General features: G+C 38.4%; 89 protein-coding genes and 1 tRNA gene (2 of these 90 only partly in view). 34 read left to right on the top strand and 56 right to left on the bottom strand.

Annotation, left to right across the window (positions count from 1 at the left end; translation table 11 throughout):
- Positions 1–1,279, bottom strand: partial view of an NADP-dependent glyceraldehyde-3-phosphate dehydrogenase gene (locus BUA60_RS08210; RefSeq protein WP_072861264.1) — the 5' portion only. It extends 308 nt beyond the left edge of the window; only the first 1,279 of its 1,587 coding nucleotides appear in the window; the start codon lies at positions 1,277–1,279; its stop codon lies beyond the left edge, outside the window.
- A gap of 235 nt (positions 1,280–1,514) precedes the next feature.
- Between BUA60_RS08210 and BUA60_RS08205 the strand changes: the two genes are divergently transcribed.
- From BUA60_RS08205 to BUA60_RS08190, 4 genes are read left to right on the top strand one after another with little or no spacing between them, the layout of a single operon-like run.
- Positions 1,515–1,772 (top strand): hypothetical protein, encoded by a 258-nt coding sequence (locus BUA60_RS08205; protein WP_072861263.1) that lies wholly within the window; start codon positions 1,515–1,517, stop codon positions 1,770–1,772.
- Positions 1,773–1,796: 24 nt separating this feature from the next.
- Positions 1,797–2,345, top strand: coding sequence for a hypothetical protein (locus BUA60_RS08200; RefSeq protein WP_072861262.1), 549 nt, complete (start codon positions 1,797–1,799; stop codon positions 2,343–2,345).
- Positions 2,333–5,470, top strand: coding sequence for a T9SS type B sorting domain-containing protein (locus BUA60_RS08195; protein WP_072861261.1), 3,138 nt, complete (start codon positions 2,333–2,335; stop codon positions 5,468–5,470). Before BUA60_RS08200 ends, BUA60_RS08195 begins: the two co-directional genes overlap by 13 nt.
- Before the next feature lie 28 nt (positions 5,471–5,498).
- On the top strand, positions 5,499–6,383 hold the full coding sequence (locus BUA60_RS08190; RefSeq protein ID WP_072861260.1) for a PorP/SprF family type IX secretion system membrane protein: 885 nt from the start codon (positions 5,499–5,501) through the stop codon (positions 6,381–6,383).
- Positions 6,384–6,451: 68 nt separating this feature from the next.
- On the opposite strand, the gene ilvA is transcribed toward BUA60_RS08190, so the two are convergent.
- The 10 genes from ilvA to BUA60_RS08140 all read right to left on the bottom strand — a co-directional run bounded on the left by ilvA (position 6,452) and on the right by BUA60_RS08140 (position 18,430).
- Positions 6,452–7,705 carry a threonine ammonia-lyase IlvA gene (ilvA, locus tag BUA60_RS08185; protein WP_072861259.1) on the bottom strand — a complete coding sequence of 418 codons (1,254 nt, stop codon included), beginning with the start codon at positions 7,703–7,705 and terminating at the stop codon, positions 6,452–6,454.
- Positions 7,706–7,776: 71 nt separating this feature from the next.
- Positions 7,777–9,252: a ketol-acid reductoisomerase gene (ilvC, locus tag BUA60_RS08180; RefSeq protein WP_072861258.1), complete on the bottom strand. Its 1,476-nt coding sequence runs from the start codon at positions 9,250–9,252 to the stop codon at positions 7,777–7,779.
- A 46-nt stretch (positions 9,253–9,298) separates the two neighbouring features.
- Positions 9,299–9,823, bottom strand: coding sequence for an acetolactate synthase small subunit (gene ilvN / locus BUA60_RS08175; RefSeq protein WP_072861620.1), 525 nt, complete (start codon positions 9,821–9,823; stop codon positions 9,299–9,301).
- A gap of 62 nt (positions 9,824–9,885) precedes the next feature.
- Positions 9,886–11,619, bottom strand: a complete 1,734-nt coding sequence (gene ilvB, locus BUA60_RS08170; protein WP_072861257.1) for a biosynthetic-type acetolactate synthase large subunit — start codon at positions 11,617–11,619, stop codon at positions 9,886–9,888.
- Positions 11,620–11,706: 87 nt separating this feature from the next.
- The gene (gene ilvD / locus BUA60_RS08165; protein ID WP_072861256.1) at positions 11,707–13,383 is read right to left on the bottom strand and encodes a dihydroxy-acid dehydratase; all 1,677 of its coding nucleotides are present in this window, start codon (positions 13,381–13,383) and stop codon (positions 11,707–11,709) included.
- A gap of 428 nt (positions 13,384–13,811) precedes the next feature.
- Positions 13,812–14,651: a 5-oxoprolinase subunit C family protein gene (locus BUA60_RS08160; protein WP_072861255.1), complete on the bottom strand. Its 840-nt coding sequence runs from the start codon at positions 14,649–14,651 to the stop codon at positions 13,812–13,814.
- Positions 14,644–15,381 carry a 5-oxoprolinase subunit PxpB gene (gene pxpB, locus BUA60_RS08155; protein ID WP_072861254.1) on the bottom strand — a complete coding sequence of 246 codons (738 nt, stop codon included), beginning with the start codon at positions 15,379–15,381 and terminating at the stop codon, positions 14,644–14,646. Before pxpB ends, BUA60_RS08160 begins: the two co-directional genes overlap by 8 nt.
- A complete protein-coding gene (gene pxpA / locus BUA60_RS08150; protein WP_084532539.1) occupies positions 15,378–16,115 on the bottom strand; it encodes a 5-oxoprolinase subunit PxpA in 738 nt (245 codons plus the stop codon). Before pxpA ends, pxpB begins: the two co-directional genes overlap by 4 nt.
- 4 nt (positions 16,116–16,119) lie before the next feature.
- Positions 16,120–17,313 (bottom strand): Nramp family divalent metal transporter, encoded by a 1,194-nt coding sequence (locus tag BUA60_RS08145; RefSeq protein ID WP_072861253.1) that lies wholly within the window; start codon positions 17,311–17,313, stop codon positions 16,120–16,122.
- Position 17,314: 1 nt separating this feature from the next.
- On the bottom strand, positions 17,315–18,430 hold the full coding sequence (locus BUA60_RS08140; RefSeq protein WP_245802512.1) for a DUF2891 domain-containing protein: 1,116 nt from the start codon (positions 18,428–18,430) through the stop codon (positions 17,315–17,317).
- A 316-nt stretch (positions 18,431–18,746) separates the two neighbouring features.
- On the opposite strand from BUA60_RS08140, the gene BUA60_RS08135 reads away from it, so the two are divergent.
- From BUA60_RS08135 to BUA60_RS08125, 3 genes are all read left to right on the top strand, one after another.
- Entirely contained in the window at positions 18,747–19,091 is a 345-nt protein-coding gene (locus BUA60_RS08135) for a hypothetical protein (RefSeq protein ID WP_317043186.1), read from the top strand.
- 94 nt (positions 19,092–19,185) lie between these two features.
- A complete protein-coding gene (locus BUA60_RS08130) occupies positions 19,186–19,725 on the top strand; it encodes a hypothetical protein (protein WP_143153150.1) in 540 nt (179 codons plus the stop codon).
- A 215-nt stretch (positions 19,726–19,940) separates the two neighbouring features.
- Positions 19,941–21,029: a Gfo/Idh/MocA family protein gene (locus BUA60_RS08125; protein WP_072861617.1), complete on the top strand. Its 1,089-nt coding sequence runs from the start codon at positions 19,941–19,943 to the stop codon at positions 21,027–21,029.
- A 362-nt stretch (positions 21,030–21,391) separates the two neighbouring features.
- On the opposite strand, the gene BUA60_RS08120 is transcribed toward BUA60_RS08125, so the two are convergent.
- Together BUA60_RS08120 and BUA60_RS08115 are read right to left on the bottom strand one after the other, a co-directional pair.
- Entirely contained in the window at positions 21,392–22,219 is an 828-nt protein-coding gene (locus tag BUA60_RS08120) for a sialate O-acetylesterase (protein ID WP_218587912.1), read from the bottom strand.
- Between the two features lie 45 nt (positions 22,220–22,264).
- Complete coding sequence (locus BUA60_RS08115) at positions 22,265–22,735, bottom strand: OsmC family protein (protein WP_072861250.1); 471 nt, start codon at positions 22,733–22,735, stop codon at positions 22,265–22,267.
- A gap of 254 nt (positions 22,736–22,989) precedes the next feature.
- Between BUA60_RS08115 and BUA60_RS08110 the strand changes: the two genes are divergently transcribed.
- Entirely contained in the window at positions 22,990–24,300 is a 1,311-nt protein-coding gene (locus BUA60_RS08110) for a serine hydrolase domain-containing protein (RefSeq protein ID WP_072861249.1), read from the top strand.
- A gap of 140 nt (positions 24,301–24,440) precedes the next feature.
- Here BUA60_RS08110 and BUA60_RS08105 read toward each other — a convergent pair whose 3' ends face one another.
- Positions 24,441–24,680, bottom strand: a complete 240-nt coding sequence (locus BUA60_RS08105; protein WP_072861248.1) for a hypothetical protein — start codon at positions 24,678–24,680, stop codon at positions 24,441–24,443.
- Between the two features lie 302 nt (positions 24,681–24,982).
- Between BUA60_RS08105 and BUA60_RS08100 the strand changes: the two genes are divergently transcribed.
- On the top strand, positions 24,983–26,287 hold the full coding sequence (locus BUA60_RS08100) for a hypothetical protein (protein WP_143153149.1): 1,305 nt from the start codon (positions 24,983–24,985) through the stop codon (positions 26,285–26,287).
- Between the two features lie 159 nt (positions 26,288–26,446).
- Here BUA60_RS08100 and BUA60_RS08095 read toward each other — a convergent pair whose 3' ends face one another.
- Both BUA60_RS08095 and BUA60_RS08090 read right to left on the bottom strand, forming a co-directional pair.
- The gene (locus tag BUA60_RS08095) at positions 26,447–28,519 is read right to left on the bottom strand and encodes a S9 family peptidase (RefSeq protein ID WP_072861246.1); all 2,073 of its coding nucleotides are present in this window, start codon (positions 28,517–28,519) and stop codon (positions 26,447–26,449) included.
- Positions 28,520–28,885: 366 nt separating this feature from the next.
- Positions 28,886–30,169, bottom strand: coding sequence for an agmatine deiminase family protein (locus tag BUA60_RS08090; RefSeq protein WP_084532538.1), 1,284 nt, complete (start codon positions 30,167–30,169; stop codon positions 28,886–28,888).
- A gap of 761 nt (positions 30,170–30,930) precedes the next feature.
- Between BUA60_RS08090 and BUA60_RS08080 the strand changes: the two genes are divergently transcribed.
- The 5 genes from BUA60_RS08080 to BUA60_RS08055 all read left to right on the top strand — a co-directional run bounded on the left by BUA60_RS08080 (position 30,931) and on the right by BUA60_RS08055 (position 34,381).
- Positions 30,931–31,311 carry a hypothetical protein gene (locus tag BUA60_RS08080; RefSeq protein ID WP_072861244.1) on the top strand — a complete coding sequence of 127 codons (381 nt, stop codon included), beginning with the start codon at positions 30,931–30,933 and terminating at the stop codon, positions 31,309–31,311.
- A gap of 479 nt (positions 31,312–31,790) precedes the next feature.
- Complete coding sequence (locus tag BUA60_RS22845; protein WP_143153148.1) at positions 31,791–32,021, top strand: hypothetical protein; 231 nt, start codon at positions 31,791–31,793, stop codon at positions 32,019–32,021.
- 654 nt (positions 32,022–32,675) lie between these two features.
- Complete coding sequence (locus tag BUA60_RS08065) at positions 32,676–33,209, top strand: dihydrofolate reductase family protein (protein WP_072861241.1); 534 nt, start codon at positions 32,676–32,678, stop codon at positions 33,207–33,209.
- Between the two features lies 1 nt (position 33,210).
- Positions 33,211–33,507: an RNA polymerase alpha subunit C-terminal domain-containing protein gene (locus BUA60_RS08060; RefSeq protein ID WP_072861240.1), complete on the top strand. Its 297-nt coding sequence runs from the start codon at positions 33,211–33,213 to the stop codon at positions 33,505–33,507.
- Positions 33,508–33,982: 475 nt separating this feature from the next.
- Positions 33,983–34,381, top strand: a complete 399-nt coding sequence (locus BUA60_RS08055) for an endonuclease domain-containing protein (protein WP_072861239.1) — start codon at positions 33,983–33,985, stop codon at positions 34,379–34,381.
- A gap of 470 nt (positions 34,382–34,851) precedes the next feature.
- Here the strand turns inward: BUA60_RS08055 and BUA60_RS08050 are convergent, their stop codons facing one another.
- The 8 genes from BUA60_RS08050 to BUA60_RS08015 all read right to left on the bottom strand — a co-directional run bounded on the left by BUA60_RS08050 (position 34,852) and on the right by BUA60_RS08015 (position 47,138).
- Positions 34,852–36,387: a YifB family Mg chelatase-like AAA ATPase gene (locus BUA60_RS08050; RefSeq protein ID WP_072861238.1), complete on the bottom strand. Its 1,536-nt coding sequence runs from the start codon at positions 36,385–36,387 to the stop codon at positions 34,852–34,854.
- A gap of 176 nt (positions 36,388–36,563) precedes the next feature.
- Positions 36,564–38,960 carry a penicillin acylase family protein gene (locus tag BUA60_RS08045; RefSeq protein WP_072861237.1) on the bottom strand — a complete coding sequence of 799 codons (2,397 nt, stop codon included), beginning with the start codon at positions 38,958–38,960 and terminating at the stop codon, positions 36,564–36,566.
- Between the two features lie 93 nt (positions 38,961–39,053).
- Positions 39,054–40,934, bottom strand: a complete 1,881-nt coding sequence (locus tag BUA60_RS08040; RefSeq protein WP_084532537.1) for a CocE/NonD family hydrolase — start codon at positions 40,932–40,934, stop codon at positions 39,054–39,056.
- Between the two features lie 116 nt (positions 40,935–41,050).
- Entirely contained in the window at positions 41,051–43,033 is a 1,983-nt protein-coding gene (locus BUA60_RS08035) for a protein-disulfide reductase DsbD family protein (protein ID WP_072861236.1), read from the bottom strand.
- Entirely contained in the window at positions 43,033–44,337 is a 1,305-nt protein-coding gene (gene tilS, locus BUA60_RS08030; RefSeq protein ID WP_072861235.1) for a tRNA lysidine(34) synthetase TilS, read from the bottom strand. Before tilS ends, BUA60_RS08035 begins: the two co-directional genes overlap by 1 nt.
- Before the next feature lie 32 nt (positions 44,338–44,369).
- A complete protein-coding gene (locus tag BUA60_RS08025) occupies positions 44,370–45,215 on the bottom strand; it encodes an alpha/beta hydrolase (protein ID WP_072861234.1) in 846 nt (281 codons plus the stop codon).
- A gap of 84 nt (positions 45,216–45,299) precedes the next feature.
- On the bottom strand, positions 45,300–46,598 hold the full coding sequence (locus BUA60_RS08020; RefSeq protein ID WP_072861233.1) for an anthranilate synthase component I family protein: 1,299 nt from the start codon (positions 46,596–46,598) through the stop codon (positions 45,300–45,302).
- 6 nt (positions 46,599–46,604) lie between these two features.
- Positions 46,605–47,138: an NADPH-dependent FMN reductase gene (locus tag BUA60_RS08015; protein WP_072861232.1), complete on the bottom strand. Its 534-nt coding sequence runs from the start codon at positions 47,136–47,138 to the stop codon at positions 46,605–46,607.
- A gap of 116 nt (positions 47,139–47,254) precedes the next feature.
- On the opposite strand from BUA60_RS08015, the gene BUA60_RS08010 reads away from it, so the two are divergent.
- Together BUA60_RS08010 and BUA60_RS08005 are read left to right on the top strand one after the other, a co-directional pair.
- Positions 47,255–48,472 carry a heparan-alpha-glucosaminide N-acetyltransferase domain-containing protein gene (locus BUA60_RS08010; RefSeq protein ID WP_245802511.1) on the top strand — a complete coding sequence of 406 codons (1,218 nt, stop codon included), beginning with the start codon at positions 47,255–47,257 and terminating at the stop codon, positions 48,470–48,472.
- Positions 48,473–48,534: 62 nt separating this feature from the next.
- Entirely contained in the window at positions 48,535–48,762 is a 228-nt protein-coding gene (locus BUA60_RS08005) for a CDGSH iron-sulfur domain-containing protein (RefSeq protein WP_218587911.1), read from the top strand.
- Between the two features lie 104 nt (positions 48,763–48,866).
- Here the strand turns inward: BUA60_RS08005 and lpdA are convergent, their stop codons facing one another.
- Positions 48,867–50,273, bottom strand: coding sequence for a dihydrolipoyl dehydrogenase (gene lpdA, locus BUA60_RS08000; protein WP_072861229.1), 1,407 nt, complete (start codon positions 50,271–50,273; stop codon positions 48,867–48,869).
- Positions 50,274–50,389: 116 nt separating this feature from the next.
- Entirely contained in the window at positions 50,390–50,848 is a 459-nt protein-coding gene (locus BUA60_RS07995) for an Lrp/AsnC family transcriptional regulator (protein WP_072861228.1), read from the bottom strand.
- A 156-nt stretch (positions 50,849–51,004) separates the two neighbouring features.
- Between BUA60_RS07995 and BUA60_RS07990 the strand changes: the two genes are divergently transcribed.
- The 11 genes from BUA60_RS07990 (at position 51,005) to ribB (ending at position 62,261) form a co-directional block, all read left to right on the top strand.
- Positions 51,005–52,225, top strand: a complete 1,221-nt coding sequence (locus tag BUA60_RS07990; RefSeq protein ID WP_072861227.1) for an aminotransferase class I/II-fold pyridoxal phosphate-dependent enzyme — start codon at positions 51,005–51,007, stop codon at positions 52,223–52,225.
- Positions 52,226–52,286: 61 nt separating this feature from the next.
- Positions 52,287–53,762 (top strand): Na+/H+ antiporter NhaC family protein, encoded by a 1,476-nt coding sequence (locus BUA60_RS07985; protein ID WP_072861226.1) that lies wholly within the window; start codon positions 52,287–52,289, stop codon positions 53,760–53,762.
- A gap of 362 nt (positions 53,763–54,124) precedes the next feature.
- Positions 54,125–54,769, top strand: coding sequence for a peroxiredoxin (locus BUA60_RS07980; protein WP_031444036.1), 645 nt, complete (start codon positions 54,125–54,127; stop codon positions 54,767–54,769).
- A 75-nt stretch (positions 54,770–54,844) separates the two neighbouring features.
- Entirely contained in the window at positions 54,845–55,159 is a 315-nt protein-coding gene (locus tag BUA60_RS07975; RefSeq protein ID WP_072861225.1) for a thioredoxin family protein, read from the top strand.
- Positions 55,140–55,397 carry a DUF6952 family protein gene (locus tag BUA60_RS07970; RefSeq protein ID WP_072861224.1) on the top strand — a complete coding sequence of 86 codons (258 nt, stop codon included), beginning with the start codon at positions 55,140–55,142 and terminating at the stop codon, positions 55,395–55,397. The genes BUA60_RS07975 and BUA60_RS07970 overlap by 20 nt, the downstream gene beginning before the upstream one ends.
- Before the next feature lie 186 nt (positions 55,398–55,583).
- Positions 55,584–56,090, top strand: a complete 507-nt coding sequence (gene tpx / locus BUA60_RS07965) for a thiol peroxidase (protein WP_072861223.1) — start codon at positions 55,584–55,586, stop codon at positions 56,088–56,090.
- Positions 56,083–56,448 carry a diacylglycerol kinase gene (locus BUA60_RS07960; protein ID WP_072861222.1) on the top strand — a complete coding sequence of 122 codons (366 nt, stop codon included), beginning with the start codon at positions 56,083–56,085 and terminating at the stop codon, positions 56,446–56,448. Before tpx ends, BUA60_RS07960 begins: the two co-directional genes overlap by 8 nt.
- 128 nt (positions 56,449–56,576) lie before the next feature.
- On the top strand, positions 56,577–58,958 hold the full coding sequence (locus BUA60_RS07955) for an FtsK/SpoIIIE family DNA translocase (protein WP_072861221.1): 2,382 nt from the start codon (positions 56,577–56,579) through the stop codon (positions 58,956–58,958).
- A gap of 31 nt (positions 58,959–58,989) precedes the next feature.
- A complete protein-coding gene (locus BUA60_RS07950; protein ID WP_072861220.1) occupies positions 58,990–59,634 on the top strand; it encodes an outer membrane lipoprotein periplasmic chaperone LolA1 in 645 nt (214 codons plus the stop codon).
- A 72-nt stretch (positions 59,635–59,706) separates the two neighbouring features.
- Positions 59,707–61,122: an LptF/LptG family permease gene (locus tag BUA60_RS07945; RefSeq protein WP_245802510.1), complete on the top strand. Its 1,416-nt coding sequence runs from the start codon at positions 59,707–59,709 to the stop codon at positions 61,120–61,122.
- Positions 61,119–62,261 carry a 3,4-dihydroxy-2-butanone-4-phosphate synthase gene (gene ribB / locus BUA60_RS07940; protein WP_072861219.1) on the top strand — a complete coding sequence of 381 codons (1,143 nt, stop codon included), beginning with the start codon at positions 61,119–61,121 and terminating at the stop codon, positions 62,259–62,261. The genes BUA60_RS07945 and ribB overlap by 4 nt, the downstream gene beginning before the upstream one ends.
- 168 nt (positions 62,262–62,429) lie before the next feature.
- Here the strand turns inward: ribB and BUA60_RS07935 are convergent, their stop codons facing one another.
- The 9 genes from BUA60_RS07935 to BUA60_RS07895 form a co-directional block, all read right to left on the bottom strand.
- A complete protein-coding gene (locus tag BUA60_RS07935) occupies positions 62,430–66,467 on the bottom strand; it encodes a hybrid sensor histidine kinase/response regulator transcription factor (protein WP_072861218.1) in 4,038 nt (1,345 codons plus the stop codon).
- A 153-nt stretch (positions 66,468–66,620) separates the two neighbouring features.
- On the bottom strand, positions 66,621–68,936 hold the full coding sequence (locus tag BUA60_RS07930) for a GH92 family glycosyl hydrolase (protein WP_245802509.1): 2,316 nt from the start codon (positions 68,934–68,936) through the stop codon (positions 66,621–66,623).
- A gap of 10 nt (positions 68,937–68,946) precedes the next feature.
- Positions 68,947–71,001: a glycosyl hydrolase 115 family protein gene (locus BUA60_RS07925; protein ID WP_072861217.1), complete on the bottom strand. Its 2,055-nt coding sequence runs from the start codon at positions 70,999–71,001 to the stop codon at positions 68,947–68,949.
- A gap of 137 nt (positions 71,002–71,138) precedes the next feature.
- Positions 71,139–72,788, bottom strand: coding sequence for a RagB/SusD family nutrient uptake outer membrane protein (locus tag BUA60_RS07920; protein ID WP_072861216.1), 1,650 nt, complete (start codon positions 72,786–72,788; stop codon positions 71,139–71,141).
- Between the two features lie 16 nt (positions 72,789–72,804).
- Positions 72,805–75,882 carry a SusC/RagA family TonB-linked outer membrane protein gene (locus BUA60_RS07915; RefSeq protein WP_072861215.1) on the bottom strand — a complete coding sequence of 1,026 codons (3,078 nt, stop codon included), beginning with the start codon at positions 75,880–75,882 and terminating at the stop codon, positions 72,805–72,807.
- A 425-nt stretch (positions 75,883–76,307) separates the two neighbouring features.
- On the bottom strand, positions 76,308–77,096 hold the full coding sequence (locus tag BUA60_RS07910) for a 3-keto-disaccharide hydrolase (protein WP_072861214.1): 789 nt from the start codon (positions 77,094–77,096) through the stop codon (positions 76,308–76,310).
- A 74-nt stretch (positions 77,097–77,170) separates the two neighbouring features.
- On the bottom strand, positions 77,171–78,367 hold the full coding sequence (locus BUA60_RS07905; RefSeq protein WP_072861213.1) for a DegT/DnrJ/EryC1/StrS family aminotransferase: 1,197 nt from the start codon (positions 78,365–78,367) through the stop codon (positions 77,171–77,173).
- Positions 78,368–78,416: 49 nt separating this feature from the next.
- Positions 78,417–79,049, bottom strand: a complete 633-nt coding sequence (locus tag BUA60_RS07900) for an NAD(P)H-dependent oxidoreductase (RefSeq protein WP_072861212.1) — start codon at positions 79,047–79,049, stop codon at positions 78,417–78,419.
- Positions 79,050–79,062: 13 nt separating this feature from the next.
- Positions 79,063–79,821 carry a sulfite exporter TauE/SafE family protein gene (locus BUA60_RS07895; RefSeq protein WP_072861211.1) on the bottom strand — a complete coding sequence of 253 codons (759 nt, stop codon included), beginning with the start codon at positions 79,819–79,821 and terminating at the stop codon, positions 79,063–79,065.
- 109 nt (positions 79,822–79,930) lie between these two features.
- Between BUA60_RS07895 and BUA60_RS07890 the strand changes: the two genes are divergently transcribed.
- Positions 79,931–80,015: transfer RNA gene (locus BUA60_RS07890), tRNA-Ser, on the top strand.
- A gap of 238 nt (positions 80,016–80,253) precedes the next feature.
- Positions 80,254–81,474, top strand: a complete 1,221-nt coding sequence (locus BUA60_RS07880) for a site-specific integrase (RefSeq protein ID WP_072861209.1) — start codon at positions 80,254–80,256, stop codon at positions 81,472–81,474.
- 628 nt (positions 81,475–82,102) lie between these two features.
- Here the strand turns inward: BUA60_RS07880 and BUA60_RS07870 are convergent.
- Together BUA60_RS07870 and BUA60_RS07865 are read right to left on the bottom strand one after the other, a co-directional pair.
- On the bottom strand, positions 82,103–82,948 hold the full coding sequence (locus tag BUA60_RS07870; RefSeq protein ID WP_072861207.1) for an RteC domain-containing protein: 846 nt from the start codon (positions 82,946–82,948) through the stop codon (positions 82,103–82,105).
- Positions 82,949–83,036: 88 nt separating this feature from the next.
- Positions 83,037–85,463, bottom strand: coding sequence for an aminotransferase class I/II-fold pyridoxal phosphate-dependent enzyme (locus tag BUA60_RS07865; RefSeq protein WP_072861206.1), 2,427 nt, complete (start codon positions 85,461–85,463; stop codon positions 83,037–83,039).
- Positions 85,464–85,687: 224 nt separating this feature from the next.
- On the opposite strand from BUA60_RS07865, the gene BUA60_RS07860 reads away from it, so the two are divergent.
- The 4 genes from BUA60_RS07860 to BUA60_RS07845 all read left to right on the top strand — a co-directional run bounded on the left by BUA60_RS07860 (position 85,688) and on the right by BUA60_RS07845 (position 88,101).
- Positions 85,688–86,065, top strand: coding sequence for a DUF7793 family protein (locus BUA60_RS07860; RefSeq protein ID WP_072861205.1), 378 nt, complete (start codon positions 85,688–85,690; stop codon positions 86,063–86,065).
- Between the two features lie 77 nt (positions 86,066–86,142).
- On the top strand, positions 86,143–87,096 hold the full coding sequence (locus BUA60_RS07855) for a helix-turn-helix domain-containing protein (protein ID WP_072861204.1): 954 nt from the start codon (positions 86,143–86,145) through the stop codon (positions 87,094–87,096).
- A gap of 108 nt (positions 87,097–87,204) precedes the next feature.
- A complete protein-coding gene (locus tag BUA60_RS07850) occupies positions 87,205–87,687 on the top strand; it encodes a MauE/DoxX family redox-associated membrane protein (RefSeq protein WP_072861203.1) in 483 nt (160 codons plus the stop codon).
- Positions 87,688–87,795: 108 nt separating this feature from the next.
- Complete coding sequence (locus BUA60_RS07845) at positions 87,796–88,101, top strand: DUF6520 family protein (RefSeq protein ID WP_072861202.1); 306 nt, start codon at positions 87,796–87,798, stop codon at positions 88,099–88,101.
- 80 nt (positions 88,102–88,181) lie between these two features.
- Here BUA60_RS07845 and BUA60_RS07840 read toward each other — a convergent pair whose 3' ends face one another.
- From BUA60_RS07840 to BUA60_RS07830, 3 genes are read right to left on the bottom strand one after another with little or no spacing between them, the layout of a single operon-like run.
- Positions 88,182–91,031: a M16 family metallopeptidase gene (locus BUA60_RS07840; RefSeq protein WP_072861201.1), complete on the bottom strand. Its 2,850-nt coding sequence runs from the start codon at positions 91,029–91,031 to the stop codon at positions 88,182–88,184.
- A 31-nt stretch (positions 91,032–91,062) separates the two neighbouring features.
- A complete protein-coding gene (locus tag BUA60_RS07835) occupies positions 91,063–92,457 on the bottom strand; it encodes a RagB/SusD family nutrient uptake outer membrane protein (protein ID WP_072861200.1) in 1,395 nt (464 codons plus the stop codon).
- A 10-nt stretch (positions 92,458–92,467) separates the two neighbouring features.
- A complete protein-coding gene (locus BUA60_RS07830; protein ID WP_072861199.1) occupies positions 92,468–95,497 on the bottom strand; it encodes a SusC/RagA family TonB-linked outer membrane protein in 3,030 nt (1,009 codons plus the stop codon).
- Positions 95,498–96,369: 872 nt separating this feature from the next.
- On the opposite strand from BUA60_RS07830, the gene BUA60_RS07825 reads away from it, so the two are divergent.
- Positions 96,370–96,663, top strand: coding sequence for a helix-turn-helix domain-containing protein (locus BUA60_RS07825; RefSeq protein ID WP_143153147.1), 294 nt, complete (start codon positions 96,370–96,372; stop codon positions 96,661–96,663).
- A 92-nt stretch (positions 96,664–96,755) separates the two neighbouring features.
- Here BUA60_RS07825 and BUA60_RS07820 read toward each other — a convergent pair whose 3' ends face one another.
- The 16 genes from BUA60_RS07820 to BUA60_RS07730 form a co-directional block, all read right to left on the bottom strand.
- Positions 96,756–98,024, bottom strand: a complete 1,269-nt coding sequence (locus tag BUA60_RS07820; RefSeq protein ID WP_072861611.1) for an AbiH family protein — start codon at positions 98,022–98,024, stop codon at positions 96,756–96,758.
- Positions 98,025–98,193: 169 nt separating this feature from the next.
- Positions 98,194–99,756: an HNH endonuclease family protein gene (locus tag BUA60_RS07815; RefSeq protein ID WP_072861197.1), complete on the bottom strand. Its 1,563-nt coding sequence runs from the start codon at positions 99,754–99,756 to the stop codon at positions 98,194–98,196.
- Positions 99,757–100,186: 430 nt separating this feature from the next.
- Positions 100,187–100,807 carry a casein kinase II subunit beta family protein gene (locus tag BUA60_RS07810; RefSeq protein WP_072861196.1) on the bottom strand — a complete coding sequence of 207 codons (621 nt, stop codon included), beginning with the start codon at positions 100,805–100,807 and terminating at the stop codon, positions 100,187–100,189.
- A gap of 6 nt (positions 100,808–100,813) precedes the next feature.
- Positions 100,814–101,569, bottom strand: a complete 756-nt coding sequence (locus BUA60_RS07805; protein WP_072861195.1) for a methylamine utilization protein MauJ — start codon at positions 101,567–101,569, stop codon at positions 100,814–100,816.
- A 237-nt stretch (positions 101,570–101,806) separates the two neighbouring features.
- Positions 101,807–102,679, bottom strand: coding sequence for an abortive infection system antitoxin AbiGi family protein (locus BUA60_RS07800; protein WP_072861194.1), 873 nt, complete (start codon positions 102,677–102,679; stop codon positions 101,807–101,809).
- A 311-nt stretch (positions 102,680–102,990) separates the two neighbouring features.
- Positions 102,991–103,569 carry a DUF4468 domain-containing protein gene (locus BUA60_RS07795; protein ID WP_143153146.1) on the bottom strand — a complete coding sequence of 193 codons (579 nt, stop codon included), beginning with the start codon at positions 103,567–103,569 and terminating at the stop codon, positions 102,991–102,993.
- Positions 103,547–104,347: a hypothetical protein gene (locus tag BUA60_RS07790; protein ID WP_072861192.1), complete on the bottom strand. Its 801-nt coding sequence runs from the start codon at positions 104,345–104,347 to the stop codon at positions 103,547–103,549. Before BUA60_RS07790 ends, BUA60_RS07795 begins: the two co-directional genes overlap by 23 nt.
- Before the next feature lie 343 nt (positions 104,348–104,690).
- The gene (locus BUA60_RS07785; protein ID WP_072861191.1) at positions 104,691–105,668 is read right to left on the bottom strand and encodes a hypothetical protein; all 978 of its coding nucleotides are present in this window, start codon (positions 105,666–105,668) and stop codon (positions 104,691–104,693) included.
- Between the two features lie 254 nt (positions 105,669–105,922).
- A complete protein-coding gene (locus tag BUA60_RS07775; protein ID WP_072861189.1) occupies positions 105,923–106,468 on the bottom strand; it encodes a pyridoxamine 5'-phosphate oxidase family protein in 546 nt (181 codons plus the stop codon).
- A gap of 299 nt (positions 106,469–106,767) precedes the next feature.
- Positions 106,768–107,628, bottom strand: a complete 861-nt coding sequence (locus BUA60_RS07770) for an alpha/beta hydrolase (RefSeq protein WP_072861188.1) — start codon at positions 107,626–107,628, stop codon at positions 106,768–106,770.
- A 733-nt stretch (positions 107,629–108,361) separates the two neighbouring features.
- Positions 108,362–110,701 (bottom strand): TonB-dependent receptor, encoded by a 2,340-nt coding sequence (locus BUA60_RS07760; RefSeq protein ID WP_072861186.1) that lies wholly within the window; start codon positions 110,699–110,701, stop codon positions 108,362–108,364.
- 139 nt (positions 110,702–110,840) lie between these two features.
- Positions 110,841–111,929 (bottom strand): helix-turn-helix domain-containing protein, encoded by a 1,089-nt coding sequence (locus BUA60_RS07755; protein ID WP_072861185.1) that lies wholly within the window; start codon positions 111,927–111,929, stop codon positions 110,841–110,843.
- A 197-nt stretch (positions 111,930–112,126) separates the two neighbouring features.
- Entirely contained in the window at positions 112,127–112,621 is a 495-nt protein-coding gene (locus tag BUA60_RS07750) for a VOC family protein (protein ID WP_072861184.1), read from the bottom strand.
- A gap of 75 nt (positions 112,622–112,696) precedes the next feature.
- Entirely contained in the window at positions 112,697–113,512 is an 816-nt protein-coding gene (locus tag BUA60_RS07745) for an AraC family transcriptional regulator (RefSeq protein ID WP_072861183.1), read from the bottom strand.
- A gap of 146 nt (positions 113,513–113,658) precedes the next feature.
- Entirely contained in the window at positions 113,659–114,288 is a 630-nt protein-coding gene (locus BUA60_RS07740) for a class I SAM-dependent methyltransferase (protein ID WP_072861182.1), read from the bottom strand.
- A 248-nt stretch (positions 114,289–114,536) separates the two neighbouring features.
- Positions 114,537–115,343, bottom strand: the 3' portion of a protein-coding gene (locus BUA60_RS07730) for an NAD(P)/FAD-dependent oxidoreductase (RefSeq protein ID WP_084532534.1). 195 nt of this gene lie beyond the right edge of the window; only the last 807 of its 1,002 coding nucleotides appear in the window; its start codon lies beyond the right edge, outside the window; its stop codon occupies positions 114,537–114,539.

The following is a 115,343-nucleotide window of genomic DNA, read 5'->3' as shown; positions in this document are numbered from 1 at the left end:
ATTCGGCCATATCGTCCAAAGGTTCTTCAATATCCTTAAAGGTTACGATTGGAATTACCGGACCAAATTGCTCTTCCTGATACACCCGCATTTCTTTATTAACCGGATACAAAACGGCTGGCCAAATGTAATTGTCGGAATGCGTACCACCTTTTTTATTCAAAATCTTGGCACCTTTTTCCCTGGCGTCATCTATTAACTCCTGTATATAGGCCGGCTTATCAGGTTCGGGCAGAGGGGTTAACTTAACGCCTTCTTCCCAAGGGTTTCCAAATTTTAGGGCATCGACCCTCTCGGAAAATCGTTTGTTAAATTCCGCGGCAATGTCCTCGTGGACATAGATTATTTTTAGTGCGGTACAACGCTGTCCGTTAAAGGACAAGGTACCGGCAATACACTCGTCTATGGTTAAATCCAAATCCGCGTCGGGCAGTATAATAGCTGGATTCTTAGCTTCCAGTCCGAGCACCAAACGCAGTCTATTGCTTTTTGGATGTTGGTTTTGAAGTGCATTTGCAGATTTACTATTGCCTATCAAAGCCAAAACATCAACTTTCCCTGTCTTCATTATAGGCGCTGCTACTGCCCTACCCCTACCAAATACAATATTCACCACCCCTTTTGGGAAACTGGATTGAAAAGCTTCCAGCAGTGGGGTAATCAATAAAACACCATGCTTGGCAGGCTTAAAAATGGTAGTATTGCCCATGATGATGGCAGGAATAAGCAAGGCAAAAGTTTCGTTTAAAGGATAATTGTAGGGGCCTAAACATAGTACCACCCCAAGTGGTCCCCTTCTAATATGGGCATAAACACCATCGTTTTTTTCAAATTTGGCATTATCGCGATCGAGTTGCTTGTAATCCTCAATGGTATCCAAAATATACTCCACCGTTCTGTCGAACTCCTTCTGGGAATCAGGAAGCGATTTTCCAATTTCCCACATAAGCAGTTTTACAATTTCATCCCTCTTGGTCTGCATTTTCTTTACGAAAATCTCCATGCAGTCTATGCGTTCCTTTACCCGCATGGTTGGCCAAATCCCTTTACCTTTATTGAAAGCCACCAAGGCGGCATCCAAGGCATCCATAGCTTCCTTTTCGCCCATGTCCGGAATACTTCCCAGTAAGGTAGGTTTATAATTGTCCGTACTGGATATGGTAGAATATACCTCAGTTGTATTCCCTGTCCACTCTTTTAATTGGCCGTCCACCAAGAAGTGTCGTTGGTCAATAGTATTTCTTATTTGAAATTCTTCCGGTATTGCTATATCACTCATGTTGTTTGGTAAATTTTTCAGTTGTTATAAAAATAGTACCTATTTAGAACTCAGCAATAGTTATTCATTAAAAAATAATTGTTTTCACTAAGGTACTACCTATTTCCAGAGTTTGGCCCACAGTATATAGCGATTACACAACAATTGTTTTATGATGAACTTATTTAGGCATTATTTAGCTTCACAGAATTAACTTTCTGTTTTATAGTATTATTCCTACAAAAAATACCTTTGAATGAAAATGAAAAAAAACTTAATTAGTTTAGTACTTGCCCTATTAGTATCATTGCTAAATTATGCCCAACAATGGGAAGCATTGGGTGCCAATGATTTTAATGCGCCGTCCTCGACTTCAGCAAGGTATTTATCCATGGCGAAAGGTCCCAATAATAGTGTTTATACCGCCTACCAAGATGAAGACAATTCCTCTAAGCTAAGTGTTAAACAATTTATTAACAATCAATGGGTTTATGTGGGCACACCTGGTTTTTGAAGTTCCTATCTTAATTCTTTATTTTTGGCTACGGATACCAATTACCAGCCCTATGTAATTTTTTCCGATGGTGGTTATGATAACAAAGCAACGGTAATGCGTTTTAATAACGGCGCTTGGGAGTTGGTAGGTGATCCAGGCTTTAGTACCAGTTCTTCCTACGGTAATTCATTGGCTATTGCCCCGAACGGGACTATTTATGCAGCAGTTTCAGACTCGGCCAATTCTTCAAGGCTTGTAGTTTATCAATTTGTTAACGGTGATTGGGATATTCTAGGTTCATCGCCTATCTCGGATTCTTACGCAAGCTCGATCAATATAGCAGTGGACAGTAACTCCATTCCCTATGTAGCCTACGCCGAAGAGCTGGCAAACTATAAGCGATTTGGTTCTGTAAAAAGGTATATAAATGGAGTGTGGGAATATGTTGGTAACCAGTCTTTTACTGGTGCAACTTCTTATTTATCCTTTGCTATTGATAATGATAATGTGCCTTATGTTTTAACCAATGATGCCTCAAACGGCTATGTCCCCATTATTTCAAAATTTAGTAACGGAACATGGGACCAGTAGGTTCAAATGTAATTTCAGAAGACATGTCAGGTTATCTGGCAATGACAATTACAGAAAACAATACTCCCGTTGTGTTGTATCATGGACAAGCTAGTAATCTGATCGTAAAACAACTCAATAACGGTAGCTGGGAAACCGTAGGCTCGGATAGTTCGGCATTTGATCGGGTATTTAACCAACCGAGTATTACTGCCACAAACGATAAAATATTTGTATCCCAACCGGGAGATGATATGATGGGCATGGGTTCTATAAGTGCCGTATATCAATTTTTAGATGGAGTATGGTCTTCTACTGGGGGAAATACAGGTATTGCGAAAGGAAACTTTCAAAAGGACGCTTTGGCCATAGACAGCAATGGAATGCCTTTAGTAGCTTTTGTAGACTATGATAATGACTATAAGATTTCAGTTCTAGGTTTTCAAAATAATGAGTGGATTCCTGTAGGTAATAAAGGTATCTCGGCAGCTTCGGCTACTCCGGTAACTATGGATTTGGATTCCAACGATGTCCCCTATATATTTTATATGGATTCTTCGGTTGAGGGAAAAGGAACGGTACAACGTTATATCAATAATAATTGGGAAGTGCTGGGCTCCATAGGATTCACAACAGCAAATGGGCAGAGCATATCTATTGCGTTAGACCCCAACAATGTTCCCTATGTGGTTTACAGTTATTACTCGGGCGGTTACAATTTGGAAGTCATGAAGTATAATGGATCCAGTTGGGAAATGGTCGGTGACCCTAATTTTACTGGACCTACCTCCGATATGGATCTTGATTTTAGTAAAGATGGCACACCTTATTTAGCATATACCGAAGGTAATAACGGATACAAAGAAGCCGTACGTCGCTACGTTAACGGATCTTGGGAACGAGTTGGCAATATAGGTACTTCATCTGGTGCCGCTTATGGCATAAATATGGAATTTGATTCAAATGACATACCCTATATAGCTTACCGTGACCAAGGTAATGGCACCAAGGCCGCAGTTAAAAAATTTATTAATAATGCATGGGAATTGGTGGGCGTTGACGGATTTACTTCAGGTTCTACTGTGTATACCACCTTAGCCATATCTCCGGATGATATTCCTTATGTTGTTTATAAAGACTATGCCAACAATGGTAAAATCTCTGTTCATCAATTTAAAAATAATACATGGGAAATTGTAGGCCTAGCTGGTTTTTCGGCATCTAGAATAGAGTGGCCATCCATAAAAGTTGCGAAAGACGGAACCGTGTATTGTGTATATTATAGCAATTATGATAAAATTTTTGCCAAAAAATTCAGTGATAATTCACTGCCTATTATCACCACGACTAATGAAGTAAGTGTGGCAGAAAATGAAACCGCGGTGATCAATGTTAATGCAACGGATAATGATGGGGATAGCGAAGGCAATGGTTTGTCCTATTCATTGTCCAATGATGACAATGGTGGCGTGGACAATGATTTCTTCAATTTAGAGCCCACTACAGGGGAACTTATTTTTAAGGAAGCCCCGGATTATGAATCTCCAATGGACGAAGGAAATGACAATGGCTATAAGGTACAGCTAAGTGTTACCGATTTTAAAGGGGGAACAGCAACACAGAATATTTTAGTAAGTGTTACTAATGTAAATGATATGGTGTTGGATATTGGTACATCGGATGTACTCTGTTTTGAAGGTAATTCCGGTTTGGCAAACATAACTGTAAATCAAGGCAACCAAGGCTATAACTTTGAATTATTTTTGAATGAAAATAGTTTTGGAGAAACCATAAGCACCCAAAATCAAAATTATTCTTTTAATGGTTTAGTTGCTGGAAACTATTCCGTAAGAGTTACAGACAATGATGGCCATACGGTGACCAAGGATTTTGTAATAGATCAACCGGAGGTACTTCGGGCAATAGCAAACACCACCTTGGAAAGTTATGTTGGAGCCAAAGACGGAATTATTGAGCTAACGGTTTCCGGGGGTATGCCTCCTTATAATTTCAATTGGTCAAGAAATGAAACTACAAGCACTATTTCGGGTCTGGGGCAGGGAGTATATTCCGTTACTGTTGAGGATGTCAACGGTTGCACAATTGATTTGCCAGTTACCATTGAATCCAATTCATCTCCAACAATTCTTACTACGGGGTCAATAATGACAACAGAAAATTCTATTGAAGTTATTGATATGGAAGTATCGGATATGGAGGGGGATATGGAAATGAATGGAATAACATATGCCTTCACTGCTGAAAATAACGGAGGGGAAGACAATTCATTTTTCTCTATAAATGCCGATTTAGGTATTATCCAGTTCCTGACCAAGCCAAATTTTGAAAATCCTAGCGATACAAATCATGATAATATTTATCAAATTCAAGTTACGGTACAAGATTCTTATGGAGCAAAAACGCTTCAGGATATTAGCATTACTATCCTGGATGATGTAGATGATTATGATGAGGACGGCATTATGGATACCGAAGATTTGGATAATGACAATGATGGTGTTGTAGACACGGAAGATGCCTTCCCTTATGATGAATCAGAGGATACCGATACAGATGGCGATGGAATAGGTAACAATGCAGATACGGATGATGACAATGATGGTGTTCTTGACACCGAAGATGCTTTTCCTTTGGATGGATCAGAAGATACTGACACGGATGGCGATGGAATTGGGAATAATGTAGATGAGGACCATGATAATGATGGCGTAGTGGACAGCGCAGATGCTTTTCCTTATGATGAATCAGAAGATACAGATACTGATGGTGATGGCATTGGCAATAATGCGGATACCGATGATGACAATGACGGGATACCAGACCTGCAGGATACCTTCCCGGGAGATAGTTCTCCGAAGGTGATACCTGCACAAGCCTTTACTCCGAACGGTGATGGTGTTAATGACTACTGGATAGTGCCGGGTATAGACAATTATCCCAACAATAATGTTAAGGTTTACAATAGATCCGGTAATGCCGTGTTTGAAACCAGAAATTATCAAAATAACTGGAACGGAGCCTTTAATAACAATAATGGTAAACTACCTGCGGGATCTTATTTTTATGTGATTGACTTTGGGAATGGCCAAAAGTCCCTTCAAGGATGGATCTTCATCAATTATTAAATCAACACTATAATTTTAAAGCAATACAATGAAATCATATAAAGGCCTATTTATCTTGTTTATACTTGCCTATTCTACAATTCAAGCACAGCAGGATCCAAATACAATATTTTACCGCTATAACATGAATATTTATAATCCGGCATTTGCAGGTAGTTCAGAAAGTTCAGACATTACTTTAGGTATTCGCAGTCAATGGGCCGGAATTGAGGGGGCTCCAGAAGGTCAGAGTGCTATTTTTAGCACACCTTTAAATAAGAAGGCAGGATTAGGAGTATCTATTTTAAATGACAAAACGTTTATTGAAAATCAAACTTCAGTAGCTGTTGATTTTTCATATCACATTCAATTGAGTGATTCCTATAAACTTTTCTTCGGACTTAAGGCAAGTGCTAATTCTTATAGTGCTAATACTTCTGGATTGGTAACGTACGGAATTGGTCAGGATCCTACCTTAACGGATTATGAAAGTAGGTTTATGCCCAATATTGGTGCCGGTCTCCTTTTATTGCATCAAGATTATTTTCTTTCATTTTCCATTCCGAGATTGTTGACTCCAGAGCGTTTACAGGAAAAGGATGGCACTGCCTATTTAGGGGAAAGTAGAATGCACTTGTATTTATCGGGTGGTTATGACCTCAGATTAGGGGCATCTTCAAAATTGCAGAATTCGATCATGTTCCGATATGTAAATGCCACTCCTTTATCCGTTGAAATTACATCCATACTGGATTTCGGATATAAATTCAATCTAGGGGCATCTTATAGATATGACGAAAGTGTAAGTGGCTTGTTTTTATTTAAGGTCAGCGATAATTTTAATCTTGGATATGCTTATGAGGTAACTACAGGGAATGTTTTTAATCAGAACAAAGCCAGTAGCCATGAGTTATTTATGAGATTATCGATTTAATGGAAATTATTTGTTTAAAGTGCCGTTCCTATAACTAGGATTGGCACTTTACATTTTAAAATTGCTCGCTAAATTAAATACTGAAACAAATCCGGCTTATCGTTAATGTAGTCGCCAAAAAAATTGTTCTCCTTCATCCGTTTTACAAGTGGAGCTAAATCTTCCGGATTTTTTAATTCTATTCCCACTACGGCCGGAGCATTTTCCCGACTAGATTTTTTTGAATATTCAAAATGGGTAATATCATCGGTTGGGCCCAGAATATCAACAACGAATTCCTTCAACGCTCCTGGTCTCTGAGGAAACCGAATTATAAAATAGTGTTTTAATTTTCCGTATAGCAAGGCACGTTCCTTTATCTCGGCCGTACGTGTAATATCGTTGTTGCTGCCACTTACGATGCAAACTACGTTTTTGCCTTTTATTTCTTCCTTATAATCGTCCAACACCGTAATGGTGAGGGCTCCCGCTGGTTCCACAACTATGGCATCCCTATTGTAAAGATCTAAAATGGTCTGGCAAACCTTGCCTTCCGGTACGGTTACCATATCATATAGGTATTCCTTGCAAATATTGAATGTAAGGTTTCCCACTCGCTTTACCGCGGCACCATCAATAAACTTATCTATATGTTCCAATTCGATGTTAACGCCCTTTTCTATGGAAGTTTTCATAGATGGAGCTCCCTCCGGTTCCACGCCAATAATTTTTGTTTGTGGCGATAAAGACTTAAATACGGCACAGAGACCTGAGGCCAATCCCCCCCCACCTACAGCTACGAAAACATAGTCTATTGGTTGTTTGGTCTGTTCCAATATTTCCAAACCAACGGTGGCCTGACCTTCAATTATTTTTGGGTCATCAAAAGGGTGGATATAAGTCTTTTTTTCAGCGGCACAGAATTTTTTGGCCGCATCCGAGGAATCATCAAAGGTATCCCCCTCAAGTACCACGGTTACCCAGTCCCCTCCAAATAATTTTGTTTGTTCAACCTTTTGTTTCGGGGTTACCGATGGCATATAAATAGTGCCTTTAATGCCTAAGTGATTACAGGCAAAAGCAACACCTTGGGCATGGTTTCCGGCGCTGGCACATACCACACCGTTCATGGTTTCTTTTTTGCTAAGGGAGCTTATCTTGTTGAAGGCACCCCTTATCTTATAACTTCTTACCCTGTGTAAATCTTCCCTTTTTAGAAGAATATTGGCATCATAGGCCTTGGAATATCTGATGCTCTGCATCAATGGAGTAATATCCGCTACTTGTCTAATGGTTTCGGCAGCCTTTCGGATGTCTTCTATTTTGGGGAAATATGCGTCCATCAATAGGTATATAAACAAAGGCCTGCCCAGTTAAATGAAACTCGGCAGGCCTTATAATTAGTCAATTATAATTATACTATAGGTTTCATTGCTGTCATGGATGCACGCAACCTTGCTCCTACAATCTCTACAGGATGCTCGCGTAAAGCTTTGTTTACTGCAATTAGTTTTGCGTTGTCCACACTTAGATGTTTTTCGTCAGCAAAATGCTTTCCAATAACATCGGTATCTATGGTTTTCATGAAATCGGCCAATAGTGGCTTACAGGCATGATCAAACAAATAACAACCGTATTCGGCCGTATCGGATATAACCCTGTTCATTTCAAACAATTTCTTTCTAGCAATGGTGTTGGCGATCAATGGAGTTTCATGTAGCGACTCGTAGTAAGCAGATTCTGCAATAATTCCAGATTCGGTCATGGACTCAAAAGCCAACTCCACACCTGCCCTTACCATAGCTACCATTAGTACACCGTGGTCATAAAATTCCTGTTCAACAATTTTAACAGATCCGGCAGGAGTCTTTTCGAAAGCGGTTTCTCCGGTTGCTGCTCTCCAGGTCAATAGGTTTTTATCATCATTGGCCCAGTCTTCCATCATGGTTTTTGAGAAATGGCCGCTCATAATATCGTCCATATGCTTATGGAAAAGTGGACGCATTATATCCTTTAATTCTTCAGATAGTTCAAAAGCCTTTATCTTCGCAGGATTGGACAAACGATCCATCATATGGGTAATACCTCCGTATTTAAGCCCTTCTGTAATGGTCTCCCATCCGTACTGAATTAATTTGGAAGCATATCCTGCGTCAATTCCTTTTTCGATCATTTTATCAAAACAAAGAATGGAACCAGTTTGCAACAAACCACAAAGTATAGTCTGTTCCCCCATTAAATCTGATTTTACTTCGGCAACAAAGGAAGATTCCAAAACACCTGCCTTATGTCCACCAGTGGCAACAGCATAGGCTTTTGCCTGGGCCAATCCTTTATCCTGAGGGTCATTGTTCGGATGTACCGCAATTAGGGTAGGAACACCAAAACCTCTTTTATATTCTTCACGTACTTCAGATCCTGGACACTTTGGAGCTACCATAATAACGGTTAGGTCCTCACGGATCTGCATACCTTCCTCCACAATATTAAAACCGTGTGAGTAAGATAGGGTGGCACCCTTTTTCATTAGGGGCATAACTGCAGAAACTACACTGGTATGCTGTTTGTCCGGAGTTAGGTTAATAACTACATCGGCCGTTGGAATTAGCTCTTCGTAGGTACCTACATTAAATCCATTTTCACTTGCGTTTATAAAAGACTGTCTTTTTTCTTTTATAGCTGCACCTCTTAGGGCGTAAGATATGTCCAATCCGGAATCGCGCATATTAAGACCTTGGTTAAGTCCTTGGGCACCACATCCAACGATTACAATTTTTTTCCCTTTTAAAGCGGATACACCATCAGAAAATTCTGTAGATTCCATGAACCTGCATTTCCCCAATTGAGTAAGTTGTTCCCTTAATGATAGTGTATTAAAGTAATTTGCCATTTTTTAAACTCGATTTTATTTCCCGATTAGGCTCGGGGTTGATTATTTATTGATTAAACTCTTTTAATAATGATGAAATTTTCATTTCGGATTTTGTAACCGCAATCCTTCCGGAACGCACAAATTGCATGATACCATAAGGTTTCAATTGTTGGTACATTTCGTCAATTTCATTTCTTCTTCCGGTCTTTGCCAGTACGAAGAATTCCCTTGATACCGTAACAATTTGGGAGTTACTATCCTTAATAATGTTTTGAATATTTCGTTCATCGAACAGTAAGGTAGAAGCTACTTTGAATAATGCCGATTCCTGATATATGGTTTCTTCATCGGTGTGATAGAAGGCCTTGATGACCTCGATCTGCTTTTCCACCTGCCCCACAATATTACGCACCCAATCTTCTGTAGTGTACACCACAATGGTAAATTTTGACACGTGGTCTATTTCCGATTTAGAAACATTTAAACTTTCAATGTTTATATGACGTTTTAAAAATATCCCTGATATTCTGTTCAGTAGTCCTACGCTGTTCTCGGAGTACACTGAAATTGTAAACCATTTTTTTTCCATCTCCTTATCCCAATCCCCCATCAAAAATATGAAGTTATGGGTAATTTTAATTAATAATTATTTTATTTCAAACGTATATCCGATACTGATGCCCCTGAAGGAATCATAGGAAAGACATTGTCCTCTTTTTCTACTTTAACTTCCAAAAAGTAAGCATCCTTGGAGGCCAACATTTCTTTTATGGTAGCCTTTAAATCCTTTCTTTCGCTTATGCGTTTGGATTCTATATGGTAGCCTTCTGCAATTTTTACAAAGTCGGGGTTTACCATTACAGTAGAGGCATATCTACTTTCAAAGAAAAGTTCTTGCCATTGACGCACCATTCCCAAGTGATCATTGTTGAGTACCACGATTTTAACAGGGGTCTTGTTCTGGAAGATAGTCCCCAATTCCTGAATGGTCATTTGATATCCACCATCACCTATAATGGCAACTACTTCCCTATCCATGGCTCCCATTTTGGCTCCGATAGCAGCCGGTAAAGCGAAGCCCATGGTTCCCAATCCACCGGAAGTTACATTACTTTTGGTCTGTTTAAATTTGGCATATCTGCAGGCAATCATTTGATGTTGTCCAACGTCTGAAACTATTATGGCCCTGTGGCCACTGGCTATATTGATCTCCTCAATAACTTCTGCCATGGTAAGTTTGTCCTTAGTAGGATATACATCATTTTTAATGATCTGCTCAAACTCTATCTTATACTTTTTCTTAAATTCATTGTGCCAAGATTCGTGAGTATTGTTTTTGATCATTGGTAGCAACAGGTCCAAGGTAACCTTGGAATCTCCCAATACCGCTACATCTGCCTTAACATTCTTGTTTATTTCAGCAGGATCTATATCGAAATGAATAATTTTTGCCTGTTTGGCGTAGGTGTCCAGACTTCCGGTTACCCTGTCGTCAAACCGCATACCAATGGCAATGAGCACATCACATTCGTTCGTCAACAAATTGGGCCCGTAATTCCCGTGCATACCTACCATTCCAACATTTAAGGGATGTTCCGTATCCATAGCGGAAAGCCCAAGTATGGTCCAGGCAGCAGGAATACCTGCCTTCTCTACCAACGATTTTAGTTGTTCCTCAGCTTGCCCTAAAATTACTCCCTGTCCAAAAACTATAAAAGGTTTTTTGGCAGCATTTATCAAATTGGCAGCATCCTCAATGGCCTTGATATCTGGTTTAGGGTAAGGCTTGTAACTACGAACCCCGGTGCAATGCTCGTATGAAAAGTCGAATTCATCAATTTGTGCATTTTTGGTAATATCTACCAATACGGGTCCTGGCCTACCTGATCTCGCAATATAGAATGCCTTTGCCAAGACCTCTGGAATTTCAGAAGCTTTGGTAACTTGACAGTTCCATTTGGTTACAGGTGTGGAAATTCCGATAATATCGGTTTCCTGAAAAGCGTCGGATCCCAACAAATGTCTGGCTACCTGACCTGTTATACAGACCATTGGTGTTGAATCTATCTGGGCATCGGCAATACCGGTAATCAAATTGGTAGCTCCTGGACCGGAGGTGGCCACTGCCACACCTACTTTTCCGGTTACCCTGGCATAGCCCTGTGCAGCATGGGTAGCTCCCTGCTCATGTCTTGTTAGAATATGGGTTAGTTTATCCTGAAATTTGTACAATTCATCATACAGCGGCATAATGGCCCCTCCGGGATATCCATAAATCAAGTCTACACCCTCAGCCAATAGGCAATGGATTATAGCCTCCGCACCACTTATTCTCTTCGTACCCTGCTTAGATGATGCTGTTTTTTCCTTTTTCAATGTTTCCATAATTGTAGACCTAATCGGTTAACATACTTGGTATAAAACCCTTTAATTTTTCTTGGGCAGATATTTAATTTTCTGTACCCTTTAATATTATATTTCGTCGGTTACACAACCTTGTGAGGCCGAGGATACCGTTCTTGCATATTTGTACAGACTTCCTTTTTTAACTTTAAGGGGCGGTTGTACCCAGTTTTCCCTTCGCGTTTTGATCTCTTCATCTGAAAGGGCCACAGAAATACTATTTTTTTCCGCGTCAATGGTGATAATATCCCCATCCTTCAAAAGGCCGATAGTTCCACCATCCTGAGCTTCCGGGCATACATGACCAACAACAAAACCGTGTGTTCCTCCAGAAAAGCGACCATCGGTAATCAAGGCTACATCCTTCCCTAGTCCGGCACCCATAATGGCAGCTGTGGGTTTCAACATCTCAGGCATCCCTGGGCCACCTTTAGGGCCTTCGTACCTAATAACCACAACGTCTCCTTTTTTTACCAATCCTTTGCCTATACCGGCATTTGCCAAGAATTCATCATCAAAAACTTTAGCAGGACCTGTAAAGTGTAAACCTTCCTTACCTGTAATCTTGGCTACGGCACCGTCTTCTGCGAGATTTCCGTATAATATTCTTAAGTGTCCTGTTTCCTTGATCGGAGCGTTCAGAGGCTTAATAATTTGTTGCCCTTCTTTTAAACTTGGAACTTCTGCAAGGTTTTCGGCAACAGTTTTTCCGGTTATGGTTAAACAATCTCCGTGCAACATACCGTTCTCCAACATAAACTTCATCACCGCCGGTGTACCTCCTGCACGATGTAGATCTTCCATTAAGTATTTGCCACTTGGTTTCAAATCTGCCAAGAATGGAGTACTGTCACTAATTTTTTGAAAGTCGTCCAAGGTAAAATCAACATCTGCTGCTTTCGCTATTGCTAAAAAGTGTAGGACAGCGTTGGTAGATCCTCCTAGGAGCGTAAGTAAACGTACAGCATTTTCAAAAGATTTTTTTGTAATGATGTCGCTGGGCTTAATATCGTTTTCCAATAGATGCCTTAAGGCAAAACCAGCACTTATGGCATCCTGTTTCTTCTCTTTGCCAATGGCTGGGTTGGAAGAATTATAAGGTAGGGCCATGCCCAAAGCCTCTATAGCGGAAGCCATGGTGTTGGCGGTGTACATACCACCACAGGCACCTGCTCCCGGACATGCATTTTGAATTACTCCTTTGTAATCCTCCTCGTTCATGGTTCCGGCTACCTTTTCGCCCCATGCCTCAAAAGCAGAGACAATATCCAATTTCTTGTCTTTGTAACAGCCGGAGGCAATAGTACCGCCATAAACCAAAACAGATGGTCTGTTCAGTCTAATCATGGCCATAAGGGCACCGGGCATATTTTTGTCGCAACCTACAACAGTTACAAGTCCGTCATAGTTCATAGCTTGTACTACAGTTTCCATAGAATCTGCAATGATATCCCTAGAAGGCAATGAATATCTCATACCGTAGGTACCCATGGAAATACCATCACTTACACCTATAGTATTGAACACAAGACCAACCAAGCCCCCTTTTTCGGTTCCAAGTTTTACTTCTTGGGCCAGATCATTTAGGTGCATGTTACAAGGATTGCCCTCATAACCTGTACTACCAATTCCGATCAGAGGTTTTTTTAGATCCTCTTCTTCCAATCCTATGGCGTATAACATAGCCTGTGCGGCAGGTTGTGTAGGGTCTTGGGTAACGTTTTTGCTAAATTTATTTAATTCCATTAATTTGTATACTTTGTATTTTAATACTATTCTATATAAACTACGACTACCAAAGATAAAAGTTTAAAAACCCTTAGATTTTTAACATAAAAATTTGATTTAAATTCAATTATAATGATTTAATTTCAACTATCTGATAACCAGATATTTAAATACATAAACCATATCATATTCAGTAGGTTTTTATTCTTTGATAAACCTTTTGTTATCGCCTTAAAAAAGAACATAATCCCAAATTATAATTGGGTAAAACCTAAAAAAAAAGCCTGTATCACATTAGATATGATACAGGCTTTTTAAATAAATAGAAATCCGTATCATCCCTGTTAGGGGACGATAATGACCAATTCAATTGTGGTTCTATTTATTTTCATAGGGATAAATTTAGGCATTAAAATTTAATTGACAAAGGAATAAATTTCCGCACCCTATTTTAGTTTAAAACTAACAAGGTCTCCAGATCTTTTTTGCGCTAAAATGGACATGGCCATATCCGACAACTGCAAAATTCGTGGATAACCCCCTGTGGTCTGACCATCTTTCATTAATATGATTAATTTTCCAGCAGGGGTAAGTTGTATTGTACCAGGTAAAGTGGCGGAGGTCAACATGGATATTGCATTGCCATCGATTGACTCGTTGAGCTGATATGCCATTCGGTTGTTCTCGTTGGCCACTGAAAATTCCTTGTAAAATATTTGGGACAGTTGTTTGTCCGTTAAAAGTTTATATTCAGGACCTTTATAGACTTCCAATTGGGATTTGTCCAATACGGAGTCTACTTTAAGTTCTGAAATTTTGGGATTGAAAAGTTTACATTTTGTATAGGGCAAACTGGATATTTTCTTAATGGAATCCTGTTCGGTAATAGGTCTAAAGAAAGATCTACTTCCCAATACCACTGTTGTCTTAAATCCGTCCTTAATTCCCAAATATCCCCTAAATCCTTTTAGCAACTTGCCGTAGGTTAGGATATCACCGCCGTTGACTTTGTAGACTTTGTAGTTGTCTATGGGCTTATTATTAAGGGTAACCGACATTTCCGCACCACCCAGCACAATATAGGTATCCTGTTCAAATTCCATTGTGGGTCCCGTCATGGTTATTTCCAGTACCGCACTATTTTCATCATTTTCAAGTAAAGTGTTTAGCTTGGAGACAGTGTACGAATCCATTACCCCGGCAACCGGAACTCCTTTATCCCTGTATCCAAATCTACCGGAATCCTGTACGGTAGTGAAAAAGCCCGATTTAATAATGTTAAGCATCCAGCACTATTTTTTCAATGTTATAAATACCTACCTCACTTTCAATTTTATGCAACTGGTATTCTGCCATCGAAATAGGGTAAAACTGTATTTTATCCCCAACTTTAACAAAACATGGGTTTTCCTTTTTTACGTCGAACATGGGAACAGGGCATTTCCCTATTATGTTCCAGCCTCCAGGTGAATCCTGTGGATAAATACCTGTCTGTTTTCCTGCTAGACCAACCGATCCCATAAGTACTTTGGGTCTGGGAGTAGCTTTGCGTGGAACTTCCAAAGCTTCCGGCACGCCTCCCAAATACATGAAACCTGGTAAAAAACCTATTCCATATACCGTATATATATTTTGGGAATGCAGTTCTGTTATACTCTCTACGGACATGCTTAATTTTCCGGATATCTCCTCAAGATCCAACCCAAATTTTAAATCATAACATACCGGTAATCGCCAAAGGTATCTGGTAGCAGGATCTATCTTTCCTTTTTTTGCGTACCATTCCTTTATTTTGGGTTTAAAATAATCAAAATCGAGGACAGTGTCCTTGCAGATCAGAGTAAGCGAATTATAAGCGGGCACAAACTCCCACTCCTTTTCATCTAGATGATTTTTTTTTAAGAACTGAATAAACTGAAGAATCTCGTCCAAAATGGATTCTTCTACCCTGTTGGGCCATTCTATTAATATGGCATGGACACCAAATTGCCTTACAGATATTTTGAAAGTACTCACTTTTTTATTGAGATTTGGTTCTTTGGTAAATGTTTGGAAAGATACGCTAATATTTGTAATGTTGAAGGAGAATCCCCGTGAATACAGTAGGTGTCCGCCTTGATTTTTACGGCCTTCCCGGAAAGGGTCAAAACTTCACCTTTTGTAACCATATGTAGTACATGGTCCATAACTGCTTTGGGGTCATGTAGTAATGCCCTAGGGTCTTTACGGGACACTAGGGATAGATCGTCATTATAATTGCGATCGGCAAACGCCTCGTACTTAATTCGAAATCCCAAGCGCAGAGCTTCCTTCTCTATTTTTGAATCAAAGGGAACATACAAAAAAACATATTTCTTAAATTTTTCAATGCTATCCAAAAACACCAATGCCAATTCCCTGTCTCTTGCCACATCATTATAAAGGGCGCCATGGGGCTTTAAGTGGTTTAACGGAATACCCAAAGATTTGAGGACAGTGTTTAAATCCTCAATTTGTGAAAGGATACTTTTTTTCAACTCAACCTTTGGCATCTTGATGCTGGTTCTTCCAAAATTCTCCCTATCCGGATATGATGGGTGTGCCCCTACCAGTACTTTGTGTTCTTTGGCCATTGAGGCTATCTGCATCATGGTATCGGCATCCCCGGCATGGCCACCGCAGGCAATACTACAGGAGGTAATTAAGGGCAATAGCTGTGCTTCGTTGCCTACGCCCTCCCCTATATCACAATTTATATCGATACTTATCATGTCCTTAAAATAGCCCAAAAACTGTTAATATACTTTTTGCCCCCAGTATTGCCGATAATATTATGATGATAATCCCCATTACATTTTGAAATTGGGTATTTTGATATTCCTGCATTACTGTTTTTCGGTTAACGATCCATAGTAGAAATATAGCTATAATTGGCAATAGCATTCCGTTGGTTACCTGGGCAAATTTGATGATCTCCAAAGGTTTTATTCCTACGGACATAAAAAGGACACCTACCAATAAAATGATCATCCAAACTAATTTAAACCGTAGGTTATCCATGGTCGCATTCCATCCAAAACAACTATTGGCCACATAGGCAGCCGCTAGAGGCGCGGTAATGGCAGAGGTTACCCCGGCCGCAAAAAGCCCGATCCCCATAAAATATTTGGCACTTTCCCCATAAAGTGGTTCCAAGCCTTTGGCCATATCCATAACATTGGTTATTTCGCTAGAAGGAATGGCAGCTGCGGTAACCACTATTGCCATGGATACCATGCCACCCAAAACAATGGATACGACGGTATCCCTACGTGCTTCCTTTAAATTCTCTTTGGATTTCCATTTTTCACTTACCAATGAGGTATGTAAGAATAAATTATAAGGTACTACCGTGGTGCCTACCAGGGCAATAATGTTCAAAATACTTCCATCCGGCGTTTTGGGAATAAAAAGACCTTGAATTATAGCTGAAATATCTGGTCTTGTAATTATGACCGTCAATAGAAAGGATATGCTCATGATTACTACTAAGGAAACCAGTACCTTTTCTAAAACCCGATAATTACCAAGAAACAAAAGTAGAAATGCAAAAATCCCTACAATCCAAGGATAAAAACTTTGATATTCTTGTCCAAATATGGCCTCGAGGCCTAAGGAGGCACCACCTATATTACCGCCTTCATAAGCGGCATTGCCTATAACTATTGCCGATAGGATCAAACCCAATACCAACATTTTTATCCAACGCACACCTATCTCTTCCTTTATTGCGTTGGCCAACCCTTTTTGGGTTACAATTCCTAATCTCGCAGCCATTTCCTGTAATACCACGGTGGCCACTACGGATAACAATAGGGCCCAGAGAAGTAAATATCCATATTGTACGCCGGCCATGGAGCAAACGGTAACGGTGCCAGGACCAATAAAGGCTGCCGCGACCAAAACCCCTGGCCCCATTTTCAATTTCATGCTATTGTGCTGTATTTAAAGCGTATAATGCAAAACTTCCCAACCAATGGGTACCACTGTAATTATCATCAACAATACTGGGCAAGGAGTAATTAATATGCGCGGTGGCAATTTGTTTTAAATGTGCGTATTGGGGAAGTGTCTCCGCAATACCGTACAAACACCAGGCCCTGCTAAAATTGAGGCCATCCAAATGCACCAATTTGCCATCTGTTCTATCGGACACTATTCCGGGCTCTAGCTGAAATTGAGGATCTGCCAATTGGGGCAAGAATTTATCCAACCATTTTTTAAACTTTTCCGGGCTATAAATTTTTCTGACCAGATTGGCCTCTTCCAGGCATGGCGATAAAAAATCGAATCCGCTAGGTTCCCAGTTCATGGGACAATCTGCATCGTTTTCATAAAATCGGGCAACACTTGTAGTAATGGCGTTTTTTAAAGCTTCGTCCTCGAGGACAACCGCATAATCCCAAGCCATGGAAAGTCCAAAGGCGGTGTTGGTGTGTTCCCCCACCCTAATGGGATAATTTAATTTTGGTAAAAATTCTATATAGGCTGCCACAATATAATTTGTCAACGGCTGTAAGTTAACCTCTAGGTCACGTGCCAAAGGATCCTGCCATGTATGAAGCTCTTCGGTCAATTTCAAGATCCAGGCCCATCCATATGTACGTTCAAATGAATTATTGCCAATCATATTAAAATAGTCTACTTCGGCCAATATATTTTCCCTGGAAATATTTTCCACCAATTTATTGCGAATTGTGGAAGCCTGATTTAAACTAGGAAACTGTTTTATTAGGGAAACCAAGGACCAGTGACCGTGAACGGAGGAATGCCAGTCATAACAACCATAAAATGCCGGGTGCAATTGTTTAGGACTGCCCAAATGGGTTGAATCCTGAAGTGACTGATTTAATTTGTTGGGATATTCCGTTTGAAGGCACTCCAATGGCAGGCGAACCAATCGGTTGGCTTCGTTAAAAGTCAGTTCCGGCAGTGCCAAGGCCGTAGCATCTTTGGGCTCTGTGTTTTGTTGGTCCCTGCAGCCCAACAGAATTACAATACATATAAAGGAGGATACTATTGTCTTAAACATTGTTCTACATTCCATTATTTATGGTTTGGTATAGCGAATATGTAAATATATAGGGATATTCCAAAATGCGGAAGAATATTTATTTTTTAAAGGCCATGTGGTTTAAAAAGTAGGCAGTTCATCTAAAAAGTTGCAGTTCGTCTAAAAGATGGCCTTTTTGGATAACCCCCACATAATAATCCAAAAATATTACGGTTATAATAGTCCCAAATTAAATTTTTAACCTACTTGAATGACATGTTTAGATTGTAACAAAGAGCTTGATTATCTTGACCACAAAAGTGCGATGGATCTATTAGGCATAGAGCTTTGTGCGAAGCATAGAGGCCGCATGGAAAAGCTTATCAAACTTAAAAGAACCCCCAAGGAAGCCATACAATTATATTATGGTTTAAAAAATGCCGGTGTAAATCCAATGCTGGAATGGTGGGATGGAAAAAAATCAGTGGATATTGCTATATCTAGGGTAAAGCTTAATATAGAAATAGACACGGAATACCATTCCCTAACCCATGAACAGGCTATAAACGATTTGGAAGAAGCCATGCACTCTTTTAGAAATGGATTTACCACCATTCGTATCCCCCACGTACTGATTAAATATTATTTAAAGGAAACAGTAGATAATATATTAGGAATAATGGAAGGGTTAAAAGCCAATATCAAGGTCCTTTAGCTAGTGGTACCATGGGGAAATGTCTTTTCTAAAAAGGGCAAAAGGCAATTCAGTTATACCAAGCTGAAATGCAATGAATCTTAAAAACAATTTTATGGAAACAGAAAAGAAGATTTTGAGAACACCTTTAAGAATTGCCATTTCCCTACTTGTTTTAGGCTTTCTTTGTAAAATCTTACATTTAAAGACCATTGCCGATCCCCTTATATTGGTTTCCCTCATTGCAATTGGTATATTGTACGCATGGCGATTTTGGAACAAAACAAAAAAAGGATTTCTGCAATACAACAAATTAGTTTTGGTTACCTCTTGGTCCCTAAATGGAATTTTCAAGATTCTGGATATATCCCACAATGAATTTTTTCAGGTCATTGGCGGCCTGGCCTTCATTATTTGGATCATTATGGAAGGCACAACATATCTTATTGATGACAAGGAAGACGACAGAAGTGATATTGCCTATTTTATGTGGAACACCATGATGATTATTGGTATACTTGCCATAATTATTGGCAGCTTGACAAAAATATTGGAATGGGAATATGCTACCCCTACCCTGATTACCGGATTTGTTCTTGTTGCCGCCTACGTTTTAAAGGACCTATTGGTCCAAAACCTTCAGAAAAAGGAATAACGATATTGTTATCTTCGTATCAATCCGTTTTATAGTTATTTTCAAATTTATGGGATGTGGCATTATATGCCCTAATAGCTATAGAATTGAACTATCCCTAATTTTAAATTATGCAAACAAGGTAATACAGTAGCGTCAATTCTACTCCCATGGTTTGCCATATTTTTATGGAATTATCAAATTTTTGTAGTATTTTCTACCTTCAATTTGAAACCATGGAAAAACAAAGGCGAATATTTATTCAAAAGGCAGGGTTGATTGCTGCAGCAAGTGCATTTACACCTCAAATATTACTATCCAAGACCAGGTCACAAAAGAAAAAATTAGGGGTTGCCCTAGTTGGATTGGGTTATTATAGTACCGATCTTCTTGCCCCCGCCCTACAATTGACGAACAACTGTGAATTAAGGGGCATAGTAACCGGGAGTCCCGAAAAAATTCCGGTTTGGAAGGAAAAATATGGTATTCCGGATAAGAACGTATACAATTACAAAAATTTTGATACCATAGCCAATAATCCGGATATCGATGTGGTTTATGTGGTCTTACCACCTTCCATGCATGCCGAATATACCATAAGGGCGGCCAATGCCGGTAAGCATGTTTGGTGCGAAAAGCCAATGGCACCTTCTGTAGCCGATTGTGAGGCAATGATCAAGGCCTGTAAGGACAATAAGGTAAAACTGGCTATCGGGTACCGCTGTCAGCACGACCCCAATATTCAGGCCTATATGAAAGTGGGCAAGGAAAAGCCTTTCGGCAAGGTGCGGATGGTGACTTCTGCCGCAGGATATTTTGACGGTAGGACCAATCATTGGAAGCAAAATAAAAAATTAGGAGGTGGAGCAATGGGCGATATGGGGGTGTACGCACTACAAGGTGCCCGTTTGGCCACGGGTGAAGAACCCATTTCGGTATTGGCGCAGGCCTCTACGACCCGACCTGAAATTTATCACGAAGTTGAGGAAACCATGATGTTTCAATTGGAATTTCCCAGTGGTGTCCGGGCATCCTGCCAGACCAGTTTTGGTATAAATATGAACCATCTTCAGGTAAACTACGAAAAAGGCTGGTTAAAAATGGCTCCACACAGTTCCTATAATGGCAATAACGGAAGTATGTCCGACGGAACGATCATTAAATTTTCCATCGCCAATCAACAGGCCAAACAAATGGATGAAGATGCGTTGGCCATTATGGAGAAAACCGACTTAATTGTTCCTGGGGAAGAAGGACTACGAGATATTCGTGTGGTTGAGGCCATCTACAAATCGGCTGCACAGAATTGTGTGGTAAAATTGTAGTATTAATGCAATTTAAGATCAAGAAATCATCGGTAAACAGTTGCCTTTCTAGGTTTTGTGGTTTTGTAGGATTTTACTTTCATAGATGATTTTGACCCTTCATCCGAATTGGGGTCATGTTGTCGAAATTATGTTCCATACATGGGAGGCAAAATCCTTTTCCCTTCATTTTGGGGTTTTATATATAAACCCAATCCTATGAAGGAAAATACTACATTAAACGAATTTTTATTTTATCTCTATTGTGCTTTTTGCGTCGCTTGGGCCATTTATGTGCTGACCTCCTGATATAGGTTTTTGGAGTAGGAAATAATAAAGTTGGCAAACAAGGGTCAAATGGTTTGTTATACGCCAAATTATGGCTAATGCTGTAATTTAATAAATTCATTGGCATACCTTTCGCCTAGAGCTCGCTGCGCTTTGGAATCGAAGTGCACCTTATCGCCTTTGTCCTTTAGGTCCTGGGTATTGATCATCCCTGAATTCGGATCGGTGGATACATAGTATTTTATATGGTCATTGATCTTGGACCATAAGGGATTGGTGGAATAACTGCCTAGTTGTCCTATTACAACGGTCATCTCTTGGTTCCCGACTACCTTTCTGAACTGATAGATCAATTCCGATAATTTACTTTGGTACAATGGAGCCTCCTTGGTTTTGGCATCACTTTCGCCCTGATGCCATAGAATCCCTTTTACCGTGCCGTATTGCATACCCAATTCTGCCATTCTTTTGAAATTGGAAAATAGTTTTACCTCCCTATGGATGGAATCGTTTAACCATTGCGAAATTGAGCTTCCCCCTACCGCTGTGGGCACCAACAGTACCGATATACTGTCCGGGATATGTTTAATGAGGGATTTACCGAAAGAAAGACCACTATCCAAGCCTGCCATTGATGGTTCATAAAAATGTAGGGGCTCTTTGGCAATGATGATATTTCCTTTCCCGTTCAGGGCATATACCCTATTGTTGGGAACGGTATCCTGAGGTTCCACTAACCCTCTACCGGCCATATTGGATTGTCCGGCAAGGATAAAAACCCATATATTTTCCTTATCGGGAATATTATTTACCGACAGTTCTTCTTTTGGGAAAAATTGGGTCCTTTCGTTTTTGTCCTGCCCATAACTTACAGATAGCATGAAAATAAGCACAATGGTAAGGGAAAATATTTTATTGATCATGTGGATGTTGTCTTTACATGGCCTCCCAAATATAAGTTGAAATTATTATTCAACCGTAATTGTGGGTTTATGATTGATTTTGAAATTGCAGGAATTGGCTATAAAGCACATTGCATGGGCCTCCGAATGCAATTGAATCGCCTTCTGGATCAAATGGGCCTCCGTTATCTTGATAAAAGGGTTAAGTGTAACTTCCTTAAATCTTCCACTGCCATTGGATGTTTCCACCATTAGGCCAACAGCCTTATCGGTATATTCCGTGACCACTATTTTGTTTATTGCACATAAATGAAGATACCAAAGCATATGACAGGCCGAGATGGAGGAAACCAATAAGTCTTCTGGATTATATCTTTTGCCGTCCCCCGAGAAAGCGGCATCTGACGATCCCTTTATTGTACTATATTTATCTGGACAGTAGATTTCATGGTTTCTATTATAGGATTTCGGATCCAAAGTGCCTTTTCCTTCATTTCCCGTCCATTGTACTGTGGTATGGTATAGGTGGTTTTTCATATTGAATAGGTTTTGAAATAATATCAGTCACTACAATATATAGAATTATTTAGGTGGTTGGCTATGGTATATTTAAATTGGTAATTTGCTTAGCCTTATTGAAGGATTGGCTTATCACCAAATAATGGGTATTAACAAGTTAGAAATTAGTGTTAAAAAAAAGGAATATATATAAGAATTTGTGCATTTCGTCCGTTATTTAAGTATATCATCCTATATTTAAGCCGTCTTATTATAAATAAAATTGCACCCCCATGAAGAGAAGCAAAATCTGGATCGGAATTTCGCTTTTAGTCCTAACGCTAATAACCCTTGTTTTAAACGCCTTTATGTCGGCCCCGGATAACGGGTCCAAGGTTGCCCTTACGAGTACCGATCATTTAAAAGATGTATTGGCCGCCAAGGAAGAACTACTTTATAAAAGGCACCAAGATGAATTGAAAGCGGCCCTCAAAGACTATTTTGATAAAGCTATCTCGGCTGGGGATATTGTAGGCGCGGGAGTGAGTATAGTAAAGGGTGATTCTATTGTGATTTCGGATGGATTCGGCAAAAGAAACATCAATCGAGACGAGCGTGTAGATGGAGGTACTATATTTAGATTAGGGTCCCTTTCCAAAGGGTTTGCGGGAGTATTGGCTGCCGAACTAAAGGATGAAGGTAAATTACATTGGGAAGATAGGGTAAGTGATTTTATACCGGAATTTAGATTTGGTGATATAAACAATACCAACAAAATAACCTTGGCCAATATTTTATCGCATACTGCTGGTACTCCTTATCATAGTTATACCAATCTTGTGGAGGCCGGACTGCCATTGCATGCTATCGCCGAACGCTTTAAAGAAATAACCCCTATCAGTGAACCGGGATCCATGTACAGTTATCAGAATGCCATGTTTGCACTTTGTGGGGAAATGATACAAAAAGCAACCGGACAAGATATTAGTGAGGTGTTGACCAATACTTTTTTTAATCCGTTGGGTATGTGTTCTACCACCATGGATTACGAAACCTTGGCGCATATGGAAAATGTGGCCATGCCACACTCCAAAAGAAGAAACGGCTGGAGAACATTGCCACTTTCAAACAATTATTACAACGCCATTGCAGCGGGGGGCATTAGTGCCAGCTCTGTTGATATGGCCAAATGGATGCGGTTTTTACTTGGGAATAACCCGGAATTGATGAGCAAATCTGCTCTTGCTGAGACTTTTTCCCCATTTATAGAAATTAAGGGGGAAAGTAAGTATTACCAACATTGGCCAGGACATAAAACCTCTTACTACGGCTATGGTTGGAGAATTCATAAATTTATGGAGAAGGATTCAGACCAAGAAAAAACCATTTGGCATCATGGCGGAAGTGTCAATAACTACAGAAATGAAATTGCCATTTATCCAGAAGCCGATCTAGGTATCTGCGTCCTATTGAGCAACAACAGTAGAATTGCCAAAACCGTAATTCCTGATCTGTATGCCATAGTGAAGGAAATTTTTGGAGAAATCACCCCTTATCATCAATTGAAGACCGGTAATGATCTGGTACAGTTGCATTTGGAATAAACAGTTCTAAGTTCTAAGTTCCAAGTTCAAAGTTGAAAGCTATACGTTGTACGTCCCTGATATAAGTGGCAACTCTCCTTGCTGGCCCTTCTCTTGTTTACGCTCGGGCTAGCGTGTATCTAGACCAAAACCCCAAACAACTAATTATTAAAGGTTTTAATTCTGTCATTCGTTTTTAAGATATAATCATTAAACGTTTTAGATGGGTCAAAATTCGAGTTCGGGAATTTTTTAATGAACCTCAACCATTCAACTAATTCTTGATTTAAGTTTCTGTCAGAATCTGTTTTAGTTATAATGTCAATTACCAAAAGTGCATTTAATACTTCATCAACATTTTCTTTTGTAACTGGGAAGGGAATCAAAATTAATTTTTCCATAACAATAGATTTTAATTATTATTAAGTGTAATTAATATAATGATTTTTAATTAAATAATATTACTGAAAAATCATATTATCGGTTAATAACCCCTGAAAACCCTTGCTGCTACAAGCCTGCCTGACTACATATAGTTTGACCGCTTGCTGGCGCGAGCGTCACGCTCGGCCCGGATAAGAGATGCTAATTAGGCTGTTTTTCCCAAGAATCAAATTATATTCATTAATTTAAATGAAGATTAAGGTATTATTAAGGTTATCTGTGATAATTGGATTTTGTAAGTAATTTCAAATTAATGACTATGGACAGAAGAAAATTTATTAAATCTAATGTATTTACGGCAATGACTGCCGGAGGATTGTCCATGTTGCCAAATTTTCTTTTAGGCGGCACCCAACCGGGCGAAAAGAAATCCTATGTAGAATACCTAGAAAAAAGTGCAGTTCCCAAGGAGGAATTGGATATTTTCTTGAATCAGGATAGTTGGGCCCAGTTTGATCCGGAGGTAGGGTATATTTTGGGAAACTATATGCCGCATGACGGAATTGATAATAGCTATACCCTATCCACTGTAATGAAAGACGGTAAAAGAACGAATAGCGTATATGTCGATAAGCCCTGTAGGATAAATACCTATGGCAATAGCTTTACCCATTGTCATCAGGTGAGCGATTCCGAAACTTGGCAGGAATATCTTGCTGGTCATCTTGGGGAACCAATTCAGAATTTTGGAATGGGTGGTTTTGGAGTTTACCAGGCCTATAGAAGGCTGGTGAGAAGGGAAAAAGAGGATAAAAACTCCAAATACGTAATTCTATATATGTGGGGAGACGATTATGTTAGAAGTGTTTTTAGATGTCGCTACGCTTCTTATTATACCCGTTGGAATGATTATGGCGGGTATATGTTCCACGGTAATTTTTGGTCCAATATTGAAATGGATACCCATGCTGGAAAATTGGTGGAAAAAGAAAGCAGGATTAATACTAAGGAGGATATGTACAAGATGACGGATCCCGAATTCATGTATAACAATCTGAAAGATGATTTAATGTTGCAACTATATCTGATGAGTTATGATATGGTAAATTCTGACGTTGATGTGGAAGGACTAACTAAACTTGCAAATATCTTGGAATTACCGGAGGTTGATTTTTCCAGTACAGAAAGTATGAAGAGTACTTCCAACGCTTTAAAAAATAAATATTCCTTTGAAGCCACAAAATACATTTTAAAAAAAACCGATGAATTTTGTAAAGCTAACGGGAAGCAGTTTCTGTTGGTGCATTTTGACCCAACAAATGTTTTTAGGGCAATGGTCAATGGGGAAAAGCGCTATGATCAGGAGATGATAGATTTTATCAACAATAATGGATATGCTTATTTTGATATGAATGAAGTTCATCATGACGATTTTAAAAAATTTAATCTTTCTTTGGATGAATATATGGACCGGTATTTCATTGGTCATTATAACCCCTCAGGTAATCACTTTTTTGCCTACGCCATTAAGGATAAAATAGTGGATTGGTTAGATCCAAAACCTATTACTTATCTGCAAAATGATGATAAATTGATCAGGTTTAAGGGATATTTGCCAAAATAGCATATCCTTGGCTGGCGGGAGCCTGCCTCGCCCTCAGGCAGGCGTCACGCTCGTACTTTTGTCTCATAAGCTGCGACGCCTTTATTACCGGATACGGCAATATAATACCTATGGACCTTGGGACTAAGATTTACATTTTAGTTAATGTTTTGTAGTCTATTATTTTCCTTCTGGAGTCTTTAAACTGTTCAAGTTGCCCGAATCAATTATTTGAATACTACTACCCTCAAAATCGTCGCCAATATCCTGGTATCTACCACCAATGTGTTGGGCAAGGAATGCCTCAGAAACCGCAAAGAACGAAAGATTATTTTCTGGTCGTGCAAAGCCATGTCCCTCATCAGGGTAAAGTACGTAGGTTACAGGAATTTGTTTCTCGTTCATAGCCTTGACAATCTGATCGGCCTCTGCTTGTTTAACACGTGGATCATTCGCCCCCTGCCCTATCAGCAATGGTTTTATGATGCTGTCTACCCGGTTTAACGGTGAGCGTTCTTCAAGTAAAGCGAGGCCTTCTTCGGTATCCGGATCTCCAATGTGCTGAACAAAGACATCACGGAACGATTTCCAATATGGTGGAATTGTGTTGAGAAGGGTTGTAAGATTGGATGGGCCAACAATGTCCACACCGCAAGCAAAAACATCTGGTGTATAGGTAAGGCCTACCAAGGTGGCATAACCACCATAACTTCCTCCCATAATGGCTACATTTTCCTTGTCGGCAATTTTTTCTTCCACCATCCAGTCCACGGCATCTATTAGGTCATCATGCATCTTACCGGCCCATTCCTTGGCAGCAATATTGATAAATTTCTTCCCAAAGCCGATAGATCCCCTAAAATTAGTGCTCAGTACTACATACCCCCTATTGGCCAACCATTGGTGTAAACCGTTGAATCCAAAATTATCTCTACCCCAAGGTCCGCCATGGACCAACAACACGGTTGGTGCTGGTTTGGAGGTTCTACCATTAACATCCAATTCTCGGGGTATGGTGAGGTAGGAAACCAATTTATAGCCATCCCTGCTCTCTATCTCAACGGGGTACATATTCGCCAATGGCACATCATCAAATTCAGGTTTGGATGCAACTAGGAATTCGGCTTTTTTCGCCTGTAGGTCATACTTATAATATTTTAAATATTCCTGTGGCGAATCATAGGATAATATCCAAGTGTTATTATCCGTAGATCTAAAATGTACAGTTAATTCGCCCTCTTTAAATGTACTAAGATAATCCAGGTTTCCCTTTGCTTCTTTGGTCAATGGTACCCATTCCTTGCGTAGATAATTGGTGGCATAGGCCTCAACTTCATAGGTGGTAGGATGCACCAAAATATCGGCAATATCAGATTTTTCATTTTCCGCTATTACTTTCTTTTCATCGGTTTCCAGATTTAAGGTGTACAGGGCCGCTTTGTCCCTGTCCCTGCTGTCTATCATATAAGCGTTCTGGTTGTTTTTGTCGAATCCAAAGAAACCAAACGTAAGCATATCTTCTTGTGGAACCCTAAAATATTCCTCCCACTTGCCATTATTGTATTTGTAAACAATTTGGCCCCCAGCTGGATTAGTCCTTGTGGCCAGACGGATATTGTATAGGTTATCGGGCAAAATCTGTAAAAAAGATTCATCTTTCAATACTAGCTTCATTTTGTGGGTATTCAAATCTACTTTATAGACATCCATATTGGAAGGGTCCGAATTATTTATCTGGATTAGTATTTCCTCTGGATTCTCCCTGGATACGCTTAGAATATCCGCTCTTGGCCGCACGATCTGCCCTGTATTGGGGTCTGTAATCGGTTTCCCATCAGCTCCTATAATCTCCTCCTGTGGGGTAAGGTCAGTATCCGTTTTGCTTTCCACGTCCACTAAGTGAACATGCCAGTTTTCATCACCACCCTTATCTTGCGCGTACAATATATTTCCTGATTTGTAGCTCCATTGATAGGCCTGTATCCCGCGCAAGGTATCGTTGGTAATTGGCTGGGCGCTCTCCGGATTTTCTATAGGGGCCACCCATATATTCATGACGTTGTTGACCGGGGCTCTATAACTAAAATATTTACCGTCAGGGCTAATCCTTACCTGTATTTTGTCAGGGTTCCCAAAAAATAGTTCACGGTCTACCAGATCTGGGACTTTGACTTCTGTCATTTCTTTTTCTTTCTCGGCACATCCAAAGATTAAAAAGCAAATTAAAATGAATAAAGAGGTAGTTGTTTTCATATAGTCAATGGTTTAAATTGAAGTAAAAGGTAAGTAATTAATTGCTGATTTACAGCGATTTAGATCGATTATTTTGTTGATTTAGTTGATAAATTTTATTTTTTTCAACCACTGTTGACTAGTCATTTGTGACTGTTAGCTTGGTTATGCCTTTCTTGGCCGTAGTGTTTTTGGACACCATGGCAATATAGAGGTCTTAAGCTGACTCTATAGCAAAACGTTTTGAGCTATTTTTTGGAATATATCTAGAATACTTTTAATGTCACGAGCTGGCCTAATAGTGGGCAGATGTGCCATATAAGCCAACAGAGGAGGCAAAGAAACAAAAGTGTAATATTTACTGGGAAGTTGCCTGTAGTTACACCTCTAATTGGAAGAAAATAAGGGCTGGTGCATACTGATGCAATGTATGCCCCCACCACCTAAATTAACGGCAAGGGCATCGATCATGACTATTTTTCGGTCGGGAAAAACGGATTGCAAAATCTGAGCAGCTTGTTCATCCTTTAGTTTCAAGTCGTTAGACATGCCTTCTTTCCAACAACGCTGTCCAATGACCACCTTGTTGGTTATAATGAAATTAAGGTAGCTGAGTGCCGCCATGACTTTTATGGGCTCTCCGTTTGGAAAGGTACTACCGTTGGTATAGTCCAGTGTTTTAATGTACTCGTAAACATAATCCCCTGGATTCATACTTGAAAAAATTGTTCCGGGTAGGGGCATTCTGACAATAGTAAATGGCTTGCCGTCCTGGTCTGTTGCTTTGGACAATATTCGGTAATTTTCCTCCATGCGTTTGTGGTTTTCAAAGGCAATTGGATCTTCGAGATCTACACTGTCCACCTTAGCGAAAAGGATCGTGGAATCATTTACAAAGCGGGCAAATTCGTCAACATGACCATTGGTAGTCACTACCGTGTAGGCTTTGTCACCGTCTACGGTGGTTATGGGGCCACGGAAAGTATGATCGTCTTCCACTAAACCCTGTTTTAACCAGATTATCTTTTTAACCCCCAAGAGCCTTTTGTATTCCTTCTCCATATCCGCTTTGGTCATTTCTGGATTTCTGTCCATTTCTACTGCTTCCGTAGTAATTAGGGTACCTTTGCCATTCACCTCCCTATTTCCCCCTTCACTGATCATTGTACTGGAAATTACGGGTAGCTGAAAATGTTTGGCAACCCTTTCATCATACAATTCCTCGGTTTTTGTATCTATGTCCAAAGTATCGGAATATCCCCAAGAATTAAAGTTGAAGTCGGCAATGGCCCATGTGTTTTGATTGGTTTCAACAAATATGGGTCCCATGTCCCGTGCCCAGATCTCCACGGAGGGGAGTTGCAGAAGTTTAAGTTTTGGAATTTCTCCAAAATACTTTTTTAGGGATTCCTCGGCTTGGGTTAAAAGTTCTTTGTCCTTACAAGTTATTACCATATCTATATTCCCAACTAAGGCTTCAATAATGGCAAGTGTTACTTGTTCAACGGACTCCCCTTCCTTATGGTCCGTTGATGGCCAAATTAACCATATTGCTTCTTGGGATTCAAACTCGGCCGGTTGATTTACAGCAATTATTGGGTCGGATTTCTTGGGAGAGGAACAAGAAAGTATTAGTATCGCAAATACAAAGCTATATAAGATTGACTTCATACAAACTTGTTTAAGGACAGTTAGATATTAAATATAGTGAATAACCATATCTGTTAGACATTAATGAGCTAATATTAATATGGTCGTTTCTTTTTGGCTGAGCCTGCCCAGAGCGTCACAAGTTTATCGAATATAGGTGTGTTTATCAAGTTGATACAAATAATCTTTTTGCATGGCCATAATTTATTACCTTAGTTTTTATAAGAGGGATTTCATCAATAACGATATCCTTTTGTTGGCTATAATTTCAAACCTTGTAATGACATATGTTTACGAATGGACCTGATAGTTGAATTATTTATTAGAAGACTTATAGTCGATTTACTTGGTAAAAATTCTCGATTTATTTTTTATAAAATTATTGGGAAACCAAAATCAATGAAATATTTGGCGGCGGACAGAACAACCGATAATTATCAAATGATTTCACAGCATATGTCAAATGTGTTGGTCGGAATGATTGTTTTCATCGGGCTTTCATTCTGTGTAGCTTATCTAGTTTTTAAATAGTTAGGCTTCAAAAGGATGAAGATGTTGGTGGAATAAAAAACTATAGCTAACACTAGCTATAATTCAGTCCTCCCATTTGCAAAAGAGAAAATTCATTACTTTTAAACTGGCTCGATTCCAATCCTGAAAAATCCTTTAGGATTTCCCAGACCGAAATCATAGCCTTAACGTCGGAAATCATTTAAAAAGCATCCATGAAAAAACTAATTCTGTTCACTGCCAGTACCATTCTAGTCATTATAACATCTTGTATGTTTGAAAAGAAAAAGGATACAGAATTTAACGAAACTACATTTGAAAAACCAGAATTATTGGGTGAATGGATTGGAAATAAATCTGAAAAAAATTTAAAAAAGGACAAAGTAATAATTAAAAAAATAGACTTAAAGGAAGACATGACTGCTCAAATTGAAATACTTGATTCAACAGGACATAAAACTGTCAATGGAAATTGGAAGATAAGTGAAGAGCAAAAGTTAGGTTCTAAAAATAACAGTATATCATTTAATTCGGACATCAGCTTGACGTTTGACTGGAGCAAAACCAATAGACAAATATTTATGCTTAATGTTAAAGAACACAATAAAGCAAAGATATTGACTTGTAATAATGTATATTTTAGGAAAGAATAAAACTACTTACAAACCTCTCCCCGCTAGTGCGGGCGTCACGCTCGTACTAATTTAGTTTTAATCAGCTTCACCTGAATTAAATATTCTACGACCCAAGAAGTACATCTAAGTCTATTCGTTACTTGTTTTAATTTGATGGCTATACCATAAAGGTTAGCCCTAAAGTGATTTCTATTGGGTCTGCGCTATCGTCACATGTTTATCGTATATACGTGTGTTAATCAAGTTGATACAAATAATCTTTTTGCATTGCCATAATTTATTACCTTAGTTTTTATAAGAGGAATATCATCAATAACTATATCCTTTTGTTAGCTGTAATTTAAATGGACCTAGTAACAGTAATTAAATTTTGGGAAAGAAGAGGGTTCGAGTCCTTAATCAAACCTAGACCCATTGCGGAACTTGAATTTCCTTTTATGCCAAAAAATGGGTATGACGATAAACCGCCTTTTATTTTTATCCAAAATGACCTTTTTATGGAGATATGGAATATTGGTTATTATACGGATTATCAACATACCTGGGAAACAGGTCTAGGCCATTTTACCTACACTATCAAAGAGCTATTAAACGGAAAAGAGTTGAAAATAATTGAAAGTAAAAATCTTAAAAAAGAAAAAACATTTAAATCCGTTACTGACTTTGAAAACGAATGGATTAATGAATATTTTGAATATAAATCATTAATAAAAGAAATTACAAAATGATTTATTATGTTTCCATAATTGAAATCATACTTGCTTTGGCATTTTTACTTTATTTCTTTAGATACTATAGATTTAGGTACAAATCGGTCCAAACGGCAGGTATAATAAATGAATTGACTTATAGCAAACCCTTTAGACGTGCATCAACTAAGTTAGTTTTTGGAGAAGGAAAAGATGTTTTGGTAAAATGTTCTTTCCTGTTAAATAACTCAAGTTATAATTGCATTTCTAAACACAAAGAAATTAAGTATGCTGAAAGTGAAAAATACAAAGTAGGGAATACTATTAACGTCTTTGCTTTAAAAAGCAACCCTTCAATAAACACAAGTATTGGACATAAAAGTCGCTTTCAAGCGGTAATTGCAATATTTATAATTTTATTGTTTTGGTCTATGTTGGTCGCGTTTGTTCTAGTAAAAAACTACAGCTAACACAGCCTATAAACAATACGGGTTTCGGGCTCAATCGAAAGGTCTGTGTATATTTATAATGTCGCTAAATCTTATGGATTTAGCTTTGGACAAGAAAAAATAAAACTAAACCCGCCCTTACCGAACGGCACGTTCGGGCGGGCAATAAGCTTTAGCTATGTGCCTTAACGAACAGCCAATAGAACGACACGATAACACAAAACATATAAGTAAAAATTAAGCAATGAGAAAAATATCTCTTTTCATAGCTACAAGTTTAGACGGATACATTGCAAAACCAAATGACGACCTAAGCTTTTTGAAATTAGTTGAAAAAGAAGGTGAAGACTACGGTTATTCAGAATTCACAGCTAGTATTGACACTATAATTCTTGGGAGAAAGACCTACGACTATGTGCTTAAAGAGATAGGTTCTACTCATTACGACAATGGACAACGCGATGTTTATGTAATTACAAGAACTGAAAGACCACAAATCGGCAGAACTACCTTTTATACAGGCAACTTGACGGAACTAGTTCAACAACTTAAATCGAAAGATGGGTTAAACATTTATTGTGATGGTGGAGCAGAAATTATACATGAACTTTTACAACACGACCTCATAGACGAATTCATCATTTCAATTATACCGATTTTGGTTGGTAACGGTACAAGGTTATTCAGGGACTGTAGACCCGAACAGCAACTTGAGTTTGTGAGTGCAAAGTCATTTGATACAGGTTTAACACAATTGTACTACAAGCGAAAAAAATAGTATGGCTACCAAAAAGACAAAAAGAACTTGTAAGTATGGACACATATTCTACAAAAGTACAGATTGTCCAACCTGCCCTAATTGCGAGAAGCTAAAAGAACCTCCTTCAGGGTTTTTAGCATTGTTAAGTAACCCTGCAAGAAACACATTGCTTTATCACGGAATTGACACTGTTCAAAAGTTATCCACCTATACAGAAAAGGAAATTTTAAACTTGCACGGAATAGGAAAAACATCATTGCCTAAATTTAAAAAAGCTCTTGAAAGTGAGGGATTAACGTTTAAACAAAAGGAATAAAAAAAGCCGACCATACAACCATGTGTAGAATTAACAGCCCCCCGCTAGTGCGAGCGTCACGCTCGTAATAATTTAGTTTTAATCAGCTTCACCTGAATTAAATATTCTGCGACCCGAGAAACACATGTAAATCTATTCGTTACCTATATGCATTAGGCTTAAAATTGTGGGTATATCTTATCTCGCCGTCAGGCAGGCGCGCCCCAGTTGGTTTTTATGTTTAGGGCAGGCTCGTGTCCTAATACAATTCTTTGTAATTCTGCCCCTGTTGGTGCAAGCATCGCTTTTGTGTCCTGTTAAAGAAATTACTTGGATTCGTAAAACTCAATTATTAACTTGGTTGTGGCATTTATGGAATAAGCCCTAGGTTAAATCGGCCTTATTTTGTTTAAAGCCTTGATTTCAACTTATCCAAAGCCTAACAATATTCAAGAATCCTCCCCTCCTTGGAGGGGATTGAGGGGTGGGTAAACTGATGAGAAAAATTATACCTTATAACCCAGATCTAGTTCCTTTTGCGAAAAAACTTCGCAACAACATGACTATGGGTGAAATAGCCTTATGGCGCGAATTAAAAAACAAAAAACTGGGAGTTAGGTTTAGTCGGCAAATACCTATCGATAATTACATAGTGGACTTCTATTGTAAAGAACTTCGACTTGCCCTGGAGGTGGATGGTTCCGTTCACTTTATAGAAGGGCAGCAGGAAAAAGCTACCATTCGTCAGAATCGTCTGGAATATTTAGGGGTATGTGTAATTAGATTTAGTGATTTGGATGTGCAGAACAATTTGAGCTGGGTATTGGAAGAGATTAAAAAAATGATTTTGATTATAAAACCCACCCCTAGCCCCTCCCAAGAGGGGAAAAAATAACATATGACGAAGTGAATCTGCCTATCTATCTATCTATCTATCTATAGTCTCCATGCCCATGCTAATTCACCTCGGCCATAACCAGTTTTCCCGAGCCACAGGTAAATGTCAAGTAGCATTGCCTTTTGCTTTTGTCTTCTTATAGTTCCACCTAAAAACTTACTTGGATTCGTAAAACTCAATTATTAAATTGGTTCTAGCTTTAAGTATATACCCCCTAGGTGAAATCAGCCTAATTTTGTTTACAGCCTTGATTTCAACTAAGCCAAACCATATTCATGAATCCTCCCCTCCTTGGAGGGGATTTAGGGGTGGGTAATCTGATGAGAAAAATTATACCTTATAACCCTCGCTGGTGTAACCGTCACGCCTACCTCGCGTCAGGAAGGCTCGTGCTCAAATACAATTTTGGCAAGTATGTCAGTCATAATTATTCAGCATGGGCTTACCATTGTGTTTTCCTTACGGTATTACCCCAACCATCCCTCACGGTCTAGACTGCGGTACTGAATGGCTTCGCCAATGTGACTTCCACTGACGTCAGCGGCATTTTCCAGATCGGCGATGGTTCTTGCTACCTTCAAAATACGGTCATAGGCCCTGGCCGATAAGTTTAAGCGCTCCATAGCATTTTTCAGCAATTCCTTAGAGGCGTCGTCCATGATGCAATATTTCCGTATTTGTTTGGTATTCATCTGGGCATTGTAATGTACGTTCTCCATGTCCGCAAATCGTTGGGTCTGTATTTCCCTAGCGGCCGTAACCCGCTTCCGTATTTCAACGCTACCCTCCCCTTTGCGTTCCTCTGACAGCTTTTCAAACGGCACTGGTGTTACTTCTATGTGTATGTCGATTCGATCTAACAGGGGTCCTGAAATCTTGCTTAAATAACGTTGCATCTCAGCTGGGGAAGAGGTCACCGGAGCATCGGGATCGTTAAAATATCCCCCGGGACTTGGATTCATGCTGGCTACCAACATAAAACTGCTGGGATAGGTTACGGTAAACCGTGCCCTGGAAATGGTTACTTCCCTGTCTTCCAAGGGTTGGCGCATCACTTCCAGTACGCCCCGTTTAAACTCGGGCAGTTCGTCCAAAAATAGGACACCATTATGGCTCAATGATATTTCCCCGGGTTGGGGATAGGCTCCGCCGCCGACAAGGGCGACATCCGAAATAGTGTGATGTGGGCTACGAAAGGGTCTTTGGTTCATAAGGCCCATATTCTTGATCTTCCCTACCACGGAGTGAATTTTGGTGGTCTCCAAAGCTTCGTGCAAGGTCATGGGCGGCAAAATGGAAGGCAGGCGTTTGGCCAACATGGTCTTACCCGCACCTGGTGGACCTATCAGGATAATGTTATGTCCGCCCGCAGCGGCAATTTCCATACAGCGTTTTATGCTCTCTTGCCCCTTTACATCGGAAAAATCGAATTCAGGGAAATCAAGGTTTTTGTAAAATTCTTCTTGGGTGTCTATTATCGTCTGTTCCAAGGGGGTACCCTTATCAAAGAAGTCCATCACCTCTTTTATATTGTCTATCCCGTACACTTCCAGTTCGTCTACTATAGCGGCTTCCCTTGCATTTTCATTGGGTAAAATAAACCCTTTAAATCCCTCTTCCTTGGCTTTAATGGCAATGGGCAAGGCTCCCTTTATGGGCTGCAAACTCCCGTCCAGTGAAAGCTCGCCCATAATGATATACTTCTCTATGGATTCCGATTTAATCTGATTGGAGGCGGCCAAGATACCCAAGGCCAGGGTAAGGTCATAGGCAGAACCTTCTTTGCGAAGATCGGCGGGTGCCATATTGATGGTGATTTTTTTGCCGGGTATTTTGTAGCCATTGTTCTGTAATGCAGCCGCTATACGGTAATTGCTCTCCTTTATGGCATTATCGGGCAGACCTACTAAATGGTATCCAATGCCTTTGTCGATATTTACTTCAACCGTGATGGTGGTAGCCTCTACCCCAAAAACCGCACTGCCATAAACTTTTGTAAGCATTTACTTGTTATTTGTCTAAATGTAAACAAATAAAATAAATTTTCGGGTGTTGGTAATAGGCTAATTTATAGGGTTTTGGCAGCTTTTTCAAAAATAAGGTTGGAATTAATACTCAATGGCCAGATTGACATTATGGCTTAATATTCTACATTAATTTGGCCACTGTCGTTGACAGCTTATTTTTTAGGTTCAAATACCAACATCGATTTCTGCGTTTTGATAATCTCCTCCTTGTTCATCATCATTTTTCGAAATTTGCCCTGATTGTACATTTCGGCCTGATCTTCATAATGCTCACTGAAAGGATTCCCGGACTGACCAGTTGGAAGTATGCTAACGCTATTCTCAATATCGGAAAAATCTATAACCCGCCTTGTAGAGGGTCCGGAAGTTGCCGGGTATAAACCGGTGTCGTCATATTTGAAATACATATTGTTGATTACCTCCCTTGTTCCTGAAACAGAGAAAGGTCCAACATTAAAAAATGATCTTAATGCCTTGATCTGTCCTATAGGATGCCCATGTTCCAGAGTATGTACCTTATTCCAGGTCCATTTGTTGGGGTCTCTGCCTAAATCTTCCTCCAACGACTGAAATGCTTGTCTGAACGAGAGGTTTACCATTACATTTTTTGTTTCAACACTATCCGGGGTGTTTACATCATCCCACCAAACCGAATCATCTTTTGAGGCCATTGGAGCTATAAGCCGTTTGTGGAAATGGGTATCCAGCATTTGTTGGAACATCTGGGTGCCCAATTCGTCCTCGAAGGTGTTTTTTAGTAAGAAATAGATCCAGCGGTGATAAACGGTAGGTTCTATTTGTTGTAGTTGATTGTTCCCGTCCCAAATATTCATTTTGTCCAAAACGCTGATCTGGGCCTCCGTCATTTCCTTTACTTCCATGCTTTTGGCCAAATTGGTGACCACTTTGGCATTTACACCGGAGGTAGCGTCCAATAACATTTGCTGAACAGCTTCCCTATCCCAGTCATTTTTAGGTTCCAACAAGGCTACTATCCTTTTAGCCCTATTCTCTGGCAAGTAATATCCAGGGTAAAACTTTCCGTTGATGGAATCCGGCGGATTATTGGCAGAGTATACATAGTTCCATGAGGGATTAATGGCCATGGGGTTTTCGGAAAAGTCCAAATATCGAATGGGTTCATCCTTTCCCGTGTTTCCCTCCAGAATAAATTTAGTATCGGTGCTATCCGGCATTTGGTACAGTTTAGCTGTAGCAAACCATCCCACATTGCCTACTGCATCGCCGTACATAATATTTAGGCCTGGGGCATGAATATATGGCAGGGCTTTTTTGAATTCCGATAAATTTTGGGCGTGAGACATGCCATAAAGGGCATCCATTACCTTATTTTCCAATTTGGTGTAGATCCAGGACATGGCTATTGGGCGCTGATCCATTACCTGATCGGCAATTCCATTGAGAATGGGACCATGATGGGTTTTCTTAAAGGTAAAACTAAGGTCGTCCTCCCCTTTCACCTTTATGGTTTTGGTGACCAGTTCATATTTTTTCCACCCCGCACTGGTTTTGTAAAAGCTGCTGTCATTTGGTTTCTCCTCCTCATAGTAAAAATCTATATCATCGTTTTCGAACATGGTAAGTCCGTAGGCCAATTTGCGGTCATGTCCCAATAAAGGAAAAGGTACCCCAGCAAGATGATAACCGTATTTTTCATAGTTGGGGGCATTTACATGGGCTTCATACCACACTGAGGGTTGTGCAAAACCAATATGGGGATCATTGGCCAAAATAACCTTGCCGTTTTTGGTCTTACCGGGCGCTATTACCCAACTATTGCTCCCTTCGAACTGAGGCACAGGAAAATCTTTCAACACTCCTGAAACCAAACTAGCAATATCATTTTTGATGGAATCCCGAATGCTGGGTTTATAGTTTTTGATCAAAGTACTTTTGGGATCAACACCTATCTCCAAATCGGCTAGATAGGCTGGCCCCAATTGGTTCTTAATGTTCGTTAGTAAGGGGTCAGTTTTATGGGCCATCGCAAAACTAAAGGCCATATATCCAACAGTATTATAGATGTCCTTAAGTGTAAAAGGAGTTTTTTCCAAACCAGTAAGATGAAATTCAATGGGAGTTGGCCCTTCTGCTATGAATTGATTGATCCCATCCAAATATGCCTGGCTAAGCACGACCATAGGGCTATCTTTGGAAACATTCTCCACCGTTTTTTGCGAGGCATCATCTATTCCCAAGGACAGAAAGAATTTGTCCGTCTTAATCATATCCTCACCAAAAACCTCGGAAAGTTCCCCTATTGATATCCTACGAAGCAACTCCATTTGCCATAATCTATCCTGGGCATGGACATAACCCAGTGCTCTTAGGGCATCCTCTTCTTTTTCGCCATAGATATGGGGTACGCCATAGGTGTCAAAGTAAACTTCTACCTTCTTAGTTAATTTATCTATTTCAATGTTGCCGACATATTCCGGGGTATGGGTGTACACATAAATGGCACTACTCAGAGCCATTATTGCGACAATACCCAAAACTATCCAGAGCAGCTTCTTAAATACTTTCACACTTATGCATTTTAGATTAAAGGTAGGGCAATTCAGGATATAATAAAAGTACTCCTAAGAGTACTTTTTTTTTTCTATAAAGCGATAATTATGTCAAGGTTTTAGGACGGTAAATTCTATTAAAGAAGTGTTGTATACACGGTGTGTTTGTTTTTGAAAGTCCTGTGGTTTGGCTTGAAAAATATTTTCTACATAGGTTTGGGGATTAATATCTATATAGGGAAACATTGTACTTTGTACCTGTACCTGAATTTTGTGGCCCTTCTTAAACGTATGGAAAACGTCCTGAAGCTGTATGTTAACTTGAGTTACCTCTTCAGGAACAAAAGGCTCGGGTTTTGAAAAATCATTTCTAAAACGGCCTCGCATTACCTCACTACGAACCATTTGATGATAGTTGCCCATTTTTAAATAGGCCTGGGTCTCCTCGTAGTCCTTGTGGTCCGGGGGGTATACATCTATGACCTTAACAATCCAATCCGCGTCCGTGCCAGTGGTGGAAACGTTAAGCTTCGCCGTAATATCACCGGCAAAGGTAAGTGGAGTTTCCAAGGGTTCGGTTTCAAAAATTAAAACATCGGGTCTACGGGCAGCAAAACGCTGATCATCGGTCATGAATTTACGGGGGGTAAACACCATTTTTATATCTTCGGAATAAGGGACAGGTTTTTTTGGGTCGCTTATAAATTCCTGAAAGGAGTATTCCCTAGTTGCAATCTGTCCCAAACGTTCATTGCGTTGTAAGGAATAGGTTTCCTTGGAGGTGTTCTGGGGAGGCCAGGTATCAAAAGTCTTCCATTCCTTGGTACCTGTATCATAAACATAGGCCTCTGGTAAATTGGTGGTCTTTCCCTCTCCTTTTAAAAAGTGATTGAAAAATCGTGTTTCGATGTTTTCCTGATAGAATTTTGAGATATCATCCCCAAAATAGACATTGCCAATGGCTTGGCGTTTTGTTTCCTTGGACCAATCGCCGTGACTCCAAGGCCCCATGACAAGAGTATTATAGTTGGAGCTGTTCCTTTCTATATGCCCATAGGTATTGAGAGGACCATAAAGGTCTTCGGCATCAAACCAACCTCCTACGGTCATCACTGCCGGTTTAATATTTTCCAAATGTTGGATTATGCCACGTTCCTGCCAAAATTCATCATAATTGGGGTGTTCCTTTAATTGCTGCCAAAAAACATTGTCCTCTTTGTAATATTTGTCCAAGTTGGACAATGGACCGGCATCCAAAAAAAACTGGTATTGGTCTTCCGTGCCTAGTTCGGGAAAAGAATACCATTCTTCGGTGGTAGGTTGGTCTTTCATATAACCAAATACGGCAGTAGCTCTCCAATAACTCAATAAATAGGCGCCGTTATGATGAAAATCGTCAAAAAAGAAATCCCCGATCGGGGCTTGTGGAGAAACGGCCTTGAGCGCTGGGTGGGCATCCAATAAGGAATAGGTAGCATAAAATCCTGGATAGGAAATTCCCCAGATCCCAACATTGCCATTGTGGTTTTCAACATTGTTTATAAGCCATTCTATGGTATCATAAGTGTCCGAGGCCTCATCTACTTCCCCATCCTTTTTATTGGGAATATAAGCCCTCATATTGTCATAGACACCTTCGCTGTTCCACCTGCCCCTAACATCTTGGTATACTACGATATTTCCCTCCTTCATCATTTTTCTATTGGGAGAAATCAAGGCTTTGTATTCGTTGGATCCATAAGGTCTGGAACTATATGGTGTTCTTGAAATGAGAATGGGATATTTTTTGGAAGTATCCTTGGGGGAATAGATGGTGGTATGTAGTTTTATCCCATCGCGCATAGGAATAACGACCTCTTTCTTGTTGTAGAAATCCCTGGGGTTGTAGGTGTCGACTACTCCGGTATTGGTTTTGTTGGTGGTGGTCTGTATTCCCGTTCTTCCACAGGATACCAAGACGATGGCCGATAAGAGGATTAAAATTTTGTTCATAGCGTTGGAATTTGCTTTTACTGTATATGTAGAATATTAAACCTAGTTACTAGAAATGTTTTCCCATTAAAATATGTATTAGAAAAATACATCTCTAAGACGTCATATATTTTGGCCTATTTTAACTGGCCCAATTCCTTAAAATTACTCACCCCTTTTTTTAACCACTCCTTATAAGTATCCCGATCTGTATATTGCACAGCTGTGTTCAAAATTTCCAGATCAGGGGACATTATTACATAGTATGGTTGCGAGGCGGCATTAAAGTTCAACGTCTGGAAAGTACCCCATTTTTCACCCACGGTATTGATTTTTTTTACGCGTCCGGATTCGTATTTAAAATCGAACTGTTCTTCGGCAGGTAGTTCCTTTCGGTCATCTATGTAGAGCGATATTAAAACGTATTCCTCCTTGAGGATAGGATAGATATCTGGCTCGCTCCAGACCGTTTCTTCCATTTTTCTACAATTTACACAGGCCCAGCCTGTAAAATCCAACAATACAGGTTTGTTTAGCTGTTTGGCATGGGCAATACCTTTGTCAAAATCTTTGAAACAATCTATCCCTAAAGGACAATCACTTTCTGTTTCAAAAATGCTATAGAAATGGGGTGGCGGAAAACCGCTCAATAACTTTAAATCCGTTGTTTTTGTCAGTCCCAGTACTAGGTATATGGCAAATGCGGTGCTTAGGACAGCGGTAACCTTTCTTCCGACAGACAATCGTTGTTTTGGTCCGTCGTGCGGAAATCTAAATATCCCAAATAAGTAAAGGGAAAGCAAGACAAACAGCAATATCCAAATCCCCAAGAAAATTTCCCTTTTAAAGATTCCCCAGTTCCCCACTAAATCGGCATTGGAAAGAAATTTAAAAGCCAATACCAATTCCAAGAACCCGAGGGTCACTTTTACGGTGGTCATCCATCCCCCTGATTTGGGTAGGGAATTAAGCCAGGTGGGGAACAGGGCGAAAAGACCAAAAGGCAAGGCCAGGGCCACTCCAAAACCGATCATCCCCATGGATAGGTTGGTAGCAACATCCCCTTCGGCCAAAGCAGTACTGCCCAACAATCCTCCTAAAATAGGACCTGTACAGGAAAAGGATACTATGGCCAAGGTAACGGCCATAAAGAAGATTCCAAAAGCGCCTCCCACCTTGGAAGAGGCCGAGTCCATTTTATTGGCCCAGGAGCTAGGCAGCGTCAATTCATAATATCCGAAAAAGGAGAAGGCAAAAAATATAAAAATGAGAAAGAAAAACAGGTTTAACCAAACATTGGTGGCAATGGTATTCAATATCTGTGAATCCACGGAATCGAACAAATGAAAGGGTAAACTCAAAAGAAAATAAATCAATACTATAAAGAAGCCATAAAGTAGGGCATTTGCGATGCCTTTGGATCTATTGGCCCCCTGTTTGGTAAAAAAGGATACTGTTAATGGAATCATTGGAAAAACGCAGGGAGTTAGAAGCGCAATTAAGCCGCCCAAAAAGCCTAAAACAAAAATGGTCCACAGACCCGATTTTTCGTTCACGGCATTTTTATCCCCGTTAACCAACAGTTCCTTGTTCTTTAGGTCCAATAGTAACGCAGCGCTCATATCCAGACTGCGCTGGTCCACAGTCTGTTCCGCAATAACCAGTTCCTCACCGGTCAAGGAAATATGGAATATTTCATCCTTTGGGATACAGACTTCCTTACATATTTGATAGAACAAATCAACCGTAATTTGGTTTACCTCCGGATTTAATAATTTAATTTTTTGGGTAAAGACAGCCTTTTCCTTGAAGAACGTTTCATCTACCTCAAAAATATCCGAGTATTCCGTAAGGGTTTCGCTTTCTGTTGTGGTTCCTACCAATTCATAGTCCTCTCCAGCTTTTTGAAATGTAAATTCACTGGGCAAGGAGCCATTTTCATCCGTAAATTGTGAATATATATGCCAGCCCTCATGTATATCGGCCCTAAAGATCAGATTGTACTCGGTATCCGATATTTTTTCTGCTTCATAGGTCCATATGGCGGGGTTGTTATCCGACTGGGTAAACCCCAGGGAAAAACTGAACACCATTAAAATCAATCCCAATATATGCTTCATTATTCTAAAATGATCTTTAAAATTTCTTTAGTCCTATCCGTTATTTTAAAACGCTCGTCTGCCCGTTTTCCAATTATCCAGACAATATTATCGCCAGAGCATAACAACCATTGGTTTTCTTTGGCAAAAACATCCATCTTCGCGTCCTTGAAAAATTTGGATATTTTTTTCTTGCCCGACATTCCAAGCGGGTAAAAATAATCCCCTTTTTGGCATTTACGGACTGTTAATGGGTACTTTAACGTTTCTTTATCTACATAAATTATGTTCGGACTGGTCTCCCCAATGGCTTTAACATTACTGAATTTTAAGTCTATAGGTTCTGAGACCGACTCTTGGTCCTCTTCAATATAAAAAGCCTTGGTATTCTTTTGGACTATGGGTTTTAGTAACAAAAAATCCCTATCCTTCAGTAATCTATGGGTGTTGGAATGCACCTCTTTGCCACTATTGGCGCTTAGTAAGCCGTAAATGTCATCCCATTGCGTAAACCCGTACTCCTTAAAGAAATGAAAAAGATATGTTGTGGTTGGCTTAAGAGCCAAAAGGGAGGCTACTTTTACCTTTTCTACCATTTCCTCTTTTGAAAAAAGTTGTTTTTTTAATTGGGTTATATGGTGATGTAATATTTCTTGGGTCTGCCCAAGATATTCTTGGGTCTTTAAAAAATTCTCCAAAAAATGGGGGTTGAGTTCCTTTAGCTTGGGAATAATATTGTGCCTTATGTTATTTCTTAAATATTTGGTGTTTTCATTACTGGCATCCTCCCTCCAGTGGATGGCATTGGCTTCCGCATATTTTTTGATTTCGGTTCTGGAAAATTGCAATAAGGGTCTGGAGATGGTATTGGTGAGCGACGGTATTCCGCTGAGCCCTTCAATACCTGTTCCCCTGGACAAGTTGATAATGAAGGTTTCCAAACTGTCATCTGCGTGATGGGCCGTAACCAGGGTTTTAATATGGTGATTTTCCATTATTTGAGAAAACCAATTATACCGGAGTTCCCGTGCGGCAATTTGCAAATTGGTTTTGTGTTGGGCCATATAACCATGGGTGTCAAAACTGGTCACAAAAATCTCCTTGCCCAATTCCTTGCCCAATGTCCTGACAAGATCTTCATCCTTGTCACTTTCCTCGCCCCGCAATTTAAAGTTGCAATGCGCCAAAGAGAAATCCAACTTATAGGAAGCGCATAAATGTGCCAGTACAACACTGTCCAAACCACCACTACAGGCCAATAGAAATTTACCTTCTTTTAGATGGGGAAAGTAAAGGTCTATGTGATTCCTAAAATTTTCTAACACACGGCTAATTTACATAAGAAAAATGATAGCAACTACTTTTGGCTATAGAAGAGATCCAAGCTGTTCCTTAACCAAATGCCGATTATATCCAAAGTGTTTTTACTTCCCACATCCTTGTGCAATTCGTGATAGCCGCCTTCAATTAAATGTAGTTCGGTAACCTTGGAGTTTTTATGTAATTTTTCGGTTGCCCTGTAATCTATAATTTTATCTCCAGTGCCGTGCAACAATAGGGTTTTGGTATTTAGTCTGTTGGCGTTTTGTAGTGCCCACTCCCCTGCTTCCATTATGGGAAAGGAATACATGGGGCTTACCCTGTCATGAACCAATGGGTCTGCAATGTATTTTTCTACCTCTTGGTCTATTCTGGAAATATGTTGTGGATTCAGGCCAGAAGACATTGTAATGGAAGGGAGTATTTTCAGCATAAATTTGCCCATAATCATTTTCCATTTTGGAGGTTGGAAGGCTAATTTTAGATATGGACTTGTAGCTATGATTCCGGCCAAATTTGATTTTATCCTTAGGTTGTAATTCAATACCAAATTTCCCCCCATACTATGTCCGTATAGAAATATAGGCTTGTTGGGGTTTAGCAATTTTGCCTTTGCAATAATGTTGTCCAATAATTCCAATAAGACGGTATAACTTGGGCAATGTCCACGTTTACCGCCAGATTTTCCATGGCCAATATTATCATAAGAAAAAACGGCCAAATTTTCCTCCAAAAGTCTTGGGGTCACCACGTCCATGTAGCGGCCGGAATGCTCCCCAAATCCGTGGACAAGAACAATGGCCCCTCTAACAATCTTGGGTCTGGCATACCATGCATTAATGGGGATGTTCTTATATTGAAGATCAAGCATTCTTACATCCATAGTGTTTACATATAGAGTATTGGGTATACCTAAATTTATAAACGCTTAAGGTAGATTGAAAATTGATGATAACCAAATGACCTATTAATTTTCAAGTACCTGTCTCATGGCCTTGGCCTTAAGCAGGCATTCCTCATATTCCTTCTCTGGAATTGCCTTGGCCGTAATGGCACTCCCCACGGAAAAAGAGACATATTGGGCCGTTTTGTTATATAGAATGCTTCGGATGACTACGTTAAAATCGAAATCGTTTTCAGGGGAAAAGTAACCCACTGTCCCGGAATAGAGCCCTCTTTTTGAAGCTTCCAGCTCCTCTATTATCCTCATGGCAGACACTTTTGGGGCTCCGGTCATACTTCCCATGGGAAACGTTTCCTTGATAATATCCACTGGATTTTTGGTGCTTGAAACTTCCGCTGTTACAGTGGAGATCATTTGGTGTACCTGATCAAAGGAATATACCTTACACAGTTCTTCAACCTTTACAGAACCCTTTAGCGCACTTTTGGATAGATCGTTCCTTACCAAATCTACAATCATAATATTTTCTGCCCTTTCCTTTTCGTCCTTTTCCAGGGCTGTTACCAATAATTGGTCCTCTATGCTGTCCAATGATCGTTTTGCGGTACCCTTAATTGGCTGGGATATGACTTTGTCCCCCAGTTTTTTAATGTACCGCTCAGGGGAAGAGGATAAAAGGTATTTATCGTTTATTTTTAAAAAGGCCGAAAAAGGTGCCCTGGTTATGGAATTTAGTTTTAGATAAGTCTTTAAAGCGTCTATTTCAGTGTTCTCGGCATAAAATTCCTGACAGAAGTTGGCTTCATAGATATCCCCTCTATGGATATGGTTCAGCATTTTATTTACACGACTAAAATATTCATCCTTGAATATTCTAAGTTTGATCCTGATATCCGATTGATTTTCTAATTCTGTAGGAAAAGGCCTAGTTGCCTCAAGGATATTTTTGAAATCTTCTTCAATTTCATCCGCCACCATATTAAGGTAATGGAAGGAAACGGTTGTCTCTTTTATTTCTATTAATTTTTTGGGCTGAAAGAAAAACAGTTCAGGAAAGTTTAAGCTATCGGCATTGGAAGAGGAAAGTAGTTCCGTATCATTTTTTAGGTCATAGGAAAGGTATCCAAAAATCCAATCCTTGGTATTTTTTTGGTAGTTGCTTAAATCCTCAAATGCATTAGTGGTATCGGTTACCACAGACGTAAGTGCATCCACCGCCAACATGCCGTCAAAGGAGCTATACTTGCTCCTGTGCCCGTTGCTGTCCAGCCAAACAACCTCATAATATTGCTGGGACCAATGTAGCAGGGATTGCTTAAAACTTACAATGTCCGGAACTGTAAATGAAACCTTTTTTCGCAAAGACTTTTAAATTTGTGATAAGAATATTTCCAAAGCTTTTTTATGGTCTTCGGCAAGCTCAGGTTCTGTTATGCCCTTCGCCTTGTCAAAGGTATGATTAAAGGATGGTAAAGAAAAGGTAGCTATTATTTCGCCGCCAAAGCGAGGGAGCATTCCCTTGACTACCTCTAAGGATCCTATGCCCCCCCTTCTGCCTCCCGAACAGGACATTAACAAAATCTTTGCGTCCGCCAAGAAATTCCTGTCCACTCGGGACAACCAATCCAACACGTTCTTGAAATAAGCGGAAGGATTGCTATTGTGTTCATTTACAGAAATAATTAGGGCATTGGCCTGGACTATCTTATCTTTTAGTCCTTTCAATAAATCGGAATATCCCTTTTCCCTTTCCAAGTCCTCACTAAAGACAGGAAAGTTATAAGCGACCATATTAATAAGGTCAACCTCATGATCCTTAATTAGGGAGGTGGTAAATTGTACTAATTTATAATTGATGGAGGTGCTGGAATTACTTCCGGCAAAGGCCAGTATACGGGACATCTTGATTATTTAAATGTTTGCACAACGAAAATACCGTAAAATAGATTGAATTGCGAGGAAATTGCATAATTTTGCACGCGAAAACATCCAAAGCCACTGTTTTACAAGTATATAGGATGTACATAAAAGTTAATATGGGGAATAACAACCTGAGATTGTATTTTATTGATGCTATGAGGGCATGGGCCATCCTTATGATGTTACAGGGACATTTCGTGGATGGATTGCTGGACAATGCATTTAGGGATAATTCCAATACCGTTTATTCTGTTTGGAAATATTTTAGGGGAGTTACGGCACCGGTCTTTTTTACAGTTTCCGGGTTTATTTTTACTTATTTACTGATTAAAGGGAATGAGATTGGGTTTAATAACCCAAGGGTAAAAAAAGGAATTAAAAGGGGCTTGCAGTTATTGGTGATAGGCTATTTGCTTAGATTGAACTTTTTTGGATTGTTAAAGGGTCAGATTTATGGTTCCTTTTATTTGGTAGATGTTCTGCACTGTATCGGTCTTTCTATTTTGGGGATTATTGGTATTTATCTTCTTACCATCTCTAGGCATAAATATTTGTTCCCAGGAGTTTTATTGGCCACTACCCTAGTTTTATTTGTACTGGAACCCAATTATAAACAATACGCCCATCATTATTTGCCAGAGATGATAGCCAATTATCTTACCAAGGCCAATGGATCGGTTTTCACAATAATACCATGGTTCGGGTATGCTTCTATTGGAGCTTTTATGTCCGTGCTGTTCAATAGATTCAAGAATTTTAAATATTTATACCCTGCTGCCATAGCCAGTTTTGCCATTGTTGGCTTTGGTCTTATGTTTTACTCCTCTGGCTTCTTTTTAAAGCTGTATAACTGGACCGGAATGCTGGTGTTTTCCAAAGTTTATTTTAATAATTATCTGTTTATACGTCTGGGGGATGTCTCCTTGGTATTTGCCATATTTATATTGTTTAGAAAATTTATGAGCAATAGTAGCGTACTTAAGATAGGGCAAAGTACCTTATCTATCTATGTTATCCATTATATTATTTTGTACGGAAGTTTCACAGGTTTGGGACTATATTATTTCTTGAACCACAGTTTGTCCCCTTCATTCGTAATCCCCGGAGCTCTGACCTTTATGCTGACAACTACGATTTTGGCGTTACAATATGAAAGGAACAAAGTTTATATAAAACTGCAATTGTCTACAGCTGTTAAGTTGGTACAGGAAAAGGGAGAGGCCTGGTTAAACGAGGAGGGTCAGCCCTTGTTAAAGGCGTTCGTGCTAAAATCCAAGCTAACTTTGGTACGCTTATTTAGAATGGTAAAAAATTAGTTGTTCTATCTTTTTACTAATTGAGTTTCGCTTATTTTCGTACAAAAAAATAGATGAGCGAGATGAATAATAAATTTTCACCGGTCGCGGTGGAATTGGAGAAGGATAAAAAATATAAGTGGTGTACTTGTAGCCATAGCAGCGTTCAACCTTTTTGCGATGGTTCCCACAAGGCCGAAAATGCCACACCCCCATTAATTTTTGAAGTTGAAGAGGATAAAAGGGCCCATTTGTGTACCTGTAAACTTACCAAAAACCCACCGTACTGTGACGGTACCCATAAGTTGTAAATACAATTTATCCCTCTGGGCCATATTTTGGGAGTCAATATAAAACAAGAGCCCCGTTAGACATTAACTAACGGGGCTCTTGTTTTACCACTTGTTATAGTTATCTAAACATGTAGGGCTCTATTATCGGTTGCTGCCAAAGCAGCTTCTTTTACAGCCTCAGCAAAGGTTGGGTGTGCATGGCTCATTCTGGAGATATCCTCGGCGGATGCCCTAAATTCCATTGCGGTAACCGCCTCGGCAATTAAATCGGCCATTCTTGCTCCAATCATATGTACTCCCAAAACTTCATCGGTCTCTTTATCTGCCAATATCTTGACAAAACCATCCAAATCCATACTGGCCCTAGCCCGCCCCAAGGCGCGCATAGGAAACTGACCTACCTTATAGGCTACTCCGGCCTCCTTAAGTTCCTCTTCGGTTTTTCCTACCGCTGCAACTTCAGGCCAGGTATATACTACACCTGGAATTAGGTTATAGTCTATATGTGGTTTTTGTCCCGCCAATATTTCGGCTACGAAAGTTCCTTCCTCTTCGGCCTTATGTGCCAACATGGCTCCCCTTACCACATCACCCAGGGCATAAATGTTAGGCACATTGGTCTGTAAGTGCTCATTTACGGCTATGGTACCGTTCTTTTCCAGTTTAACACCGGAAGCCTCAATATTCAATCCATCGGTATAAGGCCTTCTTCCTACAGAAACCAAACAATAGTCTCCTTTAAAATTTATCTCTTCCCCTTTTTTATCCTCTGCCTTAACAATTACTTCCTTGCCTTTGACCTCTACCGACTTAACTTTATGCGATAGATTAAATTTTACCTTTTGCTTCTTCATTACTTTCAACAATTCTTTTGAAAGTGCCCCATCCATTCCAGGAATAATACGGTCCATATATTCGATTACCGTAACCTCTGCCCCTAATCTTTTGTAGACCTGTCCCAATTCCAATCCTATTACGCCACCTCCAATAACAATAAGGTGTTTGGGTATTTCCTTAAGTTTTAGGGCTTCTGTAGAAGTAATAACTCGCTCTTTATCCAATTTGATAAACGGCAAGGTGGATGGCTTGGATCCCGTAGCAATAATTATGTTTTTTGCCTCAATGGTCTCTGTTTTGCCATCGTTCTTTTTTATATTGATGTGGGTCGCATCCTTAAAACTCCCTACACCTTCATAAACCTCAATTTTGTTCTTGTCCATAAGGAACTTTACCCCTGCGCAGGTCTGATCTACCACTGCTTGTTTCCTACCGATCATTTTCTCCAGGTTGATCTTGATTTCCCCAGGAATTTCAATTCCGTGATCTTCAAAATGCTTTACTGCATCCTCGTAATGGTGGGATGAGTCCAGTAAAGCTTTGGAAGGAATACATCCTACATTAAGGCATGTGCCGCCCAAAGTTGAATATTTTTCTATTATCGCAGTCTTCATTCCTAACTGGGCACAACGGATTGCTGCAACATATCCACCAGGACCTGAGCCTATAATGGCTACATCGTATTGGGTCATATTATTATTGTATTGAAAAGATTAGTTTCATTAATGTGAATACAAAAATACGAATGTTTTATTGTTGGGCAACATTCATATTAGATGGGATATTAACGTATTATGGACTGTTTTTGTTAAATAAATACTTCCGTGGTACTTTTTACTTCATTGATGACAAAGGAGCTTTGGGTACTTCCAATGTGGTTTATGGCGGTAAGTTTGGTAATCATGAACTCCCTATACTCCTCCATGTCCGCCACATATATTTTAAGGATATAATCATAATCTCCACTGGTATGATAACATTCCGCAACCTCATTTAATTTAAGTACCTCCCGTTCAAATTGGAGTACATACTCCTTAATATGTTGTACCAATTTAACATGGCACAATACCGTAAAGGCTTTGTTTACCTTCTTTTTGTCTACCAAGGCCACATAATTGGTTATTACACCCAGTTTTTCCAGCCTTTTTATACGCTCGTACACTGCGGTGACGGACAGATTTAGCTGCAGGGCATATTCCTTGGTAGTCCTTTTACTGTCATTTTGTAACAGTCCCAACAATTTAATGTCGATTTCATCAAACTTCATACTGACATATTTTCTATAGTCTACCTTAAATCGGTTAACTGATATAAAAATAAACTATATATATGTAAAAATATAGTTTTATAATCTAATATTATTGATTATTGTTGATTTAATGTTGTAATAACTTTAATTTTATAGTAAATTAAATATGATATTATGGACTTTAAAGCAGCTGATAATTTACAGGATTTACAATATTTTGGAGAATATGGGGGTGTTAATCCCTCCATATCGGACTCCTCTACCTATACTTTTTTATCGGCAAAAACCATGTTCGATACTTTTGAAGGTAATACCGAAGGCTGCTATCTTTACAGTAGACACTCCTCCCCTTCCAATCTTTATTTGGGAGAAGCCCTGGCCGCTTTGGAAGGAACGGAAACCGCCAATGTTACAGCAAGCGGTATGGGAGCAATAAGCGCCGTAATTTTACAGTTGTGCAATGCTGGCGACCATATTGTTAGTAGTAGGACCATCTATGGAGGTACTTACGCACTCATGAAGAATTTTTTAAAGAAATTCAATATTGGGATTTCCTTTGTGGACACCACTAATTTGGACGCCGTGGCTATGGCCATAACCCCAAAAACTAAAATGCTCTATTGTGAGTCGGTCAGTAATCCATTATTGGAAGTGGCCGATATAGAGACACTTTCCAAACTTGCTAAAAAAAATAACATCCCCTTGGTGGTCGACAACACTTTTTCGCCCCTTTCCATCTCCCCGGCGAAATTAGGAGCCGATATTGTTATCCATAGTTTAACAAAATTTATAAACGGCACCAGTGATTGCGTGGCCGGGGTGGTTTGTGGGACTAAAGATTTTTGTTTGGGCCTCAAGGATGTAAATAACGGAGCTGGTATGTTATTGGGCAGTACTTTGGATAGTTTAAGGGCATCTTCCATATTGAAGAATATGAGGACACTACATATAAGGATGAAGAAACATAGCGAAAACGCGATGTACCTGGCCAAAAATTTTGAAAAGGACGGATTGCGGGTAGTATATCCTGGATTAAAATCGCATGCGGGCCACAAGGTGATGAAAAAACAATACAATATGGAATATGGTTTTGGTGGGCTAATGACTTTGGATGTGGGGTCTCTGGAGAAGGCCAATGCCTTGATGGAGTTAATGCAAAAGAAACATTTGGGCTATTTAGCGGTTAGTTTGGGCTTTTATAAAACCTTATTTAGTGCTCCGGGAACATCTACCTCTTCGGAAATTCCGTTGGAAGAGCAGTTGCAGATGGGACTCACCGATGGTTTGATTAGATTTTCAATAGGCTTGGATGACCATATAGATAGAACCTATACGGCCATGAAGGACTGCTTGATCCAATTGGATATTTTAAGGCCTGAAAGCGTAAAGGTGTAAAATTGGGTTTGCAGAAGAGTTATCAAAATCGTAATATTACGAAGAAACTAATAGCTTCTAAATGCAGAACCTGAGTACCAACCCCGCTGGACCCGAAAATGAACATATTGTAGAAAACAAGGAATTAAATCTCTGGGAAGCCCTTATCCCGGTAGTCCTTTTGATGATGATGTTGGCCTATAATATCTTCTATGCGGACGGAGAGTGGTTTGGGGAATATTCCAATCAGATTATTTTGTTATTGGGAGGTGCCATTAGTGCTATTGTTGGGCTCTTTAATAAGACTACCATAAAAACTATGGCACTCGAAGTCTTGGAGAATCTAAAAAGTGTTCTTGTTCCAATAATGATTTTGTTTTTGGTGGGGGCCTTGGCGGGTACTTGGTTGGTGAGCGGTGTTATCCCCGCCATGGTCTATTATGGCCTGCAAGTTTTGAATCCCTCCATTTTTTTACCGGCGTCGGTTGTAATAGCCGCAATTATTTCTGTGGCTACAGGTAGCTCATGGACTACCTCCGCCACCGTAGGAATTGCACTTGTTGGTATAGGGACGGCCTTGGGCATTTATCCAGGTATGATTGCCGGTGCTGTAATTTCCGGCGCTTATTTTGGAGATAAAATGTCCCCTTTAAGCGATACGACCAACTTGGCTCCGGCCATGGCGGGGACAGATTTGTTTACCCATATAAAGTATATGACCATTACCACTGTTCCTACCATTTTGATCACTTTAGGGATCTTTACCATCATTAGTTTTAACATAGAGACTTCAGGGAGTGCGGATGTTAGTGCACTCTTGGTCACTATCAACGATACTTTTAATATAAATCCGTATTTGTTTATTGTGCCCGGGGTGGTCATTGCGCTAATACTTTTTAAAACCAAACCATTGATAGCCCTTGGTTCCGGGGTAGCCTTGGCAGGGGTATTTGCCTTGTTTTTTCAGACAGAGGTATTAAAGACCTTATCGGATTCCAATGTCACGGCAATTTTTAACTCAATTTTTACCGATACCGCTATAGTTACGGAAAACGAAAAGTTGAACGACCTGTTCAGTGCCGGAGGCATGAAAGGTATGATATGGACCATATTGCTTATATGCTGCGCTATGGTGTTTGGTGGTATTATGGATGGCATTGGAGCCTTGGCCCGCATTACAAAATCGTTATTGTCCATTGCAAGTTCCGTATTTGGTTTGTTTGCCAGTACCGTAATGAGCTGTATAGGGCTAAATGCTATAGCCAGTGATCAGTACTTGGCAATTGTAATCCCGGGAAAAATGTTTAAAAAGGCCTTTCAAGATAAGGGCTTGGCCCCGGAAAATTTGAGTAGGACATTGGAAGATTCAGGAACGGTAACTTCGGTTTTGATTCCTTGGAATACCTGTGGGGCTTATCAGTCGGGCGTATTGGGAGTTGGTGTAGCGGAATATTTTGTATACGCCATATTCAATTGGTTAAGTCCATTTACGACACTTTTCTTTGCGGCCTTGCACATAAAGATTAGACAGCTAAAGACATCAAAGATAGCCGGGTAATAAACTTCAGCTCATATTTTTTATCGGAATTCTCCAATGCGGAAAAATAGGTTGGCTTTTGTCAAATAACTGGCTTATATACCTTTCCTTACCTATCCAATGGGTTATTTTTTTAAGAAATCACATTATTTTTTAGATCCACTATTTTAGCTAAAAACCAACTTGGTATTTTTATGCCGTTTGTATTGTGAAATTGGAAAATTTAAGGCGTGTATTTTTTCAATTTCACAAGTAAAATCTATAATCGGCATAGGTATATACAATTGTTATATTGGCATAAGTTTTTTAAATCCATATTATCATAAACCCCTTTAATAAGATGTAATTTTACATCAGAAATTAATTGTATAAATTTTATAAATATGACTTTAGTAGGTAAAAAATTTCCAAATCTTAGCGTTAATGCAATGAATGATTTAGGCGATACTTTCAAATTGAATGTATTGGAGGAAGCTCAAAAAAATAATAAGAAGGTTATCCTATTTTGGTACCCAAAAGATTTCACTTTTGTTTGTCCAACGGAACTACATGCTTTTCAAGCTGCTTTGGGTGAATTTGAAAAAAGAAACACATTGGTAATCGGAGCTTCTTGTGACACTGCCGAAGTTCATTTTGCTTGGTTGAACACAGCAAAGGATAACGGAGGAATTGAAGGGGTTACCTACCCTATTCTTGCGGATAGCAACAGAAACTTGGCCTCTACTTTGGGCATATTGGATATCACCAATGAGCAGTACAATGAGGAAACAGGGGTTGTTATGGTAGATGGTGACAATGTAACTTACAGAGCCACTTATTTAATAGATGAGGAAGGTACCGTATTCCATGAAGGAATAAACCATATGCCTTTGGGTAGGAATGTAAATGAGTATCTGCGTTTGATCGATGCTTATACCCATGTTCAGCAAAAAGGAGAAGTTTGTCCTGCCAACTGGGAAGAAGGTAAAGACGCTATGACGGCAGATAGAAATGGCGTAGCCAATTATTTGTCCGCACACGCAAACTAAATTCAAGAATTAAATATAAGGAGTCAAATGCCATGAAGCACTGACTCCTTTTTTATAAAATTAAATTTAGAATATATGATAGTTGAATTGGAAAATGATAATCTGAAAGAGATTATTGATCAAAATAAGAATGTGGTTGTTCAATATTCGGCTACCTGGTGTGGCAACTGTAGGATAATGAAGCCCAAATTTAAAAAAGAGGCATCCATTAATGAGGATATTACCTTTGTTCTTGCAGATGCAGAGAAATTTCCTGAATCCAGAAAGCTGGCGAACGTGGACAACCTTCCCACTTTTGCCATTTTTAGCGATGGTGAATTCAAGAATCAGGTTCAGACCAATAAGTATGAAGTTTTAAAAGAATTGATCAGTGAAATTACCAGTAATTAAACACCTTACGAGCTTTATAGCTGAAAATGATGAGGATTATGTATTGGAAACCATAGAAACCTTGGAGTCCATTACCGAAGTGTCTTCATTAAAAGATGAGGAATTGGATGTTATTGGTGAACTGATTTCCAATTTATACGGAGCCTTGGAGGTTCAAAAATCCATTAAGGAAGGTAAGCCCCAGAAAGAGGCCTTGAACGAATTTATGCAAAGGGTGGTGGGCTCTATAGACAAGTAATTGAAAAAGCATCTACCTGCCAGTAATAGCAGATACCTTTATCCTTATGTTTGTTACATGGGATAGAGGTATTTGTAATTATAGACTGGCATAATTAAGTCTAAGCCCGTCCCTGTTTTTTATCAATTATTCCTTATTTATCAAGCATATATTTTTTATTTTCACGCAAAATTTAAAAATACAATCATGGCTACAGTAACGCTTAAAGGAATCCCCTTAAACACTATAGGGACATTACCTAAACCTGGTAGTAAATCCCCTGGATTTTCATTGACCAAGGGAGATTTGTCCAATATACAGTTGGACGATTACAAAGGTTCTAAAGTGGTTTTAAATATTTTTCCTAGTGTAGACACGGGCACATGTGCCCAATCTGTTAGGCAGTTTAATAAGGAAGCTGCCCAATTGGAAAACACCAAGGTCTTATGTGTTTCCAAAGATCTTCCATTTGCCCAAGCTCGTTTTTGCGGGGCTGAAGGATTGGAAAATGTAGAAATGTTGTCCGATTTTAGGGACGGGAATTTTGGAAAGGCCTTCGGTTTGGAGTTTGTGGACGGACCCTTAAAATCCCTACATTCCAGAGCAGTGGTTGTATTGGACGAGGAAGGCAAGGTTGTTTATACGGAACAGGTTGCGGAAACTGTTGAAGAACCCAATTACAAGGCGGCCTTAGAAGTATTGATGGATGCCTAAGGAAAGCTTTTTAGTAAATCGTATAAAGAGCGTAGGTTTCGCGTTAAAGGGAGCGCTACTATTGATCAGAACGGAATCCAGTATCAAAATTCAGGTTTTTATTACCTTGGTGATGACTGCTGCTGGATTCTATTTTGAAATTTCCAACACGGAATGGATTCTTCAAATTTTGGCTATAGGATTGGTCCTTGGTATTGAGGGATTAAACACGGCTGTGGAGAAAATAGCGGATTTTGTGCAACCGGAATTTGATGAAAAAATTGGGTTTATAAAGGATATCTCTGCCGGTGCGGTTATGCTGGTATCCATTGCTGCATCCATTATTGGCCTTATCATCTATATTCCCAAACTCTTTTAAAATCTATTAGGTATACCTTATTCCCTATGTGGCTTGTTCAGAGTTTCCTTAAATTGCTATTTCAATAGGAAAAGTTCTGATGAGTTCATAAGTAAATTTGTAATTTAGCCACCAGAATTTAAGATTTAATGGCAAAAAAGGTAAAAAAACCAAAGTCAACACCCAATAAAAAAGGCTTTTCCTTAAAATTATCGCAACAGAACAAAATTATTTTTGGGGGGTTGTTAATGCTTTTAAGTATTGCGCTGTTCTTTTCTTTTGTCTCCTTCTATTTTACCTGGCAAGACGATCAAAGCTTGCTGACAGAATTTGCAAACAGGAATGAACAGGCCAGGAATTTGTTGAACAAATTCGGCGCCAATGTAAGTCATTTTGTACTCTATAAAGGATTTGGTATTTCTTCCATCATATTTACCTTTCTACTGTTTATTACGGGGCTGTACCTGTTTTTGAGTATGCAGAAACAAGGACTGCTTCGTAAATGGATATGGGGTCTGGTATTTATTATCTGGTTCTCTATTGCCTTGGGCTTCTTTGCGTCAGGCAAACCATTGCTAGGCGGTATGGTCGGGTACGAGATGAACGATTTTCTTCAAGATTATGGAGGAAAAGTGGGGGTCTTTCTTTTATTGCTTTTTGGTTTGATCGTGATTTTGGTAAGGTTGTTCCAGTTTTCTCCGGATAAAGCGGTTGCCTATTTAAACGACAAGGGAAAATCTTTGGCTACCGAATTTAAAAACGGTAGGACTGCCAAGGTCAATGATAGTGACAGGGAGAACGATATTTTATATACCGAAGAAAAGGAAGAAGCCCCTGTGGTAATAGACACCTATACCCATAAAAAAGATATTCCCGTTTTGGCAAAAGAGGACGATGAGGAGGAATTTGAAGTAAAGGTGGGGCCAGAAGAGGATACCATCGCCATGGAAGTGGAGAAAATAAAGGAGGAGAAAGAGGAGTCTAATAATATTTCCGACAAGCTGGTGGAGGATTTTGGTGAATTTGACCCTACCCTGGAATTGGGTAATTTTAAATTTCCGCCACTGGATCTTTTGGATCAGCATGGTGCCACTGGTGGTATTACCATTAACCAAGAGGAACTGGAGGAAAACAAGAATAAAATTGTTGATACCTTAAAGAACTATAAAATTGGTATAGCACAAATTAAGGCTACCATTGGTCCAACCGTTACACTATACGAGATTGTGCCCGATGCCGGGGTGCGAATTTCTAAAATAAAAAATCTTGAAGATGATATTGCCCTGTCTTTGGCGGCGCTTGGCATTAGGATTATTGCTCCTATACCCGGAAAGGGAACCATTGGTATAGAAGTGCCCAATAAAAATGCCACTATCGTTTCCATGCGATCAGTTATCGCCTCAAGTAAATTTCAGAAGGCGGAAATGCAGTTGCCCATTGCTTTTGGAAAAACCATTAGCAATGAAACCTTTGTGGTAGATTTGGCCAAAATGCCCCACTTGTTGATGGCAGGGGCCACTGGCCAGGGGAAATCCGTTGGTCTAAATGCAGTACTGACCTCTTTACTCTATAAAAAGCATCCGGCGGAGGTAAAGTTTGTTCTTATAGATCCCAAAAAAGTGGAACTTACCTTGTTCAATAAGATTGAAAGGCATTATCTGGCCAAATTACCGGATTCTGAAGAGGCCATTATTACGGACAACAACAAGGTAATCAACACCTTGAATTCTCTTTGTATAGAAATGGACAATCGTTACGAGTTGTTAAAGGTGGCCATGGTTCGTAATATAAAGGAATACAATGCCAAGTTTAAGGCTCGGAAACTGAACCCTAATGACGGGCACATGTTCTTACCTTATATAGTGTTGGTTATAGATGAGTTTGCCGATCTTATCATGACAGCGGGTAAGGAAGTGGAAACTCCCATTGCTAGGCTTGCACAATTGGCCAGGGCTATTGGGATACATTTGATCATTGCCACCCAAAGGCCTTCTGTTAACGTAATTACGGGGATTATTAAAGCCAACTTCCCAGCTAGGATAGCGTTTAGGGTAACCTCAAAAATAGATTCAAGGACTATTTTGGATACCCAAGGGGCAGATCAATTGATTGGCCGTGGGGATATGTTGTTTACACAGGGAAATGACGTTACCAGAATCCAATGTGCCTTTGTGGATACCCCTGAGGTTGCTAAGATTACTGAATTTATTGGCTCGCAGAGGGCTTATCCAGATGCGCATTTACTTCCGGAATACTCCGGAAATGATGATTCTGGCACAAGTATTGATTACAATATTTCCGATAGGGATGCCATGTTTAGGGAAGCGGCGGAAGTTATTGTAATTGCCCAACAGGGTTCGGCCTCCTTGATACAACGAAAGTTGAAGTTGGGATACAATAGGGCCGGGAGAATTATAGATCAGTTGGAAGCGGCAGGTATTGTTGGTCCTTTTGAAGGAAGCAAGGCCCGTCAGGTGCTTGTACCTGACATCTATGCCTTAGACCAACTATTGAGCAATGAGAGTGCATAAGCGGCACCGTTAAAAATTAAAACAAAAGAAAATGAAAATTAAATTATCTATTATATTATTGGTATTATCTACTTCAGTATCTATGGCCCAGAACTCTGCAAAGGCCAAAACTTTGTTGGATGAAGTCTATAATAAGGTAAAAAGTTACGACAATATTTTTGTAGACTTTAAATACAGTCTTAATAACGAGGAGGCCAATATAAATACCGAAACAAGAGGGGATGTAACCATGCAGGGCGATAAGTATTTGTTCAATTATTTGGGCTCCAAGCAAATTTATGATGGTAAAAAGGTATATACCGTTGTACCCGAAAATGAAGAGGTGACCATTGAAGAAAAATTGGATGATGAAAACACCATTACACCATCTAAAATGCTTACCTTCTACAAGCAGGGACATAACTATGACTGGGATATCCTACAAAATATTCAAGGAAGAAAAATACAGTTTGTGAAGTTGACGCCAATCGATACCAATTCAGAGATCAAATCTATTCTACTGGGTATAGATGTGGAGACCAAACATATCTATAAGCTTATTGAAACGGGGAAGAACGGTACAAAAACCACCATTACTGTTAATTCTTTTAAAATTGACCAGCCCTTGTCCAAAACCTTATTTACTTTTGACGAGAACAAGTATAAGAATGATGGGTACTACATCATAAGAAATTAGAAATTGAGAATTTTAGACCGATATATATTATCGAGGTTCCTCTTTAATTTTTTCAGTTCGTTTGTAATACTGATGTTTATCTTCATATTTCAAACGATCTGGTTGTTTATTGATGATTTTGCTGGGAAGGGATTGGATATTTTCATAATTGGAAAATTCCTTTTTTATCTTATGCCCAACCTAATGGAACGGGTTATTCCTTTGACCGTATTGCTATCTTCCATTCTTACCTTTGGTTCCTTTGCGGAGAATTACGAGTTCGCGGCCATGAAGGCCTCGGGTATTTCCTTGCAGAGGGCAATGCTGCCACTGATTGTTTTTGTGACATTTTTGGGTGGGGTTACCTTTTATTTTGCCAATAATATAATTCCTATTTCGGAACAAAAAATATACAATTTAAGAAGGAACATTGCCAAGGTGAAACCTGCGGCCATTATTACCGAAGGTGTTTTTAGTGATTTGGAAGGCACTGAAATGAACATGAAGGTTGACCGTAAATATGGGGAAAATGATCGATTTTTGGAAAATGTCATCATTCACGAAAAATCCAAAACCAAGGTCAATACCACTGTAATCAAGGCCAAATCGGGAGAACTTATCAGCAGTGAGGATTCGGATATTTTACAGTTGGTATTGAAAGACGGGCATTATTACTTGGATGTGTCAACCAAAAATAACAAGGAGAAGAAGAAAAATCCTTTTACCAAGGCCAATTTTAGGACCTATACCATAAACAAGGATCTTTCGGACCTTAACGATGTAGATTTGGATGAGGAGCGGGATGTGAGTACGGATAAGATGAAAAATATTTCGCGTTTAACCAAGGATATAGATTCCCTTAAGGAAGATAACGTAAGGTTGGTAACCGCTTTTTCCAAGAATATTGTGGGTAGAATGGGCGCTTTTGTTCCCATGAAAAAACCCGATTCCGTTGCTCAAATTGCAATTGACAAAAAAAAGAAGGAAATGGATTCTTTGGGTACCAAGATAGATACCGATAGCATATTGGCCCTCTATCCTTCATGGCACCAGACACAGATTTTAAGTTCTGCCAAAAGCGCCACATCCAATATTATAACAAGTATTCAGGGAAAGAAAAATGAGCTTCAAATAAAATATAAGATTTATCGTCTTCACATTTTATCGCTACACAAAAAATATGCATTGGCATTATCCTGTATTATTTTGTTCTTTGTTGGTGCTCCATTGGGTGCCATTATAAGAAAGGGCGGTTTGGGTTTGCCTATGGTTATCGCAATAATACTATTCCTAACATACTATTTTATTGGAGTATTTGCCGGAAATTATGCCAAGGAGGGGAATATTAATCCTATTATTGGAGCATGGCTATCTACATTTATAATGTTACCTTTAGGTGTTTTCCTTACTAGAAGGGCAACGGCGGACAAAGGATTAATGTCCTTTGGGAGTATTTTGGATTATTTTAAAGGCGTATTTAAGAAGAAAGATAAAATTGCAGTGACATGACAACAAAAGTTGAAAAGACAATTACGCTAAATACCATTGAGGAAGCTATTGAAGATATAAGGCAAGGCAAGGTAATTATTGTAGTGGATGATGAAAATAGGGAAAATGAAGGGGATTTCTTGGCGGCTGCTGAATTGGCCACTCCAGAATTGATCAACTTTATGGCTACCCATGGCAGGGGACTTATCTGTGCCCCACTCACCGAAGGTAGGTGTAAGGAATTGGGTCTGCACATGATGGTACACAACAATACCGATCCTATGGAAACAGCATTTACTGTTTCTGTAGATTTAAGGGGCCATGGTGTTACCACGGGTATATCCGCTGCAGATCGTGCTAGTACCGTTAAGGCATTGACAGATGCAAATATAAAGGCCCATGATTTGGGAAGACCTGGACATATATTTCCCCTTGTTGCCAAAGAAGGCGGTGTACTAAGAAGAACCGGACATACCGAAGCCGCCATTGATTTTGCCCGTTTGGCCGGATTAAAACCTGCGGGAGTCATCGTTGAGATTATGAACGAGGATGGATCTATGGCGAGGTTGCCACAATTGGTAAAAGTAGCCAAGACATTTGATCTAAAAATTGTGTCCATAGAAGCCTTGATCGCCTATCGAATGGAACATGATAGCCTGATCCGTAAAATGGAGGATTTTAATATTGTTACCAGATTTGGCGAATTTAGACTTAGGGCGTACCAACAGACCACCAATAATCAGGTACATTTGGCATTGACCAAAGGGACTTGGAAAAAAAATGAAAAGGTCCTGACAAGAATTAATTCTACCTTGATCAACAATGACATTTTAGGTACCCTAACCAACAATCCGGACAAAAAATTGGAGGATATGTTCAATGCCATCAACGAAGAAGGCAAAGGGGCAATAGTTTTTATAAATCAGGAAACCGAATCCTTGAATCTTTTGGGCAGATTGGGCGAACTGAAGGAATTACAAAAACAAGGGATATACAAGGCTCCCAAGGTGGATATGGACGCCAAGGACTTTGGCGTTGGGGCACAAATTTTACACGATTTGGATATCGCCAAAATTAGATTGCTCAGCAATTCTAGTCACACCAAAAGGGTGGGACTTGTTGGTTATGGACTGGAAATTGTGGAATACGTAAACTATTAGATTGGGTTTAAATTCAGTAGAATTACCAATTAAGGACTGTAAAGTCGTTAAGTTAGGTGTCAATTTCAATCGGAATGTCCAGCGTTATCGCCAATGATGATTGTTAATTAAGGTTTTGTCGATACAGGGCCGTACTTTTAAGAAATTTATTTTTTGTTTTAGCAACGGCTATTTTATCACATTGCTGGGAGGGTATCCGAACTGCTTTTTAAAACAGCGACTGAAATAATAAGGGTCATTAAAACCTACCATAGTAGATACTTCGGAAACATTGTATTTTTTGGTGTTTAAAAATTGAGCTGCTTTTTTTAAACGAATGGTCCTTATAAATTCATTTGGCGCCAGATCTGTTAGTTCCTTTATTTTTCTGTATAATTTGGAGGAACTCATTCCCAATTCCTGGCATAGGTAAGCAGTGCTCAATTCTAGGTTGTCCATATCCCCCTCAATTAATTGAATGAGCTTGTCCATGAACTTTTCGTCTATGGGAGAGTGTGTCAAGGTTGTTGCATCACTTTCCACCTCCCCAGAGAATTTACCTTTCAGGTCCATTCGGGATTGGATGATATTTTCGATCCTGGTTTTTAATAGGGAGGGATCAAATGGTTTTACCAAATATCCATCTGCACCCGAACTATAGCCCCTAATCTTATCGTCATTATCGGATAGTGCCGTTAATAGTATTACAGGTATATGGCTAATGTCTCCATCATTTTTTAGGACTCTACAGAACTCAAGTCCATCCAGTACGGGCATCATTATATCGGCAACGCAAAGCGCAGGTTTTATTTGCCTACATATTTCCAACCCCTTTTCCCCATTTTCGGACTCGAAGACTTTGTAGTAATCCGATAAAAAGTCTACCAAATAATTACGCAATTCCGCATTGTCCTCAATAATGAGTATTCTTTCCTTTAAATGGGCACTTTGGAGAATCTTTTTGCTGGGAATTAAATGGGGTGAATGTTCTATAACCGGACTCTGGCCATACTCGAAAATTTCATTCTCCTCATATGACTCATAATCTATTGGAATCTTTATGGTAAATATACTACCCTTATCGGGCTGACTTTGCACAGCTATGCTGCCTTTGTGAAGTTCAACCAATACCTGAACTAAGGAGAGTCCTATACCAGACCCTGTATTGTTCACTTTGCTGTTGGGAGCCTGATAAAAACGGGTAAATATTTTTTCCTGGCTTTCTAAAGGAATCCCAATACCGTCATCACTTATTTCCACCACCAATTCCGTACTGCCATTTACTGATTGGGTTCCCACGAAAAGGTCAACATGGCCATATTTATGGGTAAACTTTAAGGCATTGGACAATAAATTGTACAGCATTTTATCATACTTGTCACGATCTACGTAACCTTCTATCATTTCACTTTCACAAATAAGGCTAAACTCAATTTTTTTGTCGTCTGCCAACTCCTCAAAAGATCGAAAGGTGTTTCTGGTATGCAATAAAATATCAGTATGGGTAACCTTTAAACTCAATTCGCCGGATTGTGCCCTTCTAAAATCCAACACCTGATTCACTAGGTTCAGCAGTCGGTTGGCATTTTGCAGAATCATGTGGTATCTGCTCAATTGAAACTGGTTGCCACTAGTTTCACCATCTTCAATAAGTTGCTTGGTAGGTCCTAGTATAAGGGTTAAGGGAGTTCTAAGTTCGTGTGAAATATTGGTGAAAAACCTTAATTTTTCGTTACTCAATTTTTCATCACGTTCCCTTTTTACTTTCTCCAATAGCAATTCATGTTTTAATCCAAGTCGTGATTTAATCTGTTTGCGTACCACATAGAATATAAGGGAGAGCAGCAGGATAAAGATGATCAAGGATTGGTAGGTAAGCCAGAACGGCGGAAGAATCTTTATTTGGTAAGATGAGACATCGCTCCAAACCCCGTGACTGTTCATGGCCTTTACCTCAAAGGTATAATCGCCAAAAAACAAATTGGTGTATTGGACAGTTCGTTGTCGTATGTCCACCGTATTCCATCCCTTGTCAAATCCTACTAATCGGTAGCTATACTTGTTGAAGCGTTCACTGGTGTAGGAAGGGCTGGAAAAAGTAAATGAAAAATTCTTGTTCTCATGCTCCAAAACGAGTTCGCGACTTAGGTTTATGCCTGAGGAAAGTATTTGTTGATCGTTTAATATGCCGCCCACTTCCAAATCGGTATTCTGAATTTTGATATTCGTAATCAGGGGAGCCGGTGATATATCATTGTCCTTGATATCGGCCGGTGAAAAGGAGATGATTTCGTTTTTGCCTCCCAAATAGATATGGGAATCATCGGCGTAGTAAAAGCCGGTTAGGCTAAATACGTCCAACCTATTGCCACTATCGGTATAATATATTTTTAGTTCATTGGATTGCGTTTTGTATTGCGCAATACGATTATTGTTCATATTTAGCCAAAGGCTTCCTTTGGTGTCGGAAACTAAATCGGTAATCCAGCTGCTTTTTAATTCCACCGGCTCGGTCACGGGGACAAAATTATCCAAATCGGGATCGTAGTAATCCAGTCCCTTACGTGTCGCTGCCCAAATTTTCCCTGATGGATCAATGGTGATATCGCTAACATTTTCATGAGACAGACCAATGTTTTCGCCTAAATCGGCGTCATAAACATGGGTATTACCACTTACGGTGTCGAAGCGAATAACTCCTGTTTGGGTGGCGAACCAAACAATACCATTATTATCTACTACACATTTATTAATGGGGCGTGAAGGCAACAATATTCCCGTTCCTTTTATAGGGGACATAGTTTCCGTATTGATAATTACCGCCCCTTCTCCATGAGCGCCAACCACCATATTTTTGTTACCTAAATCTGCGAAAGCCAGAATTGGCGACCTATTAAAACCAATGTCCATTACGGATGTTTTTCCAGTACTGTAGTCGTAACGTAAAATATTGCCTTCCCAAAGTCCGCAGTAAAATATGTTGCCATCTATGGTAAAAATACTGGCTATGTCCTTTTGGTTATTGAACAAGGGAATATAATGACCATTATCCGAAATAAAAAGTCCATTATGCCTTGTAGCTACTATGATCTTATTGTCTTTGGTTTTTGCAAAACCACGAATACGGGGCACCTGATTCCCTATGTATTGGGAAATATCCGAGTTGTAATTGAATTGATTATTATAGGGATCATATTTTTCCAAGCCGTCTTCCGTGCCGATCCAAAGCACACCGGAGGCATCAAAATACAGCGCAGCTACCAGATTATCCACCAATGAATCATCATCCGATAATTCCGAGTAATACCATCGATATTCTTGAAGTACAATGTCTTCCAGTTTATCTACTACCAAGATTCCGCCTAAAGTCCCCAGCCAATATTCACCGCTTGGCGCCCTGGCTACCGAAATAAAGTATGGCCCCAATTTGTCCCTGACCTTAGAATCCTTTAAATAGAGATTTTTAAAAGAATCGGTTTGCTGTTCCAATTTATAAAGCCCTCTTCTACTGCCTACAAATATATCCGATTTGTGGTCCTCGTATATAAAATTGACGTAGGGGTTTGTTTCGGTACTCTCCGGCACTTCCAAGGTGTATTCCCTTATTTGCGCAATGTTACCTGTATTGTCCAAGGAAATTTTGGCTATTCCCGCGCTTCCATAACTGGCAAGCCAGATATATCCATTGGAATCTTCAATAATTTCCTTGATGTAGTTATAGCCTTCCAGTTCCACTTTCTTAAAATGCTGGGTTTCGCGATTATAGATGAAAAGGCCTTTATCCCTTGTCCCTACCCATACTTGCTTGTACCTATCCACATGAACGGACCGTATCTCCCCGTCTTGTAAGGCGTTTGGATCATTTATATTAGGAAGGAAGGTTTTGAAGGTGTGGGTATCCGAATTATAAAGAACGAGTCCTTTTCTTGTACCGATCCATAATTGATTGGATTCCCTATCCAATTCCAAGTCGGTAATATCATCGTCCGGGATGGTATTGTTAAGTTCGGAGGAACTGGTATAAGTTTTAAATTCATAACCGTCAAAACGGTTCAATCCGGAAAAAGTACCCAACCACAAAAAGCCCTGATCGTCCTGAATAATATGCCTTACGGAATTATGGGACAGACCATTATGATCATTGTAATGTTCAAACTTTATGGTCTGTGCATGAAGGTTCCATACGGAGACCATAAATGCCAACAGAATTTGAAGTTTGTTTCCCATAATATAATTACTACTATCTTTTAAAAAGCCAATATAAGGAACCTTGGTTGCTATAGTTTAAAAACCTCAAATAAATTAGCCATTTAGTGGACTGGTTTATTTGAGGTGTTTTATGCTGTTCCCGAAAAATCCTAATGTCTTACTTCATCCTTATTATTTCTGGGAATTCTTGGTAGGTACGGATCCCATGGTAAATTCCAAAACCGTCCCTTTTAAAATATTGGAATGACTAATATGATTTTGGTCCGATACCATTCCATTAATTTTTACAGCATTTAAATAAGGCTTATCCGAGGCGGTGCCAGGGGCATTGATGACCAATTCCTTGCCGTTAGCCAAACTTATGGTGATTTTATCAAAAATGGGGCTACCAAATTCGTATATAGGATTGTCTTCTGTACCCCCATTCATTTGAAAAAGTCCTATTTTCATCAATACAGCCAAACTACCCATTAATCCCTGGTCCTCATCCCCATTGTATCCGGTTGCCGGAGACAAACCGCTAAAGGCCCTATCCACTACTTTTCTGGACCAGAACTGCGTTAAATCCGGTCTTTCCAATTTATTAAATACAAAGGCCGTTTGCATGGAAGGCTGATTGCCATAGTTGATAGGTATTTTTCTATATTCGGGATGCAATTCCAAGGCATGCGAATTACCAGAAGTGAATCCTAGTTTTTCCGCCGTTTCGAATTGAAGGTTGAGTTTCTCCACGGCCTTTTCATTTCCTCCCATTAGATTTGCCAGACCACTAAGATCATGGGGTACAAACCAAGTGGCTTGGGCCGAGTTGGATTCTACAAAGCCGTGCTGATGTTCGTACGGATCGAAGTTTTGCTTCCATACACCATCTACATCTTTTGGTCTCATCCAACCTACGTTCGTATCAAATACATTTTTGTAATTTAAGGAACGATTCATGAAATAGTTGTAATCTTCTTCATTTCCTATTTTTTTAGCCAATTGTGCCAAGGTCCAATCCTGATAGGCATACTCCATGGTTACCCCTGCACCCTCCTGATGGCCACCAAACTTACCTTCTGGAATGGGATAGGGTACGTAACCATCCCGGATGTAGTATTTTAATCCACCACCAAGGGAGGTATTATGCTCATATCCTGCCCTTTCCATTATTCCCCCTGGCATATGATTTATCTTTAATGCCTCATATATCCCCTCCAAGTTATCCGTAATTATTCCTTTTTGTATGGCGCTGACAATAAATGGTGTGGATGAGGCCCCGGTCATTACATAGGTATAATTGCCACCTGAAGGCCCACGGGGAACCAATCCCCCGTCCTTTTGGTACTGTAATAAGGATTGCACAAAATCTTCCATAATTTCGGGATAGACCAAGCCCCAAAGTGTGTTTATGGTCCATTGGGCACCCCAGAAGGAATCGGAATTATAGTGGTTGAATTTAGGTTTTCCGGCTGCATCCAAAGGTATTTGACCTATTCGGAAATTCTCCCCTGTATTATCGGGATATGCCCCATTATAATCACTTATGACCCTTCTACCTTGCAAGGCATGCCAGAGGTCCGTATAAAACCTTTTTTGGGAGGTTTCCTTGCCACCCGATATTTTTATTCTACCCAAGGCGTTGTTCCATTCTTCCTTGGATTCCTTTACTATCCTTTCAAAATCCCAATGGGATAGTTCCGCATCTATATTGGCTTTGGCATTTTCTGCAGAAGTATATGAAATACCTACCTTCATTAAAAGCCGGTCAGAGTCATTGCCCAATCCAATCAAATAGTTTCCAGTTTCTTCATCCTTGTTTAGATCTGCTACTTCTTTATCCAAAATAATATGGAAAAATAGTTTTACTGGTTTTGGCCTTCTATGGGTCGGTGCCATGACAAGCTCCCCTGTAAGATTTGTGGCATCTACCTTAATTAGGTTGCCATCTAAATTTTCACAAGGTCCCAGCATCCCGTTAAGGTTGAAAAGAATGGCCGCCTCCTTATTTTTTGGAAAGGCATATTTATGAAAACCAACCCTTTTGGTGCTTGTGAGCTCTACATCAATTCCATATTTTTCCAAAGCTAAAGAATGACAACCTGGCGACACTTTTTCATTGTCATGACTGAATTTGGATTTAAAATCCTTGAATATGGACTGGCTGTTCTCCTCGGATATGGTTACCGGAAGTACGGATAGTCCCGAAAGTTGCCAGGCATGGATATGGCTAAAACCTTGAATGGTATCTACCTTATATCTATATCCGCTTCCCCAGGCTCCGTCCACTTCGGTATCCGGACTTAGATTTACCATGCCGAAAGGGCGACTGGCCGATGAAAAGAAAAACCATCGTGAATTTTCGGTGTCCAATTGCGGATATACCAGGTCGACTGGTGATGCAGCATTTGACCCTATATTTTGCGGAGGGGCTTGTTCTGTTTTACAGGAATAGCAAATTATTGCCGTTAGTAATCCTATAATAAGTCTCGAATAAAACATTTTCATATGTACACTTTTATAATTTAGCCTCTAAGTTTAATTTAATTGCAGTCAGCATATCCATAGTAGGAAAGCCATTATTTGGTCTTCGGATTTGTGGGGAATACCACATGGCCCATTTAGCAATTTTGTCGCCGGTGTTCCTATTTTGATAAATGACCTCTAATTTTTGGTTTATGTCTGGCCAGAGGTCCAAGGCCTGATTTATGTAAATTGTTTTTCCTGTATCCTCATATTGTTTTTTTAACAAGGCCATATCATGTAATGTTACCTCAAACGAGATTAGGTCGTTGTAAAGCAGTGCAGGTAGATAAACGTATGAATAATAGAAATCAGTTTCCAAACCTACTTTATCCAATCCTTTGTTGGCCTCTTCCACGGATTGTTGAATGTAATTCTGTGTTTTCTTTACGTGCTCAAAATCATTTTTGACCCTTTTAAAATCATGTGGTACCGGAGTCTTGCCTGGTCTTTGTATTGGGAAGTCCGATAGGTACGAAATAGCCTCACGTATTTCCCATAAATGCTGTACGTATCCGATCCTTCCTTCTTGTGCTTGGTGTAACAATTTCATGGAGGATATGGCAGATTCACGCTGATTTTCCTTAAAATATCTTTTGGTCCATTCTTTATAGAAATCATTATGATCAAAACTATCTGGATCTTGGCAAACTTCACTATAGGCTTCCAGATTAATTAGGAATGGTCTAAAATTCTGTCCATTCACCAAACAATATTTATCCGCACCGTATTCTTGGAACATATTTTTCATTACCGTCTCAGCGGTTTCCGGATACGGGTTATGTACAGTATGGTTCAACCAAAAACCGGCATGCATATAAGTTCCAAAATTGTAGCCATCGGTAGTATTGGGCAAATGTTCAAAATCGCCAAAACCATCATCCGACCAGGCCACTATCCAATCTTTTGGAGGCCTAAATCCGTCGTTCCACATTTCCATGCCATCGGAATAACAGATCAATACCTTATCTGCATTGGGTTTATATTGATCCACCAATTCGCCAAACACCTTAAACACATCATTGAACACCTCTATTTTGTTCTCGCCACAAGTACTTTCATATTCCCAATCCCAGACTTGGTGCCTAGGCCTTAGAATAAATATGTCTGTCTTTTTAAGAGGAGTTTCCTCCAGATAATACTTCCATGCCTTTACCCACTCTTCTTTATATTCTCTCCAACAAGTAGCCTTTTCCTCAGACATGGGATGAATTTGATATCCCAACGCGAAATCTATCTGTACTTTCATACCTTTAAGGTGGGCATAATTGATCATCTTATCCAGATATTCTATGTCTATTTTATAATCGGGACTAAGCTCTTTATATTCTGGACGTAAAAAAAATTCTGGGCGACCCAACATATCAAAAAACTGGATGGCGTTGTAGCGTAATCTAACGAGAGAGTTTATCATTTGGGTATAACTTTCCCAATCGTACTCCAATAATTTACCTCGGTAATTGGCCAGTTCATCCACATCGTTTTCGAAATAGCATAGAGTGGGAACTTTTGGAGGGGCAATTCTTCGATTTTCAAAACTGACCAAATCCATGGTCGTTTTCTTTAAAGCCTTCTTCCCTGTCCAATATTCAAGAGGGTCAACACCTAAAATTTCTTTGGAATAGTCGTAGACGGCGTACTGAAAACCTTGTACATCCGATCCGGCAAGAACAATGGCCTCTTGATTATTTTTCAATTTAGTTTTGTGCCATATCCCTCCCCTTGGTCCCGGGTTGTCATCAGATAGAACTATGGCTTTCTTATTAACCAAGCTGGCTATAAGGCTATTGGATTGAGGAGTACCCAAAACAAATGTAGGTGTGCCTTTTGGAATATTATCGAAATCGGAAATTATATGGCCTTCCAGTCCAAGTACTTTTGATAGGTCTGACTTTAAATCTTCGGCAGTACTTATTTCTACCTCGTTTGCTTCATTTCCCACCACCAAATAATAATGTTCCGTTTGTGGGCTGGAACAGGATGACAGTATCAGCATCCCTAAAAATAGGCCCCAAATGTTTCTTGGTATTATATGGAAGATTTTGATCATTCGAATTCTGCTGTTAAATATACTATCCCTTATGGAATTGTTGATTGTTTTTTAATAAAAATGGACAGGGATAAACGAACCCCCGTCCATAATTTCAACTAACAACTAATCTAACAACTCTTGGGGAAATTTTAGGTTTAATATTTTGGGTTCTGTACCATGGTTCCTGGAGAAAGCTCAAGTTCTTTAACTGGTATGGGTCTTAACAAGTGCTTTGTAGCATCGAAGGCGCCATGATCCACTACATGTGGATTATACAAATTGATTCTTTCTTCCAACTTACCCATACGTTTTAGGACAGCCCATCTGTTCTCTTCCCCGGCAAGTTCCAATGCGCGCTCGGCCAATATAACATCCAAATCTATGGTTGAATAGTGATCGGCTACACCAGTTGCGCGTTCCCTTACCCGATTTAGGTGAAAAAGGGCCTGTGCAGTATTTCCGGTACCCAAGAATGCTTCAGCGGCCAACAAATGTGTTCCTGCTACCCTGTAAACATAGGTGTCTCTAGCCCCTAACCCCTCTTCTTGAAAGATTTCATCATCAAATTTTTTGAATATTGGAAAGTTTGTTAATATCGGATTCAATTCATATTTATAATTTACGTCACCAACCTCAGCAGGTCTTCCGAATAAATATTGATCGGGCTGATATACCCAGTAGCGATCCAATTTATCAACCAAGTCGGTCATGTCTACTGCTTCTTTAGGGAAATACATAATGGTATCACCTACCGCAATTTCATCCGCCCCGACCGAAAATCCAGGTTCATCCGCATACAGTACCCTATGTACCGTTACATTTTCCCTTGTATCGTTATCCTCGAACAATGAGTAAAAGTAAGGTGTGGGCATTAGATTGTCACCAGACTTGCCATAAAGATTATTTCTACTTATCCCCGGTAATTGTTCCACTCCTATCATAAACAGGGAATGTTTGTTATTACCTCTATCCTGAACAAAGCCTGTATTACCCCATTGGGCAGCAAAAAGTATTTCGGGATTTACCTGATTGTCATAATCAAAAACCTGAGCGAAAGACTGGCTTCTTATATCATAGGAACCTATGGCCTGCACCGCCAAATCGGCAGCTGTTTGAAAATCGTTGCTGCCTGCAAAAGATTTGTAGGCCCTAGTTAAATACACCTCGGCCAATACGTGCTGTGCCGCTCTTTTGGAAATCCTACCTGTTTCTGGGTCTGCTTGCAGGTTTGGAATAGCAGCTTCCAATTCTGAAATTATCAAGGAATAAGTCTCCTCTTCGGTAGATCTGGTATAATCATTTCTGATACTCTGTGGTTCTTCCAGATCTAGTACAACTCCGCCATATTGCTGTGCCAAATAGAAAAACGACATAGCTCTTAGTGCCCTTGCCTGGGCTATACCGTAGGCCTTCTCTCCCAACCTACTCTCACTCCAATCAACCTCAATCTCATATCTATTGATGGCGGTATTCGCCTTTGAAATTACATTGTAATTAGAGTTCCAAAGGCCGTTGGTTTGAGGAGCATTAAATGAATTGTAATCATTTTCCGCGGAAAAGGAAAATATTTCCCCTTTGCTGGTAAAGACATCAGTTCCGGCAAACTGATAACTATGGTTATTGTATACCCCTCTCATTGAGGTATAAAGCCCTATAATTAACTGATCTGCCGTATCCTCCGTTAGAAAATTTTCTGCGGTTATATTGGAATAGACATCTTCCTCAATATACGAATCACAGGCATTCAATAGTACTGAGAAAGCTATTAAAGCTAGGATATGTTTTGTTTTATGTAATATTTTCATGACAATTTATTTAAAATTAGTAAGCCAACTTTAGTCCAAATAATACGGTCTTAACCATATATCCGGCATTATAGGAGTTCTGTAGCCCTGTTTCAGGGTCTGGACCAGCATAATCTGTAAAGGTGAACGGATTTTGTACGTCCAAGGATAAACGCAGACTTGACATTTTTAATTTATCCAATATTTCTTGTGGAAACTGATATCCCAATCCGATATTACCAATTTTCACGAAGTCATAGTTCGTGTAATAATTATCACCTGTAGCTCCGTATTCAAGTGCTGGATTCTTTGAGTCCGGATTGTTCGGAGTCCAGTAGTCCAGATTAACCTTATTGAATTTGGCATCATCGTTCTGCCATGGAACAAAATTGTTGTAAAATTCAGAGTGACCAAAAGAACCTTGCCTGGTATATGCCTGAATAGAGAGATCTAAATTGCCATAGGTAAAAGTATTGGTCATACCACCAATCCAATCAGGCGAAATGGACCCAATAACCTTTTTGTCATTTTCATCCCGGTCGCCGCTGTTGTCCAAGTCCCTATATTTATTCTGACCGGGAAAACTGCCATCATATGCAAAAGCTTCAGCAGCTTCATCCAATTGCCAAATACCTTCTATCTCATAGGAGTAGATAGCATCCACCGGCTGCCCCACCTGTAGAACACCATGATTGCCATAAGGTTCTTTTTCCAGGTCTCCATCGAGCTTCAAAATTTGGTTTTCGTTTTTCGCAAAGTTTAAACTGGTCTTCCATCTAAATTTATCGGTTTGTACGTTCACCGTATTCAAGGTGATCTCTACACCTCTATTCTGAACGGACCCATAGTTGCCAACTGCAGTGGAATAGCCTGTAATGTTAGACAATGTCTTATTCAGAATGGCATCGACCGTTTTTTTGTTGTATACCTCTACACCCAAGCCAATTCTGTTTTTCAGAATACTTAGATCCATACCAATATTCACCTCTTTAGAACGTTCCCATGTAAGGGTGTTGTTGGGCAATCCGTTAACATCTACACCATTGGTGTGTGAATCTCCGAATAAATAATCGGATTCTCCTAAAAAGGCCAAGGAACTATAGGCACTAACAGGACTGTCATTTCCGGATTCACCGTAACTAACCCTGAATTTCAGATTGTTTAACCAACCAGCATCCTGCAAAAAGGCTTCATCACTAGCTTTCCATGCAAATGCAGCAGAGGGGAAAAATGCCCACTCATTGTTTAGCGCAAGTTTAGAAGAACCATCATACCTTCCTGTAAAAGTAAAGAGATATTTATCTAGAATGCTATAGTTTAATCTACCGGCAAAAGATGCTAAGGTCTCTTTGTAATAATTGGTGTTATATGCTCTAGGGTCTAAGCCGGCTCCTGTATTATAAAACGAATAGGCATCCGTATCAAAATCCCTAGTTTCTATGGCACTGAACTCCCTTTGATTGTAATATACCGAAGAAATTAGAGTGGTCTTTAAATTATGCCCTTGAGCTAGGTCAAAATCAAAGTCTACTATATTATCCCAGGTATAGGCCGTATTAAAATAGGCATTGTAGTAAGCTCTTGTCCTACTTGGTTCGTTTCTTGCTGATTTTGTCAACAATCCAAAATGTGAGCCATATCTTTCAGTTTGAATATTAGGTGCAAATTGTGTTTTAAAACTGATCCAATCTGCTGGTTTATAGTTTAAAAATATATTGGCGATAACATCCAAAGTCTTTGTATTGCTCAACCAAGAGCCTTGTGATTCGTAATATGGGTTAAGAAAACGTCCGTCCTGATCATCTGGAAATAGAATTATATTTCCTTCAGGATCGCGAGAGTTAACTGTAGGGGCAAGTCGAAGTGTACTTCTAAACAATTCATTACTACCCGTTTCACGCTCCGATAAGGCCAGATAAGCCTTTAATCCTACCGTAAAAGAATTGGATACTTTTTTAGTTAGGGATGCACTTAAATTATATCTGTCATAACCTTCAATGCCTACTACCCCTTCATTACTTAGGTATCCGATAGACCCATTATAGGTTAATCCGTTGCTACCACCTGACATTCCAAGAGAGTGGCTTGTCTGAATACCTGCATGTCTGTAATCATCGGCCCAATCAGTATAACGGCGATTGGCAACGTTGTCGGCCTCCTCATTGGAAGTCCTGATTTCCCTGGACATGTCAACAGTTAAATTATTGTAATCCTCGACCGTTGGATAAATACCTTGACTTGGATTAAATAACTGTCTCCAGGCGGTACTTCTCAAAACATTGTCCACAAAATTAACATACTCGTCCCCATTGTACATATCAGGCACATTGGTTGCGGTATTTAGACCTACGGTAGCTTCATATGTAAATACCGTTTTGCCCTCAATTCCGTTTTTTGTGGTTATGATGATTACCCCGTTAGCCCCTCGAGCACCATAAATTGCTGTGGCAGAAGCATCCTTTAGAACATCCATTTGTTGTATATCGGAAGGGTTTAGAATATTGATATTCTCAAAAAACACTCCGTCTACCACATACAAAGGTTTGGAAAGGTCGTCATCCAGGTTATCACTTAATCCATCTCGGGTGGCATCATTGTTTTTTATAACCGTATTACCACGGATATCAATAGAAAGTGGTGCACCGGGCTTGTTATTGGTAGTCCTTACGTCTACCCCTGCTACTCTACCCTGGATGGCTTGTCCGAGATCTGTTTTCTTTTGTTCGGTCAAGGTTTCGGTGTCCAATGAGGCAACCGCTCCGGTTAGATCACTCTTTTTCACTGTTCCATACCCAATAACTACTACTTCTTCAAGACCTGTAGCGTCTTCCTCAAGCGTAATGGTGTAGGAGGAAGAACCGTCCAATTTAACTTCCTTGCCTACATATCCTATATAGGATATTACCAACACCGCATTGGTGTTACTTACGGATATGGAAAAATTTCCATCAAAATCCGTTACTACCCCATTAGTGGTGTTTTTTACCACTACATTGGCTCCAGGGAGCGGAACATTTTGTTCATCCAGTACGGTCCCCGTCACAGTGGTTTGTGCCCAGGAAACCGTTGATACGCCCATCAATAAGACAAGCAATAAAGATTTCAGTTTGTTCATATTATATTAGTTTGTTAATTATATAGTGCTAAGCTAATGTTAAGAAAACGTGAAGGGATGGACATATTTCCCAAAAACATGGATAGAATTGTCAAACCCCCGTATAACGGGGTGTTAGACACCTACATATCTTGGGAAATAGATTGCTTTTAGATTAAAAATTGGCGGGTTACGGCTGAAACATAGGTAGCCAACAAGCCTCTTTTTTACATTAATTGGAATTCAAATTGGTATAAGAAGGTAGCTTTTGCAATTAGCTCCCCAATGAATTGCGAGTACTTTAATTTCATTTTAATACAAAAAAATACCTCTAAGCTAAATTGCTTAGAGGTATATTGTATCACTACTTTGTTACGATAAATTATATAATCCAGTCAAAAAAGGTTAAACAGATACTTCAATTGCCATGGACCATCTATCAGGGGCTACAATTTTCTTAGCCAAATATTTCTGAACTGCGTTTTATTTCCATGATCCTGGAGGGATATTACATCCTCTCCATGGGCCGAAGGATAGTTGTGCAGTCCAATATAGTAGGTTATTCCATTAATCACCGTATTGTTCTGGACCAAAACACCATTATGCAATACGGTTATTCTAGCTTTGGCATCCAATCTGCCGTCTTCCTTAAATCGGGGCGCCGTATAAATAATGTCGTAGGTATTCCATTCCAATGGACTTTTCATAGCATTCACCAATGGAGCCTCGTCCTTATAGATACTTGCTGCCTGTCCGTTACGGTAAGTTCTGTTGTTGTAGGAGTCCAAAATTTGAAGTTCGTACCTATTTTGCAAAAACAATCCACTATTGCCCCTACCCTGACTTTCTCCTTCAACCACATCCGGAGCACTAAACTCCAAATGTATTTGACAATCCCCGAATTTCATTTTGGTACTGATACCACCAGATCCGGGCACTACCTCCATATGGTCATTGTCCACAATTTTCCATGGTGCCGGCTTTGTATTGTCTTTTTGACTTGTCCATTGGTCCAAATTCGTACCATCAAACAAAATAATGGCATCAGACGGGGCATCCCCTAATTTTTTTCCTGGCACCACAACTTCAACTTCCGGCTCCCAAATCTCGGTCATTTGTGGTTTCATAGGCATCGGTGATACTTCTGGAGGGGTTCCCCCTTTTTTGTTCTGAGCTGTCATTTGCATGGATAGTGCTGCCACAATGAGGCATAGGAATGGAGTCTTGGTATTCATAATTTTTAGGTATTTTGATATTGGTTTAATAGTTTGTAATAAAAAATTAAATATAGGTATAATGCTTCATTTTATTAGGATAGCTGATCGCTAATGATTTTGGCCATAGTGTTGGCGCGGGCAGCAACTTCATCTTCCGACCAGCCCAACTTGATTAAACAGGATATATTTCTACTTACCCAATGATCGGACTTGGAGAAATCCGAAGCCTCATAATTTGGAAGCCCGTTTTTAATTTCCTTGGAAAAACTACTTACGCCATTCAAATCCTTTAAATGATTCCATTTTCGGTAATAATGCCAGTTATTGTCGAACCAATAAAAGCAGGCATCCACACCATTTTCAGAAAAAGCCTTGATCGTCTTTCTAGCCGTTTCGTCCGTTGGAAGAAAGAAACTGAGAAAGGAATAGTTTTCAACACCGTTTTCAGGAACTTTTCTGAAGCTAACTCCAGGAATTTTTTCCAAAGTTGAACGTATGATGGAATAATTTTTTTTCTGGGTTGCAATAAAATCGTCCAAACGTTCAATTTGAGCAAGGCCTACGGCTGCATGTAATTCGGAAATCCTATAGTTATACCCTAGGATGGGATGGTCCTCCGCTCCCCTATCCTTACCAATATGGTCATGTCCATGATCGGAATATTGGTTGGCACTTTTATAATATTCTGTGCTGTTGGTAATGATGGCTCCACCTTCCCCACAGGTTATGGTTTTAACATAATCGAACGAAAAACATCCCAAATCCCCATAACTTCCCAAGGGTTTGCCTTCATAGCTGCCGCCTATAGCCTGACAGGCATCTTCTAGTAGAATTAGGTTATGTTTGTCACATATACTTTTTAATGCTGCCAAGTCCGCCATGGATCCGCACATATGTACAGGCATCACTACTTTGGTTTTACTGGTAATGGCTTTTTCAACTGCTACGGCATCTAATGTAAGGGTGTCGTCCACATCCACTAGGATGGGAATAGCTCCAACGGAGAGTACTGCTTCAAAGCTTGCCACAAATGTAAATGTCGGCAATATAACCTCATCTCCTGCGCCTACTTTGGCACAGGCCAATGCCACTGTTAAGGCAGCAGTACCGCTGCTCACCAATTGTGCATGGTTTACTAGCATGCGCTTTTGCAAGGCCTGTTCCAATTCCTTGGCTTTCCAATGGCCATTCCTCATGCCATCAAATCCATACCTCATCAATACTCCTGAATCCAAAACGTCATTCACCTGTTTACGTTCCTTATCTCCAAAAAGTTCAAATCCTGGCATATCTTATTCTTAATTATTAGGTTATTAAATCGATTTTTTTTTGATGGAATCAGGGTATATGAATGATGCTTTCATCCAAATCCCTCCGTACTTTTTTTAAGGTAGCGAACATATCGTCTGTGGCCCTATAGCCAACGGGAAGTACCAATACCGATGTAAGTCTTAGTTTATCCAGCCCCAACAACTCGTCATAGGACGTTGGTTGAAAGCCTTCCATGGGGCAGGCATCAATCTCTTCCAGGGCACACACGGTAAGCAGCGTCCCTAATGCCAGATAGGCTTGATTGGTGGCCCATACCCTGACCTCTTCCCTTTCTTTTTTAGAGAAGCTTTCGACCAGTGCACCCTTAAAGGGATCAAGTATTTCATCTGAAGTATTTCTAATTTGCTGTACCCTGGCAAAATAGTCATGGATAAATTTCTGGTCAATTTGCTTTTCAATGCAAATAACAAAAACGTGCGATGCTTGAGCCACCTGCTTTTGACCATAGGAAAACTTTACCAACTCTTTTTGTAGCTCCTTATTTTGAACCACCAATAATTTGATGGGTTGTAACCCGTAGGAAGTGGCCGTTAAGTTAAAGGCTTGCTTTAATTTATCCAGTTTATCCTCTGTCAACATCTTATCGGCATTGAACTTCTTTACAGCATAGCGCCATTCCAATTTCTTGATAATATCCAAAATTTATTTTCTTTTAATTAAAAAACCATAGTTTAATGGACATGAAAATAACCACAATGATGAGAAGTATTTTCACAATCCTGTCCCCTTTGTCCACGGACCATCTGCTGGTTAACCAGCCCCCGAGCGTCTGTCCAGAGGCCAAAGTTAAGCCTATTTCCCAATCCAGCTTGCCGTTCAACCCAAAAAGTATTAAAGCTGCAGTGGTGTATACCACCATCACCACAGCCTTAATTACGTTGGATTTCATTAATGTAAGGTGATTGATCGTCGACAATACCAATAAAACAAAAATACCGGTTCCGGCTTGTATAAAGCCACCATAAATGCCAATAAAGAAAAAGGAGACTATGGCCCAAAATTGTCGTTTTCCCGTAATTAATTCCTCAAAATTGTCAATGCGTATTCTTGGTTGTACTAGCATTACAATAACTATAAGGACCATTACAATAGCCAATATTTTATTAAAGGCAGTTTCATTGATGTCTATGGCCAATTTGGAACCAATCAAGGTACCAACGGTGGCTATTATGGAAAGGTACAAAATAAACGGACTGGCAATTGCCTTGCCTTTGCTCTTATAACCTGCAACATTGGCAATACCTTGGGTAAGTACGGCTATCCTATTGGTACCGTTGGCTACACTGGCTGGCAGCCCTATAAAAATGAGGATGGGCAAGGTAAGTAGGGAACCGCCTGCAGCCAAGGTATTGAGTGCTCCAACCACCAGACCCAACAAGGCCAAAAGCACATAATGGTACCATTCTTCCATAAGGCAAAAATAAGGTCTTGGAGAGAATCTATCATTATCAAAATAATTAAATAAAAAATCCCCTTTTCTTTTAAAAAGAAAAAAAGGTTTCTATATTTGCACCCGCTAAGGAGAAATGGCAGAGTGGTCGAATGCGGCAGTCTTGAAAACTGTTGAGGGTCACACCTCCGGGGGTTCGAATCCCTCTTTCTCCGCTGGGAATTGCGCAAATTCCACCAAAAGCCCGTAAACATTATGTTTTCGGGCTTTTTTAATTTTCCAAAATATCAAATAAAACCATAAAATATCATAAAAAAGGTGCGGTATTCGGTGCGTAATTTTTAATTTGATTTTACGCACCGATTTAGCTGTAATGAACTAAATTTCAATAGTTTATAAATGTAATTTTAAAATTAAATTATTAATTTTAACTATCATTTTAAATACGCACCTATGAAAACAACATTTTCCGTACTTTTTTATCCAAGAGGTAATGATGTGGATAATGAGGGCGAAGCTCCTGTTTATGCTAGAATTACAGTTAATGGTAAGCGGGGTGAATTCAGCATTAAGCGTAAAGTACCATTGGCCAAATGGAATGCGTCCGCAGGAAAAATGAAGGGTACCACACAGAAAGTTCGCGAATTGAATGCCTATATGGATAAGATACGTTATCGAATTTACCAAATTTATGAGAGTCTTCTAAATAGCAATGATCCAATTTCCGCTGATTTAATAAAGAATATTTTTTTGGGAAAAACAGACAATGAGAAAATGTTACTGAAAATTTTCCAGGATCATAATGATAAGATTGCTCAATTAGTTGGTAAGGAATATGCCCCTGGAACAATAGAACGGTATTGTACGGCCAAAAAGCATGTGGAAGAATACATTAATAAAGAGTATAAAGTAAAAGACATTCCAATCAAGAAGGTAGACCACGCCTTTATAGATGGCTTCGAGTATTATCTAAAAACAGAACGTGATTGCGCCCACAATACGGCCGTTAAGTATATCACTAATTTTAAAAAGATTGTCCGGATAGCCTTTGCGAATGATTGGATCCAAAAAGATCCTTTCCTTCATTGGAAAGGCAGATTGAAAATTGTGGACCGTGAATTTTTAACAGAATCGGAAATTCAACAAATGTTGGAGAAGGAAATCAGTAATGCCCGACTCGATCAGGTTAAGGATATCTTTCTTTTTTCATGTTTTACCGGATTGGCCTATTCTGATGTCAAAAAGCTGTCCAATGACAATGTTGTCTTGGGGATAGACGGTGAAAAATGGATAAAAATAAAAAGATCCAAAACGGACACTAGGAGCAATATACCCATTTTGCCATCTGCACAGGCCATTATCGATAAATATGCGGTGCATCCCGCCGTGCTAAATGGAGACAGAATATTGCCTGTGTTGAGCAATCAAAAAATGAATGCCTATCTTAAGGAGATAGCTGATCTCTGTGGTATTAATAAAAATCTTACCTACCATTTGGCCAGGCATACATTTGCCACAACAGTAACCTTGACCAATGGTGTTTCTATTGAATCCGTTAGTAAGATGTTAGGTCATAAGTCGCTGAAAACCACCCAACATTATGCTAAAATATTAGATAGAAAGGTAAGTGATGATATGAAAATGTTGAGGAAGAGATTAAATTTTAATAACTAGATCTAATATTCTGTTTGATTTGATTGGCCTTTTTCAATTTCTATTTTGAAAAGGATTGCTCCAGTAAATCACTCATTATATTTTAGGGTGTAAATACTTCGAGATGGATTTTCTAAAATCCCCAAGTTTTTCAATTGGGAGATATAGACTAAAATGGAACTTATCTTCATTTGAGGGTAATCTTGCAATATTCGGTCAATCAGCTGATTTTTGGTCAGGATCTTTTGTTCCAAAAAGTAAGATTGTACCCTTAGTTGAAATAAATTGTTCAAAATCAAACATTTAAAATACCCGGTACATAAAATTACAGACAATTATAGAATAATTGTATAATTATTTTGGGTTTTGAACGTATTTGCAATTGGCAATAAAAAGGCTACTGTTTAACGATTGAGTTAATTTTAGTATTAAAAAAGAACTTTTTGGAGTACCTAATAGCTATATTTGGTAAACATAAGTTAAGACTTGCAAAATAGGTTATTAAGCAAATCTATTTTTACAATTTAAAAGAGGACGTAGGGGTGCGTCCTCTTTTTTATTAAATATGATTGCTTTTGCAATCCTGAATATAGTCTAAAATTGATCCAATGGATATAAAGGGGTTGGCTATTTTGAGCTTTGTTTTTTTTTATAAACTATCATCCTCATGAATTTTGTTATTGAAGCGTATAATTAGCTCTTCCAAAAACCTTGTTTTACTATCCTTTCTACTTTTTATCTCCGCGTATGTTTTATATATGTTGTCCAATCGGATATTGAACAAATCTTCAAATGCCGTTGCAATACCTTTTATATCCTCCTTGCCATGGTTAACCGCGGAACTGGAATAAAGTGCATATATCAACTCAGTTAAGGCCGCCTTTGAGGCACTCCAAACCAAAGTTCTTTTAGGTTTTCCTAGCTGTAAGGCTTTGTGCTTATGTAATTTTAATTGATTTATTCGCTCCTGAAGGTAAATGACGAATTTGTTCATTCCCTTTATCCTTGCCCAGAGCATATCATGTGAAGTAAAGAACTTAGGATCCAAATAACATGATTCAGGTAGGGAATAGAGAGGAAATACTTGATTGGACCGTGTAAAGTACTGAATATCCAAGTATGTGAGTTCTTGTTCCATGTAATGGACAAAATCCCAATTTCTATTGAAAAACTTGTTGATTCGTTTAATTTTCTTCTCCAAGAAGTTCAATTGATTTCCAAGACCAATCTTGGGCATCAATAGCTCACATGATCGGACTTCGCTAAAATAAACCAGATGGCTTAGAGGTTCCGACTTTACTTTTTTAAAGAAGTATATTTCTTCCTCAATGGACTTAAAGTCATTCTTTTCCACTATTTTTTTCAACAAATAAAGGGCATTATTGCTTAGATGAATTCCTTCATTGCTTTTTTTGAGATCAATCCTTTTACTTGGTATAATTTCCTCTAGTTTTTGAAAATAGCCATCAATAATGTGTTTGAATCGGTTATCCATCCTACTAACTTTTTATGGTATGTTGGTGAATAGCAATTCAGAAGATTCAGTTCTGGTTTAAATAATTTTGTGGGGCGTTTTATTTTATTTAACCACTGTTTTCAAGTATCCCAACCAATTCAAGGTTGTAATTGTCCTTGGACTGTATGTAGGAAATCTGTGATATTGTTACTGCTCCCAGCTTTCTTTTTTCGAAGGCTGCGGTCATTCCAAATAGAATCTCTTTATATCCCAACTCCCCTGCCCTCTTTATGGATTGGTACAACAGTTGACGATACACTTGATGAATTTTTGCATACTCATAATCCATTCCAATAAAGGACGGAATATAGGCCCTTGCAATATTTTTATAGCAAAACATTACCCCTACTACTGGTTCCCTGGCATCCTTGGAATAATCGGACCTTAGCTTAAGAATAATGAATTCCCAATTTTGGTGGTCGCTCATATATTTGAATATTTTTTTTGGAAATGGGAAAGTGTTTAAACCAAGGTTGTTTTGTCTAACGTTTTCCAACAGCTTAAAAAAAAAATCGTATTCACGGGGTTCAATTGTATTTTTTATCTCTATTTTAAATCTTGCTTCATAAGGCTCAATATCCTTTCTAAAGTGACTTCGTGATCGCTTGGATAGATTTGATATGTAGCTTGAACTGTCTTTCCATATCAGGTTTGATATTCTACTGGAATCCGGCATTGAGACTTGAATAAATCCAAGATTATGGAAAAACTCATGGAGCTTTTCATCTTTGATAAAATCCCTGAACACCACCATTTTAGAATTCAATTTACTATCCAATTTTTCCAGTTGATCCATCAGGCTGTGTAATGCTTCATGCCAAAGTGGATGGGAGGTGTCCAAATAGAAGTGATTACCTTCAGTGAACAGGGAACCCATCCCAAGTACATAGGAAGTCAAGTAATAGGGGTCCTGCTGTCTTATTTCCTCCACCTTCTTTGAGACCGATTCGGAAGCCAACATATCATCCTTCCATAGGGAGTAGGTAAAAAAGGTGGCCAATATGGGTTTATCCATGAGGTCTCGAACAATGTAATAATGAAATTTCCAATTTTCTTCCTTCTTCTTGTTCTTTGAAAAAACCGATTCCAAAAAGTGTAGTCCCTCCCAATCGAAAATGCCATTACCACCTAACAAGGTATCCCAGTCATTTTTAGGTATTTTTGAAATGCTTTTGGCAAATTGAATATTAAGCTGAATTTTTGGTTTATTATTTGTTTTTTCTGTTTCGTTTAGGGGAAGTTTAAAAGCTGATCTTACCTTAGCATCATTGGTGTAAGTTGCTTCCAATGCACGCGGATAATGATATTGCATGGCTTCCACCAAACCTTTGATTTCTTCCTTCTGATTGTGCCGAGAAATAGTTATTCGCACACCGGTATTCTTCACCGGTACGGCTGGGAACAATCCTAAATTGACAAAATAGCCCTCTTTCATCATTCGGTTTACAAAATTATAACCGGTGACAGGCATCCCTGTACCAATGTAGAATACGGGTGAATTGTTCTGTTCAACAAGAGGTAGGCCAGATTCTGAAAGAAGCGTGTTAAAGTACTTTACACGTTCCATAAGATCGGTCTGTAATGAATATATTTCGGGAGTCAAATGTATATCTGCGGAAGCAATCGCGGCAGCGACTGACGCCGGTTCCAATTGGGCAGAAAAAGTCAAGGGTCCACCAAAATTTTTAATTTTCGCGTACATTTTGCGATTGGAACATGTAAGTAACGAACCGCTTGCCCCAAAAGTTTTGCTTAAAGTTCCAAAAAGTAAGACCTGTTCGGGAAGTTCTTTTAAATTATCGAGCACATATCCGGTGCCGTTCTTACCGATCCAGCTCATTCCATGAACATCATCAAAATAAAGGTGTAGTTGGGGATATTTATTACAAAGCCCCATGAGTTCCATTACTGGTGAAACATCGCCAAACATAGAATAGACTCCGTCTGCCATATACCATATTTTCTTATGTTTGGAAGAAAGTTTTCTAATCCTATCTTCGAGCATTTCAAGATTATTATGCCTGATCATATCAATTGGAATGCTCCTGGATTTTAGAAGTTTGGCGGCGCTTTGAACGCTCCAATGCACTTGATGATCTAGAATTATAGCATCTTGATCGTCAACTGCGCTTGGAATGACACCGATATGGCCTAAGGTGCTGTTTTTAGTAATAATAACAGGGTTGGAGTACATTTCTGTAACCTTTTCCTCCAAAGTCTTGTACAACGGGTGTGAGATATAGGTTTTAGAAAGTGGAAATTGAGTTCCATATCTATTAATGGCATCCACTGCGGCTTTTTTCAACCTAGAGTCTTGTTCTAAACCTAAGTATCCGGTAGTTCCGAAATGGAACATATCCTTTTGTCCTACCTTGATATGCCTACCGGTAAACTGGTCACCTTCTGCATAAAGGTGTAATATGCCTTGTCGTTTGGCATCATTGAATACACTATCCACGGTATCAAGAAAATTATTGGGTTTTATCTTTGCCATTTTAACTTGGTTTATGTACGCTGCAATAGTCCTATTATTAATTTTAGATATATAAAGTACACAAAATCAACAGTGTAAAGCTTCTTCAAATGGTCTTGATACCGAATAAATCCTTTATAGAACATTAATAATCCCTTACAGATAAGTTCTAAAGCATTTTATCGATAATCCTACAAAATTTGTATAAAAATTATTACTTTGAGTGGCATTTTTGAAAAGTTACCATGGAAAATAGTTTCGAAAATGAATATGCTGAGTATTATATAGATAATGGAGTTGTCCGATTTATTTACAAGCAAAATTTAACTATTCAACTGGCCGGTGCCATGGAAATAGTGTCTGATCGTTTACAACTTCAGAAGGGTAAGGCCTATCCCATACTCTGTGATATTCGAGGAATAATAGATATAAGTAAAGATGCCAGAAGATATTTGGCAACTGAAGGCTCGTCACTCACAAAAGCTGTGGCCTTTATTTCAGATAATCCCTTGTCCCAAATTTTGACCGACCTATACCTATTGGCCAATATGCCCCCTATACCCACTAAGGTGGTAAGCAATGAGTATGAAGGAATGGAATTTCTTTCCGAATTTATCGAATAAATGAACGTACTAAATTATAATTGAATCCATAATTAATAAATATAGAAGGGTAATTAAGTACCATAGCCCATATATTCATGGAAAATATAACGTACAATGGCAGGCTTAACAAAGTTTTACAACTGTTGATTGAATTATCAAGGGGTAATTTTTCCTATCGCCTGGAACGATCGGATAAGCGGGACGAACTGGAGGCCCTTTCTGCAATGGTGAATATAGTAGCCGAAGAAATAAAAGATTCCTTTTTACATCAAGGGTATGTTAATATGCACGACTCGTATATGCATATGGTGCAAATGATTTTTTTCTTGGATGAAACCTTTAAGATAACTTATATAAATCAAGATGTCACTAAATTATTGCACTGGGAAAATAGTGAGCTACTAGATCAACCTATGGTTAATCTACTTGAAAAAAAATCGATCCTAAAATGGGTCGATTTGACAAAATCATTATGTAGTGACCATGATTTTGAAAGTGAAATGCGACTGGTATTTAAGACCAAAACGAATTTGCAACTTCCTGCATATTGTAAGATTGTTGACCTTCCCCAAGTGGAAAACTCCATTGTCAGGTATATGCTAATATCATCGGATATTATTAAAAACACCAAGCTGTACGAAAGAAAACTGCAATCTAAAATATTAAAACAAATACGACTTACTAAGCACAAACATCCTGTAGAAGAAAAGTCTTTTTTAAATATATCCGATTTGGAAACTTTTAGGGCCATAGGAAACTTTCTCAAGAATAATCTAGATAAGAGTGCACCATCCCTTCAGGAGTTGGCCCATGAATTTGGAACCAATGAATATAAATTAAAGAAAGGTTTTAAGGAGTTGTTTGGTATGACAGTGTTTCAGTTTCTAAAAAATGAGCGGCTTAGAAATGCACATGTTTTGGTAAAAAGTTCCAATGAACCCTTTAAGCGCATAGCTCGGCAAAACGGATTTAAGAACGCTACCCACTTCTCACGGGAGTTCAAGGCCAGGTATGGCTATACTCCTAGAGACCTTAGAGCTAACTCTTGACCGTGTTACTTACTTAAAACTAATCCTTTTCAGAACAGTTATTATCCCAGACAGATAAATCAACCAGCTTAATTTTATACCATTCAATATCAAAACGATTCAAATGATATGAAATGGTATCAAAAGCATAGGGAAACAATTGTCGAGGTCACCTGCTTGTTATTCATTACCCTCTTTGCTTATGCCGGACTCACCAAACTCCTAGAAGGGCATCTGTTCTATGACAACATCAGGAACTCCCCCGTACTGGGAGGTAAGGCCGTGGCCTCCTTGGCCTCTTGGACCGTACCGCTATCCGAATTGGCTGTTGCCCTATTATTGCTTTGGAAAAAAACCAGATTGCTAGGTCTTTACGGGGCAGCAGTCCTGATGCTCCTATTTACCGGCTACACCCTGGCCATTGTATTTTTTGCCCCCTATAGACCCTGCTCGTGTGGGGGCGTTATCTCCCTGCTGTCTTGGGAACAGCATTTGATGCTCAATGCGATATTGCTCCTATTGGCCCTACTGGCCATATGGTACTCCCCCAAACATAAAAAAAATTCCATGGGACAAGATCCATCAAAGCCCGTAGATGGCCATGGGGTCTAAACATTAGATGTAAAATAATGAAGATATTTTGTTGCAACAGAAGCAGGGGGAAGACCGAAAACCTGTACAAAAGAGTAGGCATTTATTATTAATTAAAATTATATTATCATGAAAAAGTTAAAATTGATTTTACCGATGTTGGCATTTGTTTTTGCCATTGCACTTTCGTTTGCGTTTGCGAACAAATCAGCAGACAAGGATATCTATGACACCAAGTACATCTTGGTACAAGCACCCAACGGATGGGCAACTATAGATGTCTTGTGTAACCCGGATAATTCCGATTGTACAGTAGAATTTTCCGAAGAACCAGGAACCGAATATAGGGTTTATGACGAAAAGGATACTTCTAAGCCAACCGAGGGGGATGGTCAGATTATAGAATTAAATGGATCGGCACCGGATCCTGACTGATTTTATAATCCAGATTAAAGGGAAGGGGGGCGCATTGAATGCCCCCTTTCTTTCTTTCTTTCTTTCTTCAAAATACCATATTAATGCATCCTCTTGGCGGGGAGCATTTTAAACTCAAGTGGGTTGCCCTTTAACAGTCTTTTTGCCAAGATTTCGATATCCCTTGGTGAAATGCTTCTTATATATGCTTGCCGCTGTTCTAAACCACCCCGGGGCCATGAGGTTCCATACTTGTAATAATCGTATATCATTTTTGATGTATCGCCCCTATGGTATTTTTTCCTTTCCAGATAATCCACTCTTTCCAACTTAAACCTTTCCAATAATTCCACATCTGCGCCATTATTTTTAAACGATCGCATAAATTGTTTGGCCGCCTTTATCAATTGTTCTACATCTTCCGGACTGGCCTCAAATTCCACATAGACCTCATTGAACAAACGGTCCTTATCAAAATTACACACTACTTTTATTGTATAAATGCCTTCATCTTCAATGGAATTAAATCGCATTTCCTGCATTATTGAAAAGTTCATCATGGACTGTAAGAGTTTTAATTTTAGATCTTGTTTCCAATCCAAATCTCTTTCCGCCAAATTTGAAATATATTCCAATTGCACCTTAACTTCTCGGTCAAATTCCCTGGCCACCACAACTTTTTCTTGGGGTTTTGGCAATCTGAACTTCTTTGTATTTTTAGGAATTTCACTTTTTGGCTGCACATTCGCTGTAGGTAAATTCCCCAAATACTTCCGGCAAAGGGACAATACTTCTTCTTCGGGAAAATCCCCTGTAATAATAAAAGTGAAATTCTTGGCATTGGCAAAAAGGGTCCTGTATATCCCATATGCACGGTCCAAGTTGGTATTTGGCACCCCCTCCAAAGCCTTAGTGCCTTTGGGCAAAAAGGTACTGTCTCCCAACTTCAGTTTAATGAAATTCTTGAAATCTTCGGAATTGATGGAATGCAATGCATGGGATGACCGTGTACTAAGCTTCCAATCCTCAAAAGCCAGACTATCCTTGTTGGGCTCCGTGAAATACAAATAAACCAATTGAAACGCCGTTTCCAGATCCCTTACGGACGTACTTCCCCTTATTCCGGCTTCATCATACCCTACATAGGGCGCTACCTGAGCGTTGTATCCGTTTTTGGCAAAATATCTTTTCAACTCAAACCTATCCATTCCACCTACTCCCGAATTGTAGACAATGTCCGCTGCGTTCATTGCTGAAAAATAGTCACTTCCGGAATAGCAGCTTAGGCCCTTGGAAGTAAAACCGTGAAAACTCAGTTTATTTCGTTCGCGTGGTACAAGTACGGAATCAAATGGTTTTAATACTACTTTTATCCCATTGCCCAATGTGTATTCCGAGGCTCCGGGAATGTCCACTTTATTTATCTGAAGAGTACTTGACTTTAGGGTCTTTATTAAAGATGCTTCCATCAACACCTTGGGTATTTTTGGAGGACTATATTTGGTAATGGGCAAATTATTGGCTTCAGAAATCCATCCCCTTATTTGCTTTTCAGTATAGGACAAGGCCCTGTGCCCGGATGGTGACAGCATAATAATATCCAGTTCTTGAGGATCCGTTTTGATATATTGCCTCACAAAAACGTTCAGTTCGTCCAATGTTAGGCCGTCCATCATATTTTTTAAAAGGGCCATTCTATTTGCGGGCAATATTTTATCATAAACAAAATGATCCACAATATTATCTTCCCAAAACATTTGTTTCATAGTATCAGTTTTGGACAAAGACTCCAAGTATTCTTTCTTGAATCTTGTAAATTCGGGTTCCGAAAAGCCATTGGTCCTTAGTTCCTTCAAAAGCTGGATCGTTTTGGACAGTGTCCCTTCTAAAGTACCTTCTTCCATGGTAATATGTAATTTAATGCCTAGGGAAGATGGTAGGGCCATATAAGGGGATACGGTATAAGGGCTAACGTAATAATCCTGTTTCTCCTTTAACCTATTGTTCAACATGTCGATTAAAAGGTGTCCTTTTTGTTCCTGTTTCAATAATTCCAGCCCATTTTTATCCAGATCTTCCCTTTGGCGCATATAAATACGCATATTTACCGCTTGTCTTTTGGATTCCTTTGTAGTCAAGCGATGCTCCCTATTCATAAATTGGGGAGGGGAATTTCTATAAGCCCCGAATGCCCTGATCGGGGAACGGGGATTTTTAAGGGGTTTGGGCCTGGAGAACTTGTCCTTTATTTCTTTTTCCAGGGCATCCACATCTACTATATCGCCTACAACGACGAGGGCCATTAATTCTGGACGGTACCAATCATCATAATACCGCCTTAGAGCATCGTAGGGAAAGGTATTTATAAATTGGACAAAATCGGCAGGTCTATCGGCCCCCCTGCCCATCATCGTACTTTCCAGATCGGTCAAAATGGATTTGGCACCGAATCCACCTCGTATCCCTTTTTCATTGAGGATAACCGAACGCTCACTATCAATATATTCTTTTTTGAGGTCCAAATCCCAGATAATATCATGGAAAAGCTGAAATGCAATTTTTAGTTTCTCCTTAGTGTCCACGGAACTAAAATAATATTGTGTAAAATCAAAAGGGGAATTGCCATTGATTTCACCAGACCGGAACCCCAATTCATTGGCTTTGGCCATGGTCATATGTTTCCCTGCCTTGAATGCGAGATGTTCCATAACATGGTCCAGTTCATATTGGTCCGCATCCTGGACCGCCGAACCGGCCTTTACCACAAGGCGCAGGGACATCTCAGAGCTGCCATCACCTGTGGGTTTTATATAATAGGTAAGGCCATTGGGAAGTTTTCCGTGCCGTATACTGGGATCAAGGGGCAGCGTATCCTTAAAGGTCTTGGAATACAAATTAACTGTACTCCAAAAGAAAATATTGATCAGTAGCATTAAAATGCCCTTTACCATTCTATGATTATTTATTGTAACTTCGTAAAGATTAGTAACCATCGTTTTGTTCCAAGTTTGGGTTTTTGTCTATTTCGCTTTCAGGTATTGGGTATAGCCCATCTGAAGGCTGCCAGGATGTTTTTATACTTCCCAAAACATCCGATGCCCTTTCGGTTCGTTTAAGGTCTAGCCATCGATGGCCCCATTCGGTAAACAATTCCCTGCGGCGCTCCAAGTGAATGGAATCCAATAAAGCCGTCCTATTAATTCCAGGTGCTATTACCGAGAGCCGTCCAAGATTGGCGCGTATCCTTATTTTATCCAAGTCACTTATGGCCTCGGGTATTTTACCCAACTGAGCACGTGCCTCGGCCCTTATCAGATATTGCTCTCCCAATCTCAGTACCATGGAGTATTCCGTTATATCATCAGCGCTATTTACTTTGTACTTGAACGGATAGTGGTACACTTCATCTTCAGTGTCCAATTTCCCTATCCAATGTTCCCGTCTAATGTCCACATCGGCATAGGACCCCATCAGATCTTTGGTCAATGCAACCGGTTTTTGGGAATCGGGGGGAGGACTTGTCAAGATCAGGATACGGCCCTCATTGGTAGTATAACTGAGACTTCTCCCGGCGGGGGTTATCTGCCAAATGGCCTCCTTGCTATTGGCCAAAAAAACTTCATCCAGATTATTGAGGAGATCAAAATTTGAGATGTTCCCAATAACTTGGGTACTCGCCGCTTCTGCTTTTTCCCAATTTTCCCGGTACAGGTATACCCGTGCCAGCAAGGCCAACGCAGTATACTTATTGGGACGAATTCTTTGGCCGTCCAAAAAGGAATCCCCTAGATTGCTTATGGCCGTTTCCAGATCGGAGATTATGGATTCATAGATTACTTGGGCATCCGAACGGGAGGCCAAGGCATTTGTTCTGTAATCCGGGGATAGGATCAGGGGCACTTCCCCATAAAGATTGACCAGGTAGAAATAGACAAATGCCCTAACAAATGCCGTTTCCCCCAACAACCTTAGCTTCATTGTAGATGAAACCCCATCATATTTTTCCAGGCCGTCCATTACGGCATTGCACATATAGATTATATTGTAGGCACTGGACCACAGTGGCAAGTTATACGAGTTTTCGGCCATTATTTCGTTTTCGCCGAATTCCAACAGTTCATCGTTCAACGCCGTAGTCCAAAATTCGTCCGCTGAGAGTCCGCCCAAAAGGGAAACGGAACGTAGTCCGCCATTGGAAAAATCCGCTTTGAAAAGTTCGTTATAGATACCTGTGACCGCGCTATTGGCGGTTTCATCGCTTCCGAACACCGTTTCGCTTACTATTTTGTTATCAGGTACATCCACCTCCACAAAATCCTCACAGGAAGTTTGTGCAAAACAGATACCTATCAAAAGGGTATACCATATATTTTTCATGTTCTTGATTTTATAGGTTTAACTGAATACCACATGTAATGGTTCTTAACGGGGGTACGCTACTTCTTCCCCCCTGCGGGTCCAATCCCTGATAAGGGGTAAAGGTGAGGAGGTTCTGTGCCCGGACATACACACTCATTGCACTTATATTAATTTGTTGCAGTACCGCTTTGGGCAAATTATAGGATAGGGATACGTTCTTTAATCGTAAAAATGCGGCGTCCTCCATTCCATAAGAACTACTGGCGGCCCTACTAAAGGCCGTACGGGCCGCACTTGACTGGGATAATTTCTGGATATGCGCATTATCACCAGATTCCTGCCAGGTGTTCAAAAAATCCACTGGTCCGTTTCCGTAACGACCAGGTGAAGGAGCTCCAAATACATTTCTTAAATTGTCCTGGTCAATGTACTCGAATAGGAACCGCAAGGAGAGACCTTTATACTGTAAATGATTGCCAAGACCGCCATAATACCTCCTTCCCCTGTTTATTATTACTTGCCTATCCTCGCTATTGTACCTTCCATCTTCGTTGATATCCACCACACGGTACAGACCGGTTTCGGGATCGATGCCGTCATATTGATAGACCATTGATATGTTCAATGGATAACCTACCTTATATTGATTGTCATAGGAAGTCTGCCCAATATTATCGAATTCCAAAAGCTTGTTGTCCGGGAAGGTTACATTGATGGAGGTACGCCAGGAGAAGTCTTTTGTCCTAATGTTGACGGTTTCCGTTTGCACCTCCCAACCGGAGTTCTGTACCAGTGCCGGAAGGTTGGCCTGTACCGATCCGAATCCGGTAATGAATGGCAATGGAAAGCCTACCAATTGATTGGAAGAACGATTTCTATACCAGTTCAATTCCAGATTTATGCGGTCGTTTATAAAGCCTAACTGTAACGAAGCCTCCAGTTTTTTGTTCACCTCCCAGGAGTAGTCCGGATTGTACAACTGGGTAGGGTACAGCCCGCCTACCCCATCCGTAGCCTCATAGGCATCCAAAAATCCGTAGTCCGGGATCTGGTCGCTCCCCGTAGTCCCGTAACTTCCCCTAAGCTTTCCAAAACTCCAGAAAGGAACATTTTCTTGTACACCCCTCTTTTCGCGGAATATCCAGGCCCCTCCCAATGCCCAGAAGTTCGAGAACCGCCGATCTGGACCAAATCTAGAGGACCCGTCCCTCCTGCCCGTAAGGTTCAGAAAATACTTTCCGGCCCAATTCAGGCCCAAACGCCCAAATAGTGCCCCGTACCTATACTCCGTATTATCATCGCCCAAAACCCTGACCTCGTTGGCCGCGCTCAAATTGCCCATTAAGCTTTTGTTGGCATAGCCCGTGCTCGAAACATTCAGATGACTGTTCCGATTGTCCTGGAAGGTGGTTCCTATAAGGGCATCCATGCCCAATTTGCCCCAATGCCGTTGGTACATTAATTGTGGTTCCACGATCCATGATAGCCTATTGGTAGCACTTTGGGCCGTTCCCAAATCTATTTTATCCCATCTTTCAGGGTTGTAACGTTCCCTGTAATATCTTATCATATCCTCACTGTCCAGTTTGGAATATCCAAGATTGACCTTAAGGTCCAACCCCTGTATAATGGTATAGGAGAGGGCCATATTGGCAAGCAGATTATTTGCCCTTATGTCCTGGGGCTGTTCCAAGACCGCCAAGGGATTATCCACCACCCAATTCTCCCAATTGAGACTGCCATCTTCCTTATAGATCGGGGGTGCATTAGGGGGTGCGGTAAGAGCATAGTTTATAAAATTGGAACCATTGAAAATGCGATTTTTATCTACCCCATAATTGGCGGAAAAATCCAATTTAAACCTGTTATCTTTGGATCTATGGTTAAGGTTTATATTGGCCGTGGTCCTCTTATAGTCAAAATCCCCTGGAAAAACGGAACCTTGGGCGCGGAATGAGCCCCCAATACGGTACGAGGTATATCCATTGTCCCCTGAAACCGCCATATTCACATCTGTCATTGAAGCAGTACCGCCAAAAAGTGTTTCCTGCCAATCCGTATAACGGTTTTGGTCCCATAACGTGAGTTCGGGCGCGTATACATCCTCCGGCGTAAAACCATCATTTTCTATGGCCTTTCTTCTAATGGCGAGATATTCCTCAGTGTTCAAAAGTTTAACCTTGTTGGACACCTCGGATATTCCGGAATAAAGACTAAGGTCCAAGGAGGTCTCACCCTGCTTGTCATATCCTTTTTTAGTAGAGATCAGTATTACCCCGTTGGCCCCTCGCGAACCATAGATGGCGGTGGCATCGGCATCCTTAAGTACCTCTATGCTTTCTATATTGGCATGGTTCAAGGTGTTCAAGGGATCTATTCCTGTGGAAACGGTCAGCGAACCACCACTTTGTAAGGGTGTGGAATTAAGGGGGATTCCATCCACTATATAAAGTGGATAATTACCATCATTTCTTAGACTATTGGTGCCCCGTATGCGTATGGTAGGTGCCAGGCCGGTAATACCTACCCCCTGCTCCACCTCTACCCCCGCCATACGGCCCTGCAGGGCCTCTAACGGACTTACAATGGGTTGCAGTTCAATTTCCTTGGCCGTGACCCTACTGATGCTCCCGGTACGTTCCTTTTCCTTTACCGTATAGTAACCGGCATTGATCTCTACCTCTTGAAGCTCGGTGACCTCGGACTGCATTTGCACATCCATGCTAGTCCTGCCCATTATGGGAAGTTCCCTACTGTGGTAGCCCAGATAGGAAAAGACAAGGATATCATTTTTATTTACCAAAAGAAAGTACTCCCCTTGGGGGTTGGTAAAGGTACCAGTATTGGTACCCTTGATAAGTACATGTACCCCGGACATGGGACCATAGTTATCGGTAACAGTACCCGAAATCTGGTACTGTTGCTGGGTATGAAGGTTGGAAAAGATTTTAGAACAATGCCCATGGGGGAAATGGGCAAAGTAAGGAGGGGGAACAAAAAAGCAGATAAATAGTAGGCAAAGGCGTAGCATGCCCTTATACTCAAGATTATTTTTCATAATTTTGAAGATTAGATGAAACTTAGTTTTATTTAGTCAAGGCCTTCCAAACCAGTCGGTCAAACAGGGTTTGGGAGGCTATTTTTGTAAATGTTCTATGTCATAGGCAATATGGATGTGTTAGTTGGTATTGCTGCTTGGTGTGCAAGATTATGGTTGCCGTTGGGACATACCTCACCTGGCTCACTGTTATGGCTCCTCCCCTAGCCTGTAATCATTGCTATTTTATAGCACAGCTGATGCAGCAAAGGAATAGCCTTAAATGATGTTAGGCTGCTTTGTCGTTATTTGGCCGGATGCCAAAAAATGTGTGGATCGTGGATTATGGGATAAAAGGATTTTCGAGTTCCGGAAAAATGGGTACAACACAAATCCCATAATAATGAACCGGTTTACTTTTTTAACCAGTTCTGTGCAAACCTATATTGGGTTCTTGGGCTTTTTGGTAAAGAGAATGTCGTACATGGTATGCTGCAAAAGAACGGTAAGTTGCCCTGTGGCTATTTTACCGTTTAAGTTACATAAGATGTGTTTCATAGCTCTATTAGCCTTTTAGTTATTATTTGCAAAACTTCTAAATAGAACAACGCTCGGTATAAAGTGAGTGGAACTCACTTTAAGGTCTATATACTGGTTTAGCACACTGTGATAAGAAAACCCATGCCCCGGGTCATAGGCATCTTGCTTATCATCCCGTGCATTAAGTTACCAGTTTTTAGACCGGGAATCCAAGCGACTGCTTCTAGACTAATTCAAACAAAGAAGAATCGCAAAATTACTAATTCGATGCAATATAATAAAAATATTCGTTCATTACCGTATTCGGTAATGAAATTATTTTATAGAACATTCATATTGCATAAAAGCATGCAATGATGAATGAATATAAAACTGAAAAAATTAAGGCATTAATTGCACAAAGAATAAAAGAGTTAAAAGGCGAAACGTCCTATACGGATATTGCAAAAAAATGTAATATATACCCGGGTAAGATTAGTAATGTTGCTAATAATAAAATAGACTGTCAATTATCCTCTTTAATTGAAATCGCCACAGGGTTACGAGTACATCCTAGACAAATCTTCGAAATCATGTTTGATTTTGAAGATTATTATGCTAATTTGGACGGTATTTCCAAAAATAAAAAAACTTCAAAAAGAAAATAAGACACTATTTTTCTGCTTTTAAACAGTTCGGTTTAAAGGGACGCTGACACTATGGCCTTTCAGAGGAGCCATAGTTGGCAGGCTTTTTTCTTTTAATTTAATGGTTCGCAATATGTTTTATTTACAACTCTATCTCTCATTTTAGCCTTGTCATTAAAATTCCTTGAAATATTTCTAACTATATCACTATAATTATCCACTTCGTTCCCTTTTTGATGATAAAATGGCTTAATAGAGGCACAATTGTCGTGTTCAAACATTGTGTTTAGTAAAGTTCTGTCTGAAATTCCACAAGAATGCCCAAATATGAAAATTTGAAAATAACCACTATTAATAAATTCTAACAATTTTTTATAATTGTCAGATTCTAAGTAGTTTATTGATTTAATATTTTCCAAATACCGATTGTCATTAAGTTCTTCTATAGAATTGTAATCTTTATCAATTTCGTCTCCAAATCCAAAAATTATTGGGTTTTTGTCTAATCTGTCCGTCGTTCCGTGAATGTGATTAAACTTTGCTGATGTATATTTTTGTTCTAATTGATTATAAAATCTTTTTGGGTCTTCATAGAGTAATTCTGTAAATGTATAATTGAAATTTAAAAAAAGGGTTTGATCTGGAATCAAGTCAAAATAGCTGATCGCTGAATCTGATAAGAGCATTTTTTTTATTTGATTTTGATGATCACTTTTGCCAAGTCTTTTAATTATATTTCTCTGATGTTCGCTTAATTTATCAATGGATATGTGGTTAGCTTGAATGGCAATTATATTTTCCTTCATAGAATTATACTCCAATTTAGCACGTTGATTTATAGCATCTTCTGAAAAGTCTTTAAATTTATATGGATGATAAATTTTATTTCCAATTGTTGTTTTTAACTGAAGAATTTTTTTATCAATATTTAAATCAAATTCTTTTTCTATTCTGGTTAAATATTGTTGCAATAAATCTTTAACACGCCTAAAATCAAAATTTAGTTGTGAGATGTTATACTCTTTGGGGCGCTTAATCTCTTGAAAAGACTGTTTTAATAGAAAATAATATTCATTTTCCACATCGACCCAAGTGTTCAAATTAGATTTCTCTGTGAGTTCTTTTAAGAATATATTTTTAAATTCAATTGATGTTTTATAGTCTTTGATTCCTCTTTCTAAATCCATATAGGTGGTTCCTGTTATATATCGCGAAGGGGAATTTTTGACTTTTATTTCGTCATTTTCAAAAAGCTTACCTAAAGTGGTTTCCTGAATAGCAGTAATTGTATTTGTCCAATAATCATCTATAAAGGATTTGTAGCTTGTTTTCATTCCGTGAGCTAAATCAAATCCATTTCCAATTAGTATTATTCTATTCATTAAAACTCTGTTTTGTCCCATTTTCGGGTTATTACCCACGGTCACGGCAATATATAGTGTAGGATTAGAGAGAACTTCACCGTCTACCTACCAATAATTATATTAATGTTCTTAAACATTCAATTTAGCATTAAAACCCATATTACGTATAGCATTTGACACAAGGTGTTTAGCTTTTAATTGACTGATTACAATAAGGATGTGTCAATTGACAGTTCTCCTCACTTCCCGTCCCTTTTTCTCGTTGCCTGATTACGTGATCATAAGAAACCGATTTGTCTGGATCTAAATAGCCATTACATATCGGACATTTTATAGCTGACTCTAAGGCTCTTTTGAGAAAGGATTTACTTTTTGTTTCATCATTAAACTGCGTGTTTGTACTTACATGATCACCCACTACAATTTTGCCTTCCAATTCTGTAATTTCTACAATAATTGAGTCGGTTATTTCAACTTCGTTACAAATTTGTTCAATAAGCTCATCGATCAACTTTGCGAAAATCATGTTCCTTTTCCTTGATATGTGCTTTTGCAGAATTGTTGCGATAAGGTCTTTCCTGTAAACTAGAATATTTTCAAGATTCTCTCTCGCCTTAGTGAATTTTCGAAAGAATTCAGAGTCATTATTAATAAGCTTACGACCTATTAAAAGAGCCATTCCAAGAAACATGGCTCTAGAATGTCTCCCTGTTGGGCCATAAAAGTATACAGCTGGATGTAATCCTAAACTACCTCCATCATTTCCAGATATCCTGCTAATTAATCTCAGTGACCTCTTTAATGAATGAATAGTAAGCTCTCCAGTTGCATCATCATCCTGATCAGAAACCGCTTTTGGCTCACCTTGTTGATTTCTGTTTGCTATTAGCATTAGATCGATAAGAATTTGAATAGCGTCTCTGATACCTTTTGAACCTCCTAATGGTAGATCAAGGGTTTTAATGGGTCTTTTTAATTCGGGTTCAAAAAGTATTTTATGAAACCTTCTCGAATATTCTACAATTTTGGATTTGTTTTCGTCCTCAAAATATGACCAATATTTGTGCCCTGTACCAGCTCGAATTACAGCTCTGGCGGAAATCGGAATAGGCTTTTTTCTATTTTTTAATAATAATTCCTCAATACGGTCTAATGGAGTACCTTGAGTGTTAATTTTGAAAAAAGAATGCTCTGCTTTATCAGCATCTCCTTTAACCCATTGAACTTGTATGCCTCTTGATATTATGCGACTTATTCTCTTTCTTTCAGTTGGGTCTATTTCTTGTTGCTCATTTTGCTGTTCTAATCGTTTGTAACTACCAATTTGCTTATCTACTAACTTTCTAGTTTTCTCCGCAATTCTTTGTTGTTCTGGTGAAATAACCCTCCCAAAATATTCATATGAAAGTGCCCCATCTCCATAATCGTCTTCAATCCATGCTTTGATGGCACTTAGTCTATGCCCTCCATCGATCACGAAAATAAACGTAGGAGACTGCCAAAGAATTACTGCAGGGATTAAGTCACCTGAAACAAAACTTTGCAGAAGTGATAGAACTTGATTAGGTGTCCAATGATTGGTTTCCCGCTGAAAATCGGGCTTCCTTAAATTGGGACCTATTAGTGCCCCTTTAGATAAATCTCTTAATGACAATTTATCAAAACTATCAAAATGCTCTTCTTCCTCTGAGATGCCAAAGTCTTCTCTGATTATCAAAGCATCTAAATTCACTAAATTTGATTTTGCCATTTCTTATTTTTTATTGCCTTGTACATATGGATATAATAATTTACAATTATATTTTACTCATAGGTCTAAAATAACTAATATTTTTAGTTGTATAATACCACGGCGGGATTTGTTGTAATAATCCTATTTAATGGAATCCTGTCTAAGGAACGGTTTTGGTATAGCATAATGTAGCCTTCCCCTTTTTGTAGCTTTCCCCTTTTTGTAGCCTTCCCTAAAAATGCAGAAATATCAAAATGGAACCCAGGCGGACAAGGGAAAATGATTTTTGATAACTTTAGGGACCCGACAGGACTTTTATATCCATCTGAAAAACTCTATTAAACCATAGCAATCCCCATAGTAAGGGAACCCGGACCCGGTTCAGTCAACACGGTCTTCATGTTTGGCCGTACCGACCACACGAAGACTTAGTTATTGACAGTAGTTTTTATTTATATTTTTCACAAAGTTTTCGGTCGTCAAAAAATTCCACTTTTTTCGTTTTAGGATTAATTACTCCGTAAACTATATGTCTATTATTTTCAATTCGGTCATTTATATTTTTGGATAATTTGTCATTTGGAAACAATTCATAATTTTCTATTACTAAATCTAACAATTGGTCAATTGCGTCTTCCCAATCACTTTTCTCTAATTCATTGTCAAATAATAATTTTATATGTCTATTGTTTTTTGTTTGTAATTCAATAGATACTAATATTGATTGATTGTACTTTTCAGATAATTTTTTTGTTGATTCCCTCGCAGTAATAAATCTTGCTTTAATGTGTTTTCCTTTTTCAACAATTTTCTTTAACCCGCTTTTTAAAAGTAAATAGTGGTCTTTACCAGCTTCTTTTAAGAAAGAATCGAAATATGGTTTAAGAATATAGACACCAAAAGCTGTCGGAACAACCCATTCAAAAGCCATATAAGCATCTTTCTCAACTTTTTGAATTTTTAAATTTAAATTGGTTGTGTTAAAATCTTTGATTTCATCCTCAATAAATTTATCAGGACAGTCGTCTGGATAAATTAATACTATGTCAGGTATTTCTTTTTGTTCCATTATTGTTTAAATTCCTTGATGTAATATTCTTGCAGACCATTCTTTTAAAAAACTATAAGCTACACTTTGTACATTTTCAAGTCTGCTTATTACATCCTCAACGTAATCAACTTCTACAGGGATAACTCCGTGTGCTATATTATTTCTTATTTCATTGTGTTGATTAATCCATCTGTCATTATTGATATTTGGCCATTCACTTACGCTATTTCCCCACAAAGTCTCGAAACAATTCCAAATTTGATTTATTATTCCATTTCTTGTTCGTTCATTCTGTGTGTGATATTTTCCAGCAACAACACTAATCGAATTCCAAAATGCAAGAAACTTATCAAAAGGGTCGTCAGTATAAAGTCCTTTTCTATACCAATTTAATGCTCTTAAAAAAGCTGTATGCTCTAAATTCAAAGTCCTTGAAATCTCGAAGCATTGTTTAAATTCCTCCTCATCAATAATTGCACGAACGACATTTTTATCAATTAGATTTCTTATATCAATATTTGATATAAAAACAGATGTATTAACTTTTAAGGCTAAAACATCAAGCATTTTACCAATAAAAAGTAAAGCAACTTTATATGCTCTATCTTGATTAGAAGTAAATACTGTAGAAGAAATTCTAACTCCTTGTTGGTGAGGTTTTATAACTATATCACTTCTAAATACATTTCCGACATCTAATTCTTTATCCGTATTAAAATCGACAGTCTTTCTTGTAATTACTTTACCAAAAACGGTTAATTCAACATCGTATGTTCGCATTTTCTTTTTATTTGGTAAGGTTTGTTCAAATTACTGCCAACGGTCTTGTGTATGAAACGTAGCGTGTAAAAAGACACTAGATTTTCGGATTAACACAGAGCCGAATTTTTATATTTTGTTTTTAATTTATAATTTTTTAAAAGCCAAATTAAAAATTTGGCGGTCTTTGTAAATATATACAAACCTCTCGAAAAGCCTATATTAGCTATGTTTTTTACACGTTGTTGCCAGTAGTTTTTATTCCGATTTTTTAAATTTTTCAAGAGTTCCAATCTTTAATGATTCAGTCGCTAATAAATTATCTATTTTTTTAACAGAAAACTCATCTTTGATAAAATCAGTTAGCTCTGAAACTTCTCTTTCTTTTTCAACTATTAAATGCGTTATATTTTCAATGTCAATTTTTAGTATGTTTTTCGGCTCGTTAAAATGAGGCTTATCAGTTCCAATCCACTTTTCGAATTCTGGATTTTTTTCGCCACTCATTTTTGTTTCAAAGATGATACCTAAATTAAGGAATCCCTTTCTCCATTCTCTTTCGTTGTAAGCAATTCTTGTCTGATTATTTTTGTTTTTAACCTTGTAAGGTTTAGAAAGAAGAATTTGAAAATAAACATTTTGATGAGCTTCTTCTGCATACTTTTTAATGGCTAAAATTAAATTATCATCTGTGTGTTTGTCTATGGAATTAATTAATTCTTTAACTTCTTTTGGTAATGGATTAAACTTGATATAGTCAGTTATTTTAGTAAATCCTTTTCCTTTTGTTATGTCTTTAAGAATGTCGATTGTTTGTGGAACAAGTGAGAGATTCAGTAAGTTCGTAATTGATTTATCTACTATACTATTTTCATAAATATAGATAACTGGATTTAGTCCATTTTGTACTGCAAATTCTCGATTAATGACAACTCCATAACTTCCATAATCGACAACCTCTTCCTCTCCAATATCTCTAAACAGCAAATTGCTAAAAGAAACCATTGGAATTAGAATTTTTCTACCACCTAAATTTTCAACTGCATACGAAGGTTTAAATCCTTGCGTAATAATGTTTTTAACTGTAGATAAGTCGTTCGTTATATGTAATAAATTATCTACTTGTTTCAATGTTTCTTCAAATTACTGGCAACAATTGTATATAGTAACTAGTGCTTATATTCCTATTATATGCCTAATTTAGTAAATCTTTTTAGATAGCCTGGTTATTAATTTAATGGCTTATAGCTCTGCTGTCCCCTACCCTATTTTGTGGGGTCTGGGCGCTATTCGTTGGTTAAATTTTTAGAACTAAAGAAAAACAATTCTTTGAAAAGTAAATTGCGGGAAACCGCAAAGGGCATAGTGCTAATTATATTTGCGGTATTTGAGTATGTAAAACTATAGAGGGTTGGATAGGATACGGTTTTGCAGCCAGTATATTACCAATCATCTTTTTTGTCGGTTTTTCCGGATAAATAATTATATAGTGAAAGGTTGAATCTATTCAAAATATTCAATGTTTCATTAAGCCATGGCTGATAAATCTCTTTGTGAAGGTCAATTATTTTTTGCGATTTCCCATATTTAGGGTCTGGAGTCAATAATTCGATTGAATTTACAATAGTTTTCCCATTTTTTTCATCAGCATGATTAGTTTTTGTTAAGGTAGTTCTGTACCTATTGTCTTTGAAGTCAATCTCAATTGTATAAACCATATCATCTGTTCCTTTTACCTCCTCTGTACCTGAAATTCTAATAAACTCACCTTCAATTTTGCTGGCTATAACTTCATCGGGGTAATTATAATTAAGTTTAATCCATTTTAAGGTGTTGTTATAAAGTTCCATACTTGTACCATTGACTTCAGTGACAAATGGATTTGGACTGATTTCACCAACTTCATCAAAAATATTAGTAGTTTGCGCAAATGACATAGAAATTATCATGCAACAGGCTAGGTTTGAAATTGTTCTTTTTATTATGTATTTATTTGAATTAGAACAGTTTATTGTTAACAATTGTAATATTTATTAAAAGTAATGCAATCATAAAAATAACTACACCAATAAAAATTAAAATTCCTGAAAAGGTTTTGTTAGAACTGTGTTTTTGTGCTTTTCCAAAATCATCAAACCCTACAACTCCACCAGATGTTGTATTTTCAAATTCATATTTTAATAATCTTTTTCTCCAATTATAACCGCGAATTGTTAATATAGCTCCAAAAATTAGAAATGAAAACATTACTATCCAAAAGAAACCATGTGCCAAAATGTTATTAAAAATAGCATTTGACTTTTCTTTTTGTTTCTCTTCATTGGCATCTTTTAATTTTTTGTTGTGCTGTTCTCTTCGAGAAAATACATTGTTGTATTGGTTTTTAGCCCTTTCGTTAAATAAAGTGTTTATAATATTTTTTTGAAACTCTTCATTATTTGAAAAATTGCCTATCGTTGCATCCCAATCTTTAGCATTTTTATCTAGCTCTAAAGATTTAATTTCGTTACTATATCTTTGACGAACCTCTTTGTAAAAAGTAATATATTCTTCATTCTGTTTCTTTTTTGCTGCCATAAGAACATTGTCTTCTAGCTCTTCAAAATCACTCATTCGATATAATGCGATTCTAGACAAACGTGATAATGTAGCACACTGTTGAATGTAGGTGTCCGCTTTATCTTTGCCTTTTACTTGGTTTAAAACCTTTTGAGCAGTTGGCATGTCGAAGAATTCGGGGTTATTTTGACTAAATAATTGAAAAGTCAAAAAAAACAATAAAAAAAATAAATTTTTCATATGGTTAACTAATTTAGTCATATTGCAACTGCAAAAATTGGATATAGTCATCGACTATATATCTTTTATATGCCTAATTTAGTAAATCTTTTTATTGGTCTAGTTATTTATTTAGTGGCCTATAATCCTTACTTACCCCTACCCTATTTTTGTCAATTCGGACCTTCATTGTCTTGTCTAAAATATGCATATAAAGAAAATTAATTCCTGGAATTGGAAGTTGCGGGAAACAGCCAATAACATCTTAGGTGCAGACTGACAAAAAATAGAAACTTGGGATTGAGGTCCAGATAATTATGGGGATGGACTAGTGCTTTTCATGGGACACCGTGTTAGCAACTGTTTATTTTTCTTTAATTATTATTTTTCCATTCTGCCATCCTTTGGGTAGATATAAGTTAATTCCTGTCTTATTTTCAACATCTATTAAATTATTTCTTAGCTCAATGCTTCTAAGTCCAATATCAGCTCTATTCTTATTTATAGTTTCAAGAATTATATCGTCTGGAATAGTTCCAAGAAAGCCATAAGATGTTAATTTATGGTCATTTAAAGCTGCAATTTGCCAGTCTTCTATTTGAGCGAATTCATATGGTGATATTTCACCTTTTTTCAACGCATTCAATAATTTCGGCTTTAATTGAGCGTATATTGTATCTTTAGAATTATAACTTACTGATATTGAGTTGTGATGGCTTAAAATCACTGAACACCACAAATTATTCCCTATAAGTCGTTCTCCAGGATAACCATATTCATTTAAAATTATCTCTAATTTTTCCATCTGACGTTCACTATGTGGGGCAAATTTATTTTCAGAGTATTTTCTTTTAGATTTTTGTCCAATTCTAAGTAATGCTCCAAAAGCTTTTTTTTGATCTTTTTTAAACATCTCATAGACTTGTTTTTTAAGTTGAAGGTTTAGTCTTGACAAGTAAATATTGTGAATGGAATCGTATACTGCAATGATTTGAGGCCATTCCTGTTGTTCTTTTAAAAATTTTAAGTTGTCTTTTTTGTTGATACTCTCAATTGTCCATCCATACTTGAATCCAAGTTTAATAAAATTCAATGCTGCTTTATAATCTTTTTCAAATACGCTGAGTTCTGTAGCAATTTTGATATCTCTTAGAAACAAGAAATCGAACTCTTTAAATAGAGAGTCAAACTTATTAGTTGCAGAAGTGTATTTTCCTTCCACAATTAACTGTTCGCATTCAATAACTTTAGAATGGTAGTTCAAATAGTTTTTTTGTGCATAACTCTTAGTAGAAACTAAAAGATAGCACATCAAAATAATACTAAGTGAAATCTTTGTCATTAAAAGAGTGTTTTGTAATAGTTGCTAACGCCTGAGCTAAACGTATTGCGGAAGTGAGGAAATTTTTCGTTTCCGTCTGCGTACGAAGCTAAAGCATATTGCCTGCCCGAAGGTGTCTTTTTGGTACAGGCGGGTTTTGTAATTATTTTTATTTTAAAAGCCAAATCAAAAAAATTGGCGCACTTTGCAAATATGTGCACACCTTGCGATTTAATAATCACTAGCTATGATTTATAGCATCTTGTAAATGGTTTTTAATCGTCAAGGATTTTCGTTTCAAATCCATCAATACTTATGCTGTTTTTGTTTTTCCAATATTCTTGAATTTTGTCCTCACCTTGTTTTGCCGCCCATGAATTTAAAGTTGTGCGTTCTTCTTTGAAATCCATAAAGGGCACCGCAAAGCCGCAAGAAGTTTGAACCAAATCCACTTCCATTTCGATAATCTGTCGGGCACCTACATTCTCAGGGAACATATTGTAATATTTGTGAAATTCACTATCTCTTTTATGGTAAATCTTTGCTTCTCCGTACAGTCTTAAAATCAAAGGTTTCCCTTCAAAAGCGCAGAACATAATAGTCATTCTATTATTCTTTAATAAATGCGCAGCGGTTTCATTTCCACTTCCTGTTAAGTTCAACCAAACAATTTTGTTCTTACTAATAACTCTAAATGAGTCGGTACCTTTTGGAGACACATTAACTCTCCCATCAATGGAAGCTGTTCCTACAAAAAATAGTTTTTGATTTGCAATGAATTCTTGCAGTTCGGTGGTAATAAAATCTAATTTCTTCCCCATATTTTTAAATTGGCTACAACTAGTGGATATAGTTGTGAAATATATTTCCTTTATAGGTCTAATTTAGTAAATCTTTTTTGTGACCTAATTATAAATTAAGAGGTTGTCACAATTTCTCCCCTACCCTATTTTTGTTACGACTAGCATAAAGTGACTGGCCAAAAATATAACTATATAGAAAGACATTTATTTAAGAAGTAAGTGCGGGAAACCGCACAGAACATCTTAGGTGCAGGCATGATAAAATATAAAATCTTGAAATTGAGGTCCATATAATTATCGGGATGGACTAGTGCTTTTCAATAGGATACATTGTTAGGTGCAGTTTTATATTTAGTTAAATGTTCAATAATAGCTTTTTCTACTTCTAAATAATTTGATTGAATTAGCCAATGACCTCCATTCAATTCTAGAAATTTATAATCACCTTTCATATACTTATGATTACTTTCGGCGGCAACTTTGCCAATTGCTAAATCTTTTTTTCCCCATATAAATAGAGTGGGTGTTACAATATCTCCAACAGGTTGATGTTTTCCATTTCTAAAATTCGCTCTGTAATAATTTAATGCAGCTGTTAATGTATACTTTCTTCGAAAAACAGAAAGATAATTATTCAGTTCTTCAGGTGAGCTGTGTTTCCATAATTTTCTGAATTTTTCAAAATCATTTTTCCGTAGCATTATTTCCGGAATAATAGGGAATAAGAACCATCCTATGTAACGACTCTTTTTTCTTTGTACATTATCCATTTTAATAGCTTTTCTAAAACCTCTAGAGTGAGGAACAGATAACGCTGTCCAGCTAATTATTTTTTCGGGATTATGAAAGACAATATTCCAACCTATTCCAGCTCCCCAATCATGAGCTATGAGATGAAATTTATTTACATTAACAGCATTAACAATGTTTAAAATATCGTCACTTAATTTTTTTATCGTATAGTTTTTTACTCCTTTCGGACAAGCATTTTCACTGTAACCACGCATATCTGGTGCCACACAAAAATATCCTATTGAGGATAGTTTTTCCATTAAATTAATCCACATAAATGAAGTTTCTGGGAATCCATGAAGAAATATTATTAGCTCGTTTTCTTCATTACCTGCAACTCTACAATCAAATTCAAATTCTTTAGTTTTAATTTTTTTTATTTGCATGATTTTCAGATAATTGCACCTAACAATTGTATATAATTACTAGTGTGTATATTCCCAATATAGGTCTAATTTAGTAAATCTTTCTTATTGGCCTAGTCATAAATAATGGGGTTATTACAATTTCTCCCCTACCCTATTATTGTTACGACCGGCATAAAATGACTGGCCAAAAATATAGCTATAAAGAAGGACATTCATTTAAGAATTAGGTGCGGGAAACTGTAAATGTATATTGCAATAGTGTCCTTAGTGTTTGAGAATTTACAATTGGGTCAGTTGCTTTTTTGGAGCTAGGCTCTTGCTGCTTGGGAAATGATAACCAGTCTTATGGTGTTTTGGTATTTTATTGATATTTCGCCTTTAAGAGTTTTCGATATAATTGTTGTGATAGCATTTCTGTTAAGTACTATATAATTTAAATTGTCTAGGTATTTTTTGATATGCTTGTTTAATAAAAATAAGGTTCGAAAATCGCAGATTATGTTGTAAGGATTTGATCTTTTTTAATTCTTTCCAATATTGGATATTTGTTTTGTGCTGAGTTATTTTCCAGAATATTCCTGATCTAAAAAAGGTATAGATTATGTGCAACCAATAATAAATCATTTTACAAAGATTAGTTTTGCGGGTTAATATTTATCTGGGAATTAAAAATGCATACGGTGAGAAGATTTTTGAATATAGCCGAGAACTAGCTATTAATTTTATTCTGAGTTGTACGCTACCTTTATATTTAGAATGATATTTTGTAGCTAATATTCGGTATCATTAATGCTTCTCTGAACTCCTCCACTTTATTGGTCTTAATATTGTATCTATGACCTTGAAAGTCTTTGTAGTTTGTTGCATTAAGTATTTTTAAAGATAATTTTTGTGTGGATTTCTTTTTATACCATTCATAATTGATCGTAAAATGGGATATGATAGATGTCTTTGATTGCTCGGTAAAAGGGGTTGTTTCATTGTAAATAACATCTTGCTCCATAAATGAAGCAGTTGGATCAATTTTTGAATATCTGTCACCGCCTTGAAGGCTTAATTTTAAATTTATTCCAAGTAAACTTTGTTTTTTCTTACCAATTCTAAATTCTTTTCCAACTAGAGTATTAAGGAGGTAATTTTTATTAAATCTGGTATTGTACCAAACATTAGTGTCTGTTTTATATTCTGAATTGAATATAGAACCGGAGAACAAATAATAAAATCCATTATCTACATATTGCTCTAAAGTTAGATCGAGCCCATAATTTTTACCTTTTCCATTATTTGCATAGGTATCATTGATAAACCAATCATTTTGTAAATTAATAAGTGATTCAGTACTGTTTTCTATTACAGGAATATTAAATAGATATTGAAAATAGGGTTCTATTTTTAAATGTAATTTTTCATTAATATTCCAATCATAAGCCATTACGAAATGATGTGCTTTTGAAAAATCCAAATTTCTGTTGGCTTGGTAGGACCTAGAATTGCCGGTATTGGCAAGGTAAATGTTTAACGGTTCCATTCTACTGTGTAATCCATATCCAAAACTTATTTCATTATTATCGTTCAGTTGATAATTCAGTCCTAAACGAGGTTCAAGAGCAAAGCTGTTATTCAATGTAAACAGTTGAGAATTTAGGCCAATATTTAGTTGCCATTTTTTTAATGAAATAGAGGAACTTGAAAATGCCGATACTAATGAGCTAAAGCCATCTTCGTCAACTAATGAATTTAGACCATTTTCAGGTTCTCCTTGATTTTCTTTTAGATTTAGGTCATATCCTAAACCCCTTACCATGATTCCTGTTTTATTAGTGTGTGTTGAGTTGAATTTTTTATTTATGAAAGACTTGAAAGTAATATTGTAGTTTTTATTGTTTATTTCATTCTCAGGTTGTAATTGAGAGGTATCGTCTAACCTATCTGTTTTTAAATCGATTCCATTGGCAGATATTGATAATGTAGAGTTCAAGTATGCTGAATTTTCAAAAACAAGCCTGTGATTTAGACCAACAGCTCCCATATACTGTTTTACATCTTGCTTTTCAATATCCTGATAATAAATTTGTTTGTCAGTTTCAGTTTCCGGTTTTGACCCGGACTTGTCTATTAATCCAATTCCCCAAACAGAGAATATTCCAGCTTTTTTAGTAGGTAGCGTTAATTTAAAAGATAAATCTTGATAATTTGTGCCATCGGCATCATCTGGCAACAATGATGAAACAAGACCTAATGTTGAATATCGATAATTTACGAGATAAGAAGCGTTGTTTTTTTTGCTTAAAGGTCCTTCCGATGCAAAGTCCATTCCAATGGCTCCAATTTCGAAACTATGTTCAAATTCTGTGCTATTACCATTTCGCATTCTTATATCGAAAACCCCGGACAATGCGTTATTGTATTCAGCAGGAAAAGCTCCTGTAAAAAAATCGGAATTGGCTAGCAAATTACTGCTCAAAGCCGTTAATCCGCCACCACCAAAAGATCCTAAATCAGCAAAATGATTTGGGTTGGAAACTTCCACCCCTTCAATTTTCCATTGTAAATATTTTGGGGCATTCCCTCTAATTACAATGGCATTGTTGCCAACACTACTAGCTACCCCAGGAAAGGAAGAAGCTAAACGTGCAGGGTCATCAAATCCCCCTGCGTACCTATTGGCTTCTTCTACACTCAGCATACGTGTACTCACTGAAGCCATTTCATTAAGAGGTTTAGCTTTAACAAGCTTTGGTTTAAGAACAACTTCACTTAGAGCGAATGCGCTTTCTGTTAGGGCTATGGTTAAAACAACTTCTTTAGCAGAAGTAACTATAACTTCAGGCACTATAATAGGTTCATAACCTAAGTAAGAAATCTGTAAATCATATCTGCCAATAGGAACATTATTAAGAATAAAATTACCATCCATATCAGAGGTGGTACCTATAATCGGATCAGTACCGATTATTGTTATTGTAGCAAAAGGTATAGTTTCTTTGGATGAATTATCGATTACTGAACCTTTAATATTTTGTGTTATATCTTGTGCGCTTATAATGGATAATGAAAGCGAAAATACTAGTAGTAAGATATTTCTAGTCATAATTAAATTGTAGTTAAAGTTAGCTACAAAATTAGATTAGAATGTTCGTGCCTATGTTCGAAGTTATATAACTGAACTTGTTTTTGATACTTCGTAAGTGCTTAAAAATAAGGGTGTAATAAAATGTTGGAGTTCGATTTTATAAAGCTGCACCATTTTTTTTAAACTCTGAAGGAGTTTGTCCGCTAATCTTTTTGAAGGTGGTATTAAACGAAGTTTTTGAATTAAAGCCCGATTCAAATGCAATGCCAAGTATGGTCAAATGTTCATTTTCCTTATCCAAAAGCAATTCTTTTACTCTTTGAACTCTATACCTATTAACAAACCAAAAAAAACTTTCTTCGAACGCAGCATTAATTAAATAGGAAAGCTGATGCGGTGTAAAATTCATTAATTCAGCTAATTGTGCAAGTGATAATTCAGAATCTAAATAAGGTTTCTTATCATCCATTAGTTTTATAAGATGCTCTTTTTGAGATTCTAATTCGTCATCAGATATTAATTTTCTCTTATTTATTTCTGTTTGTTCTTCAGATGAAATAATAAGGCTACGTTCATTTTCATCCAATAAGAAAATCTCTTTTTGTTTAAGTGAATTATATGCAATAAAGTATACAATTGATAACGATACAATATTTGCAAATAAGTTTAAATCTGCTTCAACGAATAATAAATTATAGATGCCAATAAAAGCAACTAGGGTGAAAATTGCAAGAATGATTAACTTCAACCATTTGAGATCGATTTGAAACGTATTTGATGAAAACAATCGAATTCTTTGTTTGTGCTTTTGGATTTTGATATAAGACAAGACTATAAAATAAAAAGCCTGAATAATTACCAATGCATTTAAGACTAATGATAGGTTAGCGTTGTCGCTATAAAATTGGTTAACCATTAAAACAATAAGTAGTATTATTGGGAAAAGAAAATGAATAAAATCCTTTCTTCCATATCTGAAATTTGGGTTAGCGTAATACGCTATACTATAATAAAATACAACGGGAGTTAAAAATTGAAAAAAACGAATAGGTAGCCAAAATAGGTTACTCTGAATATCTAAACGTATCAAAACAAGAATCTCTTCGAGCCAAAAAGAAGACCAAAAAAATATAACTAGTCCAAACCAAAAATTCGCCTTCTTATTGACATTTACTGGGTTCGCTATTAATAAAAATGAGAGTAATAAAAGAGAACCGAATAATAAAATTACGACAAGAGTATTCATTAAATTGTGTTAGGTGGTTTTTTATTTTTAAGTTGATTCCAATTCCCCTATTTGGTTTAGGTTTTACACAACGGTACCGTATAAAGTAGTAGCGGCTTAAACGTGTAGCAATATACCTAATTAAATACAAAAACGGATCGAGTTTGCACCCGAACCGCTATTGCTTTTATTTATTGTAGGGGTTCCCTTTTCTTCTCCTAATTTGGGGAATTTAGTCCAAGTTTATTTCCTTCTGTATCCGTGAACAAAGCAAAAAATCCATTTCCATCTGCGTGAGAGGTTTTTGGAATGATAATTTTTCCACCATTATCATCGACCTTGTCAAGAATATGTTGAAGATTATCACCGCCATTTAGATAAATGGTTACTCCATCTACCGAAGGTCTGTACCCTTCGCTGTTCACTATAACTCCTGTAACCATTTGTCCATCATATGGGAATATTCCCATTTCCATTCCTGGCACTTCTATTTTTTCAATTTTAATGTCTAAAATTGTTTGATAAAAATTGATTGCTCGGGAAATATCCGTTGCAGGAATTTCAAAAAGTGAAATAAAACTTTTCATATTCTTGTCTTTATCGATTGTTGTATCTTTATTTACGTTTGGTTTGGTAGCAGAAGTCCCTTTATTTTTACAGGATACACCTCCAAAAGTCAAAGCAATAATTGAGATAAGTATAAGGTCTTTCATTTTCCGTTTGTTGTTGACTGAACAAAAATAGCAGTAGAAAATCCTTTGAAATTGTAAAAATGCGACACCCTTAGGCTATTTGTAAAAAAGGGCGGAAAGAGCTAAATTTTCGTGCTTGATAAACTCTTTGGGGTTTATTCCTGTAAATTCCTTAAAGTCCTTTATGAAGTGTGCTTGGTCAAAGTATTCACTTTCATAGGCAATATCGGTAAGGTTTGCTGATTTTTGGTCAAGCAACATTTTTAAAGCGGTTTGTAATCGAATTACCTTTCCCAATTGTTTAGGGCTTATCCCAATTTGCTTTTTGAAGTTTCTTTCGAGTTGTCTTCGCTTGGACAAGTCGTCTTTTAGGATTGAATTTATCGAAGCACTTCCGTTTGATAATAGAAGGGAATCAACGGTGTTTATTACAATTTTATTAATCGTTTTTTCGTCATTAAGCTTATCCAAAAGAAATTTTTCAATAATACTTATTCGTTCTTCCGTATTATTCGCATTGATTATTTTTTGCTCCAAATCATCTGCGTTTTCTAGTACAAAAAGTTGGTTTATGGGTGTTTCCTTATTTGCCAATTTGCTAATTGGTTCAGAAACAAAGTTTGCAAATCCATAAGGATAAAATCGGACAGCGAATGTTTTAACAAACCCTGTTGGCTCAATGTAAAAAGGTTCAATGGTTTGTCCGAGTACCATAGCACGAGGCTGAAGTATAAATTCATTTTCGGAAGTGTATCTTTTTATGTCATCTCCGAGAATAAACGCCATTTCAATACAACCATCAGGTACTATTCGTTGTTTTTGTGAATCAGACTGTTTAGGCACTTCCAAAGTCCAATAACAACTAACAAGTGATTTTAAGTCAATCTGTGGTTCGTATGTTTGGTAGTCCATTATATTTGTCTAGGTCGTTTTTTTTATAGTGAAGTACAAAGGTCTTGTATATGATTAGTTGCAGACATTTCTAACGGAAATTGTCCGCCTTTACCGAAGATAGTTAATTGTGTGGATTTCCACATGGGAAATCGGCCGGCAATTCATTATACCTCCTGTTGAGGGTGGTAATTTTTTTTCTTTTTGCATTTGATCAGATACATTGGTTGGTTTTCACTTACTTCTGTAATTTCAAAAAGCCCATACTTGTTAAATTCCGTATGAACTGATGCTTGGTCGTAGTAAAATATTTTTGCTCCTTTATGAATTTCGTAACGGTCTTTACTTATCAATTCTCCCTTTCCAAATTGAGGTGTGTTTTTGGTTATAGCGGTAAAAACCATAAATCCATTTTCTGTCAATTGGTTGTAGCAGTCTTGTATCAGTTTTTCTCTTTCTTGGCAGTCCAATAAATGAATGAGGGCATAACAAAAAATTCCGTCATATTTTATGTCCTTAAAAGGCATTTTCTTTACAGAGCCGTGAAAAATGTTCATTTTATTTCCATAATGTTTTTTTGCTAACGCGATGGCTGTTTTTGAAATTTCAATTCCGCTTACTTTTATGCCATTTTCGATGAATGGTTGGGCATTTCGCCCATATCCAATTCCCGGGATGAGAATATTTTTTATGGCATTTTCTACAAAAAAATCTTTTGTCAATTGGGCAGATTTTGCAGGTTCCATTCCCCACATTTCTTGTTTGTCGGTAAATGCTGTTTCCCAAAACTCTGCCATACTACCTACAAATTTTATCTGCTAATAATTCACATTCAATTCCTTTACTTTTAAGTTGTTGGGTTATTGAATTTGTATCGATCGTTTTTCCTTCAATTCTTAAAATGGAATGACCGCAAGGATATGGTCTGTTGAAATCTTCCAGGTCAAAATTGAATTTTAGCTGTGGATATCCATTTTCCAAAAATTGTAGAATTTCAGTTGATAGAATTTCTGATTTTACGTTGGTCATAAACACTTCTACCATATCAAAAATTTTCTTGTGACAATTCGTGATTTACCATTGCACCTGTGATAGTACCACTGCTAACTGCCATTGATACAGAGCGCATCATTGTGCTGTTGTCTCCACAAGCAAATATGCCATCTTCACTGGTTTTTTGCATAAAGTTCACTTCAATGTGTCCGTTTTCCGTGATTTTACAACCTAATTCTTGGGGTATATTTGAGTTTTGCTCAAATGGAATAGCGGCATAAGCAGATTCAAAATATTCCGTACTACCGTCTTTGAATACAATTTTTTCCATTTGTCCATTATGATGTTCTATTGCAGAAATTTCTTTTTCAATGATTTTAATATCGTGTTGTTTTAACTTTTCGAGTTGGTTTACTTCAAAGTCTTTTGATCCCGAAGTAATAATCGTAATTTCTTGAGTTAAATTGTTTACTAAAGAAGCAAGGTGAAACGCTCTTTCTCCTTTGGCAATTATGGCAGTTTTCTTGTTTCTTATTTCGTAACCGTGACAATATGGGCAATGCACAACTGATATTCCCCAACATTCAGAAAAACCTTTTATATCGGGCATTAGGTCTTTAACTCCAGTTGCCAAAACCAATTTCTTTGCTGCAAAAACATCGCCTTTTGAAGTAGTGACTTCAAATCCTTTATTGTTTCTTTTACCCTTAACAGCGAGTCCGTCATAGAATTCAATGCTGTCGTATTTTGCTACTTGACTTTTGGCAATTTCAGAAATTTCCTTTGGTGTACTTCCGTCTTGAGTTAAAAAATTATGTGAATGTGGTGTTTGCCGATTACATGGTTTACCTGCGTCAAT

The organism is Arenibacter palladensis (assembly GCF_900129275.1).
In the GTDB taxonomy this organism is placed as follows: domain Bacteria; phylum Bacteroidota; class Bacteroidia; order Flavobacteriales; family Flavobacteriaceae; genus Arenibacter; species Arenibacter palladensis.
This window is presented reverse-complemented; position numbering and strand designations above follow the sequence as displayed.

Coding starts and splice junctions, on each gene's coding strand:
- BUA60_RS07990 (WP_072861227.1), top strand. CDS start 51,005: ATGGACTTTAAAGCAGCTGATAATTTACAGGATTTACAATATTTTGGA.
- BUA60_RS08015 (WP_072861232.1), bottom strand. CDS start 47,138: ATGTCCCGTATACTGGCCTTTGCCGGAAGTAATTCCAGCACCTCCATC.
- BUA60_RS07845 (WP_072861202.1), top strand. CDS start 87,796: ATGAAAAAGTTAAAATTGATTTTACCGATGTTGGCATTTGTTTTTGCC.
- BUA60_RS07870 (WP_072861207.1), bottom strand. CDS start 82,948: ATGGATAACCGATTCAAACACATTATTGATGGCTATTTTCAAAAACTA.
- BUA60_RS08005 (WP_218587911.1), top strand. CDS start 48,535: ATGAATAATAAATTTTCACCGGTCGCGGTGGAATTGGAGAAGGATAAA.
- BUA60_RS08060 (WP_072861240.1), top strand. CDS start 33,211: ATGGCTACCAAAAAGACAAAAAGAACTTGTAAGTATGGACACATATTC.
- BUA60_RS07915 (WP_072861215.1), bottom strand. CDS start 75,882: ATGAACAAACTGAAATCTTTATTGCTTGTCTTATTGATGGGCGTATCA.
- BUA60_RS08130 (WP_143153150.1), top strand. CDS start 19,186: ATGGAAACAGAAAAGAAGATTTTGAGAACACCTTTAAGAATTGCCATT.
- BUA60_RS07785 (WP_072861191.1), bottom strand. CDS start 105,668: ATGACAAAGATTTCACTTAGTATTATTTTGATGTGCTATCTTTTAGTT.
- BUA60_RS07975 (WP_072861225.1), top strand. CDS start 54,845: ATGATAGTTGAATTGGAAAATGATAATCTGAAAGAGATTATTGATCAA.
- BUA60_RS07835 (WP_072861200.1), bottom strand. CDS start 92,457: ATGAAAAATATATGGTATACCCTTTTGATAGGTATCTGTTTTGCACAA.
- BUA60_RS08140 (WP_245802512.1), bottom strand. CDS start 18,430: ATGGAATGTAGAACAATGTTTAAGACAATAGTATCCTCCTTTATATGT.
- pxpA (WP_084532539.1), bottom strand. CDS start 16,115: ATGATAAGTATCGATATAAATTGTGATATAGGGGAGGGCGTAGGCAAC.
- BUA60_RS08055 (WP_072861239.1), top strand. CDS start 33,983: ATGAGAAAAATTATACCTTATAACCCAGATCTAGTTCCTTTTGCGAAA.
- BUA60_RS08010 (WP_245802511.1), top strand. CDS start 47,255: ATGTACATAAAAGTTAATATGGGGAATAACAACCTGAGATTGTATTTT.
- BUA60_RS07860 (WP_072861205.1), top strand. CDS start 85,688: ATGGAAAATAGTTTCGAAAATGAATATGCTGAGTATTATATAGATAAT.
- BUA60_RS08025 (WP_072861234.1), bottom strand. CDS start 45,215: ATGGATGTAAGAATGCTTGATCTTCAATATAAGAACATCCCCATTAAT.
- BUA60_RS07830 (WP_072861199.1), bottom strand. CDS start 95,497: ATGAAAAATAATCTTGAGTATAAGGGCATGCTACGCCTTTGCCTACTA.
- BUA60_RS07935 (WP_072861218.1), bottom strand. CDS start 66,467: ATGGGAAACAAACTTCAAATTCTGTTGGCATTTATGGTCTCCGTATGG.
- BUA60_RS08105 (WP_072861248.1), bottom strand. CDS start 24,680: ATGGAAAAATTAATTTTGATTCCCTTCCCAGTTACAAAAGAAAATGTT.
- BUA60_RS08050 (WP_072861238.1), bottom strand. CDS start 36,387: ATGCTTACAAAAGTTTATGGCAGTGCGGTTTTTGGGGTAGAGGCTACC.
- BUA60_RS07825 (WP_143153147.1), top strand. CDS start 96,370: ATGATGAATGAATATAAAACTGAAAAAATTAAGGCATTAATTGCACAA.
- BUA60_RS08160 (WP_072861255.1), bottom strand. CDS start 14,651: ATGCTTAACATTATTAAATCGGGCTTTTTCACTACCGTACAGGATTCC.
- BUA60_RS07955 (WP_072861221.1), top strand. CDS start 56,577: ATGGCAAAAAAGGTAAAAAAACCAAAGTCAACACCCAATAAAAAAGGC.
- BUA60_RS07770 (WP_072861188.1), bottom strand. CDS start 107,628: ATGCAAATAAAAAAAATTAAAACTAAAGAATTTGAATTTGATTGTAGA.
- BUA60_RS07880 (WP_072861209.1), top strand. CDS start 80,254: ATGAAAACAACATTTTCCGTACTTTTTTATCCAAGAGGTAATGATGTG.
- BUA60_RS07810 (WP_072861196.1), bottom strand. CDS start 100,807: ATGGAACAAAAAGAAATACCTGACATAGTATTAATTTATCCAGACGAC.
- BUA60_RS08065 (WP_072861241.1), top strand. CDS start 32,676: ATGAGAAAAATATCTCTTTTCATAGCTACAAGTTTAGACGGATACATT.
- BUA60_RS08095 (WP_072861246.1), bottom strand. CDS start 28,519: ATGAAAACAACTACCTCTTTATTCATTTTAATTTGCTTTTTAATCTTT.
- ilvA (WP_072861259.1), bottom strand. CDS start 7,705: ATGGACGCATATTTCCCCAAAATAGAAGACATCCGAAAGGCTGCCGAA.
- BUA60_RS07745 (WP_072861183.1), bottom strand. CDS start 113,512: ATGGACTACCAAACATACGAACCACAGATTGACTTAAAATCACTTGTT.
- BUA60_RS07805 (WP_072861195.1), bottom strand. CDS start 101,569: ATGCGAACATACGATGTTGAATTAACCGTTTTTGGTAAAGTAATTACA.
- BUA60_RS07815 (WP_072861197.1), bottom strand. CDS start 99,756: ATGGCAAAATCAAATTTAGTGAATTTAGATGCTTTGATAATCAGAGAA.
- BUA60_RS08110 (WP_072861249.1), top strand. CDS start 22,990: ATGAAGAGAAGCAAAATCTGGATCGGAATTTCGCTTTTAGTCCTAACG.
- BUA60_RS07775 (WP_072861189.1), bottom strand. CDS start 106,468: ATGGGGAAGAAATTAGATTTTATTACCACCGAACTGCAAGAATTCATT.
- BUA60_RS08120 (WP_218587912.1), bottom strand. CDS start 22,219: ATGATCAATAAAATATTTTCCCTTACCATTGTGCTTATTTTCATGCTA.
- BUA60_RS07980 (WP_031444036.1), top strand. CDS start 54,125: ATGACTTTAGTAGGTAAAAAATTTCCAAATCTTAGCGTTAATGCAATG.
- BUA60_RS08090 (WP_084532538.1), bottom strand. CDS start 30,169: ATGAAGTCAATCTTATATAGCTTTGTATTTGCGATACTAATACTTTCT.
- BUA60_RS07945 (WP_245802510.1), top strand. CDS start 59,707: ATGTTTATCTTCATATTTCAAACGATCTGGTTGTTTATTGATGATTTT.
- BUA60_RS07920 (WP_072861216.1), bottom strand. CDS start 72,788: ATGAAAATATTACATAAAACAAAACATATCCTAGCTTTAATAGCTTTC.
- ilvB (WP_072861257.1), bottom strand. CDS start 11,619: ATGGAAACATTGAAAAAGGAAAAAACAGCATCATCTAAGCAGGGTACG.
- BUA60_RS08035 (WP_072861236.1), bottom strand. CDS start 43,033: ATGAAGCATATATTGGGATTGATTTTAATGGTGTTCAGTTTTTCCCTG.
- BUA60_RS07895 (WP_072861211.1), bottom strand. CDS start 79,821: ATGGAAGAATGGTACCATTATGTGCTTTTGGCCTTGTTGGGTCTGGTG.
- BUA60_RS07820 (WP_072861611.1), bottom strand. CDS start 98,024: ATGAATAGAATAATACTAATTGGAAATGGATTTGATTTAGCTCACGGA.
- BUA60_RS08135 (WP_317043186.1), top strand. CDS start 18,747: ATGGAAAAGCTTATCAAACTTAAAAGAACCCCCAAGGAAGCCATACAA.
- BUA60_RS07985 (WP_072861226.1), top strand. CDS start 52,287: ATGCAGAACCTGAGTACCAACCCCGCTGGACCCGAAAATGAACATATT.
- BUA60_RS07905 (WP_072861213.1), bottom strand. CDS start 78,367: ATGCCAGGATTTGAACTTTTTGGAGATAAGGAACGTAAACAGGTGAAT.
- BUA60_RS07865 (WP_072861206.1), bottom strand. CDS start 85,463: ATGGCAAAGATAAAACCCAATAATTTTCTTGATACCGTGGATAGTGTA.
- BUA60_RS07840 (WP_072861201.1), bottom strand. CDS start 91,031: ATGGTAAAGGGCATTTTAATGCTACTGATCAATATTTTCTTTTGGAGT.
- BUA60_RS22845 (WP_143153148.1), top strand. CDS start 31,791: ATGGAGATATGGAATATTGGTTATTATACGGATTATCAACATACCTGG.
- BUA60_RS07760 (WP_072861186.1), bottom strand. CDS start 110,701: ATGACTAGAAATATCTTACTACTAGTATTTTCGCTTTCATTATCCATT.
- lpdA (WP_072861229.1), bottom strand. CDS start 50,273: ATGACCCAATACGATGTAGCCATTATAGGCTCAGGTCCTGGTGGATAT.
- BUA60_RS08195 (WP_072861261.1), top strand. CDS start 2,333: ATGGGACCAGTAGGTTCAAATGTAATTTCAGAAGACATGTCAGGTTAT.
- BUA60_RS07755 (WP_072861185.1), bottom strand. CDS start 111,929: ATGAATACTCTTGTCGTAATTTTATTATTCGGTTCTCTTTTATTACTC.
- BUA60_RS07750 (WP_072861184.1), bottom strand. CDS start 112,621: ATGAAAGACCTTATACTTATCTCAATTATTGCTTTGACTTTTGGAGGT.
- BUA60_RS07790 (WP_072861192.1), bottom strand. CDS start 104,347: ATGAAAAATTTATTTTTTTTATTGTTTTTTTTGACTTTTCAATTATTT.
- BUA60_RS07925 (WP_072861217.1), bottom strand. CDS start 71,001: ATGATCAAAATCTTCCATATAATACCAAGAAACATTTGGGGCCTATTT.
- BUA60_RS08190 (WP_072861260.1), top strand. CDS start 5,499: ATGAAATCATATAAAGGCCTATTTATCTTGTTTATACTTGCCTATTCT.
- BUA60_RS07910 (WP_072861214.1), bottom strand. CDS start 77,096: ATGAATACCAAGACTCCATTCCTATGCCTCATTGTGGCAGCACTATCC.
- BUA60_RS08100 (WP_143153149.1), top strand. CDS start 24,983: ATGGACAGAAGAAAATTTATTAAATCTAATGTATTTACGGCAATGACT.
- BUA60_RS07740 (WP_072861182.1), bottom strand. CDS start 114,288: ATGGCAGAGTTTTGGGAAACAGCATTTACCGACAAACAAGAAATGTGG.
- BUA60_RS08040 (WP_084532537.1), bottom strand. CDS start 40,934: ATGAACAAAATTTTAATCCTCTTATCGGCCATCGTCTTGGTATCCTGT.
- BUA60_RS07995 (WP_072861228.1), bottom strand. CDS start 50,848: ATGAAGTTTGATGAAATCGACATTAAATTGTTGGGACTGTTACAAAAT.
- ilvC (WP_072861258.1), bottom strand. CDS start 9,252: ATGGCAAATTACTTTAATACACTATCATTAAGGGAACAACTTACTCAA.
- ilvD (WP_072861256.1), bottom strand. CDS start 13,383: ATGGAATTAAATAAATTTAGCAAAAACGTTACCCAAGACCCTACACAA.
- ribB (WP_072861219.1), top strand. CDS start 61,119: ATGACAACAAAAGTTGAAAAGACAATTACGCTAAATACCATTGAGGAA.
- BUA60_RS08125 (WP_072861617.1), top strand. CDS start 19,941: ATGGAAAAACAAAGGCGAATATTTATTCAAAAGGCAGGGTTGATTGCT.
- BUA60_RS07960 (WP_072861222.1), top strand. CDS start 56,083: ATGCCTAAGGAAAGCTTTTTAGTAAATCGTATAAAGAGCGTAGGTTTC.
- ilvN (WP_072861620.1), bottom strand. CDS start 9,823: ATGGAAAAAAAATGGTTTACAATTTCAGTGTACTCCGAGAACAGCGTA.
- BUA60_RS07950 (WP_072861220.1), top strand. CDS start 58,990: ATGAAAATTAAATTATCTATTATATTATTGGTATTATCTACTTCAGTA.
- BUA60_RS08205 (WP_072861263.1), top strand. CDS start 1,515: ATGAAAATGAAAAAAAACTTAATTAGTTTAGTACTTGCCCTATTAGTA.
- BUA60_RS08080 (WP_072861244.1), top strand. CDS start 30,931: ATGTTTGAAAAGAAAAAGGATACAGAATTTAACGAAACTACATTTGAA.
- tpx (WP_072861223.1), top strand. CDS start 55,584: ATGGCTACAGTAACGCTTAAAGGAATCCCCTTAAACACTATAGGGACA.
- BUA60_RS08115 (WP_072861250.1), bottom strand. CDS start 22,735: ATGAAAAACCACCTATACCATACCACAGTACAATGGACGGGAAATGAA.
- BUA60_RS07855 (WP_072861204.1), top strand. CDS start 86,143: ATGGAAAATATAACGTACAATGGCAGGCTTAACAAAGTTTTACAACTG.
- BUA60_RS07850 (WP_072861203.1), top strand. CDS start 87,205: ATGAAATGGTATCAAAAGCATAGGGAAACAATTGTCGAGGTCACCTGC.
- BUA60_RS08145 (WP_072861253.1), bottom strand. CDS start 17,313: ATGAAATTGAAAATGGGGCCAGGGGTTTTGGTCGCGGCAGCCTTTATT.
- BUA60_RS07930 (WP_245802509.1), bottom strand. CDS start 68,936: ATGAAAATGTTTTATTCGAGACTTATTATAGGATTACTAACGGCAATA.